The sequence below is a fragment of the Nocardia sp. NPDC050712 genome, assembly GCF_040654295.1.
Lineage (GTDB): Bacteria > Actinomycetota > Actinomycetes > Mycobacteriales > Mycobacteriaceae > Nocardia.
Map to the genome: position 1 here is coordinate 1 of NZ_JBFAHT010000007.1, position 113,326 is coordinate 113,326.

Consider the following 113,326-nt stretch of genomic DNA (forward strand, 5'->3'; position numbering starts at 1 on the left):
CCATTCCGAACCCGGAAGCTAAGGCCACCTGCGCCGATGGTACTGCACTCGACAGGGTGTGGGAGAGTAGGACACCGCCGGAACATCCTTTGCGAAAGACCCCCAACATTGTTGGGGGCCTTTTTGCGTTATCGAAGGAATCGCCGGCGGCCGCCACGGCCCACACCTCGGCCCGGGCGCGTTCCGGTGGCCGGATCGGCAATCTTCCCAACCTCGGGGATGCACGTCTTACCTACGGAGTTCGAGTAGTCGTACGGTGCTGGCGGGCAAGGGGTTACGGGAACCTGGCGAGATGAGTAAGCACTGGGGACTGTTCTGGGCGGCTACGGGGGTGGCGACAGTTGTTGCCGCGCTGTTGATTTGGGGGGACGTGGATGCGGCGACGGTGCTCGGCGGGGTGCTCGGGTTCGTGGCGTTCTTCTGGGTGGCCGTGGTCGTGACGGTGCCGTGGAATCTTTATTTCGCCGCGCGGCAGGCCGAGCATCGGATTGCGGCGGCGCGAGGGCGGGATATCGCGGTGACGCCGGAGCGGGAGGTGCGTGGGCTTGCGAAGCGGCTCTTGCTGCTCGCGGTCGGGGCGCATGTCGGCTCGGCGCTGGTGGCGGGCGGGGTCGCGCTGGTTTCGGGGTATGCGATCGCCTACCTGGTCGGCGGGTTCTTTCTGGTGAGCATTGTCTTGCGGCCTGCGGGTGCGTATTTCGGGTACCTGCGACACCGCATCGCGGCGCTGGCTCGCGATATCTCCTACCCGCACGACGATGTGCTCGAGCTGCGAATGCAGGTGCGGGCGGGCGCGGAAAAGCTCGACGCGCTGGAGACCGCGATGGCCGTGTGGCAGGAGTCGGACGCTCGGCAGATCGATGATCTGCGTGACGATGTGCGGCGGCAGAGTGAGCGCGCCACCGCAGAACAGCGGTCGGTGCGGGAGGTCGTCGCCCGCGATCACGCCGACTTGCTGGGCCGCGCGAACGCCGTCGAGCAGCGGATGTCAGGGCTGGCCGGGCGCTTCGACGCCGCCCTGAACGGTGTCACCGATCAGCGCGAAATACTGTCCGGCCTGCGGGCTTTCGCGCGGTTGATGCGCGAGGACCCGCAGGCCGGGTGAAGCTACCCGAGCCCGAGCAGGCGTTCAGCGTGCTCGGGATCCCGCCATCCACGCTGATTGTGGCCGTCGGTGATTTCGTGCGCTCGATGAATTTGCCGGCTGGGTCGTCCACGCCGGTCCAGCCGGGCTGCCGGCACGCCGAGCCGAGTGCTGATCGACGTTTGTGGCAGTGAGTCTCTGGGGTTCGGAGCTGCCGGCGGTACAGCAGGCCGTAGTCCGTTAACGGTGAAACTATCTATGGCGCAGGCAGACTGTCAGACCGCCGGTGATGCCGCTGTCCCAGCTGATCTTGGATGTCCATTCGCTGGGGCAGTTGGCGTCCTGCTGCTCCAAGCGGCCGATGACGTCGCTGGCGGCGGCGGGGTCGGCGCAGTCGACGCGGCGGGCACCGGCGCCGCTGGTGCTGCGCGCGGGCTCGGTGAGGCATTCGCCGATCTGGGCGTAGAGGGCGTGGTCTCCGGCGGCGGGGCCCATGCAGACTGCCAGGACGAAGTCGACCTTGTCGCTGGTGTTCATGGTGAAGGCGCTGGAGCTGGGGGCATCGAGGCACTGGGGGCGGTCGGGGCGGTGGTGCAGGGTGCGCAGGGTCAGGACGCGGTGTTTCGCGCTCGGTCCGGCGCAGTCCACGAGGCGTTGGCTGTTTTCCGCGACGCAGCTGCCCGTCTCGGCGTTCGCCAGGGCCGACGGGGCCATAGGCACGGTGCACAGTACGATCGCGCGGCCGCCGAGCGAGGCCTGCGCGAAGGCCTGCCGGGCTCGCGAGTGGGTACGGCAGGCCTGGTCGACGACCGGGACCTTGCTGTGCAGTTCGGTGCCGATGATCCGCACGGCCGTGCTGTTGACGACGCATTCGGCGCGAACGATCGACTCGCCGGCGTTCTTGATCTCGGCGCAGTCACCGGCGGCGAGGCTGCCCGGATCGAATTTGTTGAACACCGTGGGCACCAGGCACAGCACCGCGCCCGGCTGCGCACCGGTGGCCACCGGTTCGGCCACGGCCCTGGTCACGTCGGGGTACTTCGCGCATGCCGTATCCAGCGGGTAGACCACGTCCTCACGCGCGGCGATGCGGTACATCGCCATCGTGTTGTCGGTGCACTTGTACTCGGTGGGGATGGTCGCGGTGGTCAGCGTGACACAGTCGTCGACAGCCCATTTCACGGGTTCGGGACGGGTCAGAAAATATCCGGTGACGGTCGCCGCGGCCGCGAGCACGGTCACCGCGAAGACGACGAGCGGCACCAGCCAGCGCCGCCGGGGCGCTGCCGAGGGAACCGGAGGCAGAGTAAACGGCGGCCCAGGCGGTGGCGGATAAACGGTGCCAGCTCCGAGTTCCGCTGGGCCCTGCGGTGAGTAACCGTTGACACCCCCGGCATCCAGCGCCGCAAGCGGTGGCGGATAGGCGGTAGCCGCCTCAAACTCCGGCGGGCTCTGCGGTGAATAGTCAACGGCAGCCTCGAGATCCGGGGTGCCGGGCAGCGGATGGGCAGCGCGCTCGTCGACGGCCGGTGGACCTGGGGGCGGGTAGGCGGAAGCTGTCCCAGGGTCTGCGGTTGTGGGTGGCGGTGAGTAGGCGGCGCCCGCGTCGATGTCTGGCAAGCCGAATCGCGGATCAGCCGATGCTGTCTCGGGACTTGTAGGCGATGGAGCGGCGGCGACCGCTTCGATGCCCGACGGATTGGCCGCTGTCCCGGGATCGGTGGGCGCGGACAGCGGCGGACCGTCGCTGACGGTCCCGGAGCCAGTCTGACCGGGCGGCGGATAAGCGGTGGCGGTTCCGAGATCCGTAGCGCCCAAGGCGGTTTCGGATTCGGGAGCAGGGCTGCCGGGTGCGGCGGGTGCCATAGGCAGGTTGGATTGGTCGTGCACGGTCGAACTTTCCCCCGGGGCTGCTGACGCAGCGGTCGTTTCCTCCGCAGGCGCGGAGAAGTTGATCTTAGGGTCTTCTTAACAACCCGTCTACGCAGTAGTTTTCGGGGATCCGGCGGCGATATCGGGGTGAACCCCGAGCCGCAAGGGGGGCGGATGCCGGATCCCCCCGGCCCCGTGGCGGCCTAGCGTCGACGGCGGAGGCCAATATGAAGTCGATCACTTTTCCGCTGACGGTGCTGAGCGTGTACTCGGTGGTTGCCGCGTTCGCTTTCGCCACCACCGCGGCCGAGACAATGCTGCTGTACCCCAACATTTTCCGCGATATTCCGGAGTCGCTGGCGCAGACCGAGGATTTCATGAGCGTGGTCGCCGTGGGCGACGTGATGCGCCCGATGGGGATGGTGCTGACGCTGTGCGCGCTGGCGGCGCTCGGGGCCGCGCTGTACTTCCGGCGCGCCCGGGGCTGGGTCGCCGCGTCGCTGGTTTCGCTGATCAGCGGGCAGTTCCTGCTCTCGATCCTCTACCAGTGGCCGCGCGCGAGCATCCTGTTCGACGACCGGGATCAGCACACACTCGGCGAAATCGAGAGCGCGGCAACGGAATTCCTGATCGGCCAGGGTTTCCGGATCGCGGCCGCGCTGGCCACGGCGGTGTTCGCCGTCGCGGCGGCGCTGGTCTGCTACCGCGCCCGAGTACTGGCCGCGGCCTGAGTCGGGGCAAGAGTGCCGGTCGCCCACGCCGGGGTCGTTTGGGCCGCGGCCTGAGTCAGAGCGAGGTGCGGGCCGACCACCCAGAGGTCGTCTGAGCCGCAGCCCAAGTCAGGGCCGGGTGCGGGTGGGCCGCGCCGGGCCATCCGAAACGAGGCACGCCGCCACTGCGCACTGCTCACCAAGCTGCGGGAATTCGACCCCCCAACCAGTCAGGCCGAGCTGGTCTGGTGCACCCGTAGCGACATCATGGCTTCCTCGCACCGACCTGGCCGAGCGGGGTTTTATCGAAGGCGGCCCGGATCCGTCACCGCGCCCGCACTGCGGCATCTGACCGACCTGGACCAGCGCCTGGACGGCGCGCAGAACGAATCGCCGGCCACGCGTGACCCCGCCAACTGGCGCCCGGCTACCCCCGATCCGCGATGATCACACCCGCACCTGACAAAGGACACGTTTGCGCAGGCCCGCCCGGGGACGGCGGGACCCGCGGCAGCAACTAAACTGCGACGAGTGAGTCTTGTGCTGCTACCTGCTGTCGATGTCGCCAATGGTGAGGCCGTGCGCCTCGTGCAGGGGGAGGCCGGTAGCGAAACCAACTACGGTTCGCCGCTGGAGGCGGCCCTGGAGTGGCAGCGCGGCGGCGCGGAATGGGTGCATCTGGTCGACCTGGACGCCGCCTTCGGCCGCGGGTCCAACCGGGAACTGCTGGCCGAGGTGATCGGTCAGCTCGACGTCAAGGTGGAGCTGTCCGGCGGCATCCGCGACGACGCCTCGCTGGCGGCCGCGCTGGCCACCGGCTGCGCGCGGGTCAACCTGGGCACCGCCGCGCTCGAGGATCCGGTCTGGTGCGCCCGCGCGCTCGGTGAGTACGGCGACAAGATCGCCGTCGGCCTGGACGCGCGCGTCATCGACGGCGAGTACCGGCTGCGTGGCCGCGGCTGGGTCAGCGACGGCGGCGACCTGTGGGAGGTGCTCGAACGCCTGGAGCGTGACGGCTGCACCCGCTACGTGGTCACCGACGTCACCAAGGACGGCACCCTGACCGGCCCGAACCTGGACCTGCTGCGCGAGGTCTGCGCGGCCACCGACGCGCCGGTGATCGCCTCCGGCGGCGTCTCGACGGTCGAGGATCTGATCGCCATCGCGGGGCTGGTGCCCGAGGGCGTGGAAGGCTCCATCGTCGGCAAGGCGTTGTACGCGGGCCGGTTCACGCTGCCCGAGGCACTCGCCGCGGTGCGCTGACCGGGATGGCCGCCGACCAGATCGCCGATCTACCCGGACTGCTCGACACCGCGAGCGAAATCCTCGACGCCGCCATCCCGCGGTTCATCGAGGGGCTCGGCGCGCCGAGCGCGGTCACCAAGGGCCGCAACGACTTCGCGACCGAACTGGATCTGGAGCTGGAACGCACCATCTCCGGTCAGCTGGAGCACCGCACCGGGATCAAGGTGCACGGCGAGGAGTTCGGCGGCCCGCAGTTGGGTTCGGGTACCGCCTGGGTGCTCGACCCGATCGACGGCACGTTCAACTACTCCTCCGGTCATCCGCTGGCGGGCATGCTGCTCGCGCTGGTGCACGACGGCGTGCCCTTGCTCGGCCTGACCTGGCTGCCGAATCTGGGTCAGCGCTACGCGGCCACCGCCGAGGGGCCGGTGCTCTACAACGGCGAGCCGATGCCGCGCCTGCCGCACGCCAAGCTGGCCGAGGCGATGATCGGCTTCGGCGCGTTCAACGTCGATTCGCACGGCCGTATCCCGGGCCGTTTCCGGTTCGATCTGCTCGGCCCGCTCAGCAGCCTGTCCTCGCGGGTCCGGATGCACGGCTCCACCGGCATCGATCTGGCGTTCACCGCCGCCGGAATACTCGGCGGCGCGATCGTGTTCGGACATCACCCGTGGGACAACGCGGCCGGGGTCGCCCTGGTCCGCGCGGCGGGCGGCGTGGTCACCGATCTGGCCGGCGCGCCCTGGACCATCACCTCGGGATCGGTGCTGGCCGCCGCCCCGGGAGTGCACGAAGAATTGCTCGAGATGATCAGCACGGTCGTCGGTGAAGAAAGCGAAGGTTGAGGCAATGACCCTGGCGGTACGCGTGATTCCGTGTCTGGACGTGGATGCGGGCCGGGTGGTCAAGGGCGTCAACTTCGAGAATCTGCGCGACGCCGGTGATCCGGTCGAGCTGGCCGCCACCTACGACGCCCAGGGCGCCGACGAGCTGACCTTCCTCGATGTCACCGCCTCCACCGGCGACCGCGGCACCATGATCGATGTGGTCACCCGCACCGCCGAGCAGATCTTCATTCCGCTGACCGTCGGCGGTGGCGTGCGCACAGTCGAGGACGTGGACCGGCTGCTGCGCGCGGGCGCGGACAAGGTGTCGGTGAACACCGCCGCGATCGCCCGGCCGGAGGTGCTGCGCGAGATGTCGGAGCGGTTCGGTTCGCAGTGCATCGTGCTCTCGGTGGACGCGCGCACCGTGCCGCAGGGTCAGCCCGCGACGCCGTCCGGCTGGGAGGTCACCACGCACGGCGGCAAGCGCGGCACCGGCATCGACGCGGTCGAGTGGGCCGTGCGCGGCGCCGAGCTGGGTGTCGGGGAGATTCTGCTCAACTCGATGGACGCCGACGGCACCAAGGCCGGTTTCGACCTGAAGATGATCGAGTCGGTGCGCGCCGCGGTGACGGTGCCGGTGATCGCCTCCGGCGGCGCGGGCGCGCTGGAGCACTTCGCACCGGCCGTGCACGCGGGCGCGGACGCGGTGCTCGCCGCCAGCGTCTTCCACTTCGGTGACCTGACCATCGGCCAGGTCAAGGATTCCATGCGTGCGGAAGGGATTGTGGTCCGATGAGTCTCGATCCCGCTATCGCCGCCCGGCTCAAGCGCAACGAGGCGGGGCTGGTCGCCGCGGTCGCGCAGGAGAAGAGCACCGGGGATGTGCTGATGGTCGCCTGGATGGACGACGAGGCGCTGGCCCGCACGCTGCAAACCCGCAAGGCGACCTATTACTCGCGGTCGCGCCAGCAGTACTGGGTGAAGGGCGAGACCTCCGGGCACACGCAGTACGTGCACGAGGTGCGCCTGGACTGCGACGGCGACACGGTGCTGCTGGTGGTCGATCAGGAGGGTGTGGCCTGCCACACGGGCACGCACACCTGCTTCGACGCCGACGTGCTGCTGGGGGAGCCGAACTAGTCGTCGTTGGGCTGGGTCAGCGCCTCGCTGAGGCGCTTGGCCAGGATCTCGCTGAGCTCGGCCAGCTGGGACTTCTCCTCCTCGGAGAGCCCGTCGAAGACCAGGTTCCGGACCGCCTCCAGATACCCGGGGGCAGCCGCGACGACCTTCTGATACCCCGCGTCGGTGAGCACCGCCTGCACGCCGCGCTTGCCGGCCTGCGCCGAGCGTTCGGCCCAGCCGAGTCGTTCCAGTTTCGACACGACATGCGACAAACGCGATAGCGACGAATTAGCTTTGCTGGCCAGGTCGCTCATCTGCAGTCGATGGCCCGGTTCTTCGGACAGCAAAGTCAGCACCCAGTACTCAAAGTGGGTAACCCCGGACTCGCGCTGCAATTGGGTATCCAAGGCGCTCGGCAACCGGGTCATCAGCGCGACGATCGCGCGCCATGCCCGCTGTTCAGCAGGGTTGAGCCATTTCGTCACTATGCGCCTTCTCTCGAGCGAAGTGACGTGGGTCCGTCAGTGGTGCACAGTCACCCGCGCCATCGAGTTTGCCACGATTTCGCTCGACCGGCACACAGTTACTTCAGACGGTGAGGGCATTCACACTGCGTCGTGGCGTGTCGGCTTCGTGTCCGGATCGGCGTAGGTGGTATCCGGCGCGCTGTAGATCGTTTCGGTGCGGTTTTCCGGCGCGGTCGCGGCCTTGGCGGCGTGCCGGCGGCGCCAGCCCCGGCGCGCGGTCAGGAAGGCGATGAACAGGAACAGCAGGACGGCGATGATCACGCCGACGAGGGTCGCGCCCCGGAAGGCCGGAGCGTCGACATCGAGCACCCGTTCACCGGCGTGCGCGGCATTGTTTCCGCCCCACACGATGGTCAGCGTCATGAGGTTCGGCACCGCCACGACGAAGGCGAGCACGGCCGCCGCGCCCGCGATGAACTTCCCGCCGCGGCGCCGCCACATCGTGCCGGCGAACAGGAGCAGAAGTAAGGGGATCAGGGTGCACAGGCCGCCGAGCATCAAGCCCCACCAGATGCCCTTGGAGAAGCTGCCGTGAATGGACTCGCCGAGGCGCTGGGCCCACCACCGCGGGATGAACGCGCTGAGGATGAAGTACGCGATCACCAGGACCGCGACCACGGCCAGGCCGCCGAAAAGTCGCGTGCGCCAGGTGCTGGCTGTGGAGTTCGGTTCGACCGGCTGCCCCTCGCGCATCGTCATAGCCTCAGCGTATGCCGCTGACCAGCTCTTATTGGGGCAGCCCGCCCGGCGTTTCGCCCAAAAAGGACTTTGCCTACTTGGCGTTCGCGCGCAGGAACTTCAGCGCGTCGTCGGCATGCACGTCGGCGCCCAGTTCGCTGGAGATCACCTTCTGGATGACGCGGTCGGTGCCGATGACGAAGGTCTGCCGCTTGACCGGGGCCAGCTTGCCCAGCAGCCCGCGCTTGACGCCGAACTGCGCGGCGACGCCGCGGTCGACATCGGAGAGCAGCGGATAGCTCAGGTTCTGCTTGGCGGCGAAGCCGGCCTGGGTGTCGACACCGTCGGCGCTGATGCCGACGCAGGTCGCGCCGAGTTCCTTGAACTCCGTGGCCAGATCCCGGAAGTGGCACGCCTCCTTGGTGCACACGGGGGTATTCGCGGCCGGATAGAAGAACAGCACCACGGGGCCGTCGGCGAGCAGTGCGTCGAGCGAGCGGGGGGTGCCGGTCTGATCGGGAAGTTCGAACTGCGGAGCGAGCTGTCCTGTCTGCATGGCTCGGAGATTACCTTCGAACGCATCCCCGCGGTCACGACCGTGACGAGGTGAGGGCGGCCGGAACGACGGGGATGCGGGACGAGGAAGGGTCAGAAGCCCACGAGCGCGGCGACCTCGGGATTCCTGATTTCCATGACATCGAGGATGCCGTGGGCGCGCAGGAACGGCTTGAGTTCCCGGATGCGGTCGCTGTGATCGGCGTACTCGTCCGGGAAGTGGTTGCGATCCAGCGACTCGAGCGCCTTCACATAGGTGACGAACGAAGCGAGCGCGTTGTAGGTACTGGCAACCTGGGGGCCGCCCATGCCATTCATGCCGACCATCCGCGGGGGTTGACCGGGCATCCCGCCCGGCGCGGCATGCCGGCCATCCGGGCCCGCCTGTTGCGAGGGGTACATCAATTGTCTCCTCTCGATCTTCGTGACCACGTGGCTGGGGATCCAGCTAGCTGTGTGAACGCAGCGAGTGTAGTGACGCCCGCCACATGCGATTCGGGGGGATGAAAACCGGTCGGTTGGCCGTGACCGGCTCGTACGGTTTGCCGGGCTCCTGGTCAGCGCGATGCGCGGCCCGAGCGCAGACCGGGCAGTCGCACTTGGGATGATGGTGCAATGGCTGCCGCGTCCTCACCCACCACCACGACCCGCGCCCAGTTCCATCTCCTGGCCGCGGAGCACCGGGTGGTCCCCGTGATCCGAAAGGTGCTGGCGGACTCGGAGACTCCGCTGTCGGCCTACCGCAAGCTGGCCGGGGACCGCGCGGGGACCTTCCTGTTCGAGTCCGCGGAGAACGGGCGCTCCTGGTCGCGCTGGTCGTTCATCGGCGCCGGCAGCCCGTCCGCGCTGACCGTGGTGGACGGGGAAGCCGCCTGGCTGGGCCACGCCCCGGTGGACGCGCCGTCGGGCGGTGATCCGCTGCTCGCGCTGCGCGAAACCCTGCAACTGTTGCAGACCGAGCGCCTACCCGGACTCCCGCCGCTGACCGGCGGCATGGTCGGCTACCTCGGCTACGACGCGGTGCGCCGGATGGAACGCCTGCCCACCCTGGCCGAGGACGACCTGCAGCTGCCCGAGATGGTGCTGCTGCTGGCCACCGATCTGGCCGCCTTCGACCACCACGAGGGCGCGATCACCCTGATCGCCAACGCCGTCAACTGGAACGGCACCACCGACAACGTCGACGAGGCCTACGACGACGCCGTCGCCCGTCTGGATCGCATGACCGAGGCGCTGGCCGCGCCGGCGGTGTCCACGGTCTCGGTCTTCGATCAGCCCGAACCGGAGTACCGCCGCCGCCGCACGCCCGACGAGTTCGGCGCGGGCGTGCGCCGCCTGGTCAAGGAGATCGAAGCGGGCGAGGCCTTCCAGGTGGTGCTCTCCCAGCGCTTCGAGATGGACTACCAGGGGACCCCGCTCGACCTCTACCGCATGCTGCGCGCCTCGAACCCGAGCCCGTACATGTACCTGATCCACGTGCCCGACGGTGACGGCGGCACCGCCTTCTCCATCGTCGGTTCCAGCCCGGAAGCGCTGGTCACCGTGAAAGAGGGCGTGGCGACGACCCATCCGATCGCGGGCACCCGCTGGCGCGGCGTCACCGAAGAGGACGACCTGCTGCTGGAGAAGGGCCTGCTGGCCGACGAGAAGGAGAACGCCGAGCACCTGATGCTCGTCGATCTGGGCCGCAACGATCTGGGCCGGGTGTGCCAGCCGGGCACGGTGCGCGTCACCGAGTACCGGCACATCGAGCGGTACAGCCACGTCATGCACCTGGTGTCGACCGTCTCGGGCCGGCTCGCCCCCGGCAAGATCGCGCTCGACGCGGTGCGCGCCTGTTTCCCGGCGGGCACGCTCTCCGGTGCGCCGAAGGTGCGGGCCATGGAACTCATCGAGGAACTCGAGCCGACCCGGCGCGGCGTCTACGGCGGCGTCGTCGGCTATCTCGACTTCGCGGGCGACGCCGACACCGCGATCGCGATCCGCACCGCGCTGCTCAAGGACGGCACCGCCTACGTGCAGGCCGGCGCGGGCGTGGTCGCGGACTCCGATCCGGACTACGAGGACGTCGAATCGCGGAACAAGGCGATGGCGGTGCTCAAGGCCATCGCCGCGGCCGAGACGGTGCGCGTCTACGGCGCCGAGAATCGAAGCGAGAACGGCTGATCCGCATGACCGCTGAACCCGATCGACCCGCTCCCCGCAACGCCGGAGTGCGCCTACCGCTCGTCCTGATGGCCTTGGCCGCCGCCCTGATGTGGGGATCGTCCCGGATGACCTGGGTGACGGTGTCCTCCTCGGACGGTCTCACCGAGCCGCGCACGAACGAGCTCAACGGCGGCGTGTGGTTCGGCGCGCTGACCCCGCTGGCGCTGGTGCTGCTGGCCGGCATGGCCGCCGTGCTCGCCACCCGGGGCTGGCCGCGCCGGTTGATCGGCGTGCTGGTCGGGCTGGTGGCCGCGGTGACCGCCGTGCCGTCCTTCGCGCTGCTGACCGGCTCCGGGGATCTGGAGAAGCGCGCGGCCGCGCTGGCCGAACTGCCGGCCCGGGCTACCGTCACGGCGGCCAGTACGGCCCCGCTGCCGTCCGTGCTGGCGCTGCTGGCCGCGCTGGCCGCGTTCGGCGCCTCGGTCCTGCTGGCACGGATGCCGCGCGATACCGCGCAGCTGTCGGGCAAATACGACAATCCGGTGGCGCGCCGGGAGGCGGCCACCGAAGAGGTCAGCAAGCAGCGCACCGCGGACAAACCGGACGGGGCGCTGTCGGAGCGGGTGCTCTGGGACGCGCTCGACGCCGGCACCGATCCCACCGAGGACACTCCGAAAGCCGGTGCGCAAGCTCCGGATTCGGCGGGCGGCCAGGCGACCTGACGTGACCGGCACCACTTTCGACCCCCGGTTGCCTCGGATTCGCGAGCGGCTCGCGCCGCCGCAGCCCAACCCCGGCGCGACCGGGAAACTGCCCGCCATTTATTCTTTGTCAGCATCGGTGAGACAGCGCCTGGGGGGATTCTCAGGCAGCAAGTCCGTCTCCCCAGAAAGGATTCGAGCCAGATGACGGTACTCGACTCGATTCTCGACGGGGTCCGCGCGGATGTGGCCGCCCGGGAAGCCCTCCTGGATTTCCAGGGCATCAAAGCCGCCGCGACCAAGGCCCCCGCACCGCTCGACGCGCGCGCCGCGCTGCTCGAAGACGGCATCGGCGTCGTCGCCGAGGTCAAGCGGGCTTCGCCCTCCAAGGGCGCGCTGGCCGACATCCCGGACCCGGCGAGCCTGGCCAAGGCCTACGAGGACGGCGGCGCCCGGATCATCTCGGTGCTCACCGAGGGCCGCCGCTTCGGCGGTTCGCTCGACGATCTGGACGCGGTCCGCGCCAACGTCTCGATCCCGATCCTGCGCAAGGATTTCGTGGTCGGCCCCTACCAGATCCACGAGGCGCGGGCGCACGGCGCCGACGTCATCCTGCTGATCGTGGCGGCGCTGGAGCAGGACACCCTGTCCGCGCTGATCGACCGCACCGAATCGCTGGGCATGACCGCGCTGGTCGAGGTGCACACCGAGGAGGAGGCCGACCGCGCGCTGGAAGCCGGCGCCTCGGTCATCGGCGTGAACGCCCGCAACCTGAAGACTCTCGAGGTGGACCGCGACGTGTTCGCGCGGATCGCCCCGGGCCTACCCACCGAGGTCATCCGCATCGCCGAATCCGGCATCCGCGGCACCGCCGATCTGCTGGCCTACGCCGGTGCCGGCGCCGACGCCGTGCTCGTCGGCGAGGGTCTGGTGACCAGTGGTGACCCGCGCGCCGCGGTCCTGCAGCTGGTGACCGCCGGCACGCACCCCTCCTGCCCGAAGCCCGCGCGGCGAGGCCGCTGATGAGCGCCTTCCCCAAGGCCAGCGACGGCGTCCACGACAAGAGCACGCACGAACCCGATCAGGGCGGCCACTGGGGCGCCTACGGCGGACGGCATGTGCCCGAGGCGCTGATGGCCGTGATCGAAGAGGTCACCGCCGAATACGAGAAGTGCCGGCTGGATCCGAACTTCCTCGACGAGCTGGACCGCCTGCAGCGCGACTACACCGGGCGTCCGTCGCCGGTGTTCGAGTGCACCCGGCTGGCCGAGCACGCCGGTGGCGCGCGCATCCTGCTGAAGCGGGAAGACCTGAACCACACCGGTTCTCACAAGATCAACAATGTGCTGGGCCAGGCGCTGCTGGCCAAGCGGATGGGCAAGACCCGGGTCATCGCCGAGACCGGCGCCGGCCAGCACGGCGTCGCCACCGCTACCGCGTGCGCGCTGCTCGGGCTCGAATGCGTCATCTACATGGGCGCGGTCGACACCGCGCGCCAGGCGCTGAACGTGGCCCGCATGCGGCTGCTCGGCTCCGAGGTGATCTCGGTGGACACCGGCTCGCAGACCCTCAAGGACGCGATCAACGAGGCCCTGCGCGACTGGGTTTCGCACGCCGACGACACCTACTACTGCTTCGGCACCGCCGCGGGCCCGCACCCGTTCCCGATGATGGTGCGCGATTTCCAGCGCATCGTCGGCATGGAGGCGCGCGTGCAGGTGCAGACCCACACCGGCCGGCTGCCGGACGCGGTCGTCGCCTGCGTCGGCGGCGGCTCCAACGCCATCGGCATCTTCCATCCCTTCCTCGACGACAAGGCCGTGCGCCTGGTCGGCTTCGAGGCGGCCGGTGACGGCGTCGAAACCGGAAGGCACGCGGCCACTTTCACCGGCGGCACGCCCGGCGCCTTCCAGGGCGCGTACTCCTACCTGCTGCAGGACGAAGACGGCCAGACCATCGAATCGCATTCCATCTCGGCCGGTCTGGACTACCCGGGCGTCGGCCCGGAGCACGCCATCCTCAAGGATGTCGGCCGCGCCGAGTACCGGCCGATCACCGACACCGAGGCGATGGACGCGCTGCTGCTGCTGTCCCGCACCGAGGGCATCATCCCGGCGATCGAGTCCGCGCACGCGGTGGCGGGCGCCCTGCAACTGGGCAAGGAACTCGGCGAGGGCGCGGTCATCCTGGTGAACCTGTCCGGTCGCGGTGACAAAGACATGGACACCGCCGCCAAGTGGTTCGGCTTGTACGGCGAGGAGAACGCGCAGTGAGCCAGCAGTCCCGTCTCGCGAACACCTTCGCCGCGGCACGCTCGGAGAACCGGGCCGCGCTGATCGGCTACCTGCCCGCCGGCTTCCCCGATCTCGCGGGTTCCATCGCGGCCGTCACGGCCATGGTCGAATCCGGTTGCGACATCATCGAGGTCGGCGTCGCCTACTCCGATCCGGTGATGGATGGGCCGACCATCCAGCAGGCCGCCGAGCAGGCGCTGCGCGGGGGAGTGCGGGTCAAGGACGTCTTCACCGTCGTTGAGGCGATCACCGCGGCCGGCGGCCAGGCCGTCGTAATGAGCTACTGGAATCCGGTGCTCAAGTACGGCATCGACCGCTTCGCGCGGGACCTGGCCGGCGCCGGCGGGGCGGGCATCATCACCCCGAATCTCATTCCGGACGAAGCCGACGACTGGTTCGTCGCCTCGGCCGCGCACGATCTGGATCGCATCTTCCTGGTCGCGCCCTCCTCCACCGAGGAGCGTCTGGTGAAGACCCTGGAAGCTTCGAGCGGGTTCATCTACGCGGCCTCCACCATGGGCGTCACCGGCGCCCGCGACGCGGTGTCGTCGATGGCGCCGGCGCTGTGCGCGCGGGTGCGCACGCACTCCGATATCCCGATCGGCGTCGGCCTCGGTGTGCGCTCGGGCGCGCAAGCGGCCGAGATCGCCGCCTACGCGGACGGCGTCATCGTGGGCTCGGCCCTGGTGAGCGCCGCGGGCGAGAGCCTGGACGCGGTGCGGGCGCTGACCGCCGAGCTCGCCGAGGGTGTGCGCTCGGCCACCGTTTCGTCCTAGCGGTAAAGCCCGTCGGCCGGGCGGCGGCCGGCACCCAGTACGGTTGCTGGCGTGACCGTACAAGTCTTGGCAGACACCGCGGCGGCCGGAACCAGCGTGCTGGCCTATATTCCGAGCCCCTCGCAAGGGGTGTGGCATCTGGGGCCGCTGCCGCTGCGGGCCTACGCCCTGTGCATCATCATCGGCATCATCACCGCCATCTGGTGGGGTGACAAGCGGTGGCAGGCGCGCGGCGGCCAGCCGGGGACGGTCCTGGATGTCGCGATGTTCGCGGTGCCGTTCGGTCTGATCGGTGGCCGGCTCTATCACGTGGCCACCGACTGGGAGAAGTATTTCGGCGCGGGCAAGCACCCGATCGAGGCGCTCTACATCTGGCAGGGCGGCCTGGGCATCTGGGGTGCGGTGCTACTCGGCGGCGTCGGCGCCTGGATCGGCTGCCGGGTCTATCGAATCCCGTTGCCCGCCTTCGGTGACGCCATCGCGCCGCCGATCCTGCTGGCCCAGGCCATCGGCCGGCTCGGCAACTGGTTCAACCAGGAGCTGTACGGCCGGGAGACCACGCTGCCCTGGGGCCTCGAGATCTACCCGCGGTTCGACGCGGACGGCCAGCTGGACATGATGAACGGCGTCTCCAACGGGGTCGCCGAGAAGGTCGTGCAGCCGACGTTCCTGTACGAGCTGCTGTGGAACCTGCTGGTGGTTTTCCTGCTGGTGCAGATCGACAAGCGGTACCGGATCGGGCACGGTCGCCTGTTCGCGCTGTATGTCGCGGGGTATTGCGTGGGCCGGTTCGTGGTGGAGTTGCTGCGTGACGACGAGGCCACGTTGATCGCGGGTATTCGCGTCAACTCGTTCACCGCGGCGATCGTATTCCTCGGGGCTCTCGCCTATTTCATGTTCGCCACGCGTGGGCGGGAGACGGCCGCGCAGTTGCAGCCGAACGGTATGGAACGGCCGTGGCCGTGGCAGATCGGCGCGCTGCGCCGGGTCGGCGCGGAGTCCGAGACCACCGCGGGTGAGCCGGCCGTCGTGCTCGAGAAGTCCGAGACGGACGAATCCAGCACCCCGGACAAGAAATCCGAGCCGGACGTAAACGAAACCGAGTCCACCGACGATAAGGATCCGGAGACCGGCGATCCCACGCCGGAGGCCGAGCCGTCGGGAACCGATGCGACAAAATCGGGTGATTCGGGCAAGAATGTCACCTGATCGTCGCGGGTAGCTTGTTCGCCCCGTTCGGCAGATCGATGAAATGCCGGGGGCCGGAGGGGTACCCGCGCACGAATGAGGAGGACATTAGTGACCGACCCTTACCAGCAGAACAATCCTGGATACGGCGGCCAGCCCCAGTACGGCCCGCCCGGTACGGGTCCTGATCTGAGCAAGCCGCAGTCCGATCCCTATGCGCAGCAGCAGCCGCAGCAGTACGGGCAGCCGTCGGATCCCTACGCCCAGCAGCCGCAGTACGGCCAGCAGCCGCAGCAGTACGGGCAGCCGGGCGGCTACCCCGGGCAGTACGGCCCGGGCGTGGATCCGGAGGCCCCCTTCGGCCGCGATCAGTACGGAACCCCGTTCTCCGACAAGCAGAAGCTGGTCGCGGGTCTGCTGCAGATCTTCCTGGGCGCGTTCGGTGCCGGCCGCTTCTACACCGGCCACACCAACCTCGCCATCGCCCAGATCGCGGTCGTCTGGCTGACCTGTGGCCTCGGCGGCATCTGGCCGCTGATCGACGGCATCCAGATGCTGATGGGCAGCGTGCCCGACGCGAACGGACGCCCGCTGCGCGAGGGCTGACCCCGCTACGCACCCAACACCCCACTTCGGTTCGAAGTGGGGTGTTTTCGTTGTCAAGTGTTTCGCGCGGCAAGATCGCGATAGTGTGCAGCGCAATGGGCCCGGAGTAGGTTGGGTCGGATTTGTGCTCGAAGAGATGATGAGGGATCCCGATGCGCCGCAAGCTGTTCGCTGCTGTCCTACTGGCCGTTGTCGCCGCTACCGGGCTGTCCGCCTGCGGCAGTGACAGCGATTCCGGCACGCTGAAGGTCGGGACCGAGGGCACCTACGCGCCGTTCAGCTTCCAGGGGCCGGGGCTCAAGCTCACCGGGTACGACGTGGAGATCATCGAGGCGGTCGGCGACAAGCTGGGCCGCAAGGTGGAATTCGTGCAGACCCCGTGGGACGCGATCTTCGCCGGCTTGGAGTCCAAGCGCTTCGATCTGGTCGCCAACCAGGTCACCATCAACGACGAGCGCAAGAACAAGTACGCGCTCTCGCAGGCCTACACCACCTCCGAGGGTGTGATCGTCACCAAGTCCGACAACAACGGCATCACCACCCTGGCCGATCTGAGCGGCAAGACCTGCGCGCAGTCCGCCACCTCGAACTGGGGCAAGGTCGCCACCCAGGCGGGCGCGAAGGTCGAGGCGGTGGAGGGCTTCGTGCAGGCCATCCAGCTGCTGAAGAACAACCGCGTGGACGCCACCCTGAACGACACCCTCGCCGTCGCGGAGTACACCAAGAAGACCGGCGACAACTCGGTGAAGATCGCGGGCAAGACCGGCGAGACCAGCCGCCAGGCCTTCGCCGCCCGCAAGGGTGACGCCCTGATCGGCGAGATCGACAAGGCGCTGAACGATCTGCGCGCCGACGGCACCCTGGCCCGGATCTCGGAAAAGTACTTCGGCTCCGACGTCAGCAAGTAACCGCTGGTGGATGCGGAAACGAAGGAGCTGATCTGGCAGAACCTGTGGCCGATGCTGAAGGCCACAGTGCAGATGACGCTGCCGCTGACCGCCGTCAGCTTCGTCATCGGCCTGGCGATCGCGCTGTTCGTGGCGCTGGCCCGGATGTCACCGGTGTGGCCGCTCTCGGCGGCCGCCCGGTTCTACATCTCGATCATCCGGGGCACGCCGCTGCTGGTGCAGCTGTTCATCATCTTCTACGGCCTGCCGCAGTTCGGGATCACGCTGGACCCGATCCCGGCGGCGATCGTGGCGTTCAGCCTCAATGTCGGCGGTTACGCCGCCGAGGTGGTGCGCGCCGCGATCCTGTCGGTAGCCGAAGGCCAGTGGGAGGCGGCCCGCGCGCTGGGCATGTCCTATACGCAGCAGATGCGGCTGATCATCCTGCCGCAGGCGTCCCGGATCGCGGTGCCGCCGCTGTCGAACACGTTGATCTCGCTGGTCAAGGACACGTCGCTGGCGTCTACCATCCTGGTCACCGAGCTGCTGCGGACCGCTCAGGTGGCGGCGGCGCCGACGTTCGACTTCTTCGCCCTCTACGGTGTCGCCGCGGTCTACTACTGGGCGATCTGCCTGGTCCTGGGCTTCGGGCAGACCCGTCTGGAGACCCGGCTGTCCCGGCATGTTGCCCGCTCGTAGCTTCGCCCAACTGCTGTTCAATATTTTCACGTACTTTTCACCGAGGGCACGGCATCAACCACCACCCCCACGGGATTAGGCTCTAACCCGTGATGCGACGGACGAAGATTGTGTGCACGCTCGGCCCGGCCACTGCCACCGAGGAACGGATCCGCGAACTCGTCGAGAGCGGTATGGACGTGGCGCGGCTGAACTTCAGCCACGGTGAGCACGCCGACCATGCCGAGAACTACAAGAAGGTGCGTCAGGCCTCCGACGACCTGGCCCGCGCGGTCGGCATCCTCGCCGACCTGCAGGGCCCGAAGATCCGCCTGGGCCGGTTCAAAGAGGGCAAGACGATGTGGGCGACCGGTGAAGAGGTCCGCATCACGGTGGACGACATCGAAGGTAGCCACGACCGCGTTTCCACCACCTACAAGGAGCTGGCGCAGGACGCCAAGGCGGGCGATCGTCTGCTCGTCGACGACGGCAAGATCGGCCTGACGGTCACCGGGGTGGACGGCAACGACGTGATCTGCCGGGTCACCGAGGGCGGCCCGGTCTCCAACAACAAGGGTGTCTCGCTGCCCGGCATGGACGTGTCGGTGCCGGCGCTGTCGGAGAAGGACATCGAGGACCTGGAGTTCGCGCTCAAGCTGGGCGTCGACTTCATCGCGCTCTCCTTCGTGCGATCCCCGGCCGACGTCGAGCTGGTGCACGACGTGATGGACCGGGTCGGCCGCCGCGTGCCGGTGATCGGCAAGCTGGAGAAGCCCGAGGCCATCGACAACCTCGAGGCCGTGGTGCTGGCGTTCGACGCCGTCATGGTCGCCCGCGGCGATCTCGGCGTCGAGCTGCCGCTGGAGCAGGTGCCGCTGGTGCAGAAGCGCGCCATCCAGATGGCTCGCGAGAACGCCAAGCCGGTCATCGTCGCGACCCAGATGCTGGAGTCGATGATCGAGAACTCGCGCCCGACCCGGGCCGAGGCCTCCGATGTGGCGAACGCGGTGCTCGACGGCGCCGACGCGGTGATGCTCTCCGGTGAGACCTCGGTCGGCGCGTACCCGATCGAGACGGTGCGCACCATGGCGCGCATCGTGAGCGCGGTCGAGGCCGAGTCCACCCGGGTGCCCCCGCTGACCCACGTGCCGCGCACCAAACGCGGCGTCATCTCCTACGCGGCCCGCGACATCGGCGAGCGCTTGAACGCGAAGGCGCTGGTGGCGTTCACCCAGTCCGGTGACACGCTGCGCCGGCTGGCGCGGCTGCACACCCCGCTGCCGCTGCTCGCGTTCACTCCGTTGCCGGAGGTCCGCAGCCAGCTGTCGCTGACCTGGGGCACCGAAACCTTCATCGTCCCGACCGTGGACAGCACCGACGAGATGATCCATCAGGTCGATGTGGCGCTGCTGTCGATGGGGCGTTACCAGAAAGGTGACCTCGTGGTCATCGTGGCCGGCTCCCCGCCGGGTACTGTCGGGTCCACCAACCTGATCCACGTGCATCGCATCGGCGAGGAGGACCACTGATTTGTCTACGTCTCTGGGCGGCTCGGTAGAGATCGGAGCCAGCGGCTCTTCCGATCTCGATGTGCTGCTTGGCCTGCTCGACCTGGAACAGACCGACGAGGACGTCTTCGTCGGTCAACATCCGGCGAAGGTGTGGAGCCGTACTTTCGGCGGGCAGCTGGTCTCGCAGGCCATCATGGCGGCCGGGCGCACCGTCGGTGACCGCCCGGTCCATTGCGTGAACGCGCATTTCGTGCGCGGCGGCGACACCAAACGGCCCATCGAATACCGGGTCGATCGGCATCGCGACGGGCGGGCCTTCGCCAACCGCACGGTCACCGCCACCCAGGACGGGCAGGAACTGTTCGTCATGCTGGCCGCGTTCCAGGATTGGGGCAAGGGGCTCGAGCATTCCCATGCGCAGCCGCAGGTGCCGGATCCGGAGACGCTGCCGCGGGTGGAGGAGAGCTTCGAAGGCTTGGAGGACAAGCTGGAGATGTTCGTCAAGGCGCCGCACCCGATCGACATGCGCTACACCAACGACCCGGCCTGGATCCTGAAGGGCACGGGCGAACGGCTGAACCACAACCGCGTCTGGATGAAGGCGGACGGGCAGCTGCCCGACGATCCGCTGATTCACGTTGCGACCCTGGGCTATTCGTCGGACACCACGGTGCTGGATTCGATCATCACCACGCACGGCCTGTCCTGGGGCCTGGATCGCATCATCGCGGCCACGGTGAACCACTCCATCTGGTTCCATCGCCCGTTCCGCTTCGACGACTGGGCGCTGTACTGCACCGAGTCGCCGGTGGCGGCGGGTTCGCGCGGGCTGGCCACCGGGCGGTTCTACTCCCGCTCGGGTGAGCTGCTCGCGACGACCGTGCAGGAAGGCTTGATCCGGCACTTCCCGGCCAAGCGCTGAGCTCCGCAGGCCCCGTCGCCCCACCGGGCGGCGGGGTCTTCTTCGCTCAGAGGTATTCGCGTTCGAATTCGAAGTCGAAACTGTCACGCCGCTGGGTCCGGATGGTCCGCGGGATTTCCAGATCCGTTGCGAGACCGGCTGTTTCGAGCATCAGTTTGCGTTCCAGCGCGGCCAGCCCGGGCGCGGTCAGATCGCGCGGGGCGCCGACGAGGCTCAGGGCGATTTCATAGGTGCGCCGATTGCCCGGATCGGCCGCGGGGTGCGCGCCCCGCCATTGCCTTTCGAAGTCGATATGCGCCGGGTCCTCCGGATCGACCGGCAGCGTGAATCTCCAGGCGAACACATCCCGATCTTGGAGATGGTCGTCGACGACGTCACGCACCGTCTCGACCACCTGGTCGAGCGTTTCCGGTGTCACATAAACATGGAGCGAAACATCCGAAATGCGTTTCGGCATGTCGATTCCTGTCGGGTCCGAACCAGCAACGGCGGAAATATGTCCGCCGGGAGTGTGATCCCTGCATTGCTACGAATCACAGTGGTGACGGCGATTTGCCCGGCGGCGCCGGTGTTTCGGGTCCGGAATCACCGGATGCGCTGTGCCGCCAGGAAGCTCGCGAGCGGTGCGGCGGGCGCGTCGGGACCTACCACCAGTCCGGGCTGGTCCTGCCCGGGGCGAGTGTGTTCGCCCGGCGCGAGCGCGACCAGCAGCGGCACAAGTGCTTCCGCGATCCGGTCGCCGACTTCGCAATAGGCGGCCTCGGACAGCCCGATCGGGTCGCTGATGTTCTCCCGCCCGACCAGCGACAGGTCGTTGCGGGCGGCGTGCAGGGTCGCGATGGCGCCGGCGCCGGTGACTTTCGCGATGCGATGCGCCTCCAGCAGGGTGAAGGTCCGGGCGCCGACTCCGAAGCCCATCTCCGCGATCTGGTCGCGGATCTGCTCGGTCATGGTGAGCACCAGATCGGCCCGGTCGATCATTTCCGGTTTGAGTTTGCGGGCCCGGAATCCGTCCGGATCCGCGCCCAGTCCGGCAATGGTCTGCGCGGCAAGTGGTTCCACCGGGAATCCCACCAGCGCCCGGGTCCCCGCGCTTTCGGCGGTAAGTCCCGTCAGTCCGTATTCGACCGCCACGGCACGCGTCACCCGCTCGGCAATCACCGACCGACAGACATTGCCGTTGCAGACGAACAGGACGTGCATACGCTCACGCTAAAAGGCTCGCGCGAGTTCCAAAACCTACACGGCGCCGAATCACATCCCCACAGAAACATATTCATCTGGGCGTCGCGTGCCGTATACCGACCAGGCGGTTATTCGGATCCGAGCGCGGGCTGTTCCCCAGGACGACGGGGGAGCATGGGGCCGCCCAACTCCTGTCGCATCGCCACTTTCAGCGCGTGCAAGGCCTGGCGGAAGGGCTCGTGCACCGCGTGCCACTCCTGCGATCCGCCGTTCGGGCCGCCGACGGTCAAGCTCGTAGTCGCCAGCGTCTCCCGGATATTCCGGAGCTTCTGATAGGCGGCCTGCGCTGTGCCGCAGACGGCCTCCGGTGCGACGAGTTCGAGTTCGAGCAGCGCCGCCACCAGATTCTGTGACCGGAAGGCCCCGGTGACGTCCTCGCGCCCGAGCGGCGTCGCCTGCCCGATCGCCAAGGCCTGCATGGCGTTGTCGGTCTGCACCACCGCCGCCAGATACTTCACATAGATCTGGCGCTGCGTATCCCCGGTCCGTACCGCTTTGTCCCGCCGAGCTCGGACGAGATCGGTGAGCAACGTAGTTCCGGCCCCGACCACCGCACCACCGAGTGTACCGACGATCGCCACCCATTCCATGGCCATGCCGTCACTCTAGCTCGAAAGCCAAGCGCGGCAGGGGATCAGCCGATCCCACCGAAGAGATCCAGTTGCTCGGCGCCGCGCACCAGCGGCCGGGCCCGCCGGCGCGGGTACTCCCTGCGGGGTGCCGCCCGCCGATTCGGCGTCGAATCCGGGCGTCCCAGCCGGGCCGCCACCGCGTCCGCCGACTCGCCCGCCCGCAGCAGCTTCTGCTCGGCGGTGGCCCGCAGCGCGCCCGGCGCGAGTTCGACCCCGGCATCGCGGCCGACCGTGCGGATCACGTCGTCGAGGGTGCGCTGGAGCAGCCGCCGCGGTGGGGCCTGCTCGGTGATGAACAGCGCCCGATGCGCTTCGCCGCGCAGGATGCGGCGCCGCTCGGGCAGCCAGGCGACGACAGCCGCCCGCGCCACCGGATTCAACGTCACCGTGCGAGCCCCGTCCTCGGCCTCCGGGATCGTCAGTCGGCCCGGCCATTCCGCGAGATCCACCCCGGTCAGATTCAAGGCGACCAACTCGGCCGCGCTGGACCCCAATTCGAGGCCGAGAACGATCAGCGCGTAGGCGCGCGGCCCACGATCGGCGGCGGCCCGCAGCACCGCCCGTTGCTGAGCCAGCTCCAGGGCACGCGGATCGACCGGCTCGACCATCACCCGGGGCGTCGGTGGCCCACCCAGCCCGAGCCATTCATAGAACGCGCTCAACGCCGTCACGCTCAGTCCGACGGTCCGCCCGGCCACCCCCCGATCCGCTACCGCGACACCGATATAGGCATCCACCGCCCGATCCCGCCCCCGCGCACAGTGCAGCGCGTCCCCGAACCCCCCGGTTTCCCGCACCCACCCCAGAAAATGCCCCACCCGCTCCCGATACGCCTTCCGCATCCGCGGCGTCAGATCCACCCGCCCGGCGAGCAGCGCCGTGAACCCGGTCAGCAACGGCCCACCAGCGACCTCGATCGAATACAGATCCGCGTCCATCCCGTCCACCCCGGACCTCCCTCGCGATCGGTGGTCCAGCCAGCATCGCACCGGGCACCGACAGATTCGCCGAGGTCGGCGGGGGCAAAGATCAGCTGGGCAGCGCCGGGCGCTGCCGGGTCGCCCGCCGGGTGACGGCGGCCGGAGCCTGCACCTGCGTCGCCGCCCGCTCGACGAACGCGTCGAGCAACTCCCTGGCCCGATCGCCCTTACTGTCCCGCTCCGTCGCGTCGGCGGCGCGGGAAATCAAGCGGGAGAGTTCGATGATTTCCTGCCCGAGTTCCCGCAAACGACTGTCGTCGGTCAGCAACGCGATGCGCAGCAGCGCGCTGCGGGCGACCGTGCGCTTCGCGTGCGCGGCCTGCAGCGCGGCGCGCACCGCCGCGCTGTCGTTCTCCTGGATCCGGAACCAGCGATCGAATTCGGCGCCGCGGTACTCGGCGGCGGCATCGGCGAAGGCGTTGTAGGCGTTGAGCCGGTCCTGCCGGAGCCGCTCGGCGAACCCCAGGGTCGCGGCGCGCTCGGCGGTGGAACGCTGGAAGAAGAAGGTCGCCCCCGCCCCGAGAAGCGTTCCAGCGACCGCGATCAGTGCGGGAAGAATGGTGCTCACATCGGGATTCTAGGGCTCACGCGGCGCGGATCGCCTGTGGCACAGCGGGTCCGGCGCTGGGTGGGAGCCTGGAGAAACAAGAAGAGGGCGGTTGGAGAACCGCCCTCTTGCTTCGGTGCCGATGGTGGGACTCGAACCCACACATCCTTTCGGATAACGGTTTTTGAGACCGTCGCGTCTGCCAGTTCCGCCACATCGGCGAGCACCGGAGGAGAACTATAGCCTGCTGGGTGGGCTGGGAGCGAACCGGTTGCGAGTTATGTCACCGCCACCCGGTTTGCGCAGGGTATATACGGTGTGAGCGCCGGTGAACGGTACTCTTTACATCACTCGACGCCCGCGGCGGGCGGGCGGAGGCTTGGGTAGATCGGTCTCGGCTGCCGTGCGGTGCGTTGGGACAGGCATTCGGAATCAGAGGGGTCTACCTATGAGTGAAACAGCAGGGGGCGCCGGCTCGAAGCGCGACGCCGGGGCGAAGCGAGTCGTCGTTGCTGAGGATGAGGCGCTCATTCGGATGGATCTGGTCGAGATGCTGACCGAAGAGGGGTACCTGGTCGTCGGCGAGGCCGGCGACGGTCAGCAGGCGGTGGACCTGGCCGTGGAGCATCGCCCGGATCTGGTGATCATGGATGTGAAGATGCCGCGTCGCGACGGTATCGACGCCGCCGCGGAGATCGCCTCCAGACGCGTTGCGCCGGTGGTCATTCTGACCGCCTTCAGCCAGCGCGACCTGGTGGAGCGGGCCCGCGACGCCGGCGCCATGGCCTACCTGGTGAAGCCGTTCACCAAGTCGGATCTGGTGCCCGCGATCGAGCTGGCCGCCAGCCGCTTCCACGAGATCACCGCGCTGGAGAACGAGGTCGCCAACCTGTCGGACCGGTTGGAGACCCGCAAACTGGTCGAGCGGGCCAAGGGCGTGCTCATGCAGACGCACGGCCTCTCGGAACCGCAGGCTTTCAAGTGGATTCAGCGCACCGCGATGGATCGCCGCACTACGATGAAGGCGGTAGCCGAGGTGGTGCTGGAGAACCTGACGCCGAAGTGACCGGAGCCGATGGTTTCCAGTCCTCGGTCGCTGGGGGCTGGAAAATTTGCTCAGACTTCACACGATCTTCAGAAAACCATCGAATTAAGGTCATCCGCATCACTCGAATGTGATGCGGATCTAACGTACCAACGCTATGTTCTGGACGGGCCAACGTAGAAGGCGGCCCACCCTGATGAGGGGTTCAGCGGGACTTAGAGGTGAGACGTGCTTAGTTCGACATGGCGCAGTCGTTCCACGCGAGGCGCATTGGTTTTCAGCGCTGCCGCCGCGCTGGTGCTGTCCGGATGCAGTGACAAGTCGACCGATGACGGGAAGACCACCGGAACCGGGGGAGACAGCGGCAGCAGCCTGTCGATCTCGCCTCTGGTGCAGGTGGATTCCACCGGTAAGGAAGTTGCCAAGACCGACCCGGCCAAGGCCGCGGACCCGGCCGGCGACGGCAAGGCCACCTGCCCGGCGGGCACCACGATCGCCTTCGCGGGCGCGCTGACCGGCCCGAACGCGCAGCTCGGCATCAACATCAACAACGGTGTGAAGCTGGCGCTGGATCAGCACAACAAGGCCAACGCGGGCTGCAAGATCGAACTGAAGTCCTTCGACACCGAGGGCGATCCGCAGAAGGCCACCTCGGTCATTCCGCAGATCGTCAACGACAAGTCGATCATCGGCCTGGTCGGCCCGGCGTTCTCCGGTGAGACCCGCGCGACCGGCAAGGTGCTCAGCGACGCCGGCCTGGTCTCGGTGACCTCCTCGGCCACCAACGCCGGCCTCACCGGCAACGGCTGGACCACCTTCTTCCGCGGTCTGGCCAACGACGACGTGCAGGGCCCCTCGGTGGCCAAGTACCTGACCGGCACGGCCGGCTACAAGAAGGTCTGCGTCGTCGAGGACAACAGCGACTACGGCACCGGTCTGGCCAAGAGCATCAAGGAAGGCCTCGGCGCCGCCGCGGACCCGAGCTGTGCGGCCGCCATCAAGGCCGGTGACAAGGACTTCTCCGCCACCGTCACCAAGATCAAGGGCGCGAACGCCGACGCGGTGTTCTACGCCGGCTACTACGCCGAGGGTGCGCCGTTCGCGTCGCAGCTGAAGTCCGGTGGCGTGAAGGCGGTCTTCGTCGGACCCGACGGCGTCAACGACCCGCAGTTCGTGAAGCAGGCCGGTAGTGCGGCCAAGGGCGCCACCCTCACCTGCCCGTGTGGCCCGGCCCCCGAGAAGTTCGCCAAGGACTACCAGGCCCTGAACAACGAGGCGCCCGGCGTCTACTCGGTCGAGGCCTACGACCTGGCCACGATCCTGTCCAAGGGCATCGACGCCGGCAAGGCGACCCGTCCGGATCTGCTCGAGTTCGTCCGCTCCTACGACGGTGACGGCCTGGCCCGCCACTACAAGTGGAGCCCGAACGGTGAGCTGACCAACGCGCTCATCTGGATTTACGAGGTCAAGTAGTCGGGTAGCCCGCGGGCACGACAGCGCAGCACGCATGGGGTTCGTGCGAATCCCTTGCGTGCTGCTTTCGTGACCAGGGTGATTGTGATGAGGGCGAAATACGCATGACAACAACAGCATTGGCCGAGGGTGTACAACTCCTCGGCGGATCGATCGACTTCAACTACAACGCGGTCATCGATAACTTCTGGCAACTGACCGTTGACGGAGTGACCTACGGCGCCATCTACGCCTTGGTCGCCGTGGGCTATACCTTGGTCTACGGCGTGCTGCGGCTCATCAATTTCGCGCACTCGGAAGTCTTCATGCTCGGCCTGTTCGGGCAGCTGATCGGGTTGCTGGTACTCGGCTTCGCGCCGGCGCCCGACGTGTACACCCAGGGGGCCGTGCTGACGGTCGTCTACCTGGCTATGGCGGGCATCATCGGCGCGCTCATCTCGGGCGGCGCCGCCGTGGGCCTGGAGCGAATCGCCTACCGCCCGTTGCGCTTGCGCGGCGCGAAGCCACTGAGCTTTCTCATCACGGCGATCGGTATGTCGTTCGTACTGCAGGAATTCGTGCACTACGTCTTGCCGAAGCTGAAGTGGGGCGACACCCAGTTGGGCGGCACCAACGCGCAGCAGGGCGTGCAGTTGGTCGAGCCGACCGATCAGTTCTCCTTCGGTGGCGCCAGCGTCACCAACATCATGATCATCATCGTGCTCGCCGCGGTGGTGCTCGCGGTCACCACCGAACTGCTCATCAACAGAACGAAATTCGGCCGCGGCATTCGCGCCGTGGCCCAGGATCCGGATACCGCGACGCTGATGGGTGTCTCGCGCGAGCGGGTCATCATGCTGACCTTCCTGATCGGCGGCATCCTCGCCGGTGCGGCGGCGCTGCTGTACACGCTCAAGATCCCCAACGGGATCATCTACTCCGGCGGTTTCATCCTCGGCATCAAGGCCTTCAGCGCGGCGGTGCTCGGCGGTATCGGCAACCTGCGCGGCGCCTTGCTCGGCGGCCTGATCCTCGGCGTGGTGGAGCAGTACGGCCAATTGTTCTTCGGCACCCAGTGGCGTGACGTGGTCGCGTTCGTGGTGCTGGTGCTGGTGCTGATGGTGCGCCCGACGGGCATCCTCGGCGAGAGTCTCGGGAGGGCACGGGCATGACCGCTACGATCAAAGCCCCGGCGACGCCGGAACGCCACGGCGTCGGTGACGCGCTCCGCACCTGGTGGGACGGCCTGAGCCGGCCGGGCCAGTGGGGCGTCGGCCTCCCGTTCATCGCACTGCTCGCACTGCTGCCACTGTTCCCGCCACCCCTGGTGGACACCCCGTCCTACAACTTCGGCCTGGTGATGGCCAAGGTCGCGATGTTCTGCCTGATCGCGATCGGCCTGAATGTCGTTGTCGGCCAAGCCGGTCTGCTCGACCTCGGTTATGTCGGCTTCTACGCGGTCGGCGCCTACACCGTCGCCCTGCTCACCAGTAAGAACAGCCCGTGGAATCAGACCGACGGCGGCTGGCTCGATCCGAAATGGGCCTGGCTGGCCTGTCTACCGCTGGCGGTGCTGGTCACCGCCTTCTCGGGATTGATACTCGGGTCACCGACCCTGCGTTTGCGCGGTGACTACCTGGCCATCGTCACGCTGGGCTTCGGCGAGATCGTCCGGCTGCTCGCCGACAACCTCGGCGAGATCACCAACGGCAGCCTGGGCCTGTCCGAGGTCGCCTACCCGCACGTCGGGGAATCCGAGGCGAAGCCGAACGGCGTGTTCTCGGCCGGCAACGTCGGCGACGCGGATTCGGCCAACCTGCTCGACCGCGCCAGCTACGGAACCTATTGGTACTGGCTGGGCATGGTGCTGATCATCGTCATGCTGCTGATCGTCGGCAATCTGGAGCGCAGCCGGGTCGGCCGCGCCTGGGTGGCGATCCGCGAGGACGAGGACGTCGCCGAGATCATGGGCGTGCAGACCTTCAAGTACAAGCTGTGGGCGTTCACGATCGGCGCGGCGGTCGGCGGTATGTCGGGCGCGCTCTACGCCGGGCAGGTGCAGTTCGTGAACCCGACCCGCTTCGACATCGTGAACTCGATGCTGTTCCTGTGCGCGGTCGTCATCGGCGGCCAGGGCAACAAGCTCGGTGTCCTGGTGGGCGCCTTCATCATCGCCTACCTGCCGGACCGGCTCGCCTCGGTGCAGCTGGTGTCCAACGAGGCCACCGGCTACACGATGCTGATCCTGGACGTCGCGGCGTTCATCGCGCTGGCGCTGTTCTGGCGGTTCAAGGGTAAATACCTCGACGGGTGGCGAAAACGCGGGATCACGATCGGCATGGTGATCACCGGCGTGCTGGGCGCCCTGCTGGTCGGCAGTGTGCTCTTGTTCCGCCCGGGTGGCGCGCAGTCGCTCGGTGACCTCAAGTATCTGTACTTCGGTATCGCGTTGGTGGTGATGATGATTCTGCGTCCGCAGGGTCTGTTCCCGGTGCGGCAGAAACTGCTCACCTACGGCCGGCAGGTCTACCAGGCGGTGCGCCGCCCGGACCGCCCCGAGCCGAACGGAACGGACCGATGACCGGCCCGGGCGCGGGAGACGCGCTGTTCGGCAACGAGGACGTCGCCGCCGGGTACGTCACGCCGCCGGAGCCGGTGGAAAGCGCCGGCGTGGTGGACGTCACCGCGGTGATCCCGGGGCTCGGCGACGCCGAGGCGGTCGCCGAAGTCGTCGCGCCGCATCGGGAGATCGAGACCGAGGTCGGCGCGCCGCTGCTGCGCACCGAGGGGCTCACCGTGAAGTTCGGTGGTCTCACCGCGCTGGACTCGCTGGACTTCGAGATCCGCCGCGGCGAGATCCTCGGGCTCATCGGGCCCAACGGCGCGGGCAAGACGACCTGCTTCAACGCGATCACCGGCGTCTACAAACCGGCTTCCGGGCTGGTGTATTTCGACGGCAAGCCGCTGACCAAGACCAAGCGCAACGAGATCACCCGGCTCGGCATCGCGCGCACGTTCCAGAACGTGCGGTTGTTCAACGAGATGACCGCGCTGGAGAACGTGGTGGTCGGCACCGACGCCCGGCACAAGACCTCGGTGCCGGGCGCGATCATCCGCACGCCGCGGCATCGGCGCGAGGAGCGCGACGCCATCGAACGCGGCATGGCACTGCTCGAATTCGTCGGTATCGCACCGCGGGCGGTGGAGAAGGCGCGCAATCTCTCCTACGGCGATCAGCGCCGCCTGGAGATCGCGCGTGCCCTGGCCACCGAGCCCAAGCTGCTGTGCCTGGACGAGCCGGCGGCCGGGTTCAACCCGGCCGAGAAGGCCGCGCTGATGGATCTGATCCGCAAGATCCGCGACGACGGGTTCACCGTGCTGCTGATCGAGCACGACATGCGCCTGGTCATGGGTGTGACCGACCGGATCGTGGTGCTGGAGTTCGGCCGCAAGATCGCCGACGGGCTGCCCGCGGAGGTGCGCGAGAACCCGGACGTGATCGCGGCCTACCTGGGTGTGCCGGACGAGGACGCGCACGCCGCCGAAGCGGCGCCCGAGCCCGAAGCGGCGCCGGACGATCCGCCGACCCAGGTGCTGCCGATTCCCGAGCCCGGCCGCGGGCCCGACCAGGTCTCGTTCACCAAGGAGCGCACCGCCCCCGAGGCGGAGCGCGATTTCACCGACGCCCCGGTGCTGCTGGAAGTGCAGGACATGGTCGTCAACTACGGCCGGATCCAAGCGCTGCACGGTATTTCGCTGAAGGTGGCGGAGGGCGAGCTGGTCACCCTGCTGGGCGCCAACGGCGCGGGCAAGACCACCACCATGCGGGCGCTGTCGGGATTGCTGCCGCTGACCCGCGGCAAGGTCCTGTTCGAGGGCCGCGACATCACCGGCGTGAAGGCGCACGAGCGGGTGACCGACGGGCTCATCCAGGCGCCCGAGGGCCGCGGCGTGTTCCCCGGCATGACGGTGCAGGAAAATCTCGACATGGGTTGCTACGGGCGGCCTTTCAAGCAGAAGGCGGAGTACGACAAGACCCTGGACTGGGTCTTCGAGCTCTTCCCGCGGCTGTCCGAACGGCGCAAGCAGGTCGGCGGCACGCTCTCCGGTGGTGAGCAGCAGATGCTGGCCATCGGCCGGTCCCTGATGGCGCGCCCGCGGCTGCTGCTGCTGGACGAGCCGTCGATGGGGTTGGCGCCCATGGTGATCCAGCAGATCTTCCGGATCATCAGCGAGATCAACCGGCAGGGCACCACCGTGCTGATGGTGGAGCAGAACGCCCAGCAGGCCCTGGTGCGCAGCGACCGCGCCTACATCCTGGAGACCGGCGAGGTCACCAAGTCCGGTACCGGCGGGGATCTGCTCGTCGACTCGGCGGTGAAATCCGCCTACCTGGGTGTTGGTTAGTTCCAGCCAAAGCCGTGGCGGCGCATCGGGATTCCGGTGCGCCGCCACGGCCGTGCGGGCATGATGGCGGCCATGGACTCCCACGAAGAGTTGATGCACCTCGCCGATCGGTACTGGGACACCAGGCTCGAGATGTCGCCCACCGCCGCGACCATGCTGGGCGAGCGCCGTTTCGACGATCGCATCGAAGACCTGTCCGAAGCGGCTGAGAGCCGCTATCTCACCGCGTATCGCGAACTGCTGGACCGGGTGGTCGCCCTGGATCCGGCGGGGCTGGACCAGCAGGACCGGACCACTCGCAGCCTGCTGCACACCGAACTGGCCGGCGCGGTCGACCGCCTGTCCTGGCGGTCCCTGGAAATGGCCTCCGACCAGATGGCCGGCGTGCACGCCGAACTGCTCACCATCGCGCCGCAGATCACCGCGCCGGACCCGGCCGCCGCCGCCGCGCTGGTGCAGCGGCACCGGCAGGTCGGCACCATGCTGGATCAGGCCGTCGAGCGCTTCCGCGCCGGGCTGGCCGCGGGCCGGGCACCGGCCCGGCTCACCCTCGAGCGGTCGCTGAATCAGCTCGACGGCTACCTGGACTCCGACCTCACCGGCGACGCGTTCGTCACCCTCGAGGGCCCGGCCGACTGGGCCGGCGAGGAAGCCTGGCGGGCCGAATTGTCCCAGGTGGCAGCCGAAGTCATCCGTCCGGCGTTCCGCCGCTACCGCGCCGCCCTGGCCGACGAGCTGCTGCCCGCGGCGCGCCCGGACGACAAGGCGGGCCTGTGCTGGCTCGGCGACGACGGCGCCGACATCTACCGCAGGCTGCTGCACGAGCACACCACCCTGCCGGACCTGACCGCCGAGCAGATCCACCGGACCGGCCTGGCCGAACTGGAGTCGCTGCGGGCGCAGTACCAGGAGATCGGCGCGCGCCAGTTCGGCACCGCCGACATCGCGACCATCTTCACCCGGCTGCGCGAGGACCCCGAGCTGCGCTATCGCGACGGCGACGAGATCATGACCGACGCCCGCGCCGCGCTGAGCGTGGCCACCGCCGAGATGAAGAACTGGTTCGGGCGCCTGCCGCGGGCCGGGTGCGACATCGTGCCGGTGCCGGAGTTCCTGGAGGCGGATTCCGCCACCGCGTACTACTTTCCGCCGCCGGCCGACAATTCCCGGCCCGGCAGCTATTTCGTCAACCGGCACCAGCCGACCGAGCAGCTGCGCTACGAGACCGCCTCGGTGGCCTTCCACGAGGCGATCCCCGGCCATCACCTGCAACTGGCCATCGCCAACGAACTCGATCACCTGCCGCGCTTCCAGCGCCAGTCCTTCGCCAACACCGCCTTCGTCGAGGGCTGGGCGCTCTACGCCGAGCGCCTCGCCGACGAAATGGGGCTGTACGCCGACGATCTGGGCCGGCTCGGGATGCTCGGCGGCGACTCGTGGCGCTCCTGCCGGCTGGTCGTCGACACCGGTATCCACGCCATGGGCTGGAGCCGGCAGCAGGCCGTCGACTTCATGATCGCCAACGCGCCGGTGGGGGAGAACCACATTCGAGTGGAGGTCGATCGGTATGTCGCGATGCCCGGTCAAGCCGTCGCCTACAAGGTCGGTCAGCTCGAAATCGGCTCCCGGCGTGCGGAAATCGAACAGCGACTCGGAAATGCGTTCGATATCAAGGCGTTCCACGACGTCGTCCTCGGATCGGGTTCGGTGAGCTTGCCGGTGCTGCGGGAACTCGTTGCCACACTGTGACCCGTAGCGGGGCTGCCCGAGTTGCGGGCGCCCGCCCGGTCGGGTTCCATGAAAAGGCGTCGACGGACCTTGGTCAGGGGGAATCATGAACCAGCCGTTGACATCTCGCCAACGGCCCCGCAAACCCAAGCCCGGGCTCCCGATCGCCGCCATCTGCGGTGCGCTCGCCATCATCGCGATGGTCGGTTTCATCGTCGCGGCGGGCTGGCCGGCGAGTGCGCCCCGGCCCGCCGACCGGCCCGCGTTGCACGTCGGCGCGGGCCTCGCGGTGGGTCCCGGATTCACCGGCGCCCCTTCCGATCCCGGGAAACCGGCGGGGTACGCGGCCCCGCCGGTGGACCCGGTCCGACTATCCGGGCAGGCGCAGTTCCCGTCCAGCCGGCCGGTCTACGCGCTGGCCGATCATCCGCTGTTCGCCCAGCACGTCGGGCTGACTCGGGTCGACTGCGCGCTGCCCGCCTGGGGCGCGGACATCGGCACGGCGCGCGCCTTCTATCTCGCCGCCATCGACTGCCTGGACGCGGCCTGGGAGCCGACGCTGCGCGGGGCCGGGCTGCCCTTCCGGTCGCCGCGGCTGATCGTGCCGGCGCAGACCGGCACCGGCGGCAGTCCGTGCGCCCGCGAGGAGGGCGACACCGCCGAAAGCTTCTACTGCACCATCGACGAGACGATCATCCTGCCGATCGACGGACTGCGGACGGTCACCACGGCCTCCCGGCGCGGCGGGCAGCTGGCCGCCCTGACCCACGAATACGGTCACCACATCCAAGCGCTGATCGGCGTCATGCGGGCCTATCACGACAAACGCGGCGCGACGGGCTGGGACACCGGGCCCGGCCAGGAGCAGAGCCGCCGCCTCGAACTCCAGGCGGCGTGCTTCGCGGGCATGTTCCTCGGCGGCAACTTCGGCCGCGCCGATCTGGACCAGCAGACCTGGGACGAGGCGGTGCGCGTCACCCGGGCCGCCGGGGATCGGCCGGGTTACGCCCGGCTGCACGGCTCCGACGCCAACGCGTGGGGCTGGTGGAAATGGGGCGCCGATTCCGGCGATACCTGGGAGTGCAATACCTGGTATTCGGCCGCGCCTTACGTGGCATGAGCAGTGATTCCCGCCCTGCCGTGTACTTGTCGGTGGCTCTCAATAGACTCTGACACGTGACTCCAGCGACCACCGATCAGCGTCCGAGTTCTGCCGCCAGCTCCGCCGTCGAAGCGCCGGGGGAGCGGCCGACGCTGCTACTGCTGGATGGTCATTCCGTCGCCTATCGCGCCTTCTTCGCGCTGCCCGCCGAGAACTTCAAAACCGTCACGGGCCAGACCACGAACGCGGTATACGGCTTCACCGCCATGCTGATCAATCTGCTGCGCGACGAGAAGCCCAGCCACGTCGCCGCCGCGTTCGACGTGTCCCGCAAGACCTTCCGCTCCGAGGCCTACCCGGAGTACAAGGCCAACCGCAGCCAGACGCCGGACGAGTTCCGCGGCCAGGTCGAGCTCACCAAGGATGTGCTGGGCGCGATGGGCATTCCGGTGATGGCGATCGACGGCTTCGAGGCCGACGATCTGATCGCCACGCTCACCACCCAGGCCACGGCGCAGGGCTACCGCGTGCTCATCGTCTCCGGTGACCGCGACGCGATCCAGCTGGTCAACGAGAACGTCACCGTGCTCTACCCGCGCAAGGGCGTCTCCGATCTCACCCGCTTCACCCCGGACGAGGTGATGACCAAGTACGGCCTCACGCCCACCCAGTACCCGGATTACGCGGCGCTGCGCGGCGACCCGAGCGACAACCTGCCCGGTATCCCCGGCGTCGGCGAGAAGACGGCCGCCAAGTGGATTCGGGAGTACGGCGATCTGAACACCCTGGTGGAGAAGGTCGACGAGGTGAAGGGCAAGGTCGGTGACGCGTTGCGCGCCAACCTGTCCAGCGTCGTGCTGAACCGTCAGCTCACCGAGATGGTCCGCGACGTCCCGCTGCCCTACACGCCGGATCAGCTGGCCCAGCAGCCGTGGGATCGCAACAAGATCCACCAGCTCTTCGACGACCTGGAATTCCGGGTGCTGCGCGACCGGCTGTTCGAGACGCTCGCTCCGAAGGAGCCCGAGGCCGAATCCGGTTTCGAGATCAGCGGCGGCGCGCTGGAGATCGGCGGCGTCGCCGCCTGGCTCACCGAGCACGCGAAGGCCGGTGTGCGCCACGGCGTCTCCATCGTCGGCAGCGGTACGCCGGCCAACGGTGACGTGAAGGCCCTCGCCATCGCGGCCGCCGACGAGGAGAGCGGCTACATCGACGTCACCGTGCTCACCCCGGAAGACGAAGCGGCCCTCGGCGCCTGGCTCGCCGATCCGGCGGTGCCCAAGGCGCTGCACGAGGCCAAGTCGGCCATGCACGCCCTGCGCGGGCGCGGCTGGACGCTCGGCGGGCTCACCAGCGACACCGCCCTGGCCGCCTACCTGGTCCGCCCGGGCCAGCGCAGCTTCAACCTCGACGATCTCTCGCTGCGCTACCTGCGCCGCGAGCTGCGCGCCGAAACCGATGACACCCAGCAGCTCTCGCTGCTCGACGACGTCGACACCGTCGACGCCGAGGCCGCGCAGACCGAGATGCTGCGCGCCCGCGCCGTCGTCGACCTGGCCGCCGCCCTGGACACCGAGCTGCAGCAGATCGAATCCGTCGCGCTGCTCGACGATATGGAGCTGCCGCTGCTGGGCGTGCTGAGCCGCCTGGAGGATGCGGGCATCGCGGTCGACATCGACCAGCTGGAGACGTTGCAGCGGCAGTTCGCCGACAAGGTCAGCGCGGCCGCCAACGCCGCCTACGAGGTGATCGGCAAGCAGATCAACCTGGGCTCGCCCAAGCAGTTGCAGGTGGTGCTGTTCGACGAGCTGGACATGCCGAAGACCAAGCGCACCAAGACCGGCTACACCACCGACGCCGACGCGCTGGAATCGCTGTTCGAGAAGACCGAGCACCCGTTCCTGCAGCACCTGCTCGAGCATCGCGACGCGACGCGCCTGAAGGTCACCGTCGACGGCCTGCTCAAGGCGGTCGCGGAGGACGGGCGCATCCACACCACGTTCAACCAGACCATCGCCGCCACCGGCCGGCTCTCCTCCACCGAGCCGAACCTGCAGAACATCCCGATCCGCACCGACACCGGTCGCCAGATCCGCGACACCTTCGTCGTCGGCCCCGGCTACATCGAGCTGATGACCGCCGACTACAGCCAGATCGAGATGCGCATCATGGCGCACCTGTCCGGTGACGCGGGCCTGATCGAGGCCTTCAATTCCGGCGAGGATCTGCACACCTTCGTCGCCTCGAAGGCCTTCGACATCCCGCTCTCGGAGGTGCATCCGGAGATGCGCCGCCGGATCAAGGCGATGTCCTACGGTCTGGCCTACGGCCTGAGCGCGTTCGGTCTCTCCGCGCAGCTGAAGATCAGCACGCAGGAGGCCAAGGAGCAGATGGACGTCTACTTCGAGCGCTTCGGCGGCATCCGCGATTACCTGCAGGATGTGGTCGACGAGGCCCGCAAGGTCGGCTACACCGAGACGCTGTTCGGGCGCCGCCGCTACCTGCCCGATCTGGATTCCAGCAACCGGCAGCGGCGCGAGGCCGCCGAGCGGATGGCCTTGAACGCGCCGATCCAGGGCACCGCCGCCGACATCATCAAGGTGGCGATGATCAACGTGAACAAGGCGATCGACGCGGCCGGTCTGCGCTCGCGCATGCTGTTGCAGATCCACGACGAACTCGTCTTCGAGGTCGCCGAGGGGGAGCGCGAGGCACTGGAGGCGCTGGCGCGCGAGCACATGGCCTCGGCGATCAGTCTGTCCGTGCCGCTGGATGTCTCGGTCGGCACCGGCCGCAGCTGGGATTCCGCCGCGCACTGAGCACGCCGGTCAGCGTGGCTTGAGGCCCAGCGTCACGTGGGTGACGAGGTCGTCGAGCCACTCCTGCGCCGCTTCGGTGGCGACCAGCCCGGAGCCGAGGAAGGTGGCCAGGCCTTGGAGGGCGGCCACCGCGGTCAGCGCGAGGCGGCGGGGGTCGCCGGGGATCAGGTCGCCGCGGGCCTGCCCCTCGGCGATCAGGGCGACCGGCACGGCGAACGCGCGGTCCACCGCCCGCGACATCACATCGCCGGCGACGGGGCTGTGGCGGCGCGCGAACATCAGGGCGAGCAGGGCGGAGTTCTCGGTGGCGAAACGCAGGTAGGTGCGGGCCATGGCGGGCATCGGATCGATGCCGGATTCGGCGGGCGTGAGGTTCTCGAAATCGGCGCCCAGGCGCTCGAATCCGGCGACGGCGAGCGCGTCGAGCAGGGCCTGCCGGTCGGGGAAGTGGCGGGTCGGCGCGGCGTGGCTGACCCCGGTATCGCGCGCGAGCTGACGCAGCGACAGTCCGTCGACTCCGGACTCGCGCAGCGTGTCCTCGGCGCGCCGCAGCAACTCGGCGCGGAGATCGCCGTGGTGATAGGAGCGCGAACGGGTAATGACCATAGTGAGTGCAGGATAACAAAAAGTAGGCGTTGACTACTTTGTAGGCACTGCCTACATTCAACTCATGACGGTTCGGACCTTCACCGCCCCGATCGCGCTGCTGACCATCTTCGCCGCGTTGCTCGCCACCATGTACCTCGGTTATGCCAGCAATACCGAGAAGAACCTGCACGACTTCCCGATCGCCCTGGTCAACCAGGACCTCGGCGACACGATCGACGGCGCGCCGGCCAATCTCGGCGCGCAGGTCACCGACGGCCTGGTCGCCGGCATCCCCGCCGACAAGGTCGACCTGCGAGTCGTCGGAATCGCCAGCGCCCGCACCCAATTGGAGAACGGCGAGGTCTACGGGGCGATCATCATCCCGTCCGATTTCACCAAGCGGCTGGCCATCCTCGGCGCGGGCGCGGTGGTGCCCGGCGAGATCGAGCGCCCGGTCATCACCGTGCAGAGCAACCCGCGCGTCGGCCCCTACACCGCCGGAATCATGTCGCGCATCGCCGACCAGGCGCTGGCCCAGGTCCAGCAGACCGTCGGCCGCAACCTGACCGACCGGGTCACCAGCACCGTGGGCGCCGACGCCGCCGCGCAGATCAGCGGCGCGGCGCGGCTGGCCATCGCCGATCCGGTGCACATCGTCGACGTCCCGTTCCGGCCCATGCCCGACGGTGCGGGCCAGGGCCTGGTCGCCTTCTTCTACACGCTGATCCTGCTGCTGGCCGGCTTCACCGGCGCGATGATCATCCACACCCTGGTCGACTCCATCCTGGGCTTCACCCCCACCGAATACGGCCCGCTGTTCGTTCATCCGCCGGTCACCGGCACCAGCCGCCTGCGCACCTTGTTCATCAAGTGGGCGATCATCGGCACCGCCGCGCCCGTGCTGTCCGGCGTATTCCTCGGCATCGCAAAGCTTTTGGGCGTCCCGGTGAGCAGTCCGCTGCTGCTCTGGCTCTACGGCACCCTGGCCGTCATCGCGGTCGGCTTCACCGCCCTGTCCGTGCTGGCGATCTTCGGCACCGCGGGCCTGATGGTCAACCTGATCGTGTTCGTGGTGCTCGGCCTGCCGTCCTCCGCGGCGACGGTCCCGCTGGAGGCGGTGCCCGGCTACATCGCGGCCCTGGCCCGCTTCGAACCCATGCACCAGATCTACCTGGCCGTACGCGCCATCCTGCTCTTCGACGGCCGCGCGGAAGCGGGCCTGTCACACGGCCTCTGGATGACCGTGCTCGGCCTGGCCATCGGCGTGATCCTGGGCGCGGCCGTCACTTTCGCCTACGACCGGCGCGGCCTGCACCGGACGACGGAGGCCACGGCGGCGCTGGTCCCGGCGCGGGCGGCGTCGTGAGCTGCGCGGATGGTACTCGCGAGTAGCGAAACCCACTGCGAAATGTGGTTGCTTATGTGTCGATTTGTGCCTATCCTCGATCGCGTGCCGAATCCCGTCTGCCGTCACAGCATCGTGCTGAACGTCGCAACCCGCGACGCACTCAGTGCTGTGCTCCCGCTCACCGCGATGGTGGCGCAGACGCGACTTCTCGTAGTACCCCGCCGTAGCGGGGTCTGATTCGGACCGGCCCCCTCGCTGCGGGCTGTTGATTGTTGAAGCTGGTCCCCTCCACCGACATTCTTCGGGAAGACCTGAATCGCAATGACCACACTGATTTTCGATACGACCATGTTCATCGCCGCCGCGCCGAAGGCCCTGCGGGCCGAAAGCACCGGGATGACACCGGAACAGTTCCACGAGCGGTACTGCGGGCACGACGGCCCGATCCGGCTCAGCGACTGGGCCGCGACCGGCGGGCCCAGTTCGGCCTTCACCGCGACCCTGGAATTCGCTGACCGCCTGCGGTCCGTCGCCGCCATCGGCAGCCCGGTCGCGGCGCTCACCTCGGCGCTCTACGACGAGGGCTACCCGGTGGAGATCCTGCGGTTCCACCAGCGCCACACCGAGCTCGGCACCGCCACCTTCGTGCAGTGCGAGTTCAACGGGCGGCGCGGCTGGGGTGCGGCACTGTCCCACGACAGCGCCGAATCCGCCGCTCGCGCAATGATTTCCGGCATCAACTCGCTCGGCGCCTAACTCCGCACAGCGAAACGGGCCGTGCACCACACCGGTGCACGGCCCGTTTTCGGGTCGGTTCTTACTCCGCGGAAGCCTGCTGCTCGGCCAGCTGCTTGCGCACCTCGTCCATGTCCAGGCCCTTGACCTGGGTGACGAGATCCTCGAGTGCGGCCGGCGGCAGCGCACCCGGCTGCGCGAAGACGAGCACGCCCTCGCGGAAGGCCATGATGGTCGGGATGGAGCTGATGTTCGCGGCCGCGGCCAACCCCTGCTCGGACTCGGTGTCGACCTTGCCGTGCACGACATCGGGGTACTTGTCCGAGGAGGCCTCGAAGGTGGGGGCGAACTGCTTGCACGGTCCGCACCAGTCGGCCCAGAAGTCGACGAGTACCACGTCGTTTCCGGTGACTACCTCATCGAAGTTCTGCTGGGTCAGCGTCTGGGTCGCCATGACGTCCTCTCGTCTAGTGTGTTGCCAGTTATAACGCCCGGCTCGGGCACTATCTTCCCTGTCAACGGCGGACGGTCGTCCACGTGTTCCATCTCCCCGCGCCGATTACCCAGTGCGGGCGCAAAGCAATCCCACCCGGCGTGTCCGGAGCCCCGGTGAACGGTCCCGGGGGCGCTGGACGCGAGGATTGGACGGTGAGTAGAGCGAAGGAACCGCTACGACTAGGCCTGATCGACGGCGACGGCATCGGCCCGGAGGTCGTACAGGCCACCCGGCGCGTGGTGGACGAGGCGCTGTCGGCCGCGGCCGCGCCCCCGGTGGAATGGGTGCCGCTGCTGATGGGCCAGCGCGCCATCGAGGAATTCGGCACGCCGCTGCCGGAGCCGACGCTGCAGACCCTCGAGGGCCTGGACGCCTGGATCCTCGGCCCGCACGACAACGCCTCCTACGCCGCCGAGCACCGCCGCGGGGTGGCACCGGGCGGCGCGATCCGCAAGCACTTCGGCCTGTACGCCAATATCCGCCCGGCCCGCGCCTTCCGCGGGGTGCGCGCGACCGCGCCCGACATCGATCTGGTGATCGTCCGGGAGAACAGCGAGGGCTTCTACGCCGACCGCAATATGTTCGCCGGATCGGGGGAGTTCCGGCCGACGCCGGACGTCGCGATGGCTGTCGGGGTGGTCACCCGGCGCGCCTGCGAGCTCATCGCGCACGAGGCTTTCCGGCTGGCGGCGGCGCGTCGCAAGAAGGTCACCATCGTGCACAAGGCCAACGTGCTGCCGATGACCATGGGACTGTTCCGCGACGTCTGCTATGAGATTGCGCACTCTTATCCCGGCATTCGGGTCGAGGACGAGCACGTCGACGCGATGGCCGCGCATCTGGTCCGGTCGGCCGGCGAGTACGACGTCGTGGTCACCGAAAACCTCTTCGGCGATATTCTTTCCGACCTCGCGGGCGAGCTCAGCGGCTCGCTGGGCATGGCGGCCTCGCTCAATTGCTCGGCCACCCGGGTCATGGCGCAGGCCGTCCACGGGGCCGCGCCGGGCCTGGCCGGGCACAACCGCGCCAATCCGGTCGCACTGCAGCTGTCTGCTGCGATGTTGCTGAACTGGCTGGGCGTTCGCGACGGCGCGGCCGATCTGGTGCACGCGGGCGAGCGGATCGAGCATGCTGTCGCCGCGGCGTTCGAGGCCGGAATCGCCACCGCCGATCTCGGCGGCATCGCTTCCACCAGCGAATTCACCGAGCAGATTTGTGCTAGGGTCCACCGCCGGTAGTCGATTGCCTGGGTAGGTGTGTTCTGCACAGGGCGGGGTTAATCTTCCGTTTCTTGCCAGCACGAAGCGTCTCGGTCGCTTAGATTGCCAAACGGGTGGTAAAACCCGGGTTTCCAGTTTCCGAAATGTGGAGGGCTGCTGTGTCTGTTCGTACCGTGCTTGGCAGGCGCGCGTTGGAGGTGATGTGCGTACTCACCGGTGGCGCACTGATCCTGACGGGTTGTTCGAATACCGAGGAGACCGGACCTGCGGTCGCCAAGGAAACGGTGGAGAAGGTGGACGCGATCGCGTCGGCGCTCCCCGACAAGGTCAAGTCCTCCGGCAAGCTCGTGGTCGGGGTGAACATTCCCTACCAGCCCAATGAGTACAAGGACGCCGACGGCAAGATCGTCGGCTTCGACGTCGATCTGATGGACGCTGTCGCCGGCGTGCTCGGCGTCAAGGCCGACTACCTCGAGTCCGCCTTCGACAAGATCATTCCCGCGGTCCAGGCCGGCACCTACGACCTGGGCATGTCCTCGATCACCGATTCGAAGGAACGCGAGAAGCAGGTCGACTTCGCCAACTACTTCTCCGCCGGCATCCAGTGGGCCCAGTCCACCGGCAAGGCGATCGACCCGAACAATGCCTGTGGCAAGCGGGTCGCGGTGCAGGCCACCACGGTCGAGCACACCGAGGAAGTCCCGGCCAAGAGCGCCAAGTGCGTCGCCGACGGTAAGGCCCCGATCGACATCAAGGCCTTCGACGAGCAGAGCGCCGCGACCAACGCGCTGGTTCAGGGCCAGGTCGACGCCATGTCCGCCGACTCCCCGGTGACCGCCTACGCCATCAAGCAGAGCGACGGCAAGATCGAGCCGGCCGGCGCGGCTTTCGATTCCGCACCGTACGGCTGGGCCGTGACCAAGGGTTCGCCGCTGGCCGCCGTCCTGCAGCAGGCGCTGCAGCACCTGATCGACAACGGCCAGTACAAGAAGATCTGCGAGAACTGGGGTGTCCAGGAGGGCGCGATCACCAAGGCCACGGTCAACGGAGCCGTGAGCTGATCCATGTCGGATGTCGATTCTGTCACCGTGCCCGGTAACCCCGGGCGCGGTGACGGCCTCGAGCCGGAACCGATCAAAGCGGTTCCGCTCCGCAGGCCCGGTCGCTGGATTGCCGCGGCCATCATTCTCGTTCTGCTCGGCCTGTTCATCTATGGGGCCGCGACCAAAGAGGCGTACGGGTGGGACACCTACGCCAAGTACCTGTTCGATACCCGGATCCTGTCCGGCGTCTGGATCACCCTGCAGCTGACCGTGCTGGCGATGGCACTGGCCATCGCGCTCGGCGTGATCCTCGCGGTGATGCGCCTGTCGCCGAATCCGGTGCTGCGCGCGGTGGCCTGGGTCTACCTCTGGATCTTCCGCGGCACGCCCGTGTACGTGCAGTTGGTCTTCTGGGGCCTGTTCCCCTCGCTCTACAAGACGCTGGTGCTCGGTGTGCCCTTCGGGCCGCACTTCGCCGAATTCAACATCCAGGATCTGCAGGCCGCCTTCGCCTTCGCGGTGATCGGCCTGGGCCTCAACGAGGCCGCCTACATGGCCGAGATCGTGCGCGCCGGCATCAACTCCGTCGGTGACGGCCAGCGTGAGGCCTCCGTCGCGCTCGGCATGTCCTGGACCCAGACCATGCGGCGCACCGTGCTGCCGCAGGCCATGCGGGTGATCATTCCGCCGACCGGCAACGAGCTCATCGGCATGCTCAAGACCACCTCGCTGGTCACCGCGATCCCGTTGACCAGCGACCTGTACGGCCGGACCCGCGACATCTCCAGCGTGAACTTCGAGCCGATCCCGCTGCTGCTGGTCGGCGCCACCTGGTATCTCGCGGTGACGAGCGTGCTGATGGTCGGGCAGTTCTACTTGGAGCGGTACTACTCGCGCGGGATCTCCCGGCAGTTGACCGCCAAGCAGCTACAGGAACTGGCCGATGCCCAGGGCCCGGTGGAGAAGGCGAAATGACCGATCTGTCCAAGACCGACGCCGTCGACCGCCAACCCATGATCGTTGCCGATCGGGTGTGCAAGAACTTCGGTGCGCTGCAAGTCCTCAAGGGCATCTCGCTGGAGATCGGCCGCGGCGAGGTGCTGTGCCTGATCGGGCCCTCGGGCTCGGGCAAGTCCACCTTCCTGCGCTGCATCAACCACCTCGAGCAGGTCAACGCCGGTCGGCTCTACGTCGACGGTGAACTGGTCGGCTACCGCGAGAAGGGCGACAAGCTCTACGAGCTGCACCCGCGCGACGCCGCCCGGCAGCGCCGCGACATCGGGATGGTGTTCCAGCACTTCAACCTGTTCCCGCACCGCACGGCGCTGGAGAACATCATCGAGGCCCCGACCCAGGTCAAGAAGCTCAAGAAGGCCGACGCGGTGGCCAAGGCCAAGGACCTGCTGGACCGAGTCGGCATGGCGGACAAGGCGAATGCCTATCCGGCCCAGCTCTCGGGCGGCCAGCAGCAGCGGGTCGCCATCGCGCGGGCACTGGCCATGGATCCGAAGCTGATGCTGTTCGACGAGCCGACCTCCGCGCTGGATCCGGAACTCGTCGGTGAGGTGCTGCAGGTGATGCGGGAGCTCGCCGCCGACGGCATGACCATGGTCGTGGTCACCCACGAGATGGGCTTCGCCCGCGAGGTCGCCGATCAGCTGGTGTTCATGGACGCCGGCGTGGTCGTCGAATCCGGGGTGCCGCGTGAGCTGCTGGCGGATCCCAAGCACGATCGCACCAAGTCGTTCCTGTCGCGACTGCTCTGATCGCACGCTGAAGGGGCCGGTCCGCTGCGGGGCCGGTCCCTTTCGCGTTCACGCGCTCAGCGCGATGCGTAGTTGCCCCAGCAGCACTTTCGTCGCGGGACTGCCGGGACGGTCGCGTCGCCAGACCAGCCCGAGCTGACCGCGCAGGGTGGGATCGGTGATGTCCAGTGTGCGGACACCGAACCGGTCCGCTTCGGCCGCCGTGAGTTCCGGCACGACCGCGGTGCCGAGGCCGTGCGCCGCCAGTTGCAGCAGCACGCCGGGGTTGGCGGCTTCGAAGGCGATCTCGGGCGCCAGTCCCGCTGTGGCGCAGGCGCGTTCGAAGACGCCGCGCAATCCGGTGCCGCGCGGCAGGCACATCAGGCGCCGTTCGGCCAGCTCCGCCAGGGTGATCGCGGTGCGACCCGGGTCGCTGTCCGGTGCGACGGCGGCCACGACCCCGGTGTCCAGCACGATGTCCACGCCGAAGACCGGATCGAGTGCGGCGCCGGTCAATCCGATCAGCGCGATGTCGAGGTCGCCGTGGCGCAGCGCGTCCAGCATCGCCTCGGAGGTGTGCTCGCCCAGACTGATGCCGACCTCGGGGTGGTCGGCGTGGAAGCCCGCCAGCACCGCGGGCAGGTCGAAGTTCTCGCCCGCGACACCGGAGACGAACCCGAGGCGCACCTGCCCGCGCAGCAGGCCGGTGAACTCGTCCACGGTCCGGGTGACCTGCTCGGCCGCCGCCAGCGCCGCCCGGGCGTGCGGCAGGACCGCCGCCCCGACCGGGGTGAGCGTGACCGCGCGGGCCCCGCGCTCCAGCAGCGGCTGGCCGAGTTCGCGTTCCAGTTGCCGGATCTGGGCGCTGAGCCCGGGCTGAGTCAGATGCAGGCGGGCCGCGGCCCGGGTGAAATTGGCTTCCTCCACGACCGTGACGAAGTAGCGGAGCTGACGCAGTTCCATAACTGATGATTCTAGTTCCGATAAAAACTATCTGTTGGAGTTATGGCCGTGCGACGGGCAGCCTCGAAGGCATGGGTAAAGCAACGCAGTTCATCGACAGCGCCGCCGGCACGATTTTCCGGCTGGGCGAGCCGGGCTACGAGGCCGAGGTCGCGGGCTTCCAGACCGCCTATACGCACCGGCCCGCGGTCGTGGTCGCCGCCCGGCACGCCGAGGACGTCCGGGCCGCGGTGGAATACGCGGCCCGCCAAGGGCTTCCGGTCGCGGTGCAGGCCACCGGGCACGGGCTCGCGGTCCCGGCCGACGGCGGCGGCGTGCTGATCAGCACCCGCCGGATGACCGAGATCCGCATCGATCCCGAGACCCGGACCGCCCGCGTCGGCGCGGGCGTGCTGGCCGGTGACCTGATCACGGCCGCCGCCGAGCACGGGCTCGCGCCGCTGACCGGTTCCTCGCCCTCGGTCGGCGTGGCCGGCTATCACCTCGGCGGCGGAATCGGCCTGCTGGCGCGGGAGTTCGGCTACGCCGCCGATCACGTCCGGCAGCTGGAACTGGTCACCGCGGACGGCCGGATGCGGACCCTGGCGCCCGGCGACGAACTCTTCGGCGCGGTGCTGGGCAGCGGTGGCAACTTCGGCGTGGTGACCGCGCTGGAGGTGGAACTGGTGCCGGTCGGCACCGTCTACGGCGGGCAGTTGATGTTCGACACCCCGCTGGTCGAACCGGCGCTGCGGGCCTGGCGGGAGTGGACCGCCACGGTGCCCGAGCAGCTCACCTCCACCCTGGCCATGCTCGCCTTTCCCGACATTCCCCAGGTACCGCCGCCGCTGCGCGGCCGGTTCGTGGCGTCGATCCGGGTGGCGTTCAACGGATCTCTTGCGGAGGGGGAGCGGCTGGTCGCACCGCTGCGCGCGGTCGGCGAGCGGTTGAAGGACGACCTGCGCGCGATGCCGTACACCGAATCGCACACCATCCACAACGATCCGGCCGACCCGCACGCCTATGCCGCCACCAACGCCATGCTCGGCGAACTGACCCCGGAGGCGCTGTCCGCGCTGCTCGCGGTGGCCGGTCCGGACGGCCCGGTCCGCGTGGTCCTGGACATTCGCCACCTCGGCGGCGCCCTGGCCGCGCCCAGCCCGAACGGCGCGGTAGTGGACCACCGGGCGGCGGCCTACGTGGTGCGAGCCATCGCGATGACCGAGGGCACCGCGGCCCCGGACAGCCTGGACGCTATCCGGAAAGCCCTGGCGCCCTGGACGATCGGCCACAGCCTGAACTTCCTCTACGGCGCGGCCGCCGCGGCCGGTGAAGCGCAGACCCAGGCGGGATACACCCGGGAGACCTACGCCCGGCTGGCCGAGCTGAAGCGAAAGTACGACCCGCGCAACCTCTTCCGCTTCAACCGCAACATCCGGCCCGTCTGACCGCCGGATCGGTCGTCGCGCGCACCGGGCTCCGTGTCATTCGTCGTCGAAAGTGGTTGCGCGCGAAACTTTCTCCCACTCGTGCAGCTCGGAGCGCACGGTGTCCAGGTGGCCGAGGATGGCGTCGACCGCGTCGTCGCCGAGGGGGAGTCGCAGGGGCGGGTTGTCGGCCTCCAGGGCGGTCCGGATAGCGGCGGCGGCCTTGGCCGGGTCGCCGGGCTGGGTGCCGTCGCCGTCGGCCACCATGCGCCGGGTGTCGCCGGCGGTCGCGTCGTAGGCGGGGTTCTCGGTGCTGAAGTAGGCCGCGCCGGGCCCGAACAGGCCGGTGCGGAACGCGCCCGGCTCGACCACGAGCACCTTGATACCGAACGGCCGCACCTCCGCGGCCAGCGCCTCGGACAGGCCCTCCAGCGCGAATTTCGTTGCGCTGTAGGCGCCGAAGCCCGCGAAGGACAGTTGCCCACCCACGCTGCTCAGCTGCACGATCGCGCCGCCGCGCTGCGCGCGCATGTGCGGCAGCACCGCCTTGATCAGCGCCGCCGGGCCGAACAGGTGCAAGTCGAACAATTGGCGCAGTTCGGCGTCCGTGGTCTCCTCGATCGCGCCGACCTGGGTGCGGCCCGCGTTGTTGACCAGCACGTCGATCCGGCCGTGCCGGGCGACGACATCGGCGACCACCTCCTCGATGCGCGCGGTGTCGGTGACGTCGAGGCTGATCGCCTCGATCCGGTCGGGGTGGGCGGCGACCAGGTCGTCCAGTGCGGCGGTGCGGCGGGCGACCGCGACAACGGTGTCGCCGGCGGCGATGGCGTCCTGGGCGATCGCCCGGCCGAAGCCGCTGCTCGCGCCGGTCACCAGCCAGATCTTGGGGTTGCTCATCAGGTTCTCCTCGTTCGCTGTGTTACGCGAATCAGCTTCACGGTTGATCATGTTTGTCGTCCAATACCTGGTGTGATAACCATCGGTTATGGATGTGCACGGCAGAGATCTGCGCTATTTCGCCGCGGTCGCCGACCAGTTGAACTTCACCCGTGCGGCAGAGGGCCTGTTCATCTCCCAGCCGGCGCTGAGCAAGCAGATCCGGATGCTCGAAAAGCAGCTGGGTACGCCACTTTTCGAGCGGGACGGCCGCTCGGTGCAATTGACCGCGGCCGGGGCGGCCCTGCTGCCGCACGCCCGGCAGGTGCTCGCCGCCTGGGCGGGCGCGCAGGCGGCGGTCGAGGCCGCGAAGGCCGCGCAGGCGGCGACGCTGGTCGTCGGCATCAGCACCAGCCCGGGGCGCGGCCTGCTGCCCTCGGTGCGGTCCCGCTTCGCGGCGGCCTATCCGGGGGCCAAAACCGTGCTGCGCCAAGTGGGTTGGGGCGATGCGACGGCAGGGCTGGCGGATGACAGCGCCGACGTCGCGTTCGTCTGGCTGCCGCTGGCGCGGAGCGAGCGCTACCGCTGGATCGTCGTGGCCCGGGAACCCCGCATGGTGGCACTGCCGGCCACCCATCCGCTCGCCGCGCGCGACACCGTCGACTTCGCCGACCTGCTGGACGAACCGTTCCTGGCCCTGCCGGAATCCGCGGGCGCACTGCGGGATTACTGGCTGGCGCCCGAGGCCCGGGGCGGCCGCCCGCCGCGGATCGGCGGGGAGGTCGCCAGCGCGGAGGAGACCTATGAGGCGGTGCTCAACGGCGACGGTGTCGTTCTGCTGGCGCGGGGCAACGCGCCCCTGATCGCCCACGACGGCGTCGTGGTCCGCGAGGTCCGTGGCATCGCCCCGAGCGAGCTCGCGCTGGCCTGGCGGCGCGCGGACAACCGGCCACTGGTGCGCGGCTATGCCGAGGCCTGCGGGCTCGCCACGGCCGGGCTCCGGTAGCCCCGGCTCCGGCGACGCGCTCGGCGAGGGTGCGCCGCTGTCGCCGCGGATGTCGCGGCGGTACGGTAAACACACAGGTAGGGTCGCTCGTTCGGGCTGCGCGCGGTGCTACGCGATGCGGAGAGAGGCGGGCACGATGGACGACTCATCGGGCGGCCGTCCCGGTCCAGCCGGTGGCCGCGACCCTGCCGAGCATTCGGATTTCCGGCGGATCCCCGAAACCTCGCTCTTCATCGGGATGAGCACGCTGTGTGCCGCCGCGGTGCGGTTGACCGGCGCGGACGGGGCGGCGGTCGCGGTGCTGAGTACGGACACCGCCACCCGCGAATTGGTGTACGCCACAGACGCGGTGGCCCAGCAGATCGACGAGTTGCAGTACATCGTCGGGGAGGGGCCGTGCCTGAGCGCCTACCGGGACGACCGCCCGGAACTGTGGCCGGATCTGGCCGCGGGCCAGGCGGTCGCGCGCTGGCCCGCGCTGACCCCGGAGCTGCTCACCCGCGGGGTCAACGCGGTCTTCGCGTTTCCGGTCCCGGGTTCGCGCCGTCCGATCGGTGTCCTCGAGCTGTACCGGACCAGCGTGGGCGGCCTGACGCCCACCGCGCAGCACTCCGCGTCCGGTTGCGCGCTCGCGATCGGTAAGGCGCTGCGCGCGGACTGGCAGGAGCGCGCGCTGTCCGCGGGCGGCGTCGAGTTCGCCTTGGAGATCGGCGAATTGCCGGATCCGAGCGCCGAGGAGGAGGAATTCTCCCGCACCGAGGTGTACGTGGCTTCCGGCATGGCCGCGGTGCAACTCGGGGTCTCGGCGGAGGAGGGCCTGGACCGGTTGCGGGCCTACTCCTATGCCCAGAGCCGTTCCCTCGCCGAGGTGGCGGCCGATCTCGTCGCTCGGCGATTGTCCTTGCGAGACCAGCGCGACAGCACCGAGGGGCATGGATGACGAATACCGCACGCACGCGGATGGCCGTCGCGGAATTGACGGCGACGCTGACCACCGATTTCGATGTGCCTGCCGTGTTGCAGGCGGTGGCCGGGCATGCCCGCGCCGGTTTCGACGCCTACTCGGCCGTGGTGGTGCTTCTCGACCAGAGCGCCACGGGTGAACCGACGGTCCGTCAGGTCGCCGAGGCGCTGCGCAGCGACATCGCGGCCGATCCGCGACTGCACAGCACCGGACCTGCCCTGTCCAGCGCCCGCGACGGCGTGGTCGCCATGATCGGTGACATCGTGGCGGAGCAGAACCCGCGATGGGGGCCCTATCGGCAGCAGGCCATGGCCGCGGGGCTGCGCGGGGTCCGCGCGTTCCCGGTGACGGCCTTCGATATTCCGCTCGGATCGCTGGTGGTGCACACCGAGGACCCGTGGGGCACGATGCGGCCCAACGATTTCGGCCAGATCCTGGCCGACCTGGTGGCGCTGGCCCTGTCGGCCGGTCGCACCGAGAGCCGCCGGGTCAGCACCGCCGAAACCGTGGAGGCGGTGCTGCGGGGCACCACGGTGCTTTCGTTCGCGGTCGGCGTTCTGGCCGAGTACTTCCAGCTCGGGATCGAGCCGGCCCGCGAGCGCCTGATCCGGCTGGCGCGGGCACACGGGCGCACGACCATCGCGCACGCTCGCGAGATCGTCGCCGCGCAGCGCGCCTCGCCGGCCGACCCGGCGGTCTCCGGCGCGCTACACGAACCGCCGGAGCTCGCACCGCCCCGGCATATCGACTTCTGATCGCCCGCAAGATCTTCGGCGCCGCGCACTGACTTCGTGCGCGGCGCCGAAGGCTTTTCCAGGCCCGGAAATATGCTATCTTCGTGATATCACTTTGATACTCGGAGGATGTCATGAAGCTCAGGCCCGCATTCCACGTCAACGGCTTTCTGGTGCTGTTGGGCTGGTTGGTGCTCACGCTCTTCTTCGGCGGGGTGGCCGCGTTCGGCTTCGTCGCCGCCAAGGACGGGAACGTGCCCGCCCTGATCGGCGCGATCGCGTCCTGCGTCGTGGTCGTCGTCCTGCTCCTGCTGGCCACCGGGCTCACCATCGTGAACCCGAACGAGGCCAAGGTGGTGCAGTTCTTCGGCCGCTACATCGGCTCGATCAGCGAACCCGGTTTCTTCTCCACCGTCCCGCTCAGCGACCGCAAGAGCATCTCGCTGCGGGTGCGTAACTTCGAGACCCAGAAGCTGAAGGTCAACGACGCCGACGGCAACCCCGTCGAGATCGCGGCCGTGGTCGTCTACAAGGTGTTCGACAGCTTCAAGGCCGCCTTCGCCGTCGACGACTACGAGGAGTACGTCGAGACGCAGTCCGAGGCCGCCGTCCGCCATCTGGCCACCACGCACCCCTACGACGCGCACGACGACGCCCGCACCAGCCTGCGCGACGGCGCCGAGGTCGCCGAGGAGCTCACCGTCGAACTCCGTGAGCGCACCGTGCTGGCCGGCATCGAGGTGCTCGAAGCCCGCATCACCCATCTGGCCTACGCGCCGGAGATCGCCCAGGCCATGCTGGTCCGCCAGCAGGCCGCCCAGGTGGTCGCCGCCCGCAGCCATATCGTCGAGGGCGCGGTCGGCATGGTGCACCTGGCCCTGGAGCGCCTCACCGCGCAGGGCGTCGTCGAGCTCGACGAGGAGCGCCGGGCCGCGATGGTGTCCAACCTGCTGGTGGTGCTCTGCGGGGATCGAGCCGTCCAGCCCGTCGTCAACGCCGGCACCCTCTACAACTAAGAGGTTCGGCCCATGCCCGCCGAACGCAAGAAGATCTTGCTGCGGCTCGACCCGGCCGTCCACGAAGCGCTCGCCAAGTGGGCGGCCGACGACCTGCGCAGCATCAACGCCCAGATCGAATACGCGCTGCGCATGGCCTTGAAAGAGGCCAAGCGCGAACCGAAGTCGAAGTAGGCCCGCTAGCGCGGCTTCTCGGTGACGAAGATGGCGGTGCCCGGGAAGAGCTCGCCGCGCAGCGGGCTCCACTGGCCCCACTCGCGGTCCAGCCACTCCGGCCAGTCGGGCTCGATGATGTCGACGACGAGCAGGCCCGCGCCGACGATCTCGCGGACCCGGTCCCCGATGGTGCGGTGGTGTTCGACGTAGGTCGGCTCGCCATCGCCGTCCACCTCTACATAGGGCGCGCGGTCGAAGTAGGGGATGGTGGCGGTCAGCCCGGCCGGGCCCGGGTCGTCGGGGAAGATCCAGCGGATCGGGTGATTGACCGAGAAGACCCAGCGCCCGCCGGGCCGCAGTACCCGCGCGACCTCGCGCATCACCTGGGCGGAATCGGCGACGAAGGGGACCGCGCCGAAGGCCGAGCAGGCCAGGTCGAAGGCGGCGTCGGCGAACGGGAGCGCCTCGGCGCCCGCCTGGACCAGCGGCACTCGCGGACCGCCCGCGGCCATCGCGGCCAGGCCGCGCTCGAGCATCTTGGCGGAGAGATCCAGGCCGACGGGATGCGCGCCCTGACCGGCCAGCCAGCGCGCGCACGGCGCCGAGCCGCAGCCGATCTCCAGGATCCGCTTGCCCGCGAGGTCGCCGAGCAGGCGCATGTCACCCTCGTGTAACCCCTCCGGACACCAGACGAACTCGCCGCCGGGGGAGTCGACGCCGAGGAAGTCGGCGTGGGTCTGGTGATACTGGTCCGCGTCCGCATCCCACCAGCGGCGGCTGGCCCGCTGACTGTCGGCCGAGCCGATCCGGGTGCGTGTGGTCCCGGTGGTTCCTAGCAGTGCGTTTGCTTGCGCATGGCGATCTTCCGACACGCCGTCACCATATCCCGGCGTGGCGCGGGGACCGGTTTGCCCGCGCCGACCAAGGTCGCGTACGCTGAACGTCGCGAGTTCCTTGTACCTTGCTGTGTTTCTTGTTCGGAGATAACGATCCGCCGACGGTTACAGAGTACTGAGTTACAGAGCGCCCGTGCTGAGTTTCACAAGTGGGGTTTGCGGTACGTTCCTATGTGTCCGTCGTCGCATCGTCGCGGTGAAAACGCAGCGTACCGAAAGTTCCAATGTCCGCAACCGACCACAATCCGTCCGGAGCAAACCGACACATGCCCACCACCGTCACCTCGCCGCAGGTAGCCGTCAACGACATCGGCTCTGCCGAGGATTTCCTCGCCGCCATCGACGCCACGATCAAGTACTTCAACGACGGCGACATCGTCGAAGGAACCATCGTCAAGGTCGACCGCGACGAGGTCCTGCTCGACATCGGTTACAAGACCGAAGGCGTCATCCCCTCCCGTGAACTCTCCATCAAACACGATGTCGACCCGAATGAGGTCGTTTCCGTGGGTGATGAGGTCGAGGCGCTCGTCCTCACCAAGGAGGACAAAGAGGGTCGTCTGATCCTGTCGAAGAAGCGGGCGCAGTACGAGCGTGCGTGGGGCACCATCGAGGAGCTCAAGGAGAAGGACGAGGCCGTCAAGGGCACCGTCATCGAGGTCGTCAAGGGCGGCCTGATCCTGGACATCGGCCTGCGTGGCTTCCTCCCCGCCTCCCTCGTCGAGATGCGCCGGGTCCGCGACCTCCAGCCGTACGTCGGCAAGGAGATCGAGGCCAAGATCATCGAGCTGGACAAGAACCGCAACAACGTGGTCCTGTCCCGCCGTGCGTGGCTCGAGCAGACCCAGTCCGAGGTCCGCAGCGAGTTCCTGCACCAGCTGCAGAAGGGCCAGGTCCGCAAGGGCGTCGTGTCCTCCATCGTCAACTTCGGTGCCTTCGTGGACCTGGGCGGCGTCGACGGCCTGGTGCACGTCTCCGAGCTGTCCTGGAAGCACATCGACCACCCCTCCGAGGTTGTCGAGGTCGGCACCGAGGTCACCGTCGAGGTCCTCGACGTCGACCTGGACCGCGAGCGTGTCTCCCTGTCGCTCAAGGCGACTCAGGAAGATCCGTGGCGTCAGTTCGCCCGCACCCACGCGATCGGCCAGATCGTCCCGGGCAAGGTCACCAAGCTGGTTCCGTTCGGCGCCTTCGTGCGCGTCGAAGAGGGCATCGAGGGCCTGGTGCACATCTCCGAGCTGGCCGAGCGCCACGTGGAGGTCCCGGACCAGGTCGTGGCCGTCGGCGACGACGCGATGGTCAAGGTCATCGACATCGACCTGGAGCGTCGCCGGATCTCGCTGTCGCTGAAGCAGGCGAACGAGGATTACCACGCCGAGTTCGACCCGTCGAAGTACGGCATGGCCGACAGCTACGACGAGCAGGGCAACTACATCTTCCCCGAGGGCTTCGACGCCGAGACCAACGAATGGCTCGAGGGTTCGGACAAGGTCCGGGAAGAGTGGGAAGGCCGCTACGCCGAGGCCGAGCGTCGCCACAAGATGCACACCGCTCAGATGGAGAAGATGGCGGCCGACGCCGCCGCCGAGGCTGCCAACGGCACCACCGCCGGCAACTACTCCTCCGAGAGTGGTTCGCAGGCTGCTTCCTCCTCCTCGTCCTCCAGCTCCACCGAGTCGGTCGGCGGTTCGCTCGCCTCCGACGCGCAGCTGGCGGCTCTGCGGGAGAAGCTCTCCGGCAACGCCTGAGTTCACTAGCACCAACTCGAAGGCCCCGATCCGTACGGATCGGGGCCTTCGGGCTTTTCTAGGCGGCGGCGACGGTGAAGCGGCGCTGTAGGTAGCGCGGGTTCTCGGTCTCGCCCGGCAGCATCTGATCACCGCCGACGCGGTACCGGCCCGTGCGCACGCCGGGGTCGATGCGGCCCGAGGACGGGCGGATCTGCGTGAATTCCGTTCCGGTGTCGACCAATTGGAGCCCCGGCGCGACCTCCAAACTGCCGCCGCCGCCGACCGAGATGAGCCGGGTCGCCGGCTGCCGGTGCAGGGCCGCGAGCATCGCCCGCGCGCCGAGCACGAAGTTCTCCGCCTTCGCGATGGTGTCCTCGATGCCGTGACCGGCGTTGACCGCGCTGATCACCACGTCCAGTCCGCGACCTGCCAGGTCGCGCCGTCCGGCGCGGCCGGGAACCGTCCCGAATCCCGCGCGAACGCGGTGACCTGATGGCCGCGCCGTTGCGCCTCGGCGACCACCCGGGCCCCGACACCCGGCCGGCTTCCTGCCGCCCGCGGCCTTGGCGCTCGCGTTGCGGATGTGGGGCCGCATGCACGGCCTGGTCGCGCTGGAGATCTACGGTCACCTCAGGCCTCAATCCCAGGACCCCGCTGGGCTTTTCCACCTCGAAATGCTCGATCTGGTGCGCTCGCTCGGGCTTTGATCCGATGGCGCGTCCGCTCGGTCGCGCCCCGTCGAAAACCCCTGGGGCGCGGCGTGTTTGCCGGGTAGTGTGCGGCCATGGGGAGCAATCCGGGCAAGAACACGTATTTGGACCAGGTGGTAGCGCAGTCGGCCGCCCTGGAAGACGATCTGCGGACGCGTAAGCCCGTGCCCCTGCCGCCGGCCGCTCCGGGCGCGCCGGCGCCGCGGGGTGCGCTGGCCAAGCGGGCCGATCGGGTGGTGGCGCCGCCGAAGGGGGAGGGGACCGGGCCGGTCGAGGTGCGGGTGACCGGGTTCTGGCGGTGGCAGACGGTCCTGGTACCGCCGAATGCCTTTGTGGTGCATACCCGCCGGGGCAAGAGCGCGCCGATGCACATCGGGCTCGGGGTGTCGTTCGGGTTCAATCCGGCCACCGATTCGTACCTGGTGGTGCCCGGCGCGATGCAGACGATCCTGATCAACGCCTACTGCATCTGCAGTGAGCTACAGGGGGTTCTGGTCCAGGGCTATGTGCAGTGGATCATCGAGGATTTCGGCACCGCCTACCGCAAGCTGGATTTCTCCGATCCGGAGGATCCCATGCGGCTGGTCAACATTCAGCTGCGCGAGCAGGCCGAGGCCGCCATCAAGGACAAGGTGTCCACGATGGGGGTGCGCGATGTGCTCAGCGACAAGCAGCCGATCATCGAGGAGCTGACCGCGCGGCTGCGGGCGGTCGCCGAGGGGTCCGCCGACGCGGCCGGAAACGGCCACGGCGATCGCGGTCTCGGGCTGCGCATCGTCACCGTGCAGATCAAGGAGGCGGTGGTCAGCTCGTCCACGCTGTGGGAGAACCTGCAGAAGCCGTACCGCAGTGAGCAGAACCAGGTCGCCCGACTCGCGGAACTCGCCGCGCAGGAGGTCATTTCGGCGCGCGAGACGGCGGCGCATCGATCCGCCGAGGAGCGGCGCATCGAAAACGACCGCGAACTCGCCGACCTGCGCGCCCGCAATGAGGCCGCCCGGTTCGACCGCGAGACCGTCGAGCAGCTGCGCCGGACCACCCGCGAGCACGACGACCAGCGCGCCGTCGCCGATCTCGCGCAGGCGACCGCCCTGCACGCGCTGCGCCTGGAGCGCGAACAGCACGACCAGAAGGTCGAGAATCTGCGCCGGCGACTGGAATTGCAGAGCCAGGAGCTCGACGCCGCCCTGGCCCGCGCCGCGGCGGAATCGCAGTCGCAGCACAACGCCGAGCTGCTCGCGCTGGAGCGGGCCCGGGTGCGGGTCGACACCGCGAACACCCAGAACGCGGCCAATCTGCAGGCGCAACTCGTCGACGGGCTGCCCGAGATCGTCGCGCACCTGCCCAAACCGGCGGAGCTGAAGTCCTACCAGATCGGCGGCGACCTCTCCTCGGTGTCGGCGCTGCTGACCCAGATCGGGACCGTCGTCGAAACCTGGTCGGCGGCAAAGGGGTCCGCGTCGAATGGCGATACGGACTCCGCAATGCGCTGATCGGCCATTTCGCGAGCGGCATTCCCGGCACGCCGATGTTCGGCCCCGGCCTGGATAGGCGCGAGTCCGGGGTCGGGCTATGCCCGGGCGTGGGATTGGTGCGGCGTGCTTTTCCGCGCGGACTGCCGAATTCGGCTCAGCCCGCGGCCACCGGGAGTGCGGGCGCCCAGTAGACGGCCGCCGTGGAACGCTTGCGCATTGCGGCGAAGCTGTGCCGGGCGGGACTGAGCAACGCGGTTAACCATGAGCGGCGGTGCTCGGTGAGCGCGGCCGCGACGGCGGGAATCTGGGTGCAGTGCACGCCCCCCGCCTTGCCCAAACGGTGGCGACCCGTCTGGTGGATATTGGTGCTCAATGGTGTTCCTTTGCTAGCGGGTTCTCTGGCCTCGATCGCCTGCGCCGAAGATTAGCGGAAGAAATGGCGGGCGCTGAGTATTTTGCGGAAGTAATTGCCATGGCGTGTCGGAAAGTTCGCGGGTCGGAGCCGCTTTTCCCGAAAATGTTGCGATCTGGTCTCGGCCGCGTCACGGATCGGGCAAGGGTTTGCTGAGCGGGTGAATCCGGCTGTGGCCGTGGGTAGTTAGGGGGGTGCGCGGCGCCGGGGGCGTCGAATGCGAGACTGGTCCGATGTTGCGGATCGGCCTCACCGGAGGCATGGGAGCTGGCAAGTCGACGGTGGCGCGGATTCTCGCGGAACGGGGCGCGGTTCTGATCGACTCCGATGTATTGGCGCGGGAAGTCGTCGCGCCGGGCACTCCGGGTCTGGCCGCGTTGGTGGCGGCGTTCGGTAACGAGATTCTCGCCGCGGACGGCAGTCTGGACCGGCCGGCATTGGCGGCGCGGGCGTTCGCCGATGACGAATCGCGGGCCACCCTGAATTCCATCACCCACCCCCTGGTGGGCAAGCGCACCGGCGAATTGATCGCGGCGGCCCCCGCGGACGCGATTATCGTGCAGGACATTCCGCTGCTGGTCGAGAACGGGCTGGCGCCGTTGATGAATTTGGTCGTGATCGTCGATGTGGCGGCGGCGACCCGGATTCGGCGGCTGGTCGAATTCCGCGGCGTCGAGGAAAGCGATGCCCGGGCCCGTATCGCGGCGCAGGCCACCGACGAACAGCGGCGCGTGGTCGCGGATGTCCTGCTGGACAACAATGGCGCGGCCGGGGAAATCGACGCCGCGGTGCACCGTTTGTGGGAGCAGCGGCTGGTGCCGTTCGAACAGAACAAGCGCACGCGGACACCGGCCGCGGCGAGTGAACTGCGCCTGGTGCCCGCCGATCCGGAATGGGCGGCGCAGGCGCAGCGTCTCATCGCCCGGTTGTGGGTGGCGTGCGGCGCGGCGGCGTCGCGGATCGACCACATCGGCTCCACCGCGGTGCCCGGCCTGGACGCCAAGGACGTGCTCGACCTCCAGATCACCGTCGCCGACCTGACCGCCGCCGACGGGCTGCGCGACGCCCTGGCCGAGGCGGGCTTCCCGCGCAAGGACGACATCACCCAGGACAACCCGAAGCCGACCGAGGCCGACCCGGCCGGCGTGGATCGCGAGCTGTGGGGCAAGCGGTTGCACGGCAACGCCGACCCCGGGCGGCGCGCCAACGTACATGTCCGGGTCGCGGGCACGCCCGGCCAGCGGTTCGCGCTGGACTTCCGGGATTGGCTGCGGTCGGACGCCGACGCCCGCGCCGAATACCTCGCCGTGAAGCGCGAGGCCGAGGCCAAGGCCGCCGGACTGACCGGCAGCGCGGCGGCCGACGCCTATTACGGCGTCAAAGAGCCCTGGTTCGACGCCGCTTACGCGCGGCTGCGCTGAGTCAGCGCCAGGTCAGCTCGATGTCGTGGGTGGCCAGCCAGCGTTCCAGCGAATAGCCGTGCGCCGCGATGCCGTCGATCGCGGCGGCGGCGTGCTCGATCGCCGCCTGCGCCTCGCCCAGGGCGAGGTAGCCGGCGGCGTGCGCGGCCAGTAGTTCGTCGACGTCGAGCAGTTCGGTGTCCCGCCCGGTGCGCACCGTGATGTCGAGGTAATGGTCGACCGACTTCCACCGCTGCGCGCCGACCTGGCTGTACTCACCCAGATCGAGGTAGTAGTCCTGGTCGCGACGGTGCGCCGGATTGAAGTGGAAGACGGTGGCGCGCAAGGACAATCGCGGCAGCAACCAGGACTCGATGTAGTGGAACTCCACGTGATCGGAGGCGCGCGCCATGTACAGGCCCCAGGGCGCCACCTGGTAGCTGTCGACCTCGCGGACGAACCCCTTGGGGTCCGTATTGGTCAGGCTCGCGAGGTCGAAGTACTCGACCTTGGGCGGGTGCAAGTCGACTGCGGGTGCCTGTGTCATGCACCCAGAATCTACCGTTACCGCCTCGGCGTCGAGTCCCGCGCGGGAAAACGCTGGATTACAGCCAGGTCAGCGTGACCCCGTGCGCGGCGAGCCAGCGGTCGACCTTGTGGTCGTAGGCGGCCAATCCGTCCAGCGCGGCCGCGGCCCGATCCAGCGCGTGGTGCGCCTGCTCGGTGGTCACCGCGCCGGCCGCGTGCGCCGCGAGCAGGTTGCCGATGCCGCGCAGTTCGGAGGAGTGGCCGTGCCGGACCACGATGTCGAGGTAGTGATCGACCGCTTTCCAGCGGCGCGGGCCGGTGGGGCCGTACTCGCCGATGTCGAGGTGGTAGTCGAGGCTGTGGTGGTGGCCCAGGTGCGCCGGGTGGATCAGGTTCACCCGGACCGACAGCTCGGGCAGCAGCCAGGACTGCAGGAAATCCTTCCCGGCGACGACGCGGCCCATATAGAGGCCCCACGATTCGATGCGGAAATTCTCGACCTGGCGCGCGAAGCCCCGGGTGTCGATCGTGATCAGCTCGGACAGGTCGAAGTATTCGACGCCCGGTCTGCGGGCGGGCAGCGTTCCCGGTGGCGCGGTATGCGGGATCCCGGCGATGGCCGGGACACGCATACCCCGGGCCACGTAACCGGCGACGCCGGTCACAGTCGGCATGGCGACGAGCAGTGGAAGCAGAGCGCTCATGATGGCGGCTCCTTCACCCCGGTGGATCGGACAAGGAATCAGGCTACTCCTGGAGTGCCCACTGCGAGCGGCCCCGAAGATTTCGGTTCGGTTGTCAATTGTGTTGCTGCATTGGACATTTCAGGCATCGGTAGCCATTGGTTCGCTGCCGGGCCGGGCTGGGCCGGGTGGCGCTGTTCAGCGCCGGTGGGAGGGCGGGCGACCGCAGCGTCCGAAGGGTTGCCGGGGTCCGTCGCGCGCGGCCGTGAAACTTGTCGGTGGGTGCGTTTACGCTGGGTTCATGGCTTTCGCTACCGAGATCCCCGCTGACGGTCAGCCGCCGCTCGCGCATTCCGAATTCCGCCCGGTCGGGCAGATCGAGCGCACCGGCGGGCACTTCGAGGTCGTCAGTGAGCACAAGCCCGCCGGTGATCAGCCCGCCGCCATCGCCGAGCTGGAGCGCCGGGTGCGCACCGGTGAGCGCGATGTGGTGCTGCTGGGCGCCACCGGCACCGGCAAGTCCGCCACCACGGCCTGGCTCATCGAGAAGTTGCAGCGGCCCACCTTGGTGATGGCGCCGAACAAGACGCTGGCCGCGCAGCTGGCCAACGAGCTGCGCGAGATGCTGCCGAACAACTCGGTCGAGTACTTCGTCTCGTACTACGACTACTACCAGCCCGAGGCCTACATCGCGCAGACCGATACCTACATCGAGAAGGACAGCTCGATCAACGACGATGTCGAGCGGCTGCGCCACTCGGCCACCTCGAATCTGCTGTCACGGCGTGACGTGGTCGTGGTCGCTTCGGTGTCGTGCATCTACGGTCTGGGCACGCCGCAGTCCTACCTGGATCGCTCGGTCGCCCTCGAGGTCGGCCAGGAGATCGACCGGGATGCGCTGCTGCGCCTGCTGGTCGACGTGCAGTACACCCGCAACGACATGTCCTTCGTGCGCGGCTCGTTCCGGGTCCGCGGCGACACCGTCGAGATCATCCCCTCCTACGAGGAGCTCGCGGTGCGCATCGAGTTCTTCGGCGACGAGATCGAGGCGCTCTACTACCTGCACCCGCTCACCGGCGATGTGGTGCGCCAGGTCGATCGGCTGCGCATCTTCCCGGCCACGCACTATGTCGCGGGCCCGGACCGCATGGAGCGCGCGGTCAAGGAGATCGAGGCCGAGCTCGAACTGCGCCTGGCCGAGTTCGAGCGCCAGGGCAAGCTGCTGGAGGCCCAGCGGCTGCGCATGCGCACCCAGTACGACATCGAGATGATCCGGCAGGTCGGGTTCTGCTCCGGCATCGAGAACTACTCGCGCCACATCGACGGCCGCCCGGCCGGTTCCGCGCCCGCGACCCTGCTCGATTACTTCCCCGACGATTTCCTGCTCGTCATCGACGAGTCGCACGTCACGGTGCCGCAGATCGGCGGCATGTACGAGGGCGATATGTCGCGCAAGCGCAACCTGGTCGAATTCGGCTTCCGGTTGCCCTCCGCCATCGACAACCGCCCGCTCACCTGGGAGGAATTCGCCGACCGGATCGGGCAGACGGTCTACCTGTCGGCCACCCCGGGCCCTTATGAGCTGGGCCAGGCGGGCGGCGAGGTGGTCGAGCAGGTCATCCGCCCGACCGGCCTGGTCGACCCGAAGGTCATCGTCAAGCCCACCAAGGGCCAGATCGACGATCTGGTGCACGAGATCCGGCTGCGCACCGAGCGCGACGAACGCGTGCTCGTCACCACCCTGACCAAGAAGATGTCCGAGGATCTCACCGATTACCTGCTCGGCCTCGGTGTGCGCGTGCGCTACCTGCACTCAGAGATCGACACCCTGCGCCGCGTCGAGCTGCTGCGCCAGCTGCGCCTGGGCGAGTACGACGTGCTGGTCGGCATCAACCTGCTGCGCGAGGGTCTCGACCTGCCGGAGGTCTCGCTCGTCGCGATTCTCGACGCCGACAAGGAGGGTTTCCTGCGCAGCAGCACCAGCCTCATCCAGACCATCGGCCGCGCGGCGCGCAACGTGTCCGGCGAGGTGCACATGTACGCCGACCGGATCACCGATTCGATGCAGCACGCCATCGAGGAGACCGACCGCCGCCGCGCCAAGCAGGTCGCCTACAACGAGGAGCGCGGCATCGATCCGCAGCCGCTGCGCAAGAAGATCGCCGACATCCTGGATCAGGTCTATCAGGAGGCCGAGGACACCGAGGTCGCGGTCGGCGGCTCCGGCCGCAACAGCAGCCGCGGGCGCCGGGCACAGGGCGAACCGGGCCGCGCGGTCAGCGCCGGTGTCTATGAAGGCCGCGACATCAAGGCCATGCCGCGCGCCGAATTGGCCGATCTGGTCAAGGAATTGACGGCGCAGATGATGAACGCGGCCCGCGAGCTCCAGTTCGAGCTGGCCGGCCGCCTGCGCGACGAGATCGCCGACCTGAAGAAGGAACTGCGCGGCATGGACGCCGCAGGGCTGAGCTGAGTTCAGTTGTCCGGTAAGGGTTCCCGGAATCCCGGCGGCGCGGCGCGCCGCCGGGAGGTGGGGCTACTGGGTCGCCAACCACTCGTTCACCCGGCGCTCGGCCTCCTCGCGGGAGACGTCCTCCACCCGGGTCATGACGGCCCAGCGGTGCCCGAACGGGTCGATCACGACGCCGAAACGGTCACCGGTGACGAAGGTTTGGGGTTCCTCGGCGGTGCGGGCGCCGTGCTCGCGGGCGCGGGCGATGGTGGCGTCGGCGTCGGGGCAGTAGTGCACGAGCGAGGTGTGCACCCACTCGCCGTTGGGTGCCAGCACGCCGTTGTCGGGGATCGGCATGCCGACCTGGATGGTGGAGTCGCCGATCTGCAGTTCGGCGTGCGCGGGCTGGCCGTCGGGCAGGTCGTTGCGGCTGATCACCTCGGCGCCGAAGACGGCCGAGTAGAACTCGAGCGCCTTGTTGCCGTCCGGAACGGCCAGGAAGCAGTTGATGGAGTGGTAGCCGGCGGGGATCGGGTTCACGGTGTTGGTCATGGGCACAAGTCTGTCCGGCGGCGCGAAGTTGGTCTTGTAAGAATGCGACATCGCGATCGGCGGGTGCGCTGATGCCGAAGTGGACGCCGGCGACCGCGCCGTTGGACGGCGCCAAAGGCATCCTGCATCCGGATGAGCAGGCCCGCCATCGCACCCTGAACCGATTACCGGTGGGGCCGGGTGTCGCGGCGTTCGTCGACTGGTACTGGTCGGTGCGCTGGGATTTGCGCGGCAAGCCGTCCTATTCCGCCGAGGTGCTGTCGTTTCCGTGCGTGAACGTCACGTTCGAACGCGATGGCGCGCGGGTCGGCGGTTTCGTCAACGGTGTCTGCACCACCAAGTACATTCGCGAATTATCCGGCGCCGGAGAGACTTTCGGGGTCCGATTCCGGGCGGGCGGTTTCGGGGCGTTCACCGGTCTCGATGTCGGGGCGCTGCGCGACCGCGTGGTCGACCTGACCGAGGTGTTCCCGGACGCCGCCGGCCTGTCCGAGCAGGTCCTGGCCGTGCCGTCGGATGAGCAGCGCCGCGCGCTGGTCGAGGCCTACCTCGCGCCGCGCGCCGCCGAGGCGGACCCCGCCTACGCCTTGGTGCTGGAGATCATCGCCGCGATGGCGCACGACCCGGAGCTCACCCGGGTCGATCAGGTCACCGAGCGGTTCGATATCCCGGTGCGCTCCTTGCAGCGGCTGTTCCGCCGCTATGTCGGGGCCGCGCCGAAATGGGTGCTGCGCCGCTACCGGCTGCAGGACGGCGCGGATCTACTCGCCAAAGGCCGCACGGCGGATTTGGCGGCGCTCGCGATAGAACTCGGCTATTTCGATCAGGCGCATTTCTCCCGGGAGTTCGCCGCGGAGATCGGAATGCCTCCGCTGGAATATGCCCGTAATTCGTTACGCTCGGCCGAGTAGGTCCCCCGAATACTCGGAGAGGTGCGACCGTGGACGTAGTAGTGCTGATCGGCCGGGTGTTGTTCTCGGTGTTGTTCCTGGGGTCGGCAATGGGGCATTTCGCCAATGCCGACGCGATGGCGGGTTACGCGCAGAGTCAGGGCGTTCCGGCGCCCAAGGCCGGCGTGCTGGTCTCCGGCGGCCTGCTGGCCCTGGGCGCGCTCAGCGTCGTGCTCGGCCTCTGGGCCGACGCGGGCATGCTCCTGCTGGCGATCGTGCTGGTCCCGATCACCCTCATGATGCACGCGTTCTGGAAGGAGACCGATCCGCAGGCCAAGCAGACCCAGCAGATCCAGTTCAACAAGAACCTGGCGCTGATCGGCGCGGCCCTGATGTTGTTCGCGTTCTTCGCGCACACGCCGGAACTCGGACTCACCCTGACCGGTCCACTTTTCGACCTGAGCTGACCCGAGAATGCGCCGCTGTGATGAATGTCCCAGGGCGGCAGGCTTGTTCGGTAAAGGTTGTGATGCGTCACAGTAATGGCCGGAAGCAATTGGATCGGTGCTGGTAGCTTCGGCCCCGCTGCCATTCGTCCTACCGGCCCGGGCGGTGAAAGCCCGACACCGCCGAGTGTGATGTGTTGCGATTTCTGATATTTCCCCTCGTTTTGCGGCTATGGTCGACCGCAGTCGCCGCGGCGGTGCTCCGACTCGTCTGGATGCGCCGTTCGTTGGCACCCGACCCCAAAGTTGGAGGAAAGATGACCGCCTACCGGACCATTGTTGTCGGTACCGATGGCTCGGACTCGTCGTATGTCGCCGTCGAGAAGGCCGCGGCGCTGGCCGGCGCCGCTGACGCCACGCTGATCGTGGTGTGCGCCTACTACCCGACCGACGACCGCGACGTGGCCGCTGCCGCCGATGTGCTCAAGGAAGAGGCCTACCAGGTCCGCGGCTCCGCGCCGACCAACGAGATCCTGCGGGTCGCCCGCGACCGGGCCACCAACGCCGGGGCGAAGGAGATCGTCGAGCGCGCCGTCGTCGGCGAGCCGGTCGAGTCGCTGCTCACGCTCACCCGTGAGGTGGAGGCCGATCTGCTCGTGGTCGGTAACCGCGGCCTGAACACCCTGGCCGGCCGGCTGCTCGGCTCGGTGCCCTCGGACGTGGCGCGCAAGTCCCGCTCCGATGTGCTGATCGTGCACACCGTCCGCTAGGACGGATTACCGAAGCCCCGTAGCGCCCGGAATTCCGGTGCGCTGCGGGGCTTCGGCGTATGTCCGGCAGGTGCTCAGCTCAGCCCGCCGAGCACCTCCGGCAGGTCCTCGGTGTGGAATACCGTGAGCCGCTGCGTCGCCCGGGTCAGCGCGACGTAGAGATCGTTCAGCCCGCGCGGCGACTCCTCCAGGATCGCCCGCGGCCGCACCAGGAACACCGCGTCGAACTCCAGGCCTTTCACCTCGTGCACGGTCAGCACCGACACCGATTCCCCGGCCAGCTCGGCGAATTCGGCGAGCAACTCGTGCGGCACGAGCACCGCGCTGGTGCCGGGGCCGGTCTCGAGCGCCACCGCGTCCCGGACCGTCTCGAGCAGTTCGTCCGCCGAGACCTTGTGCGCCACCGGCGGATTCCCGCTCTCGCGGACCGACCGCGGCACCGTCGCGCCCGGGTCGATCGCGGCCAGCACGTCCGCGGCCACCGCCATGATCTCCGCCGGAGTGCGGTAGTTCACCGTCAGCTCGGTGAGCTTCCAGCGTTGCGCCACATAGGGTTCCAGCATCCGCTGCCATGACGACGCGCCCGCCGGGTCGCCGGTCTGGGCGACATCGCCGACCACGGTGATCCATCGATTCGGGATGCGGCGCATCACCATTCGCCACGCCATCTCCGAAAGCTCTTGCGCCTCATCGATGATGACGTGCCCGTAGGTCCAGGTGCGGTCGCCCGCGGCCCGCTCGGCGGTGGTCTGGTTGCTGCGGTAGGCCTGCCGGTCGGCCAGCTGGGAGGCGTCGATCAGGTCGTAGGCCATCAGGATCTCGTCGGCGTCGAGCGCGTCCTCGACCTCGGCGGCGGCGGAGCCGGTCAGGATGTCCAGTGCCTCCTGGGCCTCGGCGATCTGCGCGTGCCGGCGGCGCCGGGCCCGTTCGCGTTCCTCGCTGTCGTCGACGCCGAGCAGTTCGGCCAGCTCGTCCAGCAGCGGTGCGTCGGCCGCGCTGAATTCACCGGTGTGCGGGCGCACCAGCTCGGCCCGGTCCGCCGCGGACAGCCCGGCGGCCACCCGCTCCAGCCGGTCGGGATCGGCCAGCAGATCACCGAGTACCTCCTGCGGGGACAGGATCGGCCACAGCGTGGCGATCGCCGCCTGCACCTCGGGATCGGACTTCATCTCGTCCCGAATCTCGGCGAGATCGGTTCGGCTGAGCAAACTTTGACCGCCGGACAGATCCGCGCCCATGGTCTGGGCGAGCTGATCGGTCAGCGCGTCGATGACCGAGCTCGCGAAGATCGGCCGGGCCAGGTTGTGCGGGCGCCGCGAGGAGCGCGCCCGCCCGCGAGCCCGGGTCGCGATCTTGCGGTCCAGCAGCACCGGGTAGCCGTCGAAGGCGAGCCGGATCGGCTCGGCGGGCGCCTGCTGCCGGTCGCGCACCGCCTGTTTGAGCACCTCCAGGATCTCGAGCGAACCCTTGAGTTCACCGGCCCGCAGCGAATCCTCGCGGCTGCCCTTCACGCCGGGGTACAGATCGCCGATGGTGGACAGCAGCACGCCGGTCTCACCGAGCGAGGGCAGCACCTGCCCGATGTAATCCAGGAAGGTGGCGTTCGGCCCGATGATCAGCACGCCGCTCTTGGCCAGCTGCTGACGGTAGGTGTAGAGCAGGAAGGCCGCGCGGTGCAGCGCGACGGCGGTCTTGCCGGTGCCCGGCCCGCCCTGCACCACCAGCACGCTCTTGTGCTCGGAGCGGATGATCGCGTCCTGCTCGGACTGGATCGTCTCCACGATGTCGTTCATGTGGCCGGTGCGCGCGGCGTTCAGCGCCGACAGCAGCGCGCTCTCGCTGCCCACGCCACCGTCGCCCGCGACCATGCCCGCGCGTTCGGCGGCCGCGAGGTCGAGGTACTCGTCGTTGACGGAGGTGACCTGACGATTGCGGGTCCGGATGTGCCGTCGCCTGGTCACCCCGTCCGGGGCGGCGGTGGTGGCCAGGTAGAACGGCCGGGCCAGCGGCGCGCGCCAGTCCAGCAGCAGCGTCTCGTAGTCGTCCTGCTCGTCGAGGATGCCGAGGCGGCCGATGTAGCGGGCGGCCTCGTCACCGTCGAGGTCGATCCGCCCGAAGCACAGGCCGTGTTCGGCGGCGTCGTATTTGGCCAGATCCTCGTTGTAGAGCTGGCTGAACGACTCGCGCTCACTGCGCGCCTGAGGGGTGCCGCCGTTTTCCAGCAGCACGGTTTTGAGCCGGTTCTTCGCATAGGCGCGCATACCATCGAGCCGGTCGTACAGCACCGACAGGTAAGACTGCTCCTGTTCGATCTCGCGGTCCTGAGCGAGGGGGTCGGGCAAACTGAACTCCTTGGGTCACCGCGTGAAAACAAGGTTGTCGAGTCTACTGCGGATTTCCCGTTGTCGCCGCTACCGCGGGCAGGGTCACCGGGTCGAAGTGCCGCACGGTCGGAAACGGGTCGTAGAAGTGGTGCAGCAGCGCCTTCCACCGCAGGTACTCCGGCGAGCCGCGAAAGCCCTCGACGTGATCCTCGAGCCGGTCCCATTCGACCAGCAGCAGGTAGCTGCCGGGCTCCTCGACGCAACGGGACAGCGACAGCGCGCGGAAACCGGCCATGCCCGCGATGATCGGCCGGGCCTCGGCGAAGGCCGCCTCGAACGCCGCCGACAATTCGGGCCGGACGGGGAGCAGAACGTGTTCGATGATCAAGCGAAAACCTTCAGGATGCGTGGGTGTTGTCGGCTCTGCGGTTCTTGACCGTGGCCTCGCGGTCGCCGACCGGCTTGGCGCGGTACATCGCCACGTCGGCGTCGTGCAGCACCGCCTCGGGGGTGCGATGGTCGCCCTGCACCAGCTCGGTGACGCCGATGGAGGCGTTGACCTCGATGCGGTGCCCGCGCGCGACGATCGGCTCGGACATGGTCGAGCGCAGCCGCTGCACCAGGGCGTCGAGATCCGCGCGGCGGATCGGGCCGGCCAGCAGCACCAGGAATTCGTCGCCGCCCAGGCGCCCGACCACGTCGTCGCCGCGCAGCGCCCGCTGCAGCCGCTGCGCCACGATCTGCAGGACGGTGTCGCCGATGGCATGGCCCAGGGTGTCGTTGATCGCCTTGAAGCCGTCCAGGTCGATGAACAGCACCGTCGAGACCTGCTGATCCGCGCTGCTGGCCAGCGCGGCCGCGAGCTGGGACAGGATCAGCGATCGGTTGGCCAGCCCGGTCAGCGAGTCGTGGGTCGCCTGATATTCCAATTGCCTGCGGCTGGCCCGGAATTCGGTGACATCGGCGAAGGAGGACACCGCGGGGGACGCCGGGTCGTCCGGGTTCATCAGGCGGCTGGAACCGGAGAGCCAGCGGCGCTGCCCGTCGGCGCGGTCCACCCCGAAGGTGTAGCCGGTGATGGTCTCGCCGGTCGCCAGGGTGCGCGCGATCGGGTGCCGCGAGGGCGGCAGCGGCTGCGCATTGGCGTCGAGCAGCACCATCGGCAGCTCGTGGATGTTGAGCCCGACCAGTTCGCCCGCGTGCTCCGGGCGGCCGAAGATGCGCCGGGCCGCCGGATTGGCCGATTCGATGCGGCCGTTGCGGTCGATGACGACCACGCCCTCCTCCAGCTGGGAGACCACGGTGGTGAAGTGCTCCTCGGCCAGCAGTTGGGCCTGCTCGGCGGCCCGCTGCGCGGTCAGATCGTGAATGATCACCTGATAGGCGAAATGGTGCCGCCAGGGCGTCAGCACGGACACCGTCTCCACCGGGACGGGGCTGCCGTCCAGGCGCAGCAACCGCATCTCGGTGGGGTGCGAGGCCGCGCCCGAGGTGCGCAGGTGGCTGATGCGATCGAGCATCCCCGGCACGGAATCGGGGTGCACGAACTGGGTGACCGGTTTGCCGAGAATGTCCTCGGCTCGCGCGGCCCCGAGTAGGCGAATGGTGGCCGGGTTCACATAGACGACGAGGCCGTCCTGGTGCACACAGATCCCGTCCGGGGTGTGGTCGACCAGTGATCGATAGCGCTGCGCCAGCTCCTCGGCATCCGAAGTGGTTGCCGGGGTTTTCTCGCCGCCTATCCTTTCCGAACCCAACTCCGAACCCCCGATCGTTCGACCGACTTATGGCAATTGGAACATGGGAATTATCCTGGTATCGACATGAACAAGATCACGTCCGTGCACCGGTAGCTTTTTTCTGCGGGCCGAGGAGCAAGGCTATGCCAGGCGACAGTGCCAGATCCGTGCAGCACCAAGATCATATGACGATTGCCGGTATCGGTGCGGTCACCGGATACGGCTGGGGTCGCGAGGCCCTCTGGCAGGGCCTGCTCAGCGGCAAATCCGCGGCCACACTCCAGCCAGGTTACGGCCCCGGCCGGAACGAACACGCCTGGGTGGCCCAGGTGCCCGACGGCGGCGACCCCGCGATCAGCAAGAGCCGCTACGGCCGGGCCATCCACGAGTCGGCGCGCGAGGCCATCACCGACGCCACCGCGCGCGGCTGGCGGCCCGGTCGCACGGTGGGTCTGGTGCACGCCATCGTGCTCGGTGACGTGGTGAACTGGCGTGATTTCTATCTCGTCGACCACGGGCACCGCCGCTCCCGCGACTATCTGCCGTTGCTGCCGTCCACGCCGATCTCGATGCTGATGCAGGAGTTCGGTTTCCACGGTCCCTCCATGAACGTCTCCGCGGCCTGCAGTTCGGCCAATGTCGGTTTGATCACCGCCAAGCTCTGGCTGGACGCCGGCGTCGCCGACGATGTCATCTGCGTGGCCTCCGACATGTCCGCGACGCCGGACATGCTCGAGCACTTCGTCCAGATGGGCGCGGCGGTGGCCGACGCCGAACCGATGGACGCCTGCCGCCCGTTCCAGCGCGGCAGCCGCGGCTTCAGCATGGGCGAGGCCGCCACGGCGTTCGTGCTCAGCCGCGCCGTCGACCGGCCCTACGCCACGGTCCAGGGCGGCGCCATGACCAACGACGCCTATCACGTGGTCTCCGTCGAGCCCGATCACACGCAGATCTTCGACTGCGCGCGCCGGGCGCTGGCCCAGGCCGGGCTGGCCCCGCACGACATCGCCTACTTCAACGCGCACGGCACCGGCACCCGGCAGTGCGGTGCGGCCGAATCCGATCTGATGGCGCGGATGTTCGACGACGGCCCGCTGATCTACGCGCTCAAGCCGCTGGCCGGGCACAGCCAGGGCGCGGCGGCCGGTGTCGAGGTCGCGGCCGCGGCGCTGGGTTACGAGCGCCGCGTCGTGCCGGCCGCGCCGATCGTCGCGCAGGCGCATCCGCGGCTGATGGACGGCCCGCGCCCCTTCGAGGGTGGCTTCACCCTCAAAGCGTCGCTCGGCATGGGCGGTCATAACTCGATGCTCGTGCTCGGGGAGCCGGGCTAACCCGTCGGCAACGGCACCGACCAGCACAGCCGGGTGCCGGGCAGCTCGTCGGGATCGCCGCTGGGCCGGCGCGCCGGCCCGATGATGAACTCGCCGTTGGCTTTCTCCGCGCGCTGCTCCAGATTGCGCAGCCCGCTGCGGATGACGTGATGCGGGATGCCCCAGCCGTCGTCGAGCACCACGATGGTCAGGTTGTCGTCGAGGCTGATCTCCACCGCGACCACGCTGCCGCCGGAGTGGCGCACCGCGTTGCTCACCGCCTCGCGCACCACCGCCTCGGCGTGATCGGCGAGTTCGGCCTCGAGCACCGACAGCGGCCCGGTCACCAGCAGGCTGCCGCGCAGCGGGGTATCGGCGGTCTGCTGGCGCACCGCGAGTTCCAGCCGCTGCTGCAACCGGTTGACCTGCGCGTCGCCGCCGTGCAGATCGAAGATCGAGGTGCGGATCTCCTGCACCACCTCCTGCAGATCGGCGACGCCGGTCGAGAGCCGCTGTTTGACCTCGGGCACCTGGGCCTGCGGCACGGCGGCCTGCAGGCTCAGGCCGATGGCGAAGAGCCGCTGGATGACGTGGTCGTGCAGGTCGCGGGCGATGCGATCGCGGTCGGCCAGGATGTCCAGCTCGCGCATCCGGCGCTGGGTGCCGGAGAGCTGCATGGCCAGCGCCGCCTGATCGGTGAACGCCGCGGTGAGTTCGACGAGTTCGTCGGCGTACGGCGCGGATCCGGTGGGGCGCACCGTGACCAGCACGCCCAGCGTCGCGTCCGGCGTGCACAGCGGCAGGATCAGCACCGGCCCGACATCGGCGAGCGGGACGCCGAGGTCGATGGCGCCGGCATCGTCGAACCGCAGCGGCGTGCGGCGATGGAACGCCTCGCCCAGTGCGGTGCCGTCGGTGAGCACCAGCCAGCCCTCGTGCCCGGCGCCGGGACCGGACCACTGCGTCACCATCAGCTCGCTCACCTCTCCGGCGCGGCGCTGAATCCCGGTCGCCCCGGCCAGGAACGCGCGGTGCGAGCCGGTGAGCGTGCGCGCGTGGTCGACGACGTGCGCGAGCACCTGCTCGGATTCGGCGCCGGCCAGGAACTCGGTGGCGATGTCGCGGGTGGCCTCGATCCAGGCCTGCCGGGTGCGCGCGGATTCGTAGAGCCGGGCGTTGTCGACGGCGATGCCCGCGGCGGCGGCCAGCGCCTGCACCAGGACGTCGTCGTCCTCGGTGAAGGCCAGCCCGCCGGCCTTCTCGGTGAGATAGAGGCTGCCGAAGACCTCGTCGCGGATCCGGACCGGCACGCCGAGGAAGGTCCGCATCGGCGGATGGCCGGGCGGAAGGCCCACGGATTCGGGATGTTTGGTCAGATCGTCCAGGCGCAGCGGTTTGCTGCGATGGAACACCGCGCCGAGCACGCCGTGCCCCTCGGGGAGTTTGCCGATGCGTTCCCGGACCGGTTCGTCCATGCCCTCGTCGAGGAACTGCGCCACCTGACCGTCGTGGCCGAGCACCGCGAGCGCGCCGTAGCGGGCGTCCACGAGACTGGTGGCGGTGCGCACGATGGCGCGCAGGGTGTCGTCCAGATCGAGCCCGGAGGTGACGGTCAGCATCGCTTCGACCAGGCCATCCATCCGGTCGCGGGAGTCGATGATGAGCTCGACGCGCTCTTTCACCTCGCTGAGCAGCTCGCGCAGACGTAGCTGGGACAGCGTGTCCCGCACCGAGTACAGGTCGTTGCCGCGGTCGTCGGCCATCTCGACTTCCTGTCCTGAGCGGGGCGCGAAGTGCGCTAGAGACAGTCTAATTCGCGGATCAAGGACTTTCGGCCCTGTTCGCGAGAGCGTTGCGGGAGTGGGATAGGGGCATCAGGTGAATTGAGAGTAGAGGTGTCCTATGAATTCGTCGCAGGCGTTGTATTCGGAGCGCGGCAACGCGCGGGGCAACTCGGAGCAGTGGATGACAGCTGCGGATCCGGGGCTCGCGGTAACCACGCGCGGTGCGGTACCCGCGGCCGATGTCACGCGCGCGGTGCGCGCCATCGGCCGGGTACTGCGCCGCCATCACCTGGATGTGCCGGCGCGCGTGCGTGTTACCGCGCCCGCCGATGTCGACCAGCCCACGGTCGTCCAGGCCAACGTTCGATTGCACGACACTCCGGCGCGGGTGCAGGTCACCGGCCCGCGCGGGTTCGCGGTCACCTTCGCGGTGGAGCGCTTGGATCGCCAGATCGCGCGGCTGGCCTCCAACGAGTCCCGCGCGTTCCCGGATCCGGCGCGCCCGCCGCTGGCGCGGGTCACCGAACCGCGCCCGATCGTGCGCCGGAAGACGGTCTCGCTGCTCACCGGAACGCCCGGCGAGGCGCTGGCCATTCTCGACGCGATGGATTACGACGCGTACCTCTTCCTCGATCAGGAGACGGGGGAGGAGGCGATCGTGCACTGGAACGAACTGCTCGGGGTCGGTGTGGCGCGCCAGCACAGCACCGGCGAGTCCGAGGAGCAGACGGTGAATTCGCTGCCGCTGAGCGTCGATTCGGAGCCCGCTCCGCAGTTGACCGAGCTGGACGCGGCGGCGTGGCTGTGCCGCACGGGCCTGCCCTACCTGTTCTTCACCGACGCCGACTGCGGCCGCGGCCGGCTGCTGTACCGCCGCTACGACGGTGACCTGAGCATCGTGGCGCCCGCCGAATAAACCGGCGGGCCTAGCCCTCTCGCAGTTTCGAGGCCAGCACCGCGGCCTGGGTCCGGCGCTCCATGCCGAGCTTGGCCAGCAGCCGGGAGACGTAGTTCTTGACCGTCTTCTCGGCCAGGAACATGCGCGCGGCGATCTGCCGGTTGGTCAGCCCCTCGCCGAGCAGCGCCAGCAGGCGGCGTTCCTGGTCGGTGAGACCGGCCAGGGGCCCGTCGTTTTCGGCGCTGTTGCGCAACCGCGCCTTCAGCGCCGTCGCCGCCCGGTTGTCCAGCAGCGAGCGGCCGGAGCCGACCGCCTTGATCGCCTCGGCCAGCTCCATCCCCTTGATGTTCTTCACCACGTAGCCGCCCGCGCCCGCCAGGATGGCGTCGAGCATGGCGTGCTCGTCGGTGTAGGAAGTCAAGATCAGACAGCGCAATCCCTCGTTCTCGGCGAGCAGATCGCGGCACAGTTCGATGCCGTTGCCGTCCGGCAGGCGAACATCGAGCACCGCCACGTCCGGGCGCAGCACGCGGATGCCGGCCATCGCCTGGGCGACATCGCCGGCCTCGCCGATCACCGAGAGTTCCGGATCGCTTTCCAGCAGGTCGATGAGGCCGCGACGGACGATCTCGTGGTCGTCGACCAGAAAAACTTTGAGCACGACTGCCTCCCACCGGCGAACGGGCTACCACGCCAAGGTATCTCGTCGCGGGCCACCGCGGCTACACCCCGGCGCGATCGGTTCGAGATCAATTAGTTAATTACGGGTAATGCCGACTCGAATTACTCCGACACGCCAGCTCATTGCGAACCGAAAATAATCTTGCTCGCAAAAATCCGTGCCCGCATCGGGTTTCGAGTATCATAGGACCGAAGTCATTCAACGAGGGCTTAGGGCAGCGGAGCCGCAGGGCCCGTGCACAGTAATCTCGGGAAATGGCATATTCAGCGAATCTTGATTTTTCCAATATCTTCGGCCCCCCGCGCAACTGCCCAGGTTGCGGCTCGGGTGCGGTCGGGATCCATGACGACCAGCGGGATGCTCACTTCCACTGTCTCGACTGCGGTGCGCGCTGGCGACTATCGCACGGGAGGACGATTGTGGAATCCCTGATCGCAGAAGACGACAGTGGCATACGGGCGGCCCGATGAAGATCGGACTAATTGTTCCGCCCTGGGTCCCGGTTCCGCCGCCCGCTTATGGCGGCACCGAAGCCGTCGTCGGAAATCTGGCTATCGGTCTGTCCCGCCTGGGCCACGATGTTCATCTTTTCACCGTCGGGGAGTCCACCTGTCCGGTCAAATGTTCGTATCTGTTCGAACATCCGACCGCGCAGATCGGCGTCGGTGAGGCCGAATTGATGCATGTGCTGCACGCCTACGAGGCGCTCAGTGATTGCGACATCATTCACGACCACACCTCGCTCGGCCCGTTCATCGGCGCCTCGGCCGGCGGTCCGCCGGTCGTGGTGACCAACCACGGTCCCTTCACGCCCATGCGCCAGGACATGTTTCGCGCCATGTCCGAACAGCAGGCGCACATCGTCGCGATCTCGGAGTCCCAGAAGCGGGCCGCGGGGGACCGGGTCCCCATCGACGACGTGATCCACCACGGCATCGATCTGGACGCCTACAAGTACGGTCCGGGCGACGGCGGCTACGTGGTGTTCGTCGGCCGGATGAATCCGGAGAAGGGCGTGCACCGCGCGGTGCAGGTGGCTCGGCTGGCGCGCCGAAGACTCTTGCTGATCACCAAGATCCGCGAGCCCGAGGAGTGGGCCTACTACAACGAGCGGGTCCGCCCGCTGATGTCGCCCGATGATCCGGAGCCCCGCGAGGAGCCGCTGGAGACCCGGGTGGAACTGGTCCGGCACGCCGAGGCGCTGATCAATCCCATCGGCTGGCCCGAACCGTTCGGTCTGGTTATGGCCGAGGCATTGGCTTGCGGCACACCGGTTCTGGCGTTCCCGAACGGCGCCGCGCCGGAGATCGTCGAACACGAGCGCACCGGGTTCCTCTGTCGCGACATCTGGGACATGGCGGACGCGCTCGACCGTGTCGGCACCATCGATCGGCGCGTTTGCCGGACATCGGCAGAGCGACGGTTTAGCCTGCTCCGCATGGCCCGTGACCACGAGCGGCTCTACCGCCGCATTCTGACCGGTGAACGGACGAGCCGGGCGATGGTGCCCGAAACGGTGTCGTGAGGAAGGGCGATGCGCGACCCGAAGTCCTTGCCGGAGCTGAAGACTCGCCGCGATGGTGCGCGCGAGTCCTAGGCCCGGCGCAAGCGCGCCCGCGCGTCGGTGAGACGCCGTGGTGAACAATCCCTGGGGTGACGCGACCGGCGAGGTCGGCGAGCCCAGTGTGGTCGGCGCGGGTGTGACGCTGGTGGAGGGCTCGACCTTCTGCATCAGCGAATCCGGGGGCGTCATGAACCCCGGCCGCCCCGAAGGCCTGTTCGTGCGCGACACCCGGGTGGTGTCGGGCTGGCGGCTGACCGTGGACGGTCAACCGCCGCAACCACTTACGGTGCAGTACGCCGATCCCTACAGCGCGACGCTGCTGGCCCGCACGCCACCGCGGCCCGGCCGGGCCGACAGCACCGCGCTGGTCATCCTGGGTCGCCACGTCGGCGACGGCATGCGCGAGGACCTCACCGTGCGCAACCTCTCCGGCGACCCGATCACCTGCACGGTCGCCCTGGAGATCACCGCCGACTTCGCCGACCTGTTCGAGGTGAAGGAAGGCCGCATCGGCGAGGGGGTGGCGACCCAGACCCGGGTCGTCGCCGACGGCGCGTTCGAGATCAGCCGCCCCGAACTGAAACTCGCGGTCACCGTCGCGGGCTCCGGCGCCACCGCCGCCGACGGCGAATTGCACTGGCAGATCCAGCTTCCCGCGCGCGGTGAGTGGTCGGCGTGCATCCAGTACCGGCCGGCCCTCGGCTCGGAACCGGTGGAGCCGCGCTACGGCTGCGGCAGCCCGGTGTCGCACAGCGCGCCGTATCAGCGTCTGCGCGACTGGTATTCGAATTCGCCGATCGTGCTCACCGAGGACGAGACCCTGGCCGCGGTGCTCCAGCGCGCCGTCGGCGATCTCGGCGCGCTGCGTATCTTCGACCCGCATCATCCCGAGCGCGCGGTCGTCGCCGCGGGTGCGCCCTGGTTCATGGCGCTGTTCGGGCGGGACTCGCTGCTCACCTCGTGGATGGTGCTGCCGCTGGATCGCCAGCTCGCGGTCGGCACGCTGCAGAGCCTCGCGGGCATGCAGGGCAAGGAGATTCGACCGCTGCAGGAGGAGCAGCCGGGGCGCATCCCGCACGAGGTGCGGTTCGGCCGCGCCGCGACGCTGCTGCTCGGCGGCGACACCGTCTATTACGGAACCGCCGACGCCACACCGTTGTTCGTGATGCTGCTCGGCGAACTGCACCGCTGGGGCCTGGACGCCGAGACCCGCGACGAACTGCTGCCGCACGCCGATCGCGCGCTGGAGTGGATCGAGCAGTACGGCGACATGGACGGCGACGGCTTCGTCGAATACGCCCGGGCCGCCGAGCACGGGCTGGCCAACCAGGGCTGGAAGGACTCCTGGGACGGCGTCAACTTCGTCGACGGCAGCATGCCGCACGCGCCGATCGCGCTGGCCGAGGTGCAGGGCTATGTGTACGCGGCCTACCTGGCGCGTGCCGCGCTGGCCGCCGACACCGGCGAGGACGAGCTGGCCGAGCGGCTGCGCGACAAGGCCGCGCGCCTGAAAACGGCCTTCAACGAGCAGTACTGGCTGCCGGACAAGGGCTGGTTCGCGATCGGGCTGGACCGGGACAAGCGCCCGATCGACGCGCTCACCTCCAATATGGGCCACTGCCTGTGGACCGGCATCATCGACGACGACAAGGCCCAGCAGGTCGCCGATCATCTGCTCTCCCCGGAGATGTTCAGCGGCTGGGGCATTCGCACCCTGGGCTCCAACATGGGCGCCTACAACCCGGTCAGCTATCACAACGGCTCGGTCTGGCCGCACGACAACGCGATCTGCGCGGCCGGGCTGATGCGCTACGGCTTCACCGAGCACGCCAACCGGGTGATCGACGGCATCCTCGACGCCGCGGTCCGGTTCGGGCACCGGCTGCCGGAACTGTTCTGTGGTTTCGACCGCTCCGAGTTCGCCTCGCCCGTGCCCTACCCGACCTCCTGCTCACCGCAGGCCTGGGCCTCGGCCACGCCGCTGCTGTTCATGCGGACCATGCTGCGGCTGGAACCGGGCAACGGCGACAAGGTGGTCGATCCGGTGATTCCCGAGCGGTATCTGCCGTTGCGGGTCACCGGGCTGCGGGTCGGCGACGATGTGCTGACCGTCACGGTGAACGACGCCGGCTTCCGCGTGCACGGCCTGTCCACCGAACGGCACTGACCGGCGCTCGTCCCGGTCATCGCGGTGTCACCCCGCATCACCCGATGCGGGGAATCCGCGCGTGCGGCATGCTGTTGAAAAGGGGAGGTCACGCGGGCGGGGAGCACGCTCGGCAAAACTTGTCGGTGGGTCGGCCTAGCATGACGCCGGGGATAAGTCTGGGCACTCGGGGAACCCGGACGCTGCTGGTTCTGGATATATGCCGACACGTTCGAGAAGGGACTCACCTGGTGGCGGAACGCCTCACTGTGCGCGGAGCTCGGGAGCACAACCTGAAGGGGGTCGACCTCGATCTGCCTCGCGACAGTCTCATCGTGTTCACGGGTCTTTCCGGCTCGGGCAAGTCCAGTCTTGCCTTCGACACGATCTTCGCCGAGGGTCAGCGGCGCTACGTCGAGTCGCTGTCGGCCTACGCGCGCCAATTCCTCGGGCAGATGGACAAGCCCGATGTCGATTTCATCGAGGGGCTCTCGCCCGCGGTGTCGATCGACCAGAAGTCGACCAACCGCAATCCGCGGTCGACCGTCGGCACCATCACCGAGGTCTACGACTACCTGCGCCTGCTCTACGCCCGCGCGGGCACCGCGCACTGCCCGACCTGTGGTGAGCTGATCGCCCGGCAGACACCGCAGCAGATCGTAGATCAGGTGCTCGCCATGGAGGAGGGCATCAAGTTCCAGGTGCTCGCGCCCGTGGTGCGTACCCGCAAGGGCGAGTTCGTCGACCTGTTCGAATCGCTCAACGGCCAGGGCTACTCGCGCGTTCGGGTGGACGGCGTGGTCTACCCGCTGACCGATCCGCCGAAGCTGAAGAAGCAGGAGAAGCACGACGTCGAGGTCGTCGTCGACCGCCTCTCGGTCAAGCCGAGTTCCAAGCAGCGGCTGACGGATTCGATCGAGACGGCGCTGCGGCTGGCCGACGGCATCGTGGTGCTCGACTTCGTCGATCGCGACGAGCACGCCCACGATCGGGAGCGGCGCTTCTCCGAGCGGCTGGCCTGCCCGAACGGTCACCCGCTCGACATCGAGGATCTGGAGCCGCGCTCGTTCTCGTTCAACTCCCCGTACGGCGCCTGCCCGGATTGCACCGGCCTCGGCGTCCGCAAGGAGGTGGACCCGGAACTGGTGGTGCCCGACCCGGAGCTCAGCCTGACCGAGGGCGCGATCGCGCCGTGGTCGCGCGGGCAGACGGCGGAGTATTTCAACCGCCTGCTGTCCGGTCTGGCCGAAGCGGTCGGCTTCTCCATGGACACGCCGTGGCAGAACCTGCCGCAGAAGGCGCGCAAGGCGGTGCTCGAGGGCAGCTCCGATCAGGTGCACGTCTCCTACACCAACCGCTACGGCCGGAAGCGTTCCTACTACGCCGATTTCGAGGGCGTGATGCCGTTCCTGCAGCGGCGCATGGAGAACACCGAGTCCGAGCAGATGAAAGAGCACTACGACGGGTACATGCGCGATGTGCCGTGCCCGGTCTGTGACGGCGCCCGGCTGCGCCCGGAGATCCTCGCGGTCACCCTGGGCGCGGGCGGCGATCACAAGTCGATCGCCGAGGTCAGCGACCTGTCCATCGGCGACTGCTCGCACTTCCTGAACGCGTTGACGCTGGGGGCGCGCGAAGCCGCGATCGCCGGCCAGGTGCTCAAGGAGGTGCAGGCCCGCCTGGGCTTCCTGCTCGATGTCGGCCTGGAGTATCTGTCGCTGTCCCGTGCCGCCGCCACGCTCTCCGGCGGTGAGGCGCAGCGCATCCGCCTGGCCACCCAGATCGGGTCCGGCCTGGTCGGCGTGCTGTACGTGCTCGACGAACCGTCCATCGGCCTGCACCAGCGGGACAACCGCCGGCTGATCGAAACCCTCACGCGCCTGCGCAATCTCGGCAACACGCTGATCGTGGTCGAGCACGACGAGGACACCATCCGGGCTTCGGACTGGGTGGTCGACATCGGCCCGCTCGCGGGCGAGCACGGTGGCCAGGTCGTGCACAGCGGTTCCTACGAAGACCTGCTCACCAACCCGAAGTCGCTGACCGGCGCCTACCTCGCGGGCCGCGAGCAGATCGAGCTGCCGCTGGTGCGGCGCGCGATCGACAAGAAGCGCCAGCTCTCCGTGGTCGGCGCGACCGAGCACAACCTGCGCGACGTCGAGGTGAATTTCCCGCTCGGCGTGCTCACCGCGGTCACCGGCGTCTCGGGTTCGGGAAAGTCCACGCTGGTCAACGACATCCTGGCGACGGTGCTGGCGAACAAGCTCAACGGTGCGCGCCAAGTGCCCGGCCGGCATCTGCGGATCAAGGGCCTGGATCATCTGGACAAGCTGGTCCAGGTGGATCAGTCGCCGATCGGCCGCACCCCGCGGTCGAATCCGGCCACCTACACCGGCGTCTTCGACAAGATCCGCACGCTGTTCGCGGCGACCACCGAGGCCAAGGTGCGCGGCTACCAGCCGGGCCGGTTCTCGTTCAACGTCAAGGGCGGTCGCTGCGAGGCCTGCTCGGGTGACGGCACCTTGAAGATCGAGATGAACTTCCTGCCGGACGTCTACGTCCCGTGCGAGGTGTGCCACGGCGCGCGCTACAACCGGGAAACCCTGGAGGTGCACTACAAGGGCAAGACCATCGCCGAGGTGCTGGACATGTCCATCGAGGAGGGCGCGGAGTTCTTCGAGCCGATCTCCTCGATCCACCGCTACCTCAAGACGCTGGTCGATGTCGGCCTGGGTTATGTGCGGCTGGGCCAGAGCGCGCCCACGCTGTCCGGCGGTGAGGCGCAGCGCGTGAAACTGTCGGCCGAGTTGCAGAAGCGCTCCACCGGCCGCACCGTCTACATCCTCGACGAGCCGACCACCGGTCTGCACTTCGAGGACATCCGCAAGCTGCTCAAGGTGATCAACGGCCTGGTCGACAAGGGCAATACGGTGATCGTCATCGAGCACAACCTCGATGTCATCAAGACCGCCGACTGGGTGATCGATATGGGCCCCGAGGGCGGTTCCGGCGGCGGCACGGTGGTCGCCGAGGGCGCTCCGGAAGACATCGCGGCGGTGCCGGGCAGCTACACCGGGCAGTTCCTGAAGGAGGTGCTCGCGGCGCCGGCCGCGCCTAAGAAGGCCGCCGCCAAGAAGGCAGCCGCCAAGAAGGCGCCCGCGAAGAAGGCCCCGGCCAAGAAGGCGGCGGCTGCCAAAGAACCGGCGAAGAAGACGCCGGAGCAGACCGCGAAGCGCTTGTCCCGCAAGGCCGCAGCGCTGCGCTGAGTTCGTCCGCAGTGTGGCGTCGCCCGATGATTCGGGCGGCGCCATACTGCTTTTCCCGCTTCTGCCCCAAAAGTGAAACACGCGTGTGTACGATCTGCTCACCTGTTCGGGACGGAACGGACAGCAGTGCAACGCGAACCGGGTACCGGGCGTGCCCGCGATCGCCGCGGGGCGCTGGAATCCGGTGTGAAGGAAAGGAACACGCGATGGAAGGCGTGGATATCGGTGCCATCATCACCCAGATCCTGGGCTTGATCACAGGCTCGTCGCTGAACTACACGCCGGGCAAATAGTCGCTGGCGATCTGGAAAGGAAGCACACTATGGACAGCGGAAGCGCGGGCTTCGGTGCCATCTTCACGGCACTGGCCAACTTGATCTCCAGCGGCTCCTCCATCTCGGTGACGCCGCCACCGCCGGCGTAGCGCCGAGTCAGAAACGAAAAACGGGATCGGCGCGCGGCCGATCCCGTTTTTGCTTGTCCGGATCAGTAGACCGGGCCGGTGTACTTCTCGCCCGGGCCCTTGCCCGGCTCGTCCGGATGGGCCGAGGCCTCGCGGAAGGCGCGCTGCAACGATTGCAGCGCCTCGCGGATCGGGCCGGCGTGCGGGCCGAGGTATTCCACCGAGGAGGTGACCAGCCCGGCCAGCGCGGTGATCACGCGGCGGGCCTCGTCCAGATCGCGGCGCGGGCTGGTGTCCGGGTCCTCGTCGGCGAGCCCGAGCTTCTCCGCGGCCGAGCTCATGAGCATGACGGCAGCGCGGCTGATGACCTCGACGGCGGGGATATCGGCCAGGTCGCGAATCGCGGTATCGGGCTGTTCAGTCATGATGGAAACCCTAGGCCGTGTCCGCGGGGCCGACTCGAGCGGGGGAGACGCCTCGATTTCGGCTATAGCGTTCGGCAATGCTAGACTATTCGCTGACGACCGCCCCGGTCGTTCTCTGCGTGGGCCTAGCTCATGGGAAAAGCGTGCTGGGGCAGATAAGTGGAGCCCGACTCCCACCGTTGCCCGCGAGCAATCGTAGAGGTTAAACGGTCCGGTCTCCCGCCCCACTCGGGCGGGTTCTTGTGCGGAGTATTCCTCGCGTGCAAGTAGGCGCGAGTTGTGCGCGTCTGAAGACCGGTCGACTCGGGCCCCGTGACGGTAGAAATACCGCTCGGGGCCTTTGTGTTGAAAAGGGGTTGCAGTTATTGCTTGCGGTCGTCCGACGACACCGCTTGACCTAGGAGGCCCCATCAGCACTGAGACCCGCATCAACGATCGCATCCGTGTTCCCGAGGTTCGGCTCATCGGACCCAGCGGCGAGCAGGTTGGGATCGTGCGTGTTGAAGATGCACTACGCGTCGCTCTCGAAGCCGATCTCGACCTCGTCGAGGTAGCCCCGGACGCTCGTCCGCCGGTCTGCAAGATCATGGACTACGGCAAGTTCAAGTACGAGACGGCGCAGAAGGCGCGTGAGTCTCGCAAGAACCAAGTGCAAACCGTGATCAAGGAGCAGAAGCTCCGGCCGAAGATCGACGACCACGACTACGAGACCAAGAAGCGCAACGTCGTTCGCTTCCTCGAAGCCGGCTCGAAGGTCAAGGTGACGATCATGTTCCGTGGCCGCGAGCAGTCGCGTCCGGAACTCGGTTTCCGGTTGTTGCAGCGCCTGGGCTCCGACGTCGCCGAGTTGGGTTTCGTCGAGACCTCTGCCAAGCAGGACGGTCGCAACATGACCATGGTCCTCGCCCCGCACAAGGGCGCGAAGACGCGGGTTAAGGCGCAGGAGGATTCGGCTGCGCGGCCGCAGGCAGCTGCGCCGCGTCCCGCCGCCACTCCGGCGCCTGCGGCTCCCGCCCCCGCTGCGGAAGCGCCGACCGCTGCGCCGCCAGCGCCGCAGTCGTAGCGACTGCTCCGCAGCAGTACCGATCAGCACACCGGTAGTCCTCCCACGGGGTACCGGCACGACCAGATAGAGGAATCCATGCCGAAGATGAAGAGCCACAGCGGCGCCTCGAAGCGTTTCAAGGTTTCGGGCCGCGGCAAGCTGCTGCGCCAGCAGGCGAACCGTCGCCACTTGCTCGAGCACAAGTCGTCCCGCCGGACTCGTCGTCTGGATGGCACGGAGTCGGTTGCGGCCGTCGACGTCCCTCGCGTCAAGAGGCTGCTGGGTCTGTAAAGACCTCTCGCAGCACCCCGCGCGATCCGGTTCCACCGGACGCCGACTACCGACCAACCGGGCGCCGCAACGCGCCCCCTATTTCGACTTAAGGACTGACCAGTGGCACGCGTCAAAAGGGCCGTCAACGCTCAGAAGAAGCGCCGTTCCATCCTCGAGGCCTCCAAGGGCTACCGGGGCCAGCGCTCGCGGTTGTACCGCAAGGCCAAGGAACAGCAGCTGCACTCGCTCACCTACGCCTACCGGGACCGCCGGGCGCGCAAGGGTGACTTCCGCAAGCTGTGGATCGCCCGCATCAACGCCGCGGCGCGCATCAACGACATCACCTACAACCGCTTCATCCAGGGCCTGAAGCTCGCGGGTGTCGAGGTCGACCGCAAGATCCTCGCCGAGCTCGCCGTCTCCGACGCCGAAGCCTTCGCCGGCCTGGTCGCGATCGCCAAGGCGGCGCTGCCCGCCGATGTCAACGCTCCGGCTGCCTGAGATTGACCGATACTTCGGAACGACCCGTGGAAGCGCTCTCCGAGCGCAATCCACGGGTCGTTTCTTTCGTCAAGCTGCATCGTTCGGTGCAGCGGCGCAAGACCGGGCTGTTTCTCGCCGAGGGCGCCAACTCGGTGGCGTCCGCGCTGGAGACCGGCCGGGTCGAGGAGCTGTTCTTCTCCTCGAAGGCCGCGGCGCGCGAAACCGAACTGGTCGCCGGCGCCGCCGCGCGTGGTGTGCGCACCACGCTGGTGAGTGATCGCGCCGCCGAAATGCTGGGGGAGACCGTCACCCCGCCCGGCCTGGTCGCGGTCTGCCGTCAGGTGGACGTGCCGCTGACCGACCTCCTCGCCGCGTCCCCGCGCACGCTGGCCGTGCCGGTCGAGATCAGCGACCCCGGCAACGCCGGCACCCTGATCCGCGTGGCCGACGCCGTCGGCGCGGCCGGTGTCGTACTGGCCGGCGACTCCGTCGACCCGCACAACGGCAAAACCGTCCGCGCCTGCGCCGGCAGCCTCTTCCACGTCCCGGTGGCCCGCGCCCGCGACATCGACGCCACCCTCACCGCCCTGGAAGGCGCGGGCATCGCCCTGCTCGCCACCACGGCCCGCGGCGAGGTCGATCTGGACGAGGCCGACGATATCCTGCGCGGCCCGGTCGCCTGGCTCTTCGGCAACGAGGCACACGGCCTGGATCGCGCCGTCGCCGACCGCGCCACCCACCGCATCCGCATCCCCATCCACGGCCGCGCCGAAAGCCTGAACCTCGCCGCCGCCGCCTCGATCTGCCTCTACGCGAGTTCGCGCGTCCAGCACTCGAAATAGCCGGTGGCCGAGCAGGTTCTCGGTCCGCCGCACCTAGGATCGGAGGGTGCGGTTACTCGATGATGTGGCGTTGGAACGATCCTCGGTGGTCGCGAACAACGCGATGAATCGGCAGCGGCGGTTGACCGGGTCGAATGGGTATGGGCGGGATCTCGGAATCGATGTGGCCGAGGTGATTCGGGGGCGGCTGGCGGCGGGCGCGGAGAGCTTCCGGTGGCTGGATCTGTGTTGCGGGTCGGGGAAGGCGTTGCTGGAGTGCGCGGAATCGGTCGGCGATGACCGGCTGCGGATCACCGGGGTCGACCTGGTGGACGCGTTCGCGGCGGGGCCGCGGCGGGGTGTCGAGTTCGTGACGGCGTCAGCGCTGACGTGGGAGCCGGGGGAGCGCTTCGATCTGATCACCTGCGTGCACGGCTTGCATTACCTCGGGGACAAGCTGAAAGCCCTTGCGGCAGTGGCTTCGTGGCTCACCGAGGACGGCCTGTTCGTCGCGAATCTGGATCTGGCCGCGATCCTGCCGGCCGGCGACCGTCCGCTCGATCGACGCCTGCGCACCGCGCTGCGTTCTCAGGGTTTCGACTACGACGGCCGCCGAAAGCGGATCGGCCGCCGTGGCGCCGCCACGGTGACGCTGCCGTTCACCTATCTCGGCGCCGATGACAAGGCGGGCCCCAACTACACCGGCCAGCCCGCGGTCCACTCCTACTACCGCTGACAGCACACTGCCGCGCAGGGTTTCGCTCGAGGCGAGAATCACTGCGCGGCAGGAAGTTCGATCAGTGCTTGGCGGTGATGTGGCGCGGCACGAACAGCGAGATCACCGCGCCGACGGCGACGACGCCCGTGCCCACCCAGACCGCGGGGACCAGTCCGTCGACGAAAGCCTGCGGGTCCAGGTAGGACCCGTGCGAGGCGAACACCGAGGCCAGGATCGCCACGCCCATGGCGACACCGACCTCACGCACCGTGCTGTTGGTGCCCGAGGCCATGGCCTGCTCCTCGGGTCCGGCGCTGGCCATGACCACGGTCGCGCTGGGCGCGAAGGTGAGCCCCATGCCGATGCCGCCGAGCAGGAACGGCCCCACGAACGAGCCGTAGGCGGCGTCGACGGTGATGATCAGTGCCATCCAGCCCAGGGCGACGGTCAGCAGGAACTGGCCGAGGGCGAGCAGGGTGCGCGCGCCGACCTTGTCCACGATCATGCCCGCGATGGGCGCGACCACCATCGGCGCCATGGTCCAGGGCATGGTGCGGATGCCGGACTCCAGCGGCGAATAGCCCTGCACCACTTGGAAATACTGGGACAGCAGGAAGATCGTGCCGAAGACGCCGACGGAGAAGGCGAAGCCGGTGGCGTTGGCGACGCGGAACGCGGTCGAGCGGAACAGGCGCAGCGGCAGCATCGGGTGCGGCGTCCGCAGTTCCCAGACGATCATCGCCGCGAGCAGGACACCGCCCGTGATGAGCGCGCCGAGCACCTTGGCCGAGGTCCAGCCGTCGTCGGCGCCGTGCACCACGCCCCAGACGACGGCGAGCACGCCACCGGCCGACAGCACCAGCCCGATCGGGTCGAGTTTGCGTGCGCCGCCGAAGGATTCGGGCAGCACCCGGGCCACGAACGGAATCGCGAGAATGCCGATCGGCACGTTCAGCCAGAAGATCCACTGCCAGCTCAGACCCTCCACCACGGCGCCGCCGACCAGCGGGCCGAGGGCGACGCCGAGGCCGGTGATGCCGCCCCAGATGCCGATGGCGGCGCTGCGCATCTTCGTCGGCACCGCGACCGAGAGCAGGGTGAGCGAGAGCGGTAGCACGCCGGCCGCGCCGATGCCCTGAATCGCGCGGGCGGTGATCAGCATCCACGGTTCGGTGGCCAGCGCGCAGGCGGCGGAGGCGACGGTGAACAGCGCGATGCCGCCGAGGAAGACGCGGCGGCGCCCGAGCCGGTCGCCGACGGCGGCGGCGGTGAGCAGCAGCGAGGCGAAGGCGAGGGTATAGGCGTTGATGAACCACTGCAGGTCGGTCAGCGACGCACCCAGTTCGGTGCGGATCACCGGGAGCGCGTTCGTCACCACGAGGTTGTCCAGCACCACCATGAACATGGGGATGCCGACGGCGGCGAGTACCGCCGCGAGCGGGCGGGGGCGGGGTGGCTCGGCCGTCGTTGCGGCGGCGGGCGCGAGGGTTTCGGTCATGTCCAGCCTTAGTTGTTATTGACTGATAACTAACTTCTCGAAGAGTATGCATCGGCTGATAACATGTCAATACCACGTGAGAGGAGCCCTGTGAGTTCCACCAGAACGCGGATGACCGCGACCGATCGTCGTGCCGAAGTGCTCGCCGCCGCCGTCACCGCCTTCGCCGAATCCGGTTACGCCGCAACGAAAACCGACGAGATCGCGCGCCTGGCCGGGGTCTCTCAGCCCTACGTGATCCGGTTGTTCGGCAGCAAACAGCAGCTGTTCGTCGGAGTGATCGAGCAGGTCTGCGGCCGGATCGCGGAGATCTTCCGCGCGGCCGTCGCCGACCTGGAACCCGGCGCCGGCCCCACCGAGTCGATTCAAGCCCTCGGCAAGGCCTACGACACCTTCCTGGAGGAGCGCGAACCGCCGCTGTGCATGCTGCACGGCTTCACCGCCAGCGTCGACCCGGTCATCGGCGACGCCGTCCGGTCGGCCTTCGGCGGGATCTACCAGCTGGTCCGCGAACTGACCGGCGCGGAGGTGACCGATGCCCGTCGCTTCATCGCCACCGGCATGCTGCTCAGCGTCATGAGCGCGATGGGCGTGGTCGGCCAGGACGCCCTGCCGGTGCCGTGGGCCGACGAGATCCTGAACGACATCCAGGACTCACCCGACCCCTGCTGATCAGGCGCCGCGCACTGCTAGCTCGATCGTCCGGACCGCCTCATCGACCTTGTTGACCACGAACAACTCGACGGATCCGTCGGCGAGGTGCAGGCGTAGCCGCTTGCGCAGACCCCCGTTGAACATCCGGCCGTCGGCATCCTGCACGCCTACGGCGCTGATCTCGCGCAGCGGGGCGTGCCAGGAGTGGCCGCCGGTCAGCCCGTCGAAATGATTCGGTTCGAACAGCAGGCGCGCCGGCGTCAGGTAGAGCTTGCCGCCGACAGCCCGGTTCTGCGACTGGGTCCGATTGGCGAGTTGCTCCCAGCGGATTTGCTCGGACTTGTCCAGCCTGGGTGCCCGCAGCCAGATGCCCATGTGTTTCCCCTCCCGGTCGTGAGCGACGTCTGAAAGTCATTGTCGCCCAGCGGCAATTCGGCAGTTCGGAATTGGACAAATCGGCCGATAGCACAGGGTGGGCGGCCACGGAGCGGTAATCCGGATGAAGTCCGCGTGGCGCATCGAATACGATTGCGACCAGCAGCAATGTGGGTGGGCGATGAGCCGGGCCGCGTGCTGTCCCATATGCAAGCCGATCCCCAGGGGAGAGTCGAACCATCGTGGCCGACAACGACGCAGTCGAGCAGACCGGCAACGCGCTGACCGAGGAGGCCCTCGCCACCGCCGCGGCCGAGGCCGAGAAGGCGTTCGCGGCTGCCGCCGATCTGGACGCGCTCGCGGTCGCCAAGACCGAGTTCATGGGCGGCAAATCGCCGATCGCGCTGGCGCAGCGCGCCCTGGGCACGCTCCCGAAAGAGGAGAAGTCCGACGCGGGCAAGCGGGTGAACGTGGCCCGTCAGCGCGTGTCGCAGGCCTTCGAGACCCGTCAGCAGGAGTTGCAGGCCGAGCGGGACGCCGCGGTGCTGGTGGCCGAGGCCCTCGATGTCACCCTGCCCGCGACCCGCGCCGCCGCCGGCGCGCGGCACCCGATCACCGTGATCTCCGAGCAGATCGCCGATGTGTTCGTCGCCATGGGCTGGGAGATCGCCGAGGGTCCCGAGGTCGAGACCGAGCACTTCAACTTCGACGCCCTGAATTTCCCGCCGGATCATCCGGCCCGCGCCATGCAGGACACCTTCTACATCGCGCCGGAGACCTCGCGGCAGGTGCTGCGCACCCACACCTCGCCGGTGCAGGTGCGCTCGATGCTGACCCGCGAGCTGCCGATCTACGTGGCCTGCCCCGGCCGCACCTTCCGCACCGACGAGCTCGATGCCACCCACTCGCCGGTGTTCTCGCAGATCGAGGGCCTGGCCGTGGACAAGGGCCTGACCATGGCCCACCTCAAGGGCACGCTGGATCTGCTGGCCCGGGCGCTGTTCGGCCCGGAGTCCGAGACCAGGATGCGGCCCAGCTACTTCCCGTTCACCGAACCCTCGGCCGAGCTCGACGTCTGGTTCCCGGACAAGAAGGGCGGCGCCGGCTGGGTCGAGTGGGGCGGCTGCGGCATGGTGAACCCGAAGGTGCTCATCGCCAGCGGGATCGATCCCGAGGTGTACAGCGGCTTCGCCTTCGGCATGGGCATGGAGCGCACCCTGCAGTTCAAGAACGGGCTGCCCGATATGCGCGACATCATCGAGGGTGACGTGCGCTTCACGCTGCCCTTCGGCATCCAGTCCTGACCTGACCATCACCCGATCGAGGAAGCGAATCAACCCGTGCGAGTAGCGCAGTCCTGGCTCACCGAAATCTTGCGGCGCACCACCCCCGAGTGGGCGGTGACGCCGGAGGAGCTCGACGCCGCGTTCGTGCGGGTCGGCCTGGAGGTCGAGGAGGTCGAGCAGCTCGAGCCCATCGCCGGCGAGGGGGACGGGCCGCACCTGGTGGTCGGCCGGGTCGCCGAGATCACCGAGCTGACCGAGTTCAAGAAGCCGATCCGGTTCTGCAAGGTCGAGATCGGCCGGCCGGAGTTGCAGGAGATCGTCTGCGGTGCGACGAACTTCCAGGTCGACGACCTGGTGGTCGTGGTGCTGCCGGGCGGTGTACTGCCCGGCGGTTTCCAGATCTCCTCCCGCAAGACCTACGGCCACACCTCCAACGGCATGATCTGCTCGCTCGCCGAGCTGGGCCTCGGCAAGGAGAGCAGCGGCATCCTGGTGCTGCGGCCCGGCACCGCAGAGCCCGGCGCCGACGCCAACGAGCTGCTGGGTCTCGGCGATTCGGTGATCGAGCTGGCCATCACCCCGGACCGCGGCTACGCGTTCTCGGTGCGCGGCCTGGCCCGCGAGGTGGCCTGCGCCTACGACCTGGAGTACGCCGATCCGGCGGTGCGCACGTTGCCCGACAGCGCCGAGGAGGCGTGGGCGGTCAAGCTGGATCCGGAGTCGCTGTGCACCCGGTTCGCGCTGCGCCGCGTCACCGGCGTCGACCCGGCCGCGGTCAGCCCGTGGTGGTTGCAGCGACGCCTGCTGCTCGCCGGTGTCCGCCCGATCTCCCCGGCCGTCGACGTCACCAACTACGTGATGCTCGAACTCGGCCAGCCGCTGCACGCCTTCGACGCGTCGAAGGTCAACGGCACCCTGGTGGTGCGCCGCGCGAACCGGGGCGAGACGCTGCGCACCCTGGACGACGTCGAGCGCGTGCTGGACCGCGAAGACGTGGTGATCGCCGACAATTCCGGCGTGATCTCGCTGGCCGGCACCATGGGCGGCGCGAGCACCGAGGTCGGCGCCGCCTCCACCGACATCCTGCTGGAGGCCGCGACCTGGAACCCGGTCGCGATCGCCCGCACCGTGCGCCGGCACAAGCTGCCCTCGGAGGCGGCCAAGCGTTTCGAACGCGTCGTCGACCCCGAGGTGAACCTGGCCGCGCTCGACCGCGCCGCCGCGCTGCTGGTCGAAATCGCCGGTGGCACAGTGGAATCCGTCGTCACCGACGTGCGGGTCCCGGTTCCGGCCGCCGCGCCGATCGGGATGGACATCGACCTGCCCGACCGCACCGCCGGCATCGCCTACTCGACCGGCACCGCGGCGCGGCGCCTGGCGCAGGTCGGCTGCCAGGTCGAGGTCGGGGTCAGCGACTCGGGTCACGGCCAGCTGGTCGTCACCCCGCCGAGCTGGCGGCCCGATCTCACCCAGCCCGCCGACCTGGTGGAGGAGGTGCTGCGGCTGGAGGGTCTGGACAAGATCCCGTCCGTGCTGCCCACCGCGCCCGCCGGCCGCGGCCTGACCCCGGCCCAGCGCCGGCGTCGTGCCGTCAGCCGGGCGCTGGCCTTCGCGGGCGCCATCGAGGTGCCCTCGCCGGTGTTCCTGGCCGGCAGCGTGTTCGACGTGTGGGGCCTGGACGCCGACGACCCGCGCCGCAACACCATGAAGGTGCTCAACCCGCTCGATGTGGAACGCGCCGATCTGCCCACCACGCTGCTGCCGGGTCTGCTGGAAGTGGCCGGGCGCAACATCTCCCGCGGCGCGCGCGATCTCGCCATCTTCGCGATGGCCCAGGTCGTCCAGCCGGTCGAGACGACGCGCGCCATCGACGCGCTCCCGGTGGACCGCCGTCCGACCGACGAGCAGATCGCCGAGCTGAACGAGTCGCTGCCGCTGCAGCCGCTGCACATCGCCGCCGTCCTCACCGGGCGTCGCGAGCCGCGCGGGCCGTGGGGGCAGGGCCGCCCGGCCGAGGCGGCGGACACGTTCGCGCTGGCCGACGCCGTCGCCGCGGCGGCGGGTGTCACCATCGAACGCCGTGCGGCCGCCTACCTGCCGTGGCATCCGGGCCGCTGCGCCGAGCTGGTCGTGGACGGCGTCGTCGTCGGGCACGCGGGCGAGTTGCACCCGGCGGTGCTGGAGCGGGCCGGTCTGCCCAAGCGCACCTGCGCGATCGAGCTCGATCTCGACGCGCTGCCGCTGCGCGAAAACCGGCCGGTCCCGGCGGTTTCCGCGTTCCCGGCGGTACTGCAGGACGTGTCGGTGAGCGTGGAGAAGGCGGTCCCGGCCGCGTCGGTGGAGGCTGCGCTGCGGTCCGGCGCCGGTGAACTGCTCGAGGACGTCGCGCTGTTCGACGTCTACGAGGGCACGCAGGCGGGCGAGGGGCGCAAGTCGCTGACCTACGCGCTGCGCTTCCGCGCCGCCGATCGCACCCTCACCGAGGACGAGGCTTCGGCCGCTCGCGACACCGCGGTCGCCGCGGCGGCCGAGTCGGTGGGCGCGGTGCTGCGCGGCTGACGCGCCGATATCGTCGAGACCCCTGTGGCGCGAATGCCACAGGGGTCTCGTGCTTTTCGGGTCAGGCCGGTGCCGGGTAGCCGACCGGTCGGCGCACTGGCGGGGCGGCCGTCGCGGTCGAGAACGCGCCCGCGGCCAGGACGGCCACGGCATAGCCGCTCATGGCGTCGAAGCCGACCGAGGTCAGCATGGCCAGCCCGAACGTCGCTAGCAGCACCGCGGTAGCGGAAGCTGTTGCACGCGTGGCGAATCCGACGATCAAGGCCAGTCCGAGCACGGTTTCCGCGACGGTGGCCGTGACGGCCGCGGGGGTCGCGAGGGTTTCCAGGAAGCTCGGGAGCAAGGACGCCGTGTAGTCGGTGAACGCGTCGAAGGAGCCCCACGAGACGCCGGAATCGCCTGGCGCGCCGAGGAATCCGAAGCGATCGGCGACCGAGCCCAGCAGGAGCAGGCCGAGGACGACGCGCACGACGACGGTGATCGCCCGGACCCGGGCGGCGGTGCCGAACTGCACCGCGACACAGCCGACGGCGATCGCGGTGATCCAGCCGATCGAACCGTGCAGGAACAGGAGCCAGAGCAGTTCCGCGGTGAGTGCGACGCCGGTGAGAACCAGGGCGACTGTGCGCATCTTCGTGCCTCTCGAATAGTAAGGTGCCTTACTAAAGGTAGGAGTGGAGGGAAAAATGGTCAAGCGCCTTACTAATCCACTGGTGGATCGTCCGGCCCCGCTGGGCAATCTGCTCGCGGCGGCGGCGCGCACCCTCGCGGCCGAGCTGGACGCGGGCATCGCCGCTGCGGGTTTCGCCGACGTGCGCGCCGCGCACGCGCCGGTGTTCCAGCTGATCGAACCCGCGGGCACCCGGCTGACCGTGCTGGCCGAGCGCGCCGGCATGACGAAACAGGCCATGGGCGAACTGGTCCGGCATTTGGACCGGCAGGGCTATGTCGAGCTGACCGGCGACCCCGGCGATCGCCGGGCCAAGCTGGTCCGGCTGACCCGGCGCGGCTGGGCCGTCGTCGACGCGGGCGTGGCGGTGATCGAACGCTTCGACCAGCACCTGGACCAGATCGTCGGCGCGCCCGAGGTGGCCCGGCTGCGCCGCACCCTGCTCGGCATCATCGACGGCGCGGGCTCGAGCTACGCCGCCGAGCGGCAGGGCACCGCCGCGCTGCGCATCGAGTGAACGTCCGGGGTGGTGCTTTCCGTAGGCGGGCCGATGCGGGTATGAACTAGGCATGCGACATCCGGCCGCCCCGATCCTGAACGCGCTGACATACATGCGGGATCGGCGCATCCTGCAGACGCCGGCGGTGCTCGGGCTGGAATACGAGGACCTGTCGATCCCCACCGCCGACGGCGAGACGGTGCACGCCTGGTGGCTGCCCGCCCGGCGGTCGATCGGGCACGTGCTGTTCGCGCACGGCAACGCCGGGAACGTCGGCGACCGCGTGCCGATCTACGCGCTGCTCACCGAGGCCGGATTCGACGTGCTCGCGTTCGACTATCGCGGCTACGGGCGCAGCACCGGGCGGCCCAGCGAACACGGGACCTACCTCGACGCCCGGGCCGCGCGTCAAGCGCTCCTGGAGCGGCCCGGTGTGGATCCGGATCGCGTTGTGTACCTGGGGAAGTCGCTCGGCGGCGGTGTCATGCTGGAGCTGGCGACCGCGCACCCACCGGCCGGGCTGATCCTGATGTCCACCTTCACCGGCATCCGCGACGCCGCGCGCTCGGTCTACCCGTTCCTGCCCGCGCCGCTCGTGCCGAACGCGTATCCGAGCCTGCGCCGCATCCGCAAACTGCGGGCCCCCGTGCTGATCATGCACGGCGACCAGGACGAACTGCTGCCCCTGCGGCACGGCGAACGCCTCTACGAGGCCGCGCCCGAGCCCAAGCAACTGGAGATCTTCCCCGGCGCCGGGCACAACGACTTGATCTTCGCCGCGGGCCCGCACTGGATCGAGCTCGTCCGGACCTGGGCCAAAGGCGTTCTCGGGGACTGACCAGACCGTCGCCGCGTGCGTAGCCTGGCTTTATGACTGAGTACAGCGAGATCTCGGCTCGGCTGGCGGCGCTGTCGGACGATCAACTGACCGTGGTGCTGCAAGCGGCCACGGCCGGGCGGCCGGCGTTCTGGGCGGTCCGCGCCGCCCTCGACGAGATGGCCGGCGTCGGCAATGTGACACCGGGCACCGATGTGAGTCCAGCCACTGCGGCGCCCGGCGTGCATGACCAGGTCACGGGCGGCGGCGTATCGGGCCAGGTGGGAGCGGCCTCTACGGTACCGGCGGTACCGGTACACCCCGCCGGTATCCCGGACGCACCCGCGCCGGGCGGATATTCCAGCGGTGGAGTCCCTACTTTCGAGTCAGTTCGCGATAAGGTCGAGCAGCGCTTCGGCACCGCGCAGGGGATGGGTGAACTCGACCGGCAGACCCCGGCGGGCCGCAGCGCCGACGAACAGTGGGAGGCGCGCGAGAAAGCCGCGCGCGAGCGCCTGGACCGGATACGGAAATCGATGCACGACAACGACACTCCGTAGTCGCGGTCCGGATACACCGGACGAAGGAAGACTATGACCGAGCCGCGCGAGATCGCCGAACGACTACTCGATGCCCAGGTGGAGTTCCTGCTCGCCGAGGTGACCGGTGAGCGGTTCGCGGAAGTCATCGCCCGCGACACCGAAGCGGTGCTCGGCGTCGCCGACACCCTGATCTTCCGCGACATCGTCGAGATCGCCGACGCCAAGGAAACCGTCCGCAACATCATCGACCTGATCGGCGGCAGCCCCGTCCTGGCCGACATGGTCGGCGTCTTCGCCGACCAGATCTACGACACCATCGCCGAGAACCACGACTACACCCTCGGCCAGGTCGTCGACCGCGAACCCGTGGAAGCGTTGCTGGAGAAGATCTTCGGCATGCACCAGGCCCAGGAACGCATCCTGGACCGGCTCACCGAGAGCCCGCTCGTCGCCACCGTCGCCTCCAAGTTCGTCGACAAGCTCGTCAACGACTTCGTCGCCGCCAATCGTGAACGCGCGGAAAAGATTCCGGGCGTCTCCTCGCTCATGTCGCTGGGGCAGTCCGCCGCCAACCGGGCCAAGAAGGCCGCCGACGGCACCTTCGTCGGCGACCTCGCCGGCAAGGGCGCCATGTTCGCCCTCAAGCGCACCAACAACGCCATCCGCGAGATGCTGCGCGACGCGCCCGTGCACTCCGCCGCCATGGAATTCTGGGACCTGCACGCCGACGAACCGGTCAGTGGCCTGCGCGAATACCTCACCCAGAAGGACCTCAACGAACTGGTCCTGATCTGCTACGAGATCGCCATCACCACCCGCGAGAAGGAGTTCTTCGGCGAACTCGTCGACGAATGCGTCGAGGTCTTCTTCACCAAGTACGGCGATTACACCCTCGCCGCCATGCTCCCCGAACTCGGCCTCTCCGGCGACGACATCGCCAAGGAGATCCTGCGCTACGGACCCGCCGTCATCGAGGGCGCGAAGGCAAATGGGGTGCTGGGCAAGCTGATTCGCGAACGGCTCGAGCCGTTCTACACCTCGGACGTGGTCCTCGGCATCCTCGGTGGCGTCAAGGCGTGAGGTTCGTGGGGCGGAGCTCGGGCACCTGCTAGTCTCGCGGGGAAGATTCCATCGAGGGCCGGGGGTGTTTGCAATGCGGAAAATCGCGGCTGCGGCGGGGGTATGCGCTGTGGTTCTGGTCGCAGGGTGCTCGAGCACGGTTGGTGGGTCCGGGGGGCCCGAGAGTAGTCCGGCGTCGACCGGTGCGAAGTTGACGAAGGATCAGTTGTGGGATCCGTGTTCTTTGCCGGATTCAGTGATCACTTCGACGGGTGCGGATCCGGCGACCAAGGACCCCGATCCCGCGCTAGGGGAGCGGGGTGAGTGGAAAATTTGTCAGTGGCGGGCCTCTAAATCGGATGGCCGCTGGGGGCACTACATCGCGGTCTCCTCAACGACTTACACCATGGACGAATTCCGTAAGAACACCTATTACCGCGATTTCCGCAGTACCCAGGTCGCTGGCCGAGAGGCGTTGCAGTTCTACCTTGGGTCGAGACAGCCTCCGCTGGAATGCGCATTAGCGTTCGATACCAGCCAAGGGGTAGTCCGTATCAAAGCCAGCAAGTTCGTCGACAGTGAAACGACCACTGATCCGTGTGCGCTCGCGATGCCGGCTGCCGAGAAGATTGTCGACTTGATCCCTCGCTGAGCAAGGCTCCCGAAATTTAGAAAGGCGTACGGCGGTGGCAACTCCCGACGAACAGGTCAAGAAGTTTCAAACGTTGGCTGGAGAAGCCACGGCAGGAAATTTGTATATTGAATCGGGTGCGGCAAATCGGTGCGCGAAACTGTGCGAGAACTATGTTGCAGAATTGCGGTCTCTCGCACAAAGCGCGGCTTTCATTGTGGACGTAAGTTCGTTCTCTGATTTGGCATCCTCCGCTGCTCTGGGTGCGAAGTTTTCCGAGCTTGCCAACGGTGGTCCGGGTAGCGGATCGTATACGGCCTCGATTACCGAGCATATTAAGATCCTTGAGGCAATGCAAGATATGTACGTCAAGGCGGGTGCCGCATATGAGGCCGCCGACGCGGACACTCAAGCCAAGATCAAGGCGCAAACTCACAAAATCGACTGGTAAGGCAAGCGGGGGATAGGCATGACATTCGGCGACTTCATGGGAAATCTGGGTGGCGTTGTGGCTGCCCGGGTTACCGATCTGTTCAATGACGATATTGCACCGGTCAAGGCAGAGCAGAATGCGCAATCAGCCGGTAACGCGGACCGAGATCGGCTATATGCTCAAAACAGGGCTCTCTCTAACGGTTTTGGTGGTGAGTACACTAACGCTGTTGTTCCGCCGGTGATCGAAGCCTTCGTCGGCATGCCGCATTCCCGTATTACGCAGTTCATCTCGAACATCGACCTCGGTCAGATGTGGACCAGCGTCGACTCCTGGCAGAAACTTGCGGCAAAGACACGAGACAAAGGCAATACTTTCTACGACGACACCAAGAAAGAGATGGACAGTGGCTGGTCTGGAACGGCAGCAGCCAGTGCTCTGTCCAGCGTCAAGGCCTACCTCGGCGACGTGCAGAAGGTCGAACAGGCAGCGAACCTGATCTCCAACAAGATGGAGGAAGCTTTCACCGGCTTCAGCCAGGTGACCTACCAGGTGCCACACGAGTCCGAGGCACGCGAGGGCGGCAAACTCGCGAGTGTCGTCAGCGCGATCGGTGACGCGGTCCTGCCCGGCAGCCCCGTCTCGGACGCGATCAGCGGTAACGACGCCGGCCGGCAGAAGAACGCCGAAGATCTGGCCAACGAGGTGATGCGCACTGTGTATCGCCCGGTCGCGCTCCAGGCTGATGCTCAGGTCCCGAAGGTGCCATCGCCGACCACCCCCGCGGCGAAACCCGACTCCGACATTCCCAGCAACAAGAAACCCAATGGCAATGGGAACGGCAATGGCAACGGGAACGGAAATGGGAATGGCAACGGCAATGGCAACGGCAATCCGGTAACCCCGGGCACCGAGGATCCGGGCGAAACGAACCCGGCCAGCACCGATCCCGCGTCCACGAACCCCGCGAGCACCACCAATCCGGCCAGCACGACCCCGGCGAGCACGACCCCCGCCAGCACCACTCCGGCGAGCACGAACCCGACCGGCACCAACCCGCTCAGCACGAATCCGAACCGCCTGGGCACGGGCACCCCTCGCGCCGGCACTCCGGGCTCGGGCACCCCCGGTTCGGGCACTCCGAAAAGCGTTGCGGGAACCGGAAACGCCAATCCGGCGGCCGCCGCCGCGGCTTCGGCCGCGAACAAGGCGAATTCGGCGGCCCGCTCCGGCATGCCGGGCATGGGTGCCCCCGGCCGCGGCAACAGCGGGCAGGACGACGAGTCCGAGCACACCGCACCCGATTACCTGTACGGCGTGCACGAGGAACTGCTCGGCCCCGAGCGCAAGGCTGTCCCGCCGGTGATCGGCGGGGACGCATGACCGGCACCTGGGAATTGACCCCGATCGAATTCTGGGTCGCCTGGGAGGCGCTGGGCCGGGACCGGATGCCGTTCCCGCTCACCTTCGCCGCGGAGGTGGAGACGCAGGTCGAGTTCGACATGCAGCGCAAGGCGGCGGCGTCGTCGCTGATGCGCACCATGGGTGACGACGATTCGCTGTATTCGGCGTTGCACGCGCTGGCGCACGCCGATGTCCGTATCGAATTGTTCGGTTACCGCCATGACGGCCGGGATCGGATGGTCCGGGCCTGTGCCGCTATCGAATCCGATCTCGGCGCGGTGGCCGCGCAGATGCCGGGGGCGGAGTTCGGGACGGGCGGCAATATCCGGATCGATCTGCGGGCGCCGCAGGCGGTGGTGCAGCGGTTACTGAGCGTGCTGCCGGACACCGCCGCGGGCGCGGGCCCCAGCGTCAACATTCACCGCGACGAGTTGCAACAGCCCACTCGGATCAATTCGCATCGCCGCTCGCCTTCCGAGCACGCGGTCCGGCTACTCAAGCGCCCGTTCCGCACCTACGCCGAATTGCGTGTCGCCGCCGGTCCGTCGCTGAACGGGTGGCAAGAAGGCGGCACCCAGCTCTATCTGATCGATTATCGCGGCGACGGCCGCTATCTCCTGCGCGAGGACGATCGCATCGAAGCGATTCCCTGCACGACCGAGCGCGTGCGTGCCGAGGTCACCCGGCTCATCGATCAGGTGGCGGCGAAGGCCCGCGAAACCGCTTGGCAGCACTGAACACTCGGATACCCGCGGTCCCCGGTCAGTGGCTCCGGTCACCTCGCAACGGAATTCGTCTGACCGGGTGAATGCCAGGCGGTTGCCGGGCCGGGGCGCGGGGTGCCGTGCGGGGGTGCGGGTCACCGTCGCGCCGGATCCGGTGTGAGCGGATTGAAACTGCGAAAATTGTTGATTACCAGCATGTATCCGCCCAGGTCAGTGCGCCGCGGGCCCGATTCGGGCGTTGACACCCGCTACCGCCTGTGGAAATTTGCTCCGTGCTACGGCCGACGCGGTGGAGGAGCAGGGTGGTGCGTTCACGTTCGAAGCTGGAATCCGCCGGTGCCGTCGCACCCGGGCTGGTCCGGCCGCGCACCATTCGCGGGCAGTTGGCCCGCATTCTGCTGGTTTCGCTGACGCTGGTGTTCGCATTGCTCGGCGGCGCGATCGCCGGGGAGGTGCAATCCTATTGGCGCAGTGGGGATGCGGTCGACGAGGTCGGGCTGGCGCTGGCGGTGCAGGACGTGCTGCACGAGGTGCAGCGCGAACGCGGGCTCAGCAACGGCTGGCTCGGCGGCGGCAAGCTCGAGCAGGCGGTCATCGAGCAGCGGGGTAACACCGATCGGGCGCTGCGGGCGCTGGACACGGCGCTGGCCGGGAACGCGCCGGGGGTGGCGCAGGTGCGGCAGGCGGGCGGTCACCTGTCCGGGCTGGGCGATATCCGCGCCGCCATCGACGTCCGCGGGATCGCGCGCCCGGCGGCGTTCCAGTTCTATACCGACGCCATCAACGTGCTGAATCATCTGGAGCTGGGCCTGGATCAGGCCGACGACGCCGAGGTCCGGCACGGTTTGCAGGCGCTCTACGCCCTGGCCGAAGCCAAGGAGCAGACCGCGCGGGAACGCGGTTTCCTCAACGGTGTCTTCGCCGCCGATCGGTTCGGGCCCGGCGAGTACGTGCAGTTCCTGGACATCCGCGCCGCCAAGCTGGCCGGTCTGGCCGCGTTCGCCCGCGACGCCACCGGCCCGCAGCAAGAACTGCTGGACGCGGCGCTGCGCGGTGAAAACGCAACCCGGGCAGCCGAATCCGAGAATGTCGCGATCGGGTCCAGCGGCGGTCCGCTGCCCCGGTCGGTGGATCCGTCGGTCTGGTGGGCGCAGATGACCGCCGTCATCGACGCGCAACGTGAGGTGCAGCAGTCGGTGGGTGACGCCGTGCGGCACCGCGCCGAAGCGCTGCGCACCCGCGCCGCCCTCACCCTGGGCGGATTCGTGCTGCTGGCCCTGGTGGCGCTCGCCGCCGAGATCGCGCTGGTCTTCGCCAGCCTGCGCGCCATCGTGCGCCCGCTGGCGCTGCTGGCCGCGGAGGCGGACGATGTCGCCGGCCGCCGCCTGCCCGAGGTGATCGCGGCCTGGCGAACGGCCGAGACGCCGCCGGGTCCGCCGGCGCCGGTGCGCACCCCGCCCGGTGCGAGCGTCGAAATCGCCGCTGTGGCGGACGCTTTGGACCGGGTCCAGCACACCGCCTACGAATTGTCTTCGCAGCAGGCGCTCCTGCGCCGCAACAGCACCGAGTCGATGGCCAACCTGGCCCGCCGCAATCAGAATCTGGTGCGCCGCCAGCTCGGCTTGATCAGCGAATTCGAGCGCGAGGAGATGGATCCCAAGGCGCTGTCGAATCTCTTCGAGCTGGACCATCTCGCCACCCGTATGCGCCGCAACGCCGAGAGCCTGCTGGTGCTCGTCGGCGAGGTCAGTCCGCGCCGCTGGGCCGCGCCGATCCCGCTCACCGATGTCATCCGCGCCGGTCTCTCTGAAGTCGACGACTACCGCCGTGTCGCGCTGCGCCGCATCGAGGACGTCACCGTCACCGGCGCGGTCGGCAGCGAGCTTGCGCACATGCTCGCCGAGCTGATCGAGAACGGCCTGGCCTTCTCCCCGCCGGATCTCGAGGTCGAGATCTACGGCCGCAAGATCGCCACCGGTTATGTACTGGCCGTCGTCGATCACGGCGTCGGGATGCCCACCGACCAACTCGCCGAAGCGAATTCCCGCCTCAGCGGCGCGACCGACTTTCTGCTCACGCCCACCCGCTACCTGGGTCACTACGTCGTCGGCCGCCTCGCGCAGCGCCTCGGCATCACCGTCGAACTCACCGTCTCGCCGGTCAGCGGGGTCGTCGCCCGCTTGCTGCTGCCGGTGGAGCTCCTCGGTGGGCCGGAGCCGAGTGGCGGTGCCGAGCGCAAGTCCGAACCGCGGGAAGACATTCCGGATATGCCCGTCGTAGGTAATGGCGCGAAGCCCGTCGTGCTGGGCCGCGGCGTCTATGCCGAGTCCGGCGGAAGCGGTTCGAGCGCAACGGCATCCGCACCGGAGATTCTGCTCACCTCGACTGGCCGGCACGCGGTCCACGGCTCGGCGCGGGAGCCCATGCGCGTCGCGGACCTCGCCCCCGAGTCGGCCGATCTCGTTGCCGCCGCCGGTGTCCAGCGGACCCGCAACGGACTGGTGAAGCGCGCGAGGCAATCTCGGCCCGCGGTGGCGCCGCCCGCGCCGCGCCCGCCGAGCGCCCCGCCGGCGGAGCGCTCACCGGCCGAGGTGCGCGGCATGCTGTCCGCGTTCCGGGCCGGTCATCAGCGTGGCGAACAGCCCGAAAACACCGCTCGCGGAACAACTCCGGGCGCAGATTCAGCAATGAGCACCGTAAAGGGGAGCCAGTGACCACACAACTACCGACCGCGGCCGATCCGCACACCTTCAACTGGTTACTGGCCAACTTCGTGCGCAATACCGACGGCGTGCGCGACACCGTGGCGGTGTCCTCGGACGGTTTGCTCATCGCCATGTCCGACGGCCTGGACCGGGCGGCGGCGGACCGCCTCGCCGCGATGGTGTCCGGACTGACGAGTCTGGCCCGAAGTGCCTCGCGCAGTTACGCTTTCGATGGTCTCAAGCTGATCATGATCGAGATGCAGCGCGGCTTCCTGCTGGTGTCCGCGCTGGGTGACGGCAGCTGCCTCGGCGTGATCGCCGACGGCGGCTGCGATGTCGGGCTGGTGGGTTACGAGATGGCGGTGCTGGCCGAGCGGGCGGGCGCCCTGCTCGATCCGGCGCTGATCTCGCAGCTGCGCGAGACGCTGCGCAGATGAGAGACCCGGACAGCGCCGAGGCCTTCGTGCGGCCGTTCGTCGTCACCGCCGGGCGCACCATTCCGCTGGTGGACGGGCTGCGCATCGAAACCCTGGTGCAGGCGCGGCCCGCCGCGCTCTCGGCGCCGCTGCGGTTCGAGGAGCGCACCGTGGTGCAGCTGTGCCAGGCCCCGCATTCCGTCGCCGAAATCGGTACCGCCCTGCGGGTTCCGGTGGGTGTCGCGAAAGTCATCGTCAGTGATCTGGCCGCCGCGGGCCACGTCACCGTGCGCGCGGCGCACGATCTGTCCACCGCGGCCATCGAGAGGATCAGGGATCTTGTCCGCGCACTTTGACAGCCGCCCGCCCGCGGAACCCGCGCTGGCCGCCTCGGTGAAGATCGTGGTCAGCGGCGGATTCGGGGTCGGCAAAACCACCTTCATCGGCGCCATCTCCGAAATCGAGCCGCTGGTCACCGAGGCCGCCATGACCGAGTACGCGATCGGCGTCGACGACCCCGGCCATCGCGCCGACAAGACCGAGACCACGGTGGCGCTGGACTTCGGCCGCATCACCCTGGATTCGTCGCTGATCCTCTACCTGTTCGGCACACCCGGTCAGGACCGTTTCGTCTTCCTCTGGGACGACCTGGTCGACGGCGCGCTCGGTGCGGTGATCGTGGTCGACACCGGCCGCGTCGAGGACTGCTACCCGGTCCTGGACTATTTCGAGGAGCACAAGACGCCGTTCGTCGTGGTGGTCAACCGGTTCGATCAGGGGCCGGTGTTCGCCCTCGACGAGGTCCGCGAGGCCCTCGGACTCGACGAGTGGATTCCGCTGTTGGAATGCGATGCCCGCCGGCGCGATTCGGTCCGCGACGTGCTCGTCGCGCTTCTGGAACAGGTCTTGGCGCACCGCGTCTCGCCGCCGCGCCTCCAGGTGAGCTGATCGGCTTGCCCGTAGCCTGGCGGCGTGGGCGAACAGCGGGAGCGGATGCTCCGGGGCGAGTTGTATCAGGACAGCGATCCGGAACTGGTGGCAGAGCGGCTGCGGGCGCAGCGACTGTGCGACGAGTTCAACCGGACCGGGCCGGAGGAGACCGAACGACGTACCGCGGTGCTTGGGCAGTTGCTCGGCAAGCTGGGGGCGGGGTCCTGGATCATGCCCCGCTTCCAGTGCGACTACGGGTCGCTCATCGAGATCGGCGCGAACAGTTTCCTCAACTACGACGCGATTCTGTTGGACTGCGCGCCGATCACGATCGGCGACGACTGTTCGATCGGGCCGCGCTGCCAGCTGCTGACCGCCCTGCATCCGATGGAGGATCACGAATTGCGCAGGCAGCGCTGGGAATCGGCGGCGCCGATCGCGATCGGGAACAACGTCTGGTTCGGTGGCGGGGTCATCGTTTGTCCCGGCGTCACGGTGGGTGACGACACCGTTGTCGGGGCGGGTAGTGTGGTCACTCGCGATTTGCCGGCCCGGGTCTTCGCCGCCGGGAATCCGGCTGGGGTCATTCGGGAGCTGTAGGAGCGTCCGCCCGGGGTTTGTCGGTGGCCGGAATTAGGCTGGCCGCCATGTTGACGACGCTGGCTGTCGAGAACTACCGCTCGCTGCGGCGGCTGGTGGTGCCGCTCGGGCAATTGAACGTCGTGACCGGGTCGAATGGCAGCGGCAAGTCGAGCCTGTATCGGGTGTTGCGGTTGCTGGCCACCTTCGCGAGCAACGGGGCGGTCAGCGCGCTGGCCCGGGACGGCGGCCTGGATTCGACCCTGTGGGCCGGGCCGGGGCGCACCGACCGGGGGACTCCGATGGGGCTCAGGCTCGGGTTCGGCGGTGACGATTTCGGGTTCGCGGCCGACCTGGGCATACCGGAACCGGCATCGGTGGCCGCGCTGTTCGCACGCGATCCGGAGATCAAGGCCGAGGCGGTGTGGGCGGGGCCGGTGCTGCGACCCTCGACGTTGCTGGCCGAGCGGGGCGGGCCGGTGGTGCGGATTCGCGACAGCGGTGGTGGCTGGGCGCTGGTGAACCACACCCTGGATCCGTTCGACAGCATGCTCGCCGAGCTCGCCGACCCGCAGAACGCCCCCGAGTTGCTGGTGCTGCGGGAGCGCATCCGGTCCTGGCGTTTCTACGATCACCTGCGCACCGATGTCGACGCACCCGCCCGGACACCCCAAATCGGCACGCGCACCATGGTTCTCGCGCACGACGGCGCGGATCTGGCGGCCGCGCTGGAAACCGTGCGCTTTATCGGGGTCGCGGGCGATCTGGAGCACGCGGTGGATCGCGCGTTCCCCGGCAGCGAGATCGAGATCGTCAACCGGGACGGGCGTTTCGAGTTGCTGCTGCATCAGCCCGGCCTGCATCGCCCGCTGGGTACCGCCGAGCTGTCCGACGGCACGCTGCGCTATCTGATGCTGGTCGCCGCGCTGCTGACGCCGCGCCCACCCGAGCTGCTGGTGCTCAACGAGCCCGAGAACAGCCTGCATCCCGATCTGCTGAAACCCCTGGGCGAACTGATCGCAGCGGCCGCGCGGCGCACCCAGGTCGTCGTCGTGACGCACGCCCAGCCGCTGATCTCCGCCCTGGAGAACAGCGGCCAGGAGATCAACACCATCGAGTTGGTGAAGGAACTCGGCGCGACCACGATGCGCGACCAAGGCCTGCTCGACGCGCCCGCATGGCATTGGCCCAAACGGTAGCGACTGATCTTGCTCCGGTGCCAAGATCCTCGCGACCACCGATGCATTCGCCACAGAGAGAAAACCCATGAGCAACGGCAAAGACTTCGCCCTCACCCACGTCTCCGTCCTGGTCGGTGACCAGGCGCAGGCGCTCGAGTTCTACCGCGACGTGATCGGCCTGGAGGTGCGCCAGGACCTGCCGTTCGCCGGCGTTCGCTGGCTCACCGTCGGCCCGGCCGCGCAGCCGACCATCGAGTTCCTGCTCGAGGTCCCGGCGATGGTGCCGGACGCGGCCCGCCAGCAGGCGGCGCAGGCGCGGCTGGCCAGTGGCGCGCAGGGCACGCTGATCTTCACCACCGAGGATTGCGATGCCACCTACGCGCGGTTGCGCGAGGCGGGCGCGGTGGTCGCCCAAGAGCCGACCACCCAGCCGTATGGCATGCGGGACTGCGGTTTCGTCGATCCGTGGGGCAATCACCTGCGGTTCTCTCAGATCGTGGGCTGACTTCCCGGTGCTCTCCGCGTCCCAGAGCTCGAGTTACATGTTGACAATCACTGTTGATTTGTAAAACACTCTGGGACGTGACCGAACATGCTCGGCAAGCGCTCGAACTGGTGCGCGACAGCGGCCAATTCAAGTGGTACGTCATCCCTTTGCTGCTCCTGGTGATCTACGTGTATTCCGTCGAGGTCGAGCGGCGGAACTGGAATGTCCTGTTCGGCGGTCTCGCGCTGTGGGGCATGGATCTGTTCAACGAGATCTGGAATTCGCTCGTCTTCCACGCCACCGGCCGGGCGCCGGTCTGGGCGGCCGGCGGGCCCACCGCGTATCAGCTGCTGATCGGCCTGAACATCGAGATCTGCTTCATGTTCGCCATCATGGGCGTGGCCGCGGCGAAGATGCTGCCGCCCAAGGAGACCCGGATCCTCGGGCTCCCGAACCGCCCGGTGCTGATCGCGCTGAACTCCGTCGCTGCGGTCGGCATCGAGGTGCTGCTGAACAAGGCCGGCGTGCTCACCTGGGATTGGTCCTGGTGGCAGCCAAGCTTCCCGTTCCTGATCTTCCTCATCGGCTACGTGCCGTTCTTCGCCGCCTGCTTCTGGGTGCACGACCTGGCGACGGTGCGCGCCAAGGCCATCGCGGTGGGCGCAATCCTGGGGATCGACGCCGTGGCCGTGCTCGTCTTCGGCGCGCTGGGCTGGTTGTGAGGGCCGCACGCGGCATTCTGCTGCTGCTCACCGGATTTGTCGTTGCCACCGTCCCGTCGCCCGGCGCCGCGGCGGACACCGGGTGCACGCTCGTCGGCACCGTCGGTACCCCCGAGATCGGCGTCGGCAACAGCACCGCCGGATTCGAAACGATGCTGCGTGCCGAGGCCGACCTGCCCGCGCAGGTGCTGTTCCGGACGTCGACGGAATCGTTCAACCGCCGCTGGTCCTTCGCCGCTCGCCATGGTCACATTTTCGTGAAAGAAGCTGCAGTTCAAGGTGATTGGCGTGCGCTGCCACTGCCCGGCTGCATGGCGGGCCGGATCCGCGGGGTGTCGGCCGACGACGACGAGGTCATGGCCGTCGACCTCGACGGCCGGTTCTTCACCATGGACCACGCGCTCAGCGCGCCGCGGGACTGGAATTGGAGCACGCGCTTCGGAACACCGCTGTGGACCGGCCCCGGCAACGCCCTGCCCGCCGGCACCCTGGACTGGACCTGGTCGGTGCTCTCCCCGAACGAGGACCACGTCTGGCGCGATACCGCCGGCAACGACCACCCCGTCGGCGGCGCCAAGGTCTCCCACGTCTTCGCCCTGACCGACGCCGGCGCCCGCATCCGCTACATCGACCCCTGGCTGCCGATCGACCACAGCTACGAGATGGCGACGCCCGAGAACGGCCGCTTCCGCGCGACCGCCCTGTCCACCAGCGGTTCCACCTCCCTGGTGATCAACAACGCCGGTGACCTGTACACCCGCCTGTTCGACTTCGACATCTCCGGCGCCGACAAGGTCTTCTTCCGCTACTCCTACGCCGACCAGCGCGGCCGCCCCGAAGCCCCCGATATGCTCGCCGAGCGCGTCGACCCCGCCACCGCTGCCATCCAACTCCCGGCCCCCACCTGGACCCGCCAACCCGCGATCCCCGGCGAGAGCACCAACCGCATCTCCATCCATAAAACCGGAATCGGCTCGGACGCAAGAGAGCTCCGCGTCGAAGGCGTCGACGCGAACCGAACCGGCTATTGGACCAAACCCCTCACCGCCCCGGCCTGGACCTTCGTCCCCACCGGACAACCACTGATCGGCACACCCACCAGCGGCTCCAGCGAACCCGTCGACACCACGATCCCGCTGTCGCCCTACAGCTTCTCCGGACAATCCGCCGCCGACTGGACGGCATCGGTCGCGCACTTCGACCCCGCGAACAGCCCGACACCTCTCCGCCTGACCTTCGCCGACGGCACCCACCTGACCCTGACCCTGCACACCGTCGACGGTCTGCGCCAAACCCCCCAGCTGCCCGGCATCACCACCCAGCCCAGGCATTTCGACGGCACCATCGAAGTACCGCCCGACATCCTGAACTCGCCGGCTGCCCAGCCCTCGCCGATCCGCAACTTCCTCGAATCCACCCTGGGCAGTGCGAAATTCACCGACACCCCGGTAATCGTCACGGAGTCCGAGTTCCGAATCCCCGCCCTGAATCTCGCCCTAGGCCGGACCAGCTAGTACTCAGGCCGCTCGGCTGAGGACGGCTATGGGGAGTTTGCGGGGGCTGAGGGCCTGGTAGGTGTCGAAGTCGGGGTAGCCGGCTACCAGGGTGCGCCAGTGGGTGGCGTGTTCGGCGGGGTCGGTGATGACGCGGGCGGTGACGGGGAAGGTGTCGCGGCCGATGCGGACGGTGCCGTTGCCGGCGGCGACCAGGTTGTGCCACCAGGCGGGGGCGGTGGGGCGGCCGCCGAAGGAGCCGCAGACGAGGAGGTCGTCGCCGTCGCGGACGAGCATGAGGATGACCGAGCGGGGTTCGCCGGTTTTGCGGCCGGGGACGGTGAGTTCGAAGACCGGTTTGCCCATCCATTTGCCGAACCGGGTGCCGCCGAAGCGTTGATAGACGTACTGGTGCACCCGGCCGGACAGTTTGCTCACGCCGGTGAGGCGGGTGCTGCCGAAATTCGCCAGTCGTCCGCTGAGACTGATTTCGGTGGGGTGGTTCTCGACCATGTCGACCTCGCTCATCGCTTGCCTGCGCCGGTCACGCTACCGCCTCCGCGCCCGGAAAGATCATCGGCAGTAGGGTCGAAGTCATGACCGACTCGCGGATCGACCCAGTACAGGACGCGACCCGGCCGCTGCGCGACGACATCCGATTCCTGGGTGGCGTGCTCGGCGAGACCATTCGCGACCACGAGGGCCCCGAGGTGTTCGACCTCATCGAGCGGGTGCGCACCGAGGCCTTCCGGATCCGCCGTGAGGAGGTGGGTCGCAGCGCGGTCGCGGACATGCTCGCCGGGGTGGACATCGAGACCGCGATTCCGTTGATCCGCGCGTTCAGCTATTTCGTGCTGCTGGCCAACCTCGCCGAGGACATCCAGCGCGATCGCCGCCGCGCCGCGCACGTCGCGGCGGGTGAGCCGCCGCAGGATTCGTCGCTGGCCGCCACCTACCGCAAGCTGGACGCGGCCCGGCTCGACGGCGACCAGGTGGCCGATCTGCTGGTGGACGCGCTGGTGTCCCCGGTGATCACCGCGCATCCGACCGAGACCCGCCGCCGCACCGTCTTCGACGTGCAGACCCAGATCACCGATCTGATGCGGATGCGGCAGCGCTACGACGACACCGAGGCCGAACGCGCCGAGTACGAGCTGCGGATCCGCCGGCAGGTGCTGGCGCTGTGGCGGACGGCGCTGATCCGGCTGGCGCGCTTGCGGATTCAGGACGAGATCGCGGTGGGGCTGCGGTATTACGAGCTGACCCTGCTCGAGGTGATCCCGGCGATCAACGCGGAGGTCCGGGCGGCGCTGCGGTCCCGGTGGCCGGGCGCGGAGCTGCTGCCGCAGCCGATCCTGCGTCCCGGCTCCTGGATCGGCGGCGACCGCGACGGAAACCCCTTTGTGACAGCGGAAGTCGTGCGCGAGGCCGCGCATCAGGCCGCGGCGGTCGCGTTCGGCCACTATCTGCGCGAGCTGGTGGAGCTGGAGAAGGAGCTCTCGCTGTCGGCGCGGCTGGCGCCGGTGACCGCGGCGGTGACCGCGCTGGCCGACACCGGCTACGCCGATCCGCTGGTGCACGCCGACGAGCCGTATCGCCGTGCGCTGCATGCGATCCGGGGCCGGTTGACGGTCACCGCGCAGCGCGCGCTGGGCCACCTTCCGGTCGACGGGCTGGCCGGACGGATCGAGGGCGTCGAGCCCTATCCGGACCCCCGCGCGGTCCTGGACGATCTGGACGCGATCGACGCCTCGCTGCACGCGAGCCGCGACGGTTTGCTCACCGAGCGCCTGTCCGCGCTGCGCAACGCGGTGGAGACCTTCGGTTTCCACCTGCAGGGGCTGGACATGCGGCAGAACTCGGAGGTGCACGAGCAGGTCGTCGCCGAGATCTTCGCCTGGGCCGGTGTGCATCCGGACTACGCGAGCCTGGCCGAGGCCGACCGCGTCGAGCTGCTGGCCGCGGAGCTGCGCACGCGCCGCCCCCTGCTCGGCCCGCACGCGCGGCTGAGCGAGCTGGCCACCAAGGAGCTCGGCATCGTCCGCGCCGCCACCGAGGTCGTGGAAACCCTGGGCGCGGAGGCGGTTCCGAACTACATCATCAGCATGTGCACCTCGGTCAGCGACATGCTCGAGGCCGCACTGCTGCTCAAGGAGGGCGGCCTGCTCGACCCCGGCCCGCCGGACGGCGCGCCGAGCTGCACGGTGGGCATCGTGCCGCTGTTCGAGACCATCGAGGATCTCGGCGCGGGCGCCGCCACCCTGTCGGCGGCCCTGGAGGTGCCGGTGTATCGGGAGTTGGTGGCCGCCAGGGGAATGCGGCAGGAAGTCATGCTGGGCTACTCCGACTCCAACAAGGACGGCGGCTACCTGGCCGCGAACTGGGCGCTGTATCGCGCCGAGCTCGACCTGGTGGACGTGGCCCGCAAGGCGGGAATTCGCCTGCGGCTGTTCCACGGGCGCGGCGGCACCGTCGGTCGCGGCGGCGGCCGCAGCTACGACGCCATCCTGGCCCAGCCCGCGGGCGCCGTGCACGGCGCGCTGCGCCTGACCGAGCAGGGCGAGGTGATCGCCGCCAAGTACGCCGAACCGCGTGCGGCCCACCGCAATCTGGAATCGCTGATCGCGGGCACACTGGAGTCGACGCTGCTGGACGTGGAGGGGCTCGGCGCGGACGCCGAACCCTCCTACGACCTGATGGACGACCTCGCGGCCCGCGCCCGCGCCGCCTACGCCCGGCTGGTGCACGAAACGCCGGGCTTCGTCCAGTATTTCCGGCAGTCGACTCCGGTCGCGGAGGTCGGCGATCTCAATATCGGCAGCCGCCCGGCCTCCCGCAAACCCACCAACTCGGTGTCGGATCTGCGCGCCATCCCCTGGGTGATGGCCTGGAGTCAGGCCCGGGTCATGCTGCCCGGCTGGTACGGCACCGGCAGCGCGCTCGAGGAGTGGGTGGGCGGCGATCCGCAACGGCTGGCCACGCTGTCCGATCTGTATCAGCGCTGGCCGTTCTTCCGCACCGTGCTGTCGAACCTGGCGCAGGTGCTGGCCAAGAGCGACCTCGACATCGCCGCCCGCTACGCCGATCTCGTCGACGACAAGACTCTGCGCGACACCATCTTCGGCATGATTTGCGAGGAGCACGCCCGCACCGTCGCGATGCACGCCGCCATCACCGGCAACGATCACCTGCTCGCCGACAACGCCTCGCTGGCGGAGTCGATCCACAACCGGTTCCCGTACCTGGAACCGCTGAACCAGATGCAGGTGGAGCTGCTGCGCCGGCTGCGGTCCGGCGACGACAGCGACCTGGTCAAGCGCGGCATCCTGCTGACGATGAACGGCCTGGCCACCGCGCTGCGCAACTCGGGCTAGGCGGCGGGCTACTTGATGTAGCCGGTGACTTTTTCGGGGACCACGCGGACCACGACGCGCACCGCACCGGGCGCGTCGTGGCCCGCCGGTTTGCCGTCGTATTTCCAGGACAGCGTGTCGTCGAGTTCGCGCCCGCCCTCCTCGACGATGGTGGCCCGGCCGCGGATCTCGGCGTACATTTCCGGGTCGTCGCGCACCATGATCGTGATGCTGACCCGGGGGTCGCGGCGGATATTGCGCTCCTTGAGCCGTCCGGCGACCGTCGAGAACACCAGATCGTTGCCGTCCAGGCCGATCCACATCGCCGAGCTCTGCGGGCTGCCGTCGGCGTTGAGGGTGCACAGGGTCGCGTAGTTGGGCGCGTCGACGAGCGCGCTGACTGCCTCGGATAGCTGAATTCCCATCCCCGCACGGTACGGCGTCCCGCTAGGGTGTGTGCGGTGCAGATCGACGAGAAGGCCGTGACGGCCCTGGACGACCGGGTGCTGGGGCCCGAGCACAAGAGCGTGCCCGCCGCGGCGTGGGGGCGCACGGTGCGCGAGTTCCTCGAGAGTGCGCCGCATCTCGACGACTTCCAGACCCCGGTCTTCGCCCTGGACAACGCGGCGATGAACCACAACCTGGCGGTCATGGGCGAGCTGGCCGCCGGTGCTGGTGTCCGGCTGGCCCCGCACGGCAAGACCACGATGGCGCCGCAGCTGTGGGCACGGCAGCTGGCGGCGGGCGCCTGGGGCATCACGCTCGCGACGCCGTGGCAGGTGCAGGTCGCGCGCTCGTTCGGGGTGCGGCGCGTCGTGCTCGCCAACGCCTTGGTCGACCCACTCGGATTGCACTGGGTCGCCGCCGAATCGGCCGCAGATCCGCTGTTCGAGTTCGTCTGCTTCGCCGACAGTGTCGCCACGGTCGAGCTGATGGACCGGCACCTGCGCACGGCCCCCGGTTCGGCCCGGATCCGGGTCCTAGTGGAACTCGGTGGCGTGCACGCGCGGACCGGGGCTCGGACAGTGGCGGAGGGGCACGCCATCGCCGCGGCGCTCGAGCGCTCCGAGCGGCTGACCCTGGCCGGTGTCGGCGGCTACGAAGGCGCGCTCGCGCGCGACCGTGCGCCGGAAGCCCTTGCGACCCTGCGGAACTACCTCGACGATGTCGCCCGCCTGCACCGGGAACTCGAGGCCGCCGGCCGCTACCGGGACGCCGCGATCGTCACCGCGGGTGGCAGCTCTTATCAAGATCTGGTCGTGGAGCGTCTCGCCGGGCTCGCGGATGAGCAAGGCGCACAGGGTGTTCCGACCACGGTGGTGCTGCGGTCCGGTGCGTACCTCATCCACGACGACGGGCTCTACGCCGGACTCTCCCCGCTCATTCCGGCGCGCAGCGACCGTCCGCTGCGCGCGGCGATGCACGCTTGGGCGCGCACCCTCTCCCGTCCGGAGCCGGGGCTGGCGCTACTGGACGCGGGGCGCCGGGACGTGCCCTTCGATTCCGGGTTGCCGACACCGCAGCGGGTGGTCGGGCCCGCGACCCTCGACCCGGCGGCGTCGATCGTCAAACTCGCCGACCAGCATGCCTTTCTGAGCCTGCCGGAAGCGACCGCCGCGGACCTCCCGGTCGGCACCGTGCTGCGCTTGGGCCTGTCGCATCCGTGTACGGCCTTCGACAAGTGGCGCTTGATCCCGGTCGTCGACGATGCCGATGCCGTGCGCCCACAGGTCGTCGAACTGGTGCACACCTTCTTCTGACCTAGTCGGTGCCGGTGACGACATCGCGGATTTTCGCGGTGACCTCGTCGGTGTCGACGCCGAGGGCGCCGAAGACGCGTTCGGTCAGGGCGGGGTCGGCGTCGAGCAGGCCGAGCAGGAGGTGGCCGGTGCCGATGCCGGTGGTGCCTGCCCGCTGCGCCTCGGCGCGCGCGTGCGCGAGGGCCAACCGGACCAGCGGTGTCAGCTGGAGCCGGCCGGAACCCGCGGGGTGGCGTAGCTGCTCGGGGCCGAGCCCGAGTGCGGTGACCGCCGCGGCGGCCCGGGAGTCGACGTGGGCGGATTCGCTGTGCAGGATGCCCAGCAGGATGTGATCAGGAGTGATCGCGGGCTGGCCCATGGCCCGGGTCTCGTGGAGCGCGGCCTGCAACGCTTGTTTCGCACCGTCGGTGAACGGGAGGAACTCCGGCGCGGATTCGGCGCCGGCGTCGGCCGCCAGCCCGACCCGCTCGATCGCGGCCGAGGGCGTATGGCCTTGCTGGGCAAGTGCTTTGGCGGTATTGGAATCCTCGTCGGATTGCGCTTCCCGCAGCACCGCGACGAGTAGATGCTCGGCCCCGATGAAATGGTGGTTCAGCGCCCGCGCCTCGTCCTGCGCGAGCACGACCACGTGGCGGGCTCGGTCGGTGAATTTTTCGAACACTGCGCCCCCCAATCCGGAAGCTGTCGATAGTTCCATCGTAGTGCGGAATTCCGTCGCCGCTGCTGGATTCGGCGCCTCAGGGAAACTCGCGCACCGCACCCGTGCAGCGCTCGGCCTGCTTGCGCAGCGCCGCGACCAGCTCGGGCGGGCCGGTGAGCAGCGTGAAATCCAGGTCGGAGGAGGCGATCATCCAGACCAGCGCCTCGGGGGAGTCCGCGCCGACATGCAACTGGCAGGTGTGCTCGTCGACCGCTTCGACCACACCCATGCCGGGCCAGACCCGCGCGCTCGCCACCTCGGCGGCAACGTGCAGGAGCACCGTCGCGGTGAACGGCCAGGCGCGGACGGACAATTGGCGCGCCATATAGGTCGCCACGTCGCCGTCGGGCAGTTCGCGCGGCGTGAAGCGCGGACCGGTCGGAATCCGGGGTGTCAGACGGTCCACCCGAAAACTCCGCCAGTCCGCCCGATCGACATCCCAGGCCACCAGATACCACTGCCGGTTGAAGTGAACGAGACTGTGCGGCTCAACTTTTCGGATGCTGCTCGCGCCATTGTGCGCGCGATAGTCGAAGCGCAGCTGCTCGCGGCGCTGGCACGCTTCGGCGATGGCCATCAGCGTGTCCGGCTCCACGGTCGGCCGCGCCGTGCCGACCCGGACCGTGGCGCTCTTGAGCGTGCGCACCCGGTGCCGCAGCCGCGGCGGCAGCACCTGCTCCAGTTTGCTGAGTGCGCGCACCGCCGCTTCTTCGATGCCGGCGACACTGCCGTCGGAGGCGCTGCGCAGGCTCACCGCGACCGCGACCGCCTCCTCGTCGTCGAGCAGCAGCGGCGGCAGTGCCGCGCCCGCGCCCAGCCGGTAGCCCGCCGTGCCCTGGCTGGCGTGCACCGGATAGCCCAGCTCCCGCAGCCGTTCCACGTCGCGGCGCACGGTGCGTCCGGTGACGCCGAGGCGATCGGAGAGCTCGGTGCCGGTCCAATCGCGATGGGTCTGCAGCAGGGCCAGCAGTTTCAGCAGTCGCGCCGAGGTTTCCAACATGCGATCGAGAATGCCAGATTCTTAGGAACAGAGCTGTCCTAAGCGGCCGGGGCGCTCACCGGCGGTAGTTCGCGGCCATGGCGGCGGTGAGGTCGGCCAGCTGCGCGCGCAGTTCGGGCGGTTCCAGCACCTCCACGGCCGCGCCCATCGGCAGGATGTTGTGCAGCAGAACGGGATAGGACTCCGAAGCGAGGTCCATCTCGACCCAGCCGGCGGCGTCCGGCTCGGTCATCGACTCGGTGGCCGCGGTGACGGCGGCCGGTTCGAAACTGAACTTCAGCAGCCGCACCTGATCGGCCCGGACCCGGCAGCGGGCCCGGACCCGCAGCATCGATCGGGCGAAATCGAACTGCGCCTCCGACCAGTGCGCCGCGAGATCGAAATCGTCCGGGCGGCTGAAGAATTCGCCGATCGGCTCGGCGGCGGCGATCCGGCTCACCCGGTAGGAGCGGATGTCCTCGTGCTGCCGGGCCACCAGATACCAGGTGCCCGCCTTCAGGACCAGCCCCAGCGGGTCGAGCAGGCGGTCCACCACCCGATCCTTGCGGCCGTAGCGCACCCGCACTCTGCGATCGTGCCAGAGCGCGTCGGCGAGCGCGGCCAGGGTGGGCGTCTCGTCGGGCCGATGGAACCAGCCGGGGACGTCGATGTGCACGCGCTCGGCGACGCGGGTGGCGCGCCCGCGCAATTCCGGCGGCAGCGCGGCCAGCACCTTGAGCTGAGCGGTCGCCAGCACCGTGCCGAGCCCGAGGTCGGCGGCCGCGCCCGGCAGGCCCGCGAGCAGGACCGCGTCGGCTTCCTCGGAGGTCAGGCCGGTCAGCCTGGTGCGGTAGCCGTCGACCAGCCGGATGCCGCCGGAGCGGCCGGGCTCGCTGTAAACCGGTACACCGGCCTCCGAGAGCGCGTCGACGTCGCGATACACCGTCCGCACCGACACCTCCAGGGCCTCGGCCAGCTCCGGCGCGGTGACCCGGCCCCGGGTTTGCAGCAGAAGCAGCAGCTGCACCAAACGACTCGCACGCATGAATTCGAGACTAGCGACAAACCTTGACAGAAGATGTCAGGTTTTGGTCGTACTGTCGTCGACATGACCATTTGGAGCGAGTTCGTCCAGGAAGCACCGAAGATCGCGGCGGTGTTCGAGCGCCGGCACCAGGCGACCGGCCATCTCTGCATGCTCGCCACCGTGCGCGCCGACGGGTCACCGCGCATCAGCCCGATCGAACCGCGCGTCTTCGAGGGGATGCTCGTGCTCGCGGGCATGCCGAACACCACCAAATTCAAGGATCTGGAACGGGATCCGCACTTCTGCCTGCATACCGCCACGGTGGACCCGATGGTCGGCGACGGCGACGCCAAACTCTTCGGCACCGTCACCGACCTGCCGGACAAGCGGCTGCACGAGCGTTTCGCGCAGGCGCTGTTCGACGAATCGG

Annotated in this window: 112 protein-coding genes, 1 tRNA gene and 1 pseudogene (1 of these 114 cut by a window edge); 79 read left to right on the forward strand and 35 right to left on the reverse strand. The window is 68.6% G+C overall.

Translation table 11 applies throughout. From position 1 onward, the window contains the following. Positions 1-292: 292 nt before the first annotated feature. Positions 293-1,105, forward strand: coding sequence for a hypothetical protein (locus tag AB0H76_RS37600; protein WP_357332237.1), 813 nt, complete (start codon positions 293-295; stop codon positions 1,103-1,105). A gap of 231 nt (positions 1,106-1,336) precedes the next feature. On the opposite strand, the gene AB0H76_RS37605 is transcribed toward AB0H76_RS37600, so the two are convergent. Further along, on the reverse strand, positions 1,337-2,347 hold the full coding sequence (locus AB0H76_RS37605; RefSeq protein ID WP_357332239.1) for a hypothetical protein: 1,011 nt from the start codon (positions 2,345-2,347) through the stop codon (positions 1,337-1,339). An 836-nt stretch (positions 2,348-3,183) separates the two neighbouring features. Here AB0H76_RS37605 and AB0H76_RS37610 point away from each other — a divergent pair. From AB0H76_RS37610 to hisI, 5 genes are all read left to right on the forward strand, one after another. Next, complete coding sequence (locus AB0H76_RS37610; RefSeq protein ID WP_357332241.1) at positions 3,184-3,687, forward strand: hypothetical protein; 504 nt, start codon at positions 3,184-3,186, stop codon at positions 3,685-3,687. Positions 3,688-4,197: 510 nt separating this feature from the next. Further along, positions 4,198-4,929 carry a bifunctional 1-(5-phosphoribosyl)-5-((5-phosphoribosylamino)methylideneamino)imidazole-4-carboxamide isomerase/phosphoribosylanthranilate isomerase PriA gene (priA, locus tag AB0H76_RS37615; RefSeq protein ID WP_357332243.1) on the forward strand — a complete coding sequence of 244 codons (732 nt, stop codon included), beginning with the start codon at positions 4,198-4,200 and terminating at the stop codon, positions 4,927-4,929. A gap of 5 nt (positions 4,930-4,934) precedes the next feature. Beyond that, complete coding sequence (locus AB0H76_RS37620) at positions 4,935-5,756, forward strand: inositol monophosphatase (protein ID WP_357332245.1); 822 nt, start codon at positions 4,935-4,937, stop codon at positions 5,754-5,756. Between the two features lie 4 nt (positions 5,757-5,760). Further along, on the forward strand, positions 5,761-6,534 hold the full coding sequence (gene hisF / locus AB0H76_RS37625) for an imidazole glycerol phosphate synthase subunit HisF (RefSeq protein ID WP_194820266.1): 774 nt from the start codon (positions 5,761-5,763) through the stop codon (positions 6,532-6,534). Continuing rightward, positions 6,531-6,878, forward strand: a complete 348-nt coding sequence (hisI, locus tag AB0H76_RS37630; protein ID WP_357332247.1) for a phosphoribosyl-AMP cyclohydrolase — start codon at positions 6,531-6,533, stop codon at positions 6,876-6,878. Before hisF ends, hisI begins: the two co-directional genes overlap by 4 nt. Here the strand turns inward: hisI and AB0H76_RS37635 are convergent. The 4 genes from AB0H76_RS37635 to AB0H76_RS37650 form a co-directional block, all read right to left on the reverse strand. Further along, positions 6,875-7,288, reverse strand: coding sequence for a MarR family transcriptional regulator (locus AB0H76_RS37635; protein ID WP_357332525.1), 414 nt, complete (start codon positions 7,286-7,288; stop codon positions 6,875-6,877). The two genes, hisI and AB0H76_RS37635, sit on opposite strands and share 4 nt — an antisense overlap. Before the next feature lie 177 nt (positions 7,289-7,465). Continuing rightward, entirely contained in the window at positions 7,466-8,086 is a 621-nt protein-coding gene (locus AB0H76_RS37640) for a permease (protein ID WP_357332249.1), read from the reverse strand. A gap of 73 nt (positions 8,087-8,159) precedes the next feature. Continuing rightward, positions 8,160-8,621, reverse strand: coding sequence for a peroxiredoxin (locus AB0H76_RS37645; protein ID WP_357332251.1), 462 nt, complete (start codon positions 8,619-8,621; stop codon positions 8,160-8,162). Positions 8,622-8,713: 92 nt separating this feature from the next. Further along, positions 8,714-9,052, reverse strand: a complete 339-nt coding sequence (locus tag AB0H76_RS37650) for a hypothetical protein (RefSeq protein WP_357332253.1) — start codon at positions 9,050-9,052, stop codon at positions 8,714-8,716. A gap of 183 nt (positions 9,053-9,235) precedes the next feature. Between AB0H76_RS37650 and AB0H76_RS37655 the strand changes: the two genes are divergently transcribed. The 11 genes from AB0H76_RS37655 to AB0H76_RS37705 all read left to right on the forward strand — a co-directional run bounded on the left by AB0H76_RS37655 (position 9,236) and on the right by AB0H76_RS37705 (position 20,331). Further along, positions 9,236-10,786: an anthranilate synthase component I gene (locus AB0H76_RS37655; RefSeq protein ID WP_357332255.1), complete on the forward strand. Its 1,551-nt coding sequence runs from the start codon at positions 9,236-9,238 to the stop codon at positions 10,784-10,786. Between the two features lie 5 nt (positions 10,787-10,791). Then, a complete protein-coding gene (locus AB0H76_RS37660) occupies positions 10,792-11,490 on the forward strand; it encodes a TIGR02234 family membrane protein (RefSeq protein ID WP_357332257.1) in 699 nt (232 codons plus the stop codon). 183 nt (positions 11,491-11,673) lie between these two features. Next, positions 11,674-12,492, forward strand: coding sequence for an indole-3-glycerol phosphate synthase TrpC (gene trpC / locus AB0H76_RS37665; RefSeq protein WP_357332259.1), 819 nt, complete (start codon positions 11,674-11,676; stop codon positions 12,490-12,492). Continuing rightward, a complete protein-coding gene (gene trpB, locus AB0H76_RS37670) occupies positions 12,492-13,742 on the forward strand; it encodes a tryptophan synthase subunit beta (protein WP_357332261.1) in 1,251 nt (416 codons plus the stop codon). The genes trpC and trpB overlap by 1 nt, the downstream gene beginning before the upstream one ends. Further along, positions 13,739-14,539 carry a tryptophan synthase subunit alpha gene (trpA, locus tag AB0H76_RS37675; protein WP_357332263.1) on the forward strand — a complete coding sequence of 267 codons (801 nt, stop codon included), beginning with the start codon at positions 13,739-13,741 and terminating at the stop codon, positions 14,537-14,539. Before trpB ends, trpA begins: the two co-directional genes overlap by 4 nt. Before the next feature lie 51 nt (positions 14,540-14,590). Beyond that, positions 14,591-15,748 (forward strand): prolipoprotein diacylglyceryl transferase, encoded by a 1,158-nt coding sequence (lgt, locus tag AB0H76_RS37680; RefSeq protein ID WP_357332265.1) that lies wholly within the window; start codon positions 14,591-14,593, stop codon positions 15,746-15,748. A 90-nt stretch (positions 15,749-15,838) separates the two neighbouring features. Next, on the forward strand, positions 15,839-16,333 hold the full coding sequence (locus AB0H76_RS37685) for a TM2 domain-containing protein (protein ID WP_357332267.1): 495 nt from the start codon (positions 15,839-15,841) through the stop codon (positions 16,331-16,333). Between the two features lie 152 nt (positions 16,334-16,485). Beyond that, positions 16,486-17,241, forward strand: a complete 756-nt coding sequence (locus AB0H76_RS37690) for an amino acid ABC transporter substrate-binding protein (protein ID WP_357332269.1) — start codon at positions 16,486-16,488, stop codon at positions 17,239-17,241. 6 nt (positions 17,242-17,247) lie between these two features. Further along, complete coding sequence (locus AB0H76_RS37695; protein WP_357332271.1) at positions 17,248-17,919, forward strand: amino acid ABC transporter permease; 672 nt, start codon at positions 17,248-17,250, stop codon at positions 17,917-17,919. Positions 17,920-18,008: 89 nt separating this feature from the next. Continuing rightward, a complete protein-coding gene (gene pyk, locus AB0H76_RS37700; protein WP_357332273.1) occupies positions 18,009-19,427 on the forward strand; it encodes a pyruvate kinase in 1,419 nt (472 codons plus the stop codon). Between the two features lie 31 nt (positions 19,428-19,458). Next, positions 19,459-20,331, forward strand: coding sequence for an acyl-CoA thioesterase II (locus AB0H76_RS37705; RefSeq protein WP_357332527.1), 873 nt, complete (start codon positions 19,459-19,461; stop codon positions 20,329-20,331). A 46-nt stretch (positions 20,332-20,377) separates the two neighbouring features. Here AB0H76_RS37705 and AB0H76_RS37710 read toward each other — a convergent pair whose 3' ends face one another. From AB0H76_RS37710 to AB0H76_RS37735, 6 genes are all read right to left on the reverse strand, one after another. After that, the gene (locus AB0H76_RS37710; protein WP_357332275.1) at positions 20,378-20,749 is read right to left on the reverse strand and encodes a hypothetical protein; all 372 of its coding nucleotides are present in this window, start codon (positions 20,747-20,749) and stop codon (positions 20,378-20,380) included. Between the two features lie 167 nt (positions 20,750-20,916). Further along, the gene (locus AB0H76_RS37715) at positions 20,917-21,534 is read right to left on the reverse strand and encodes a low molecular weight phosphatase family protein (protein WP_357332277.1); all 618 of its coding nucleotides are present in this window, start codon (positions 21,532-21,534) and stop codon (positions 20,917-20,919) included. A gap of 110 nt (positions 21,535-21,644) precedes the next feature. Continuing rightward, positions 21,645-22,172, reverse strand: a complete 528-nt coding sequence (locus AB0H76_RS37720) for a hypothetical protein (protein WP_357332279.1) — start codon at positions 22,170-22,172, stop codon at positions 21,645-21,647. Between the two features lie 38 nt (positions 22,173-22,210). Next, complete coding sequence (locus AB0H76_RS37725) at positions 22,211-23,146, reverse strand: site-specific integrase (protein ID WP_357332529.1); 936 nt, start codon at positions 23,144-23,146, stop codon at positions 22,211-22,213. Positions 23,147-23,237: 91 nt separating this feature from the next. Further along, positions 23,238-23,756: a hypothetical protein gene (locus AB0H76_RS37730; protein ID WP_357332281.1), complete on the reverse strand. Its 519-nt coding sequence runs from the start codon at positions 23,754-23,756 to the stop codon at positions 23,238-23,240. Between the two features lie 116 nt (positions 23,757-23,872). Then, positions 23,873-23,956, reverse strand: a tRNA-Leu gene (locus AB0H76_RS37735). 227 nt (positions 23,957-24,183) lie between these two features. Here AB0H76_RS37735 and AB0H76_RS37740 point away from each other — a divergent pair. The 9 genes and pseudogenes from AB0H76_RS37740 (at position 24,184) to polA (ending at position 36,288) form a co-directional block, all read left to right on the forward strand. Next, the gene (locus AB0H76_RS37740; RefSeq protein ID WP_357332283.1) at positions 24,184-24,801 is read left to right on the forward strand and encodes an ANTAR domain-containing response regulator; all 618 of its coding nucleotides are present in this window, start codon (positions 24,184-24,186) and stop codon (positions 24,799-24,801) included. Between the two features lie 249 nt (positions 24,802-25,050). Then, positions 25,051-26,253, forward strand: coding sequence for a branched-chain amino acid ABC transporter substrate-binding protein (locus AB0H76_RS37745; RefSeq protein WP_357332285.1), 1,203 nt, complete (start codon positions 25,051-25,053; stop codon positions 26,251-26,253). Between the two features lie 104 nt (positions 26,254-26,357). Next, positions 26,358-27,404 (forward strand): branched-chain amino acid ABC transporter permease, encoded by a 1,047-nt coding sequence (locus tag AB0H76_RS37750; protein ID WP_357332287.1) that lies wholly within the window; start codon positions 26,358-26,360, stop codon positions 27,402-27,404. After that, positions 27,401-28,813, forward strand: a complete 1,413-nt coding sequence (locus AB0H76_RS37755; RefSeq protein WP_357332289.1) for a branched-chain amino acid ABC transporter permease — start codon at positions 27,401-27,403, stop codon at positions 28,811-28,813. The genes AB0H76_RS37750 and AB0H76_RS37755 overlap by 4 nt, the downstream gene beginning before the upstream one ends. Then, a pseudogene (locus tag AB0H76_RS37760) lies at positions 28,810-29,745 on the forward strand (ABC transporter ATP-binding protein); the annotation flags it as partial. The gene AB0H76_RS37755 and the pseudogene AB0H76_RS37760, both read left to right, overlap by 4 nt. A 198-nt stretch (positions 29,746-29,943) precedes the next feature. Then, positions 29,944-30,639 carry an ABC transporter ATP-binding protein gene (locus tag AB0H76_RS37765; RefSeq protein WP_357332531.1) on the forward strand — a complete coding sequence of 232 codons (696 nt, stop codon included), beginning with the start codon at positions 29,944-29,946 and terminating at the stop codon, positions 30,637-30,639. 72 nt (positions 30,640-30,711) lie between these two features. Further along, a complete protein-coding gene (locus tag AB0H76_RS37770; RefSeq protein WP_357332291.1) occupies positions 30,712-32,388 on the forward strand; it encodes a DUF885 domain-containing protein in 1,677 nt (558 codons plus the stop codon). Between the two features lie 85 nt (positions 32,389-32,473). Next, positions 32,474-33,487 carry a neutral zinc metallopeptidase gene (locus AB0H76_RS37775; protein ID WP_357332293.1) on the forward strand — a complete coding sequence of 338 codons (1,014 nt, stop codon included), beginning with the start codon at positions 32,474-32,476 and terminating at the stop codon, positions 33,485-33,487. Between the two features lie 56 nt (positions 33,488-33,543). Continuing rightward, the gene (polA, locus tag AB0H76_RS37780) at positions 33,544-36,288 is read left to right on the forward strand and encodes a DNA polymerase I (RefSeq protein WP_357332295.1); all 2,745 of its coding nucleotides are present in this window, start codon (positions 33,544-33,546) and stop codon (positions 36,286-36,288) included. A gap of 9 nt (positions 36,289-36,297) precedes the next feature. On the opposite strand, the gene AB0H76_RS37785 is transcribed toward polA, so the two are convergent. Continuing rightward, a complete protein-coding gene (locus tag AB0H76_RS37785) occupies positions 36,298-36,894 on the reverse strand; it encodes a TetR/AcrR family transcriptional regulator (protein ID WP_357332297.1) in 597 nt (198 codons plus the stop codon). A gap of 64 nt (positions 36,895-36,958) precedes the next feature. Between AB0H76_RS37785 and AB0H76_RS37790 the strand changes: the two genes are divergently transcribed. Next, on the forward strand, positions 36,959-38,242 hold the full coding sequence (locus AB0H76_RS37790; protein WP_357332299.1) for a DUF3533 domain-containing protein: 1,284 nt from the start codon (positions 36,959-36,961) through the stop codon (positions 38,240-38,242). Positions 38,243-38,545: 303 nt separating this feature from the next. Then, positions 38,546-38,980: a 2-keto-3-deoxygluconate kinase gene (locus tag AB0H76_RS37795; RefSeq protein ID WP_357332301.1), complete on the forward strand. Its 435-nt coding sequence runs from the start codon at positions 38,546-38,548 to the stop codon at positions 38,978-38,980. 61 nt (positions 38,981-39,041) lie between these two features. On the opposite strand, the gene trxA is transcribed toward AB0H76_RS37795, so the two are convergent. Then, entirely contained in the window at positions 39,042-39,413 is a 372-nt protein-coding gene (trxA, locus tag AB0H76_RS37800; RefSeq protein WP_357332303.1) for a thioredoxin, read from the reverse strand. 194 nt (positions 39,414-39,607) lie between these two features. Here trxA and AB0H76_RS37805 point away from each other — a divergent pair, with 194 nt between their 5' ends. The 4 genes from AB0H76_RS37805 (at position 39,608) to AB0H76_RS37820 (ending at position 43,484) form a co-directional block, all read left to right on the forward strand. Next, on the forward strand, positions 39,608-40,693 hold the full coding sequence (locus tag AB0H76_RS37805; protein ID WP_357332305.1) for an isocitrate/isopropylmalate family dehydrogenase: 1,086 nt from the start codon (positions 39,608-39,610) through the stop codon (positions 40,691-40,693). Positions 40,694-40,875: 182 nt separating this feature from the next. Then, positions 40,876-41,736 (forward strand): ABC transporter substrate-binding protein, encoded by an 861-nt coding sequence (locus tag AB0H76_RS37810; RefSeq protein WP_357332533.1) that lies wholly within the window; start codon positions 40,876-40,878, stop codon positions 41,734-41,736. Positions 41,737-41,739: 3 nt separating this feature from the next. Continuing rightward, positions 41,740-42,693, forward strand: coding sequence for an amino acid ABC transporter permease (locus tag AB0H76_RS37815; protein WP_357332307.1), 954 nt, complete (start codon positions 41,740-41,742; stop codon positions 42,691-42,693). Positions 42,694-42,731: 38 nt separating this feature from the next. Continuing rightward, positions 42,732-43,484 (forward strand): amino acid ABC transporter ATP-binding protein, encoded by a 753-nt coding sequence (locus tag AB0H76_RS37820; protein WP_357332535.1) that lies wholly within the window; start codon positions 42,732-42,734, stop codon positions 43,482-43,484. 48 nt (positions 43,485-43,532) lie between these two features. On the opposite strand, the gene AB0H76_RS37825 is transcribed toward AB0H76_RS37820, so the two are convergent. Beyond that, complete coding sequence (locus AB0H76_RS37825) at positions 43,533-44,426, reverse strand: LysR family transcriptional regulator (RefSeq protein WP_357332309.1); 894 nt, start codon at positions 44,424-44,426, stop codon at positions 43,533-43,535. 71 nt (positions 44,427-44,497) lie between these two features. Here AB0H76_RS37825 and AB0H76_RS37830 point away from each other — a divergent pair, with 71 nt between their 5' ends. Next, a complete protein-coding gene (locus AB0H76_RS37830; RefSeq protein WP_357332311.1) occupies positions 44,498-45,853 on the forward strand; it encodes an FAD-binding oxidoreductase in 1,356 nt (451 codons plus the stop codon). A 36-nt stretch (positions 45,854-45,889) separates the two neighbouring features. On the opposite strand, the gene AB0H76_RS37835 is transcribed toward AB0H76_RS37830, so the two are convergent. Beyond that, entirely contained in the window at positions 45,890-46,732 is an 843-nt protein-coding gene (locus AB0H76_RS37835; protein ID WP_357332313.1) for an oxidoreductase, read from the reverse strand. 88 nt (positions 46,733-46,820) lie between these two features. On the opposite strand from AB0H76_RS37835, the gene AB0H76_RS37840 reads away from it, so the two are divergent. The 5 genes from AB0H76_RS37840 to AB0H76_RS37860 all read left to right on the forward strand — a co-directional run bounded on the left by AB0H76_RS37840 (position 46,821) and on the right by AB0H76_RS37860 (position 50,605). Beyond that, positions 46,821-47,717 carry a LysR family transcriptional regulator gene (locus tag AB0H76_RS37840; protein WP_357332315.1) on the forward strand — a complete coding sequence of 299 codons (897 nt, stop codon included), beginning with the start codon at positions 46,821-46,823 and terminating at the stop codon, positions 47,715-47,717. Positions 47,718-47,853: 136 nt separating this feature from the next. After that, positions 47,854-48,657 (forward strand): GAF and ANTAR domain-containing protein, encoded by an 804-nt coding sequence (locus tag AB0H76_RS37845; protein WP_357332317.1) that lies wholly within the window; start codon positions 47,854-47,856, stop codon positions 48,655-48,657. After that, the gene (locus AB0H76_RS37850) at positions 48,654-49,436 is read left to right on the forward strand and encodes a GAF domain-containing protein (RefSeq protein WP_357332319.1); all 783 of its coding nucleotides are present in this window, start codon (positions 48,654-48,656) and stop codon (positions 49,434-49,436) included. Before AB0H76_RS37845 ends, AB0H76_RS37850 begins: the two co-directional genes overlap by 4 nt. A gap of 113 nt (positions 49,437-49,549) precedes the next feature. Then, positions 49,550-50,431 (forward strand): SPFH domain-containing protein, encoded by an 882-nt coding sequence (locus AB0H76_RS37855; protein ID WP_357332321.1) that lies wholly within the window; start codon positions 49,550-49,552, stop codon positions 50,429-50,431. A 12-nt stretch (positions 50,432-50,443) separates the two neighbouring features. Beyond that, a complete protein-coding gene (locus tag AB0H76_RS37860) occupies positions 50,444-50,605 on the forward strand; it encodes a toxin-antitoxin system HicB family antitoxin (RefSeq protein ID WP_357332323.1) in 162 nt (53 codons plus the stop codon). A 5-nt stretch (positions 50,606-50,610) separates the two neighbouring features. Here AB0H76_RS37860 and AB0H76_RS37865 read toward each other — a convergent pair whose 3' ends face one another. Continuing rightward, positions 50,611-51,459 (reverse strand): class I SAM-dependent methyltransferase, encoded by an 849-nt coding sequence (locus AB0H76_RS37865; protein ID WP_357332325.1) that lies wholly within the window; start codon positions 51,457-51,459, stop codon positions 50,611-50,613. Positions 51,460-51,749: 290 nt separating this feature from the next. Here AB0H76_RS37865 and rpsA point away from each other — a divergent pair, with 290 nt between their 5' ends. Then, on the forward strand, positions 51,750-53,231 hold the full coding sequence (gene rpsA / locus AB0H76_RS37870) for a 30S ribosomal protein S1 (protein ID WP_357332327.1): 1,482 nt from the start codon (positions 51,750-51,752) through the stop codon (positions 53,229-53,231). A 58-nt stretch (positions 53,232-53,289) separates the two neighbouring features. Here rpsA and AB0H76_RS37875 read toward each other — a convergent pair whose 3' ends face one another. Beyond that, positions 53,290-53,625 (reverse strand): hypothetical protein, encoded by a 336-nt coding sequence (locus AB0H76_RS37875; protein WP_357332329.1) that lies wholly within the window; start codon positions 53,623-53,625, stop codon positions 53,290-53,292. Between the two features lie 136 nt (positions 53,626-53,761). Between AB0H76_RS37875 and AB0H76_RS37880 the strand changes: the two genes are divergently transcribed. Then, positions 53,762-53,920 carry a TetR-like C-terminal domain-containing protein gene (locus AB0H76_RS37880; RefSeq protein ID WP_357332537.1) on the forward strand — a complete coding sequence of 53 codons (159 nt, stop codon included), beginning with the start codon at positions 53,762-53,764 and terminating at the stop codon, positions 53,918-53,920. A 77-nt stretch (positions 53,921-53,997) separates the two neighbouring features. Further along, complete coding sequence (locus AB0H76_RS37885; protein ID WP_357332331.1) at positions 53,998-55,416, forward strand: SPFH domain-containing protein; 1,419 nt, start codon at positions 53,998-54,000, stop codon at positions 55,414-55,416. Positions 55,417-55,552: 136 nt separating this feature from the next. Here AB0H76_RS37885 and AB0H76_RS37890 read toward each other — a convergent pair whose 3' ends face one another. Beyond that, positions 55,553-55,771: a hypothetical protein gene (locus tag AB0H76_RS37890; protein ID WP_357332333.1), complete on the reverse strand. Its 219-nt coding sequence runs from the start codon at positions 55,769-55,771 to the stop codon at positions 55,553-55,555. Between the two features lie 272 nt (positions 55,772-56,043). On the opposite strand from AB0H76_RS37890, the gene coaE reads away from it, so the two are divergent. Then, complete coding sequence (gene coaE, locus AB0H76_RS37895; RefSeq protein ID WP_357332335.1) at positions 56,044-57,231, forward strand: dephospho-CoA kinase; 1,188 nt, start codon at positions 56,044-56,046, stop codon at positions 57,229-57,231. A gap of 1 nt (position 57,232) precedes the next feature. Here coaE and AB0H76_RS37900 read toward each other — a convergent pair whose 3' ends face one another. Further along, positions 57,233-57,733, reverse strand: coding sequence for a DUF402 domain-containing protein (locus AB0H76_RS37900; RefSeq protein ID WP_357332539.1), 501 nt, complete (start codon positions 57,731-57,733; stop codon positions 57,233-57,235). 82 nt (positions 57,734-57,815) lie between these two features. Then, positions 57,816-58,442 carry a hypothetical protein gene (locus AB0H76_RS37905; protein WP_357332337.1) on the reverse strand — a complete coding sequence of 209 codons (627 nt, stop codon included), beginning with the start codon at positions 58,440-58,442 and terminating at the stop codon, positions 57,816-57,818. A 280-nt stretch (positions 58,443-58,722) separates the two neighbouring features. Here AB0H76_RS37905 and uvrB point away from each other — a divergent pair, with 280 nt between their 5' ends. Continuing rightward, positions 58,723-60,894: an excinuclease ABC subunit UvrB gene (uvrB, locus tag AB0H76_RS37910; RefSeq protein ID WP_357332339.1), complete on the forward strand. Its 2,172-nt coding sequence runs from the start codon at positions 58,723-58,725 to the stop codon at positions 60,892-60,894. A gap of 63 nt (positions 60,895-60,957) precedes the next feature. Here the strand turns inward: uvrB and AB0H76_RS37915 are convergent, their stop codons facing one another. Next, a complete protein-coding gene (locus AB0H76_RS37915) occupies positions 60,958-61,425 on the reverse strand; it encodes a VOC family protein (RefSeq protein WP_357332341.1) in 468 nt (155 codons plus the stop codon). A 71-nt stretch (positions 61,426-61,496) separates the two neighbouring features. Between AB0H76_RS37915 and AB0H76_RS37920 the strand changes: the two genes are divergently transcribed. The 3 genes from AB0H76_RS37920 to AB0H76_RS37930 all read left to right on the forward strand — a co-directional run bounded on the left by AB0H76_RS37920 (position 61,497) and on the right by AB0H76_RS37930 (position 63,531). Beyond that, on the forward strand, positions 61,497-62,336 hold the full coding sequence (locus tag AB0H76_RS37920; protein WP_357332343.1) for a helix-turn-helix domain-containing protein: 840 nt from the start codon (positions 61,497-61,499) through the stop codon (positions 62,334-62,336). A gap of 29 nt (positions 62,337-62,365) precedes the next feature. Further along, entirely contained in the window at positions 62,366-62,782 is a 417-nt protein-coding gene (locus tag AB0H76_RS37925) for a DoxX family protein (RefSeq protein ID WP_357332345.1), read from the forward strand. A gap of 296 nt (positions 62,783-63,078) precedes the next feature. Beyond that, positions 63,079-63,531, forward strand: coding sequence for a universal stress protein (locus AB0H76_RS37930; RefSeq protein ID WP_357332347.1), 453 nt, complete (start codon positions 63,079-63,081; stop codon positions 63,529-63,531). A 74-nt stretch (positions 63,532-63,605) separates the two neighbouring features. Here AB0H76_RS37930 and AB0H76_RS37935 read toward each other — a convergent pair whose 3' ends face one another. From AB0H76_RS37935 to AB0H76_RS37945, 3 genes are read right to left on the reverse strand one after another with little or no spacing between them, the layout of a single operon-like run. Continuing rightward, a complete protein-coding gene (locus tag AB0H76_RS37935) occupies positions 63,606-65,873 on the reverse strand; it encodes a 3'-5' exonuclease (protein ID WP_357332349.1) in 2,268 nt (755 codons plus the stop codon). A gap of 43 nt (positions 65,874-65,916) precedes the next feature. Beyond that, a complete protein-coding gene (locus AB0H76_RS37940) occupies positions 65,917-66,243 on the reverse strand; it encodes an antibiotic biosynthesis monooxygenase (protein ID WP_357332351.1) in 327 nt (108 codons plus the stop codon). A 10-nt stretch (positions 66,244-66,253) separates the two neighbouring features. After that, a complete protein-coding gene (locus AB0H76_RS37945; RefSeq protein WP_357332353.1) occupies positions 66,254-67,612 on the reverse strand; it encodes a diguanylate cyclase in 1,359 nt (452 codons plus the stop codon). A 167-nt stretch (positions 67,613-67,779) separates the two neighbouring features. On the opposite strand from AB0H76_RS37945, the gene AB0H76_RS37950 reads away from it, so the two are divergent. Continuing rightward, positions 67,780-68,925: a beta-ketoacyl synthase N-terminal-like domain-containing protein gene (locus AB0H76_RS37950; RefSeq protein ID WP_357332355.1), complete on the forward strand. Its 1,146-nt coding sequence runs from the start codon at positions 67,780-67,782 to the stop codon at positions 68,923-68,925. Here AB0H76_RS37950 and AB0H76_RS37955 read toward each other — a convergent pair. Then, on the reverse strand, positions 68,922-70,667 hold the full coding sequence (locus tag AB0H76_RS37955; protein WP_357332357.1) for a GAF domain-containing protein: 1,746 nt from the start codon (positions 70,665-70,667) through the stop codon (positions 68,922-68,924). The genes AB0H76_RS37950 and AB0H76_RS37955 overlap by 4 nt on opposite strands. A gap of 139 nt (positions 70,668-70,806) precedes the next feature. Between AB0H76_RS37955 and AB0H76_RS37960 the strand changes: the two genes are divergently transcribed. Next, complete coding sequence (locus tag AB0H76_RS37960; protein ID WP_357332359.1) at positions 70,807-71,604, forward strand: sigma 54 modulation/S30EA ribosomal C-terminal domain-containing protein; 798 nt, start codon at positions 70,807-70,809, stop codon at positions 71,602-71,604. 10 nt (positions 71,605-71,614) lie between these two features. Here AB0H76_RS37960 and AB0H76_RS37965 read toward each other — a convergent pair whose 3' ends face one another. Beyond that, positions 71,615-72,247 (reverse strand): response regulator transcription factor, encoded by a 633-nt coding sequence (locus AB0H76_RS37965; RefSeq protein WP_357332361.1) that lies wholly within the window; start codon positions 72,245-72,247, stop codon positions 71,615-71,617. Between the two features lie 487 nt (positions 72,248-72,734). Here AB0H76_RS37965 and AB0H76_RS37970 point away from each other — a divergent pair, with 487 nt between their 5' ends. The 3 genes from AB0H76_RS37970 (at position 72,735) to uvrA (ending at position 79,244) form a co-directional block, all read left to right on the forward strand. Further along, on the forward strand, positions 72,735-73,793 hold the full coding sequence (locus tag AB0H76_RS37970; RefSeq protein ID WP_357332363.1) for a glycosyltransferase: 1,059 nt from the start codon (positions 72,735-72,737) through the stop codon (positions 73,791-73,793). A 109-nt stretch (positions 73,794-73,902) separates the two neighbouring features. Continuing rightward, a complete protein-coding gene (locus AB0H76_RS37975; protein ID WP_357332365.1) occupies positions 73,903-75,999 on the forward strand; it encodes a glycogen debranching N-terminal domain-containing protein in 2,097 nt (698 codons plus the stop codon). A gap of 230 nt (positions 76,000-76,229) precedes the next feature. After that, positions 76,230-79,244 (forward strand): excinuclease ABC subunit UvrA, encoded by a 3,015-nt coding sequence (gene uvrA / locus AB0H76_RS37980; RefSeq protein ID WP_357332367.1) that lies wholly within the window; start codon positions 76,230-76,232, stop codon positions 79,242-79,244. A gap of 486 nt (positions 79,245-79,730) precedes the next feature. Here uvrA and AB0H76_RS37985 read toward each other — a convergent pair whose 3' ends face one another. Then, on the reverse strand, positions 79,731-80,072 hold the full coding sequence (locus AB0H76_RS37985; protein ID WP_357332369.1) for a DUF1844 domain-containing protein: 342 nt from the start codon (positions 80,070-80,072) through the stop codon (positions 79,731-79,733). Between the two features lie 364 nt (positions 80,073-80,436). Between AB0H76_RS37985 and infC the strand changes: the two genes are divergently transcribed. The 5 genes from infC to AB0H76_RS38010 all read left to right on the forward strand — a co-directional run bounded on the left by infC (position 80,437) and on the right by AB0H76_RS38010 (position 83,430). Continuing rightward, the gene (gene infC, locus AB0H76_RS37990) at positions 80,437-81,135 is read left to right on the forward strand and encodes a translation initiation factor IF-3 (RefSeq protein ID WP_357332541.1); all 699 of its coding nucleotides are present in this window, start codon (positions 80,437-80,439) and stop codon (positions 81,133-81,135) included. A 78-nt stretch (positions 81,136-81,213) separates the two neighbouring features. Beyond that, positions 81,214-81,408 carry a 50S ribosomal protein L35 gene (rpmI, locus tag AB0H76_RS37995; protein ID WP_194820336.1) on the forward strand — a complete coding sequence of 65 codons (195 nt, stop codon included), beginning with the start codon at positions 81,214-81,216 and terminating at the stop codon, positions 81,406-81,408. Between the two features lie 102 nt (positions 81,409-81,510). Next, on the forward strand, positions 81,511-81,891 hold the full coding sequence (gene rplT / locus AB0H76_RS38000; RefSeq protein ID WP_357332371.1) for a 50S ribosomal protein L20: 381 nt from the start codon (positions 81,511-81,513) through the stop codon (positions 81,889-81,891). Positions 81,892-81,917: 26 nt separating this feature from the next. Further along, positions 81,918-82,715, forward strand: coding sequence for an RNA methyltransferase (locus tag AB0H76_RS38005; protein WP_357332373.1), 798 nt, complete (start codon positions 81,918-81,920; stop codon positions 82,713-82,715). 46 nt (positions 82,716-82,761) lie between these two features. Further along, a complete protein-coding gene (locus tag AB0H76_RS38010; protein WP_357332375.1) occupies positions 82,762-83,430 on the forward strand; it encodes a class I SAM-dependent methyltransferase in 669 nt (222 codons plus the stop codon). Between the two features lie 61 nt (positions 83,431-83,491). On the opposite strand, the gene AB0H76_RS38015 is transcribed toward AB0H76_RS38010, so the two are convergent. After that, positions 83,492-84,910: a DHA2 family efflux MFS transporter permease subunit gene (locus AB0H76_RS38015; RefSeq protein WP_357332377.1), complete on the reverse strand. Its 1,419-nt coding sequence runs from the start codon at positions 84,908-84,910 to the stop codon at positions 83,492-83,494. 90 nt (positions 84,911-85,000) lie between these two features. Here AB0H76_RS38015 and AB0H76_RS38020 point away from each other — a divergent pair, with 90 nt between their 5' ends. Beyond that, on the forward strand, positions 85,001-85,582 hold the full coding sequence (locus AB0H76_RS38020) for a TetR/AcrR family transcriptional regulator (RefSeq protein ID WP_357332379.1): 582 nt from the start codon (positions 85,001-85,003) through the stop codon (positions 85,580-85,582). Here the strand turns inward: AB0H76_RS38020 and AB0H76_RS38025 are convergent, their stop codons facing one another. After that, complete coding sequence (locus AB0H76_RS38025) at positions 85,583-85,939, reverse strand: hypothetical protein (RefSeq protein ID WP_357332381.1); 357 nt, start codon at positions 85,937-85,939, stop codon at positions 85,583-85,585. 239 nt (positions 85,940-86,178) lie between these two features. Between AB0H76_RS38025 and pheS the strand changes: the two genes are divergently transcribed. Both pheS and pheT read left to right on the forward strand, forming a co-directional pair. After that, positions 86,179-87,243 (forward strand): phenylalanine--tRNA ligase subunit alpha, encoded by a 1,065-nt coding sequence (gene pheS / locus AB0H76_RS38030; protein ID WP_357332543.1) that lies wholly within the window; start codon positions 86,179-86,181, stop codon positions 87,241-87,243. A gap of 36 nt (positions 87,244-87,279) precedes the next feature. Beyond that, the gene (gene pheT / locus AB0H76_RS38035) at positions 87,280-89,784 is read left to right on the forward strand and encodes a phenylalanine--tRNA ligase subunit beta (RefSeq protein WP_357332383.1); all 2,505 of its coding nucleotides are present in this window, start codon (positions 87,280-87,282) and stop codon (positions 89,782-89,784) included. 61 nt (positions 89,785-89,845) lie between these two features. Here pheT and AB0H76_RS38040 read toward each other — a convergent pair whose 3' ends face one another. Then, positions 89,846-90,415, reverse strand: a complete 570-nt coding sequence (locus AB0H76_RS38040) for a DoxX family membrane protein (protein WP_357332385.1) — start codon at positions 90,413-90,415, stop codon at positions 89,846-89,848. 55 nt (positions 90,416-90,470) lie between these two features. Here AB0H76_RS38040 and AB0H76_RS38045 point away from each other — a divergent pair, with 55 nt between their 5' ends. The 17 genes from AB0H76_RS38045 to AB0H76_RS38125 all read left to right on the forward strand — a co-directional run bounded on the left by AB0H76_RS38045 (position 90,471) and on the right by AB0H76_RS38125 (position 105,098). Further along, positions 90,471-90,971 carry a MarR family winged helix-turn-helix transcriptional regulator gene (locus tag AB0H76_RS38045; protein ID WP_357332387.1) on the forward strand — a complete coding sequence of 167 codons (501 nt, stop codon included), beginning with the start codon at positions 90,471-90,473 and terminating at the stop codon, positions 90,969-90,971. 52 nt (positions 90,972-91,023) lie between these two features. Continuing rightward, on the forward strand, positions 91,024-91,791 hold the full coding sequence (locus AB0H76_RS38050; RefSeq protein WP_357332389.1) for an alpha/beta hydrolase: 768 nt from the start codon (positions 91,024-91,026) through the stop codon (positions 91,789-91,791). A 32-nt stretch (positions 91,792-91,823) separates the two neighbouring features. Continuing rightward, a complete protein-coding gene (locus AB0H76_RS38055) occupies positions 91,824-92,330 on the forward strand; it encodes a hypothetical protein (protein ID WP_357332391.1) in 507 nt (168 codons plus the stop codon). 33 nt (positions 92,331-92,363) lie between these two features. After that, positions 92,364-93,392: a hypothetical protein gene (locus AB0H76_RS38060; RefSeq protein WP_357332393.1), complete on the forward strand. Its 1,029-nt coding sequence runs from the start codon at positions 92,364-92,366 to the stop codon at positions 93,390-93,392. Positions 93,393-93,465: 73 nt separating this feature from the next. Further along, complete coding sequence (locus AB0H76_RS38065; RefSeq protein WP_357332394.1) at positions 93,466-94,023, forward strand: DUF3558 domain-containing protein; 558 nt, start codon at positions 93,466-93,468, stop codon at positions 94,021-94,023. 34 nt (positions 94,024-94,057) lie between these two features. Beyond that, a complete protein-coding gene (locus AB0H76_RS38070; RefSeq protein ID WP_357332396.1) occupies positions 94,058-94,453 on the forward strand; it encodes a hypothetical protein in 396 nt (131 codons plus the stop codon). An 18-nt stretch (positions 94,454-94,471) separates the two neighbouring features. Beyond that, positions 94,472-95,818 (forward strand): hypothetical protein, encoded by a 1,347-nt coding sequence (locus AB0H76_RS38075; protein ID WP_357332398.1) that lies wholly within the window; start codon positions 94,472-94,474, stop codon positions 95,816-95,818. After that, a complete protein-coding gene (locus AB0H76_RS38080) occupies positions 95,815-96,576 on the forward strand; it encodes an ESX secretion-associated protein EspG (RefSeq protein WP_357332400.1) in 762 nt (253 codons plus the stop codon). Before AB0H76_RS38075 ends, AB0H76_RS38080 begins: the two co-directional genes overlap by 4 nt. Positions 96,577-96,869: 293 nt before the next feature. Next, on the forward strand, positions 96,870-99,278 hold the full coding sequence (locus tag AB0H76_RS38085) for a nitrate- and nitrite sensing domain-containing protein (protein ID WP_357332402.1): 2,409 nt from the start codon (positions 96,870-96,872) through the stop codon (positions 99,276-99,278). Continuing rightward, positions 99,275-99,706 (forward strand): roadblock/LC7 domain-containing protein, encoded by a 432-nt coding sequence (locus AB0H76_RS38090; protein ID WP_357332404.1) that lies wholly within the window; start codon positions 99,275-99,277, stop codon positions 99,704-99,706. The genes AB0H76_RS38085 and AB0H76_RS38090 overlap by 4 nt, the downstream gene beginning before the upstream one ends. Further along, positions 99,703-100,041: a DUF742 domain-containing protein gene (locus AB0H76_RS38095; protein WP_357332406.1), complete on the forward strand. Its 339-nt coding sequence runs from the start codon at positions 99,703-99,705 to the stop codon at positions 100,039-100,041. The genes AB0H76_RS38090 and AB0H76_RS38095 overlap by 4 nt, the downstream gene beginning before the upstream one ends. A 25-nt stretch (positions 100,042-100,066) precedes the next feature. Next, positions 100,067-100,633, forward strand: coding sequence for an ATP/GTP-binding protein (locus AB0H76_RS38100; protein ID WP_357332545.1), 567 nt, complete (start codon positions 100,067-100,069; stop codon positions 100,631-100,633). 24 nt (positions 100,634-100,657) lie between these two features. Further along, complete coding sequence (locus AB0H76_RS38105) at positions 100,658-101,215, forward strand: sugar O-acetyltransferase (protein WP_357332408.1); 558 nt, start codon at positions 100,658-100,660, stop codon at positions 101,213-101,215. A gap of 47 nt (positions 101,216-101,262) precedes the next feature. Next, a complete protein-coding gene (locus AB0H76_RS38110; RefSeq protein ID WP_357332410.1) occupies positions 101,263-102,393 on the forward strand; it encodes an AAA family ATPase in 1,131 nt (376 codons plus the stop codon). Positions 102,394-102,460: 67 nt separating this feature from the next. Further along, on the forward strand, positions 102,461-102,880 hold the full coding sequence (locus tag AB0H76_RS38115; RefSeq protein WP_357332412.1) for a VOC family protein: 420 nt from the start codon (positions 102,461-102,463) through the stop codon (positions 102,878-102,880). Positions 102,881-102,957: 77 nt separating this feature from the next. After that, the gene (locus tag AB0H76_RS38120; protein WP_357332414.1) at positions 102,958-103,584 is read left to right on the forward strand and encodes a hypothetical protein; all 627 of its coding nucleotides are present in this window, start codon (positions 102,958-102,960) and stop codon (positions 103,582-103,584) included. Continuing rightward, positions 103,581-105,098, forward strand: a complete 1,518-nt coding sequence (locus AB0H76_RS38125) for a hypothetical protein (RefSeq protein WP_357332416.1) — start codon at positions 103,581-103,583, stop codon at positions 105,096-105,098. Before AB0H76_RS38120 ends, AB0H76_RS38125 begins: the two co-directional genes overlap by 4 nt. A gap of 3 nt (positions 105,099-105,101) precedes the next feature. On the opposite strand, the gene AB0H76_RS38130 is transcribed toward AB0H76_RS38125, so the two are convergent. Next, positions 105,102-105,605, reverse strand: a complete 504-nt coding sequence (locus AB0H76_RS38130) for a nitroreductase/quinone reductase family protein (RefSeq protein WP_357332418.1) — start codon at positions 105,603-105,605, stop codon at positions 105,102-105,104. Positions 105,606-105,673: 68 nt separating this feature from the next. Between AB0H76_RS38130 and ppc the strand changes: the two genes are divergently transcribed. Then, a complete protein-coding gene (ppc, locus tag AB0H76_RS38135; protein ID WP_357332420.1) occupies positions 105,674-108,451 on the forward strand; it encodes a phosphoenolpyruvate carboxylase in 2,778 nt (925 codons plus the stop codon). Positions 108,452-108,459: 8 nt separating this feature from the next. Here the strand turns inward: ppc and AB0H76_RS38140 are convergent, their stop codons facing one another. Further along, on the reverse strand, positions 108,460-108,855 hold the full coding sequence (locus tag AB0H76_RS38140; RefSeq protein ID WP_357332422.1) for a PPOX class F420-dependent oxidoreductase: 396 nt from the start codon (positions 108,853-108,855) through the stop codon (positions 108,460-108,462). Between the two features lie 36 nt (positions 108,856-108,891). Here AB0H76_RS38140 and AB0H76_RS38145 point away from each other — a divergent pair, with 36 nt between their 5' ends. Beyond that, positions 108,892-110,190, forward strand: a complete 1,299-nt coding sequence (locus AB0H76_RS38145; protein WP_357332424.1) for an amino acid deaminase — start codon at positions 108,892-108,894, stop codon at positions 110,188-110,190. Between the two features lies 1 nt (position 110,191). Here the strand turns inward: AB0H76_RS38145 and AB0H76_RS38150 are convergent, their stop codons facing one another. The 3 genes from AB0H76_RS38150 to AB0H76_RS38160 all read right to left on the reverse strand — a co-directional run bounded on the left by AB0H76_RS38150 (position 110,192) and on the right by AB0H76_RS38160 (position 112,914). Next, positions 110,192-110,851 carry a Clp protease N-terminal domain-containing protein gene (locus AB0H76_RS38150; RefSeq protein WP_357332426.1) on the reverse strand — a complete coding sequence of 220 codons (660 nt, stop codon included), beginning with the start codon at positions 110,849-110,851 and terminating at the stop codon, positions 110,192-110,194. Between the two features lie 76 nt (positions 110,852-110,927). Then, on the reverse strand, positions 110,928-111,890 hold the full coding sequence (locus tag AB0H76_RS38155; protein WP_357332428.1) for a WYL domain-containing protein: 963 nt from the start codon (positions 111,888-111,890) through the stop codon (positions 110,928-110,930). Positions 111,891-111,945: 55 nt separating this feature from the next. Next, on the reverse strand, positions 111,946-112,914 hold the full coding sequence (locus AB0H76_RS38160; RefSeq protein ID WP_357332430.1) for a YafY family protein: 969 nt from the start codon (positions 112,912-112,914) through the stop codon (positions 111,946-111,948). A 63-nt stretch (positions 112,915-112,977) separates the two neighbouring features. Here AB0H76_RS38160 and AB0H76_RS38165 point away from each other — a divergent pair, with 63 nt between their 5' ends. Next, positions 112,978-113,326, forward strand: partial view of a pyridoxamine 5'-phosphate oxidase family protein gene (locus AB0H76_RS38165; protein ID WP_357332432.1) — the 5' portion only. The gene runs 140 nt beyond the window's last position; 349 of the gene's 489 nt are visible here — the first part of the coding sequence; its start codon is at positions 112,978-112,980; its stop codon lies off the right edge, out of view.

Excerpts from the sequence above, each read along its gene's own strand:
- AB0H76_RS37600 (WP_357332237.1), top strand. The coding sequence starts at position 293 with ATGAGTAAGCACTGGGGACTGTTCTGGGCGGCTACGGGGGTGGCGACA.
- AB0H76_RS37610 (WP_357332241.1), top strand. The coding sequence starts at position 3,184 with ATGAAGTCGATCACTTTTCCGCTGACGGTGCTGAGCGTGTACTCGGTG.
- AB0H76_RS37620 (WP_357332245.1), top strand. The coding sequence starts at position 4,935 with ATGGCCGCCGACCAGATCGCCGATCTACCCGGACTGCTCGACACCGCG.
- hisF (WP_194820266.1), top strand. The coding sequence starts at position 5,761 with ATGACCCTGGCGGTACGCGTGATTCCGTGTCTGGACGTGGATGCGGGC.
- hisI (WP_357332247.1), top strand. The coding sequence starts at position 6,531 with ATGAGTCTCGATCCCGCTATCGCCGCCCGGCTCAAGCGCAACGAGGCG.
- AB0H76_RS37635 (WP_357332525.1), bottom strand. The coding sequence starts at position 7,288 with ATGACCCGGTTGCCGAGCGCCTTGGATACCCAATTGCAGCGCGAGTCC.
- AB0H76_RS37640 (WP_357332249.1), bottom strand. The coding sequence starts at position 8,086 with ATGACGATGCGCGAGGGGCAGCCGGTCGAACCGAACTCCACAGCCAGC.
- AB0H76_RS37645 (WP_357332251.1), bottom strand. The coding sequence starts at position 8,621 with ATGCAGACAGGACAGCTCGCTCCGCAGTTCGAACTTCCCGATCAGACC.
- AB0H76_RS37655 (WP_357332255.1), top strand. The coding sequence starts at position 9,236 with ATGGCTGCCGCGTCCTCACCCACCACCACGACCCGCGCCCAGTTCCAT.
- AB0H76_RS37660 (WP_357332257.1), top strand. The coding sequence starts at position 10,792 with ATGACCGCTGAACCCGATCGACCCGCTCCCCGCAACGCCGGAGTGCGC.
- trpC (WP_357332259.1), top strand. The coding sequence starts at position 11,674 with ATGACGGTACTCGACTCGATTCTCGACGGGGTCCGCGCGGATGTGGCC.
- trpB (WP_357332261.1), top strand. The coding sequence starts at position 12,492 with ATGAGCGCCTTCCCCAAGGCCAGCGACGGCGTCCACGACAAGAGCACG.
- AB0H76_RS37690 (WP_357332269.1), top strand. The coding sequence starts at position 16,486 with ATGCGCCGCAAGCTGTTCGCTGCTGTCCTACTGGCCGTTGTCGCCGCT.
- AB0H76_RS37715 (WP_357332277.1), bottom strand. The coding sequence starts at position 21,534 with ATGCACGTCCTGTTCGTCTGCAACGGCAATGTCTGTCGGTCGGTGATT.
- AB0H76_RS37720 (WP_357332279.1), bottom strand. The coding sequence starts at position 22,172 with ATGGCCATGGAATGGGTGGCGATCGTCGGTACACTCGGTGGTGCGGTG.
- AB0H76_RS37725 (WP_357332529.1), bottom strand. The coding sequence starts at position 23,146 with ATGGACGCGGATCTGTATTCGATCGAGGTCGCTGGTGGGCCGTTGCTG.
- AB0H76_RS37740 (WP_357332283.1), top strand. The coding sequence starts at position 24,184 with ATGAGTGAAACAGCAGGGGGCGCCGGCTCGAAGCGCGACGCCGGGGCG.
- AB0H76_RS37750 (WP_357332287.1), top strand. The coding sequence starts at position 26,358 with ATGACAACAACAGCATTGGCCGAGGGTGTACAACTCCTCGGCGGATCG.
- AB0H76_RS37755 (WP_357332289.1), top strand. The coding sequence starts at position 27,401 with ATGACCGCTACGATCAAAGCCCCGGCGACGCCGGAACGCCACGGCGTC.
- AB0H76_RS37765 (WP_357332531.1), top strand. The coding sequence starts at position 29,944 with ATGGTCGTCAACTACGGCCGGATCCAAGCGCTGCACGGTATTTCGCTG.
- AB0H76_RS37770 (WP_357332291.1), top strand. The coding sequence starts at position 30,712 with ATGGACTCCCACGAAGAGTTGATGCACCTCGCCGATCGGTACTGGGAC.
- AB0H76_RS37775 (WP_357332293.1), top strand. The coding sequence starts at position 32,474 with ATGAACCAGCCGTTGACATCTCGCCAACGGCCCCGCAAACCCAAGCCC.
- AB0H76_RS37785 (WP_357332297.1), bottom strand. The coding sequence starts at position 36,894 with ATGGTCATTACCCGTTCGCGCTCCTATCACCACGGCGATCTCCGCGCC.
- AB0H76_RS37790 (WP_357332299.1), top strand. The coding sequence starts at position 36,959 with ATGACGGTTCGGACCTTCACCGCCCCGATCGCGCTGCTGACCATCTTC.
- AB0H76_RS37795 (WP_357332301.1), top strand. The coding sequence starts at position 38,546 with ATGACCACACTGATTTTCGATACGACCATGTTCATCGCCGCCGCGCCG.
- trxA (WP_357332303.1), bottom strand. The coding sequence starts at position 39,413 with ATGGCGACCCAGACGCTGACCCAGCAGAACTTCGATGAGGTAGTCACC.
- AB0H76_RS37810 (WP_357332533.1), top strand. The coding sequence starts at position 40,876 with ATGTGCGTACTCACCGGTGGCGCACTGATCCTGACGGGTTGTTCGAAT.
- AB0H76_RS37815 (WP_357332307.1), top strand. The coding sequence starts at position 41,740 with ATGTCGGATGTCGATTCTGTCACCGTGCCCGGTAACCCCGGGCGCGGT.
- AB0H76_RS37820 (WP_357332535.1), top strand. The coding sequence starts at position 42,732 with ATGATCGTTGCCGATCGGGTGTGCAAGAACTTCGGTGCGCTGCAAGTC.
- AB0H76_RS37825 (WP_357332309.1), bottom strand. The coding sequence starts at position 44,426 with ATGGAACTGCGTCAGCTCCGCTACTTCGTCACGGTCGTGGAGGAAGCC.
- AB0H76_RS37830 (WP_357332311.1), top strand. The coding sequence starts at position 44,498 with ATGGGTAAAGCAACGCAGTTCATCGACAGCGCCGCCGGCACGATTTTC.
- AB0H76_RS37835 (WP_357332313.1), bottom strand. The coding sequence starts at position 46,732 with ATGAGCAACCCCAAGATCTGGCTGGTGACCGGCGCGAGCAGCGGCTTC.
- AB0H76_RS37840 (WP_357332315.1), top strand. The coding sequence starts at position 46,821 with ATGGATGTGCACGGCAGAGATCTGCGCTATTTCGCCGCGGTCGCCGAC.
- AB0H76_RS37845 (WP_357332317.1), top strand. The coding sequence starts at position 47,854 with ATGGACGACTCATCGGGCGGCCGTCCCGGTCCAGCCGGTGGCCGCGAC.
- AB0H76_RS37850 (WP_357332319.1), top strand. The coding sequence starts at position 48,654 with ATGACGAATACCGCACGCACGCGGATGGCCGTCGCGGAATTGACGGCG.
- AB0H76_RS37855 (WP_357332321.1), top strand. The coding sequence starts at position 49,550 with ATGAAGCTCAGGCCCGCATTCCACGTCAACGGCTTTCTGGTGCTGTTG.
- AB0H76_RS37860 (WP_357332323.1), top strand. The coding sequence starts at position 50,444 with ATGCCCGCCGAACGCAAGAAGATCTTGCTGCGGCTCGACCCGGCCGTC.
- rpsA (WP_357332327.1), top strand. The coding sequence starts at position 51,750 with ATGCCCACCACCGTCACCTCGCCGCAGGTAGCCGTCAACGACATCGGC.
- AB0H76_RS37885 (WP_357332331.1), top strand. The coding sequence starts at position 53,998 with ATGGGGAGCAATCCGGGCAAGAACACGTATTTGGACCAGGTGGTAGCG.
- coaE (WP_357332335.1), top strand. The coding sequence starts at position 56,044 with ATGTTGCGGATCGGCCTCACCGGAGGCATGGGAGCTGGCAAGTCGACG.
- AB0H76_RS37905 (WP_357332337.1), bottom strand. The coding sequence starts at position 58,442 with ATGAGCGCTCTGCTTCCACTGCTCGTCGCCATGCCGACTGTGACCGGC.
- uvrB (WP_357332339.1), top strand. The coding sequence starts at position 58,723 with ATGGCTTTCGCTACCGAGATCCCCGCTGACGGTCAGCCGCCGCTCGCG.
- AB0H76_RS37915 (WP_357332341.1), bottom strand. The coding sequence starts at position 61,425 with ATGACCAACACCGTGAACCCGATCCCCGCCGGCTACCACTCCATCAAC.
- AB0H76_RS37920 (WP_357332343.1), top strand. The coding sequence starts at position 61,497 with ATGCCGAAGTGGACGCCGGCGACCGCGCCGTTGGACGGCGCCAAAGGC.
- AB0H76_RS37930 (WP_357332347.1), top strand. The coding sequence starts at position 63,079 with ATGACCGCCTACCGGACCATTGTTGTCGGTACCGATGGCTCGGACTCG.
- AB0H76_RS37950 (WP_357332355.1), top strand. The coding sequence starts at position 67,780 with ATGACGATTGCCGGTATCGGTGCGGTCACCGGATACGGCTGGGGTCGC.
- AB0H76_RS37955 (WP_357332357.1), bottom strand. The coding sequence starts at position 70,667 with ATGGCCGACGACCGCGGCAACGACCTGTACTCGGTGCGGGACACGCTG.
- AB0H76_RS37960 (WP_357332359.1), top strand. The coding sequence starts at position 70,807 with ATGAATTCGTCGCAGGCGTTGTATTCGGAGCGCGGCAACGCGCGGGGC.
- AB0H76_RS37970 (WP_357332363.1), top strand. The coding sequence starts at position 72,735 with ATGAAGATCGGACTAATTGTTCCGCCCTGGGTCCCGGTTCCGCCGCCC.
- AB0H76_RS37985 (WP_357332369.1), bottom strand. The coding sequence starts at position 80,072 with ATGACTGAACAGCCCGATACCGCGATTCGCGACCTGGCCGATATCCCC.
- rpmI (WP_194820336.1), top strand. The coding sequence starts at position 81,214 with ATGCCGAAGATGAAGAGCCACAGCGGCGCCTCGAAGCGTTTCAAGGTT.
- AB0H76_RS38015 (WP_357332377.1), bottom strand. The coding sequence starts at position 84,910 with ATGACCGAAACCCTCGCGCCCGCCGCCGCAACGACGGCCGAGCCACCC.
- AB0H76_RS38025 (WP_357332381.1), bottom strand. The coding sequence starts at position 85,939 with ATGGGCATCTGGCTGCGGGCACCCAGGCTGGACAAGTCCGAGCAAATC.
- AB0H76_RS38040 (WP_357332385.1), bottom strand. The coding sequence starts at position 90,415 with ATGCGCACAGTCGCCCTGGTTCTCACCGGCGTCGCACTCACCGCGGAA.
- AB0H76_RS38045 (WP_357332387.1), top strand. The coding sequence starts at position 90,471 with ATGGTCAAGCGCCTTACTAATCCACTGGTGGATCGTCCGGCCCCGCTG.
- AB0H76_RS38050 (WP_357332389.1), top strand. The coding sequence starts at position 91,024 with ATGCGACATCCGGCCGCCCCGATCCTGAACGCGCTGACATACATGCGG.
- AB0H76_RS38055 (WP_357332391.1), top strand. The coding sequence starts at position 91,824 with ATGACTGAGTACAGCGAGATCTCGGCTCGGCTGGCGGCGCTGTCGGAC.
- AB0H76_RS38060 (WP_357332393.1), top strand. The coding sequence starts at position 92,364 with ATGACCGAGCCGCGCGAGATCGCCGAACGACTACTCGATGCCCAGGTG.
- AB0H76_RS38065 (WP_357332394.1), top strand. The coding sequence starts at position 93,466 with ATGCGGAAAATCGCGGCTGCGGCGGGGGTATGCGCTGTGGTTCTGGTC.
- AB0H76_RS38075 (WP_357332398.1), top strand. The coding sequence starts at position 94,472 with ATGACATTCGGCGACTTCATGGGAAATCTGGGTGGCGTTGTGGCTGCC.
- AB0H76_RS38080 (WP_357332400.1), top strand. The coding sequence starts at position 95,815 with ATGACCGGCACCTGGGAATTGACCCCGATCGAATTCTGGGTCGCCTGG.
- AB0H76_RS38095 (WP_357332406.1), top strand. The coding sequence starts at position 99,703 with ATGAGAGACCCGGACAGCGCCGAGGCCTTCGTGCGGCCGTTCGTCGTC.
- AB0H76_RS38110 (WP_357332410.1), top strand. The coding sequence starts at position 101,263 with ATGTTGACGACGCTGGCTGTCGAGAACTACCGCTCGCTGCGGCGGCTG.
- AB0H76_RS38115 (WP_357332412.1), top strand. The coding sequence starts at position 102,461 with ATGAGCAACGGCAAAGACTTCGCCCTCACCCACGTCTCCGTCCTGGTC.
- AB0H76_RS38130 (WP_357332418.1), bottom strand. The coding sequence starts at position 105,605 with ATGAGCGAGGTCGACATGGTCGAGAACCACCCCACCGAAATCAGTCTC.
- ppc (WP_357332420.1), top strand. The coding sequence starts at position 105,674 with ATGACCGACTCGCGGATCGACCCAGTACAGGACGCGACCCGGCCGCTG.
- AB0H76_RS38140 (WP_357332422.1), bottom strand. The coding sequence starts at position 108,855 with ATGGGAATTCAGCTATCCGAGGCAGTCAGCGCGCTCGTCGACGCGCCC.
- AB0H76_RS38155 (WP_357332428.1), bottom strand. The coding sequence starts at position 111,890 with ATGTTGGAAACCTCGGCGCGACTGCTGAAACTGCTGGCCCTGCTGCAG.
- AB0H76_RS38160 (WP_357332430.1), bottom strand. The coding sequence starts at position 112,914 with ATGCGTGCGAGTCGTTTGGTGCAGCTGCTGCTTCTGCTGCAAACCCGG.